At 67.7% G+C, this 111,048-nt stretch carries 110 protein-coding genes and 1 tRNA gene (2 of these 111 cut by a window edge); 52 read left to right on the forward strand and 59 right to left on the reverse strand.

Translation table 11 applies throughout. The features are described from left to right. Together ASC79_RS17520 and ASC79_RS17525 are read left to right on the forward strand one after the other, a co-directional pair. Positions 1-758, forward strand: partial view of an amidohydrolase gene (locus ASC79_RS17520; RefSeq protein ID WP_056021456.1) — the 3' portion only. 220 nt of this gene lie to the left of the window's left edge; the window shows 758 of its 978 coding nt (coding positions 221-978); its start codon lies beyond the left edge, outside the window; its stop codon occupies positions 756-758. A 4-nt stretch (positions 759-762) separates the two neighbouring features. Then, positions 763-1,242 carry a CinA family protein gene (locus tag ASC79_RS17525; RefSeq protein WP_056021450.1) on the forward strand — a complete coding sequence of 160 codons (480 nt, stop codon included), beginning with the start codon at positions 763-765 and terminating at the stop codon, positions 1,240-1,242. Here the strand turns inward: ASC79_RS17525 and ASC79_RS17530 are convergent. From ASC79_RS17530 to ASC79_RS17550, 5 genes are all read right to left on the reverse strand, one after another. Continuing rightward, positions 1,239-1,991 (reverse strand): DUF3313 family protein, encoded by a 753-nt coding sequence (locus ASC79_RS17530; RefSeq protein WP_056021447.1) that lies wholly within the window; start codon positions 1,989-1,991, stop codon positions 1,239-1,241. The two genes, ASC79_RS17525 and ASC79_RS17530, sit on opposite strands and share 4 nt — an antisense overlap. Before the next feature lie 46 nt (positions 1,992-2,037). After that, positions 2,038-2,463 (reverse strand): hypothetical protein, encoded by a 426-nt coding sequence (locus tag ASC79_RS17535; protein WP_056021444.1) that lies wholly within the window; start codon positions 2,461-2,463, stop codon positions 2,038-2,040. Continuing rightward, positions 2,463-4,664 carry a phosphoribosylformylglycinamidine synthase subunit PurL gene (gene purL / locus ASC79_RS17540; RefSeq protein WP_056021441.1) on the reverse strand — a complete coding sequence of 734 codons (2,202 nt, stop codon included), beginning with the start codon at positions 4,662-4,664 and terminating at the stop codon, positions 2,463-2,465. Before purL ends, ASC79_RS17535 begins: the two co-directional genes overlap by 1 nt. A 130-nt stretch (positions 4,665-4,794) precedes the next feature. Continuing rightward, positions 4,795-5,046, reverse strand: coding sequence for a hypothetical protein (locus tag ASC79_RS17545; protein WP_056021439.1), 252 nt, complete (start codon positions 5,044-5,046; stop codon positions 4,795-4,797). A gap of 299 nt (positions 5,047-5,345) precedes the next feature. After that, positions 5,346-5,555, reverse strand: a complete 210-nt coding sequence (locus tag ASC79_RS17550) for a cold-shock protein (RefSeq protein WP_056021435.1) — start codon at positions 5,553-5,555, stop codon at positions 5,346-5,348. A gap of 357 nt (positions 5,556-5,912) precedes the next feature. Here ASC79_RS17550 and ASC79_RS17555 point away from each other — a divergent pair, with 357 nt between their 5' ends. Continuing rightward, the gene (locus tag ASC79_RS17555) at positions 5,913-7,256 is read left to right on the forward strand and encodes a DUF1254 domain-containing protein (RefSeq protein ID WP_056021432.1); all 1,344 of its coding nucleotides are present in this window, start codon (positions 5,913-5,915) and stop codon (positions 7,254-7,256) included. Positions 7,257-7,268: 12 nt separating this feature from the next. Next, positions 7,269-8,678: a DUF1254 domain-containing protein gene (locus ASC79_RS17560; RefSeq protein WP_056021430.1), complete on the forward strand. Its 1,410-nt coding sequence runs from the start codon at positions 7,269-7,271 to the stop codon at positions 8,676-8,678. A gap of 41 nt (positions 8,679-8,719) precedes the next feature. Here ASC79_RS17560 and ASC79_RS17565 read toward each other — a convergent pair whose 3' ends face one another. After that, on the reverse strand, positions 8,720-10,891 hold the full coding sequence (locus ASC79_RS17565; RefSeq protein ID WP_056021425.1) for a TonB-dependent siderophore receptor: 2,172 nt from the start codon (positions 10,889-10,891) through the stop codon (positions 8,720-8,722). 97 nt (positions 10,892-10,988) lie between these two features. On the opposite strand from ASC79_RS17565, the gene ASC79_RS17570 reads away from it, so the two are divergent. Next, the gene (locus ASC79_RS17570; RefSeq protein WP_056021422.1) at positions 10,989-11,321 is read left to right on the forward strand and encodes a helix-turn-helix domain-containing protein; all 333 of its coding nucleotides are present in this window, start codon (positions 10,989-10,991) and stop codon (positions 11,319-11,321) included. A 63-nt stretch (positions 11,322-11,384) separates the two neighbouring features. Further along, positions 11,385-11,723: a hypothetical protein gene (locus ASC79_RS17575; protein ID WP_056021417.1), complete on the forward strand. Its 339-nt coding sequence runs from the start codon at positions 11,385-11,387 to the stop codon at positions 11,721-11,723. Here ASC79_RS17575 and ASC79_RS17580 read toward each other — a convergent pair. Further along, complete coding sequence (locus tag ASC79_RS17580) at positions 11,672-12,541, reverse strand: bile acid:sodium symporter family protein (RefSeq protein WP_156378367.1); 870 nt, start codon at positions 12,539-12,541, stop codon at positions 11,672-11,674. The two genes, ASC79_RS17575 and ASC79_RS17580, sit on opposite strands and share 52 nt — an antisense overlap. A 164-nt stretch (positions 12,542-12,705) precedes the next feature. On the opposite strand from ASC79_RS17580, the gene pip reads away from it, so the two are divergent. Next, on the forward strand, positions 12,706-13,785 hold the full coding sequence (gene pip / locus ASC79_RS17585; RefSeq protein ID WP_056021411.1) for a prolyl aminopeptidase: 1,080 nt from the start codon (positions 12,706-12,708) through the stop codon (positions 13,783-13,785). Here the strand turns inward: pip and ASC79_RS17590 are convergent. Beyond that, entirely contained in the window at positions 13,782-14,102 is a 321-nt protein-coding gene (locus ASC79_RS17590) for a multidrug efflux SMR transporter (RefSeq protein ID WP_056021407.1), read from the reverse strand. The two genes, pip and ASC79_RS17590, sit on opposite strands and share 4 nt — an antisense overlap. A gap of 150 nt (positions 14,103-14,252) precedes the next feature. Here ASC79_RS17590 and ASC79_RS17595 point away from each other — a divergent pair, with 150 nt between their 5' ends. Further along, complete coding sequence (locus tag ASC79_RS17595; protein ID WP_056021404.1) at positions 14,253-14,861, forward strand: TetR/AcrR family transcriptional regulator; 609 nt, start codon at positions 14,253-14,255, stop codon at positions 14,859-14,861. A gap of 69 nt (positions 14,862-14,930) precedes the next feature. Further along, positions 14,931-16,628: an arylsulfatase gene (locus tag ASC79_RS17600; protein WP_056021401.1), complete on the forward strand. Its 1,698-nt coding sequence runs from the start codon at positions 14,931-14,933 to the stop codon at positions 16,626-16,628. An 88-nt stretch (positions 16,629-16,716) separates the two neighbouring features. Here the strand turns inward: ASC79_RS17600 and ASC79_RS17605 are convergent, their stop codons facing one another. Further along, a complete protein-coding gene (locus ASC79_RS17605) occupies positions 16,717-19,029 on the reverse strand; it encodes a TonB-dependent receptor (protein ID WP_056106324.1) in 2,313 nt (770 codons plus the stop codon). A gap of 317 nt (positions 19,030-19,346) precedes the next feature. On the opposite strand from ASC79_RS17605, the gene ASC79_RS17610 reads away from it, so the two are divergent. Then, positions 19,347-20,162 (forward strand): hypothetical protein, encoded by an 816-nt coding sequence (locus ASC79_RS17610; protein WP_156378366.1) that lies wholly within the window; start codon positions 19,347-19,349, stop codon positions 20,160-20,162. Here ASC79_RS17610 and ASC79_RS17615 read toward each other — a convergent pair. Next, on the reverse strand, positions 20,159-21,343 hold the full coding sequence (locus tag ASC79_RS17615) for a hypothetical protein (RefSeq protein WP_200937223.1): 1,185 nt from the start codon (positions 21,341-21,343) through the stop codon (positions 20,159-20,161). The genes ASC79_RS17610 and ASC79_RS17615 overlap by 4 nt on opposite strands. 168 nt (positions 21,344-21,511) lie before the next feature. Continuing rightward, a complete protein-coding gene (locus ASC79_RS17620) occupies positions 21,512-22,345 on the reverse strand; it encodes a phosphatase PAP2 family protein (RefSeq protein ID WP_082532198.1) in 834 nt (277 codons plus the stop codon). Between the two features lie 74 nt (positions 22,346-22,419). On the opposite strand from ASC79_RS17620, the gene ASC79_RS17625 reads away from it, so the two are divergent. Next, on the forward strand, positions 22,420-22,743 hold the full coding sequence (locus ASC79_RS17625; RefSeq protein ID WP_235528873.1) for an acylphosphatase: 324 nt from the start codon (positions 22,420-22,422) through the stop codon (positions 22,741-22,743). A 60-nt stretch (positions 22,744-22,803) separates the two neighbouring features. Here the strand turns inward: ASC79_RS17625 and ASC79_RS17630 are convergent, their stop codons facing one another. Together ASC79_RS17630 and ASC79_RS17635 are read right to left on the reverse strand one after the other, a co-directional pair. Further along, positions 22,804-23,628 carry an enoyl-CoA hydratase/isomerase family protein gene (locus tag ASC79_RS17630; protein ID WP_056021384.1) on the reverse strand — a complete coding sequence of 275 codons (825 nt, stop codon included), beginning with the start codon at positions 23,626-23,628 and terminating at the stop codon, positions 22,804-22,806. Between the two features lie 69 nt (positions 23,629-23,697). After that, the gene (locus ASC79_RS17635; protein WP_156378365.1) at positions 23,698-23,889 is read right to left on the reverse strand and encodes a hypothetical protein; all 192 of its coding nucleotides are present in this window, start codon (positions 23,887-23,889) and stop codon (positions 23,698-23,700) included. Positions 23,890-24,147: 258 nt separating this feature from the next. On the opposite strand from ASC79_RS17635, the gene ASC79_RS17640 reads away from it, so the two are divergent. Next, complete coding sequence (locus tag ASC79_RS17640; RefSeq protein ID WP_056021377.1) at positions 24,148-25,134, forward strand: class 1 fructose-bisphosphatase; 987 nt, start codon at positions 24,148-24,150, stop codon at positions 25,132-25,134. 12 nt (positions 25,135-25,146) lie between these two features. Here ASC79_RS17640 and ASC79_RS17645 read toward each other — a convergent pair whose 3' ends face one another. Then, positions 25,147-26,292: an aminotransferase class I/II-fold pyridoxal phosphate-dependent enzyme gene (locus ASC79_RS17645; protein WP_056023572.1), complete on the reverse strand. Its 1,146-nt coding sequence runs from the start codon at positions 26,290-26,292 to the stop codon at positions 25,147-25,149. A 104-nt stretch (positions 26,293-26,396) separates the two neighbouring features. On the opposite strand from ASC79_RS17645, the gene ASC79_RS17650 reads away from it, so the two are divergent. The 3 genes from ASC79_RS17650 (at position 26,397) to ASC79_RS17660 (ending at position 30,229) form a co-directional block, all read left to right on the forward strand. Further along, complete coding sequence (locus ASC79_RS17650; protein WP_056021375.1) at positions 26,397-28,073, forward strand: amidohydrolase; 1,677 nt, start codon at positions 26,397-26,399, stop codon at positions 28,071-28,073. Next, positions 28,070-28,624, forward strand: a complete 555-nt coding sequence (locus ASC79_RS17655) for a sugar O-acetyltransferase (protein ID WP_369817303.1) — start codon at positions 28,070-28,072, stop codon at positions 28,622-28,624. The genes ASC79_RS17650 and ASC79_RS17655 overlap by 4 nt, the downstream gene beginning before the upstream one ends. 129 nt (positions 28,625-28,753) lie before the next feature. Beyond that, entirely contained in the window at positions 28,754-30,229 is a 1,476-nt protein-coding gene (locus ASC79_RS17660) for a hypothetical protein (protein WP_162244302.1), read from the forward strand. Between the two features lie 5 nt (positions 30,230-30,234). Here the strand turns inward: ASC79_RS17660 and ASC79_RS17665 are convergent, their stop codons facing one another. Further along, a complete protein-coding gene (locus tag ASC79_RS17665; protein WP_235528755.1) occupies positions 30,235-30,741 on the reverse strand; it encodes a response regulator in 507 nt (168 codons plus the stop codon). Between the two features lie 143 nt (positions 30,742-30,884). On the opposite strand from ASC79_RS17665, the gene ASC79_RS17670 reads away from it, so the two are divergent. After that, the gene (locus ASC79_RS17670) at positions 30,885-32,153 is read left to right on the forward strand and encodes an MFS transporter (RefSeq protein WP_056021362.1); all 1,269 of its coding nucleotides are present in this window, start codon (positions 30,885-30,887) and stop codon (positions 32,151-32,153) included. Positions 32,154-32,157: 4 nt separating this feature from the next. Here ASC79_RS17670 and ASC79_RS17675 read toward each other — a convergent pair whose 3' ends face one another. Next, positions 32,158-33,183, reverse strand: a complete 1,026-nt coding sequence (locus ASC79_RS17675; RefSeq protein WP_056021359.1) for a DUF2804 domain-containing protein — start codon at positions 33,181-33,183, stop codon at positions 32,158-32,160. A 139-nt stretch (positions 33,184-33,322) separates the two neighbouring features. Here ASC79_RS17675 and ASC79_RS17680 point away from each other — a divergent pair, with 139 nt between their 5' ends. Further along, on the forward strand, positions 33,323-33,793 hold the full coding sequence (locus ASC79_RS17680; RefSeq protein ID WP_156378363.1) for a hypothetical protein: 471 nt from the start codon (positions 33,323-33,325) through the stop codon (positions 33,791-33,793). A gap of 46 nt (positions 33,794-33,839) precedes the next feature. Beyond that, a complete protein-coding gene (locus tag ASC79_RS17685) occupies positions 33,840-34,250 on the forward strand; it encodes a hypothetical protein (RefSeq protein ID WP_056021353.1) in 411 nt (136 codons plus the stop codon). On the opposite strand, the gene purQ is transcribed toward ASC79_RS17685, so the two are convergent. Genes purQ through purC form a run of 5 tightly spaced genes read right to left on the reverse strand, consistent with a single transcriptional unit; the run spans position 34,247 to position 36,793 of the window. Further along, positions 34,247-34,909, reverse strand: coding sequence for a phosphoribosylformylglycinamidine synthase subunit PurQ (gene purQ, locus ASC79_RS17690; protein WP_056021350.1), 663 nt, complete (start codon positions 34,907-34,909; stop codon positions 34,247-34,249). The two genes, ASC79_RS17685 and purQ, sit on opposite strands and share 4 nt — an antisense overlap. Before the next feature lie 10 nt (positions 34,910-34,919). After that, the gene (locus tag ASC79_RS17695) at positions 34,920-35,405 is read right to left on the reverse strand and encodes a DUF3291 domain-containing protein (RefSeq protein WP_056021348.1); all 486 of its coding nucleotides are present in this window, start codon (positions 35,403-35,405) and stop codon (positions 34,920-34,922) included. A gap of 10 nt (positions 35,406-35,415) precedes the next feature. Then, entirely contained in the window at positions 35,416-35,796 is a 381-nt protein-coding gene (locus tag ASC79_RS17700) for a hypothetical protein (RefSeq protein WP_056021339.1), read from the reverse strand. Further along, entirely contained in the window at positions 35,793-36,035 is a 243-nt protein-coding gene (purS, locus tag ASC79_RS17705) for a phosphoribosylformylglycinamidine synthase subunit PurS (RefSeq protein ID WP_056021337.1), read from the reverse strand. Before purS ends, ASC79_RS17700 begins: the two co-directional genes overlap by 4 nt. Beyond that, complete coding sequence (purC, locus tag ASC79_RS17710; protein ID WP_056023569.1) at positions 36,035-36,793, reverse strand: phosphoribosylaminoimidazolesuccinocarboxamide synthase; 759 nt, start codon at positions 36,791-36,793, stop codon at positions 36,035-36,037. The genes purS and purC overlap by 1 nt, the downstream gene beginning before the upstream one ends. 246 nt (positions 36,794-37,039) lie before the next feature. Here purC and ASC79_RS17715 point away from each other — a divergent pair, with 246 nt between their 5' ends. Then, positions 37,040-37,363, forward strand: a complete 324-nt coding sequence (locus ASC79_RS17715; protein WP_056021334.1) for a DUF1476 domain-containing protein — start codon at positions 37,040-37,042, stop codon at positions 37,361-37,363. A 68-nt stretch (positions 37,364-37,431) separates the two neighbouring features. Here the strand turns inward: ASC79_RS17715 and ASC79_RS17720 are convergent, their stop codons facing one another. The 3 genes from ASC79_RS17720 to ASC79_RS17730 all read right to left on the reverse strand — a co-directional run bounded on the left by ASC79_RS17720 (position 37,432) and on the right by ASC79_RS17730 (position 39,785). Beyond that, positions 37,432-37,818 carry a hypothetical protein gene (locus tag ASC79_RS17720; RefSeq protein ID WP_056021331.1) on the reverse strand — a complete coding sequence of 129 codons (387 nt, stop codon included), beginning with the start codon at positions 37,816-37,818 and terminating at the stop codon, positions 37,432-37,434. A gap of 43 nt (positions 37,819-37,861) precedes the next feature. Further along, positions 37,862-38,092 carry a hypothetical protein gene (locus ASC79_RS17725; RefSeq protein WP_056021328.1) on the reverse strand — a complete coding sequence of 77 codons (231 nt, stop codon included), beginning with the start codon at positions 38,090-38,092 and terminating at the stop codon, positions 37,862-37,864. A 268-nt stretch (positions 38,093-38,360) separates the two neighbouring features. After that, entirely contained in the window at positions 38,361-39,785 is a 1,425-nt protein-coding gene (locus ASC79_RS17730; protein ID WP_056021326.1) for a coniferyl aldehyde dehydrogenase, read from the reverse strand. Positions 39,786-39,980: 195 nt separating this feature from the next. Between ASC79_RS17730 and ASC79_RS17735 the strand changes: the two genes are divergently transcribed. Together ASC79_RS17735 and ASC79_RS17740 are read left to right on the forward strand one after the other, a co-directional pair. Then, entirely contained in the window at positions 39,981-40,991 is a 1,011-nt protein-coding gene (locus ASC79_RS17735; protein WP_056021323.1) for a calcium-binding protein, read from the forward strand. Between the two features lie 100 nt (positions 40,992-41,091). After that, entirely contained in the window at positions 41,092-42,330 is a 1,239-nt protein-coding gene (locus ASC79_RS17740; protein ID WP_056021320.1) for an acetyl-CoA C-acetyltransferase, read from the forward strand. 41 nt (positions 42,331-42,371) lie between these two features. Here ASC79_RS17740 and ASC79_RS17745 read toward each other — a convergent pair whose 3' ends face one another. The 8 genes from ASC79_RS17745 to ASC79_RS17780 form a co-directional block, all read right to left on the reverse strand. Continuing rightward, positions 42,372-42,860 (reverse strand): pyridoxamine 5'-phosphate oxidase family protein, encoded by a 489-nt coding sequence (locus ASC79_RS17745; protein WP_056021317.1) that lies wholly within the window; start codon positions 42,858-42,860, stop codon positions 42,372-42,374. Between the two features lie 59 nt (positions 42,861-42,919). Next, entirely contained in the window at positions 42,920-44,848 is a 1,929-nt protein-coding gene (locus ASC79_RS17750) for a BCCT family transporter (protein ID WP_056021314.1), read from the reverse strand. A 57-nt stretch (positions 44,849-44,905) separates the two neighbouring features. Further along, positions 44,906-46,048: an MFS transporter gene (locus tag ASC79_RS17755; protein ID WP_056021311.1), complete on the reverse strand. Its 1,143-nt coding sequence runs from the start codon at positions 46,046-46,048 to the stop codon at positions 44,906-44,908. Further along, positions 46,045-47,307: an HdeD family acid-resistance protein gene (locus ASC79_RS17760; RefSeq protein ID WP_056021308.1), complete on the reverse strand. Its 1,263-nt coding sequence runs from the start codon at positions 47,305-47,307 to the stop codon at positions 46,045-46,047. The genes ASC79_RS17755 and ASC79_RS17760 overlap by 4 nt, the downstream gene beginning before the upstream one ends. Positions 47,308-47,376: 69 nt before the next feature. Next, entirely contained in the window at positions 47,377-48,603 is a 1,227-nt protein-coding gene (locus ASC79_RS17765; protein ID WP_056021305.1) for a PLP-dependent aminotransferase family protein, read from the reverse strand. Positions 48,604-48,819: 216 nt separating this feature from the next. Continuing rightward, positions 48,820-50,145: an adenylosuccinate lyase gene (purB, locus tag ASC79_RS17770; protein ID WP_056021303.1), complete on the reverse strand. Its 1,326-nt coding sequence runs from the start codon at positions 50,143-50,145 to the stop codon at positions 48,820-48,822. 62 nt (positions 50,146-50,207) lie between these two features. After that, positions 50,208-50,900, reverse strand: coding sequence for a MarC family protein (locus ASC79_RS17775; RefSeq protein WP_056021301.1), 693 nt, complete (start codon positions 50,898-50,900; stop codon positions 50,208-50,210). 74 nt (positions 50,901-50,974) lie between these two features. Beyond that, positions 50,975-52,462 carry an MFS transporter gene (locus ASC79_RS17780; RefSeq protein WP_056021298.1) on the reverse strand — a complete coding sequence of 496 codons (1,488 nt, stop codon included), beginning with the start codon at positions 52,460-52,462 and terminating at the stop codon, positions 50,975-50,977. Positions 52,463-52,730: 268 nt separating this feature from the next. Here ASC79_RS17780 and ASC79_RS17785 point away from each other — a divergent pair, with 268 nt between their 5' ends. Beyond that, complete coding sequence (locus ASC79_RS17785) at positions 52,731-54,218, forward strand: PAS domain-containing methyl-accepting chemotaxis protein (RefSeq protein WP_082532202.1); 1,488 nt, start codon at positions 52,731-52,733, stop codon at positions 54,216-54,218. On the opposite strand, the gene ASC79_RS17790 is transcribed toward ASC79_RS17785, so the two are convergent. The 6 genes from ASC79_RS17790 to ASC79_RS17815 all read right to left on the reverse strand — a co-directional run bounded on the left by ASC79_RS17790 (position 54,215) and on the right by ASC79_RS17815 (position 57,751). Further along, positions 54,215-54,595 carry a DUF1801 domain-containing protein gene (locus ASC79_RS17790; RefSeq protein WP_056021295.1) on the reverse strand — a complete coding sequence of 127 codons (381 nt, stop codon included), beginning with the start codon at positions 54,593-54,595 and terminating at the stop codon, positions 54,215-54,217. The two genes, ASC79_RS17785 and ASC79_RS17790, sit on opposite strands and share 4 nt — an antisense overlap. Before the next feature lie 13 nt (positions 54,596-54,608). Beyond that, a complete protein-coding gene (locus ASC79_RS17795) occupies positions 54,609-55,022 on the reverse strand; it encodes a DoxX family protein (RefSeq protein ID WP_056021291.1) in 414 nt (137 codons plus the stop codon). A gap of 24 nt (positions 55,023-55,046) precedes the next feature. After that, positions 55,047-55,577 (reverse strand): SRPBCC family protein, encoded by a 531-nt coding sequence (locus ASC79_RS17800; RefSeq protein ID WP_056021288.1) that lies wholly within the window; start codon positions 55,575-55,577, stop codon positions 55,047-55,049. A 17-nt stretch (positions 55,578-55,594) separates the two neighbouring features. Further along, positions 55,595-56,044 carry a glyoxalase/bleomycin resistance/extradiol dioxygenase family protein gene (locus tag ASC79_RS17805; protein WP_056021285.1) on the reverse strand — a complete coding sequence of 150 codons (450 nt, stop codon included), beginning with the start codon at positions 56,042-56,044 and terminating at the stop codon, positions 55,595-55,597. Between the two features lie 94 nt (positions 56,045-56,138). Further along, entirely contained in the window at positions 56,139-57,389 is a 1,251-nt protein-coding gene (locus ASC79_RS17810; protein ID WP_056021282.1) for an RNA polymerase sigma factor, read from the reverse strand. After that, complete coding sequence (locus tag ASC79_RS17815; protein ID WP_056021280.1) at positions 57,386-57,751, reverse strand: YciI family protein; 366 nt, start codon at positions 57,749-57,751, stop codon at positions 57,386-57,388. The genes ASC79_RS17810 and ASC79_RS17815 overlap by 4 nt, the downstream gene beginning before the upstream one ends. A 235-nt stretch (positions 57,752-57,986) precedes the next feature. Between ASC79_RS17815 and ASC79_RS17820 the strand changes: the two genes are divergently transcribed. After that, positions 57,987-58,640, forward strand: coding sequence for a PEPxxWA-CTERM sorting domain-containing protein (locus ASC79_RS17820; RefSeq protein ID WP_056021277.1), 654 nt, complete (start codon positions 57,987-57,989; stop codon positions 58,638-58,640). A gap of 94 nt (positions 58,641-58,734) precedes the next feature. Here the strand turns inward: ASC79_RS17820 and ASC79_RS17825 are convergent, their stop codons facing one another. Together ASC79_RS17825 and ASC79_RS17830 are read right to left on the reverse strand one after the other, a co-directional pair. Beyond that, a complete protein-coding gene (locus ASC79_RS17825; RefSeq protein WP_056021274.1) occupies positions 58,735-59,484 on the reverse strand; it encodes a LytTR family DNA-binding domain-containing protein in 750 nt (249 codons plus the stop codon). Beyond that, the gene (locus ASC79_RS17830) at positions 59,484-60,599 is read right to left on the reverse strand and encodes a sensor histidine kinase (protein ID WP_056021271.1); all 1,116 of its coding nucleotides are present in this window, start codon (positions 60,597-60,599) and stop codon (positions 59,484-59,486) included. Before ASC79_RS17830 ends, ASC79_RS17825 begins: the two co-directional genes overlap by 1 nt. A gap of 207 nt (positions 60,600-60,806) precedes the next feature. Between ASC79_RS17830 and ASC79_RS17835 the strand changes: the two genes are divergently transcribed. Then, complete coding sequence (locus ASC79_RS17835; RefSeq protein ID WP_056021268.1) at positions 60,807-62,564, forward strand: adenylate/guanylate cyclase domain-containing protein; 1,758 nt, start codon at positions 60,807-60,809, stop codon at positions 62,562-62,564. Positions 62,565-62,567: 3 nt separating this feature from the next. Here ASC79_RS17835 and ASC79_RS17840 read toward each other — a convergent pair whose 3' ends face one another. From ASC79_RS17840 to ASC79_RS17855, 4 genes are all read right to left on the reverse strand, one after another. Then, positions 62,568-62,954: a hypothetical protein gene (locus ASC79_RS17840; protein WP_156378361.1), complete on the reverse strand. Its 387-nt coding sequence runs from the start codon at positions 62,952-62,954 to the stop codon at positions 62,568-62,570. 91 nt (positions 62,955-63,045) lie between these two features. Beyond that, entirely contained in the window at positions 63,046-63,738 is a 693-nt protein-coding gene (locus ASC79_RS17845) for a Crp/Fnr family transcriptional regulator (protein WP_082532204.1), read from the reverse strand. Between the two features lie 63 nt (positions 63,739-63,801). Further along, the gene (locus ASC79_RS21295; protein WP_162244304.1) at positions 63,802-64,122 is read right to left on the reverse strand and encodes a UrcA family protein; all 321 of its coding nucleotides are present in this window, start codon (positions 64,120-64,122) and stop codon (positions 63,802-63,804) included. A gap of 110 nt (positions 64,123-64,232) precedes the next feature. Continuing rightward, on the reverse strand, positions 64,233-64,598 hold the full coding sequence (locus ASC79_RS17855; protein ID WP_056021254.1) for a DUF4180 domain-containing protein: 366 nt from the start codon (positions 64,596-64,598) through the stop codon (positions 64,233-64,235). A gap of 141 nt (positions 64,599-64,739) precedes the next feature. On the opposite strand from ASC79_RS17855, the gene ASC79_RS17860 reads away from it, so the two are divergent. The 3 genes from ASC79_RS17860 (at position 64,740) to ASC79_RS17870 (ending at position 66,485) form a co-directional block, all read left to right on the forward strand. Next, the gene (locus tag ASC79_RS17860; RefSeq protein ID WP_056021251.1) at positions 64,740-64,961 is read left to right on the forward strand and encodes a hypothetical protein; all 222 of its coding nucleotides are present in this window, start codon (positions 64,740-64,742) and stop codon (positions 64,959-64,961) included. Between the two features lie 62 nt (positions 64,962-65,023). Further along, positions 65,024-65,923 (forward strand): LysR substrate-binding domain-containing protein, encoded by a 900-nt coding sequence (locus ASC79_RS17865; RefSeq protein ID WP_056021249.1) that lies wholly within the window; start codon positions 65,024-65,026, stop codon positions 65,921-65,923. A gap of 46 nt (positions 65,924-65,969) precedes the next feature. After that, entirely contained in the window at positions 65,970-66,485 is a 516-nt protein-coding gene (locus ASC79_RS17870) for a DUF1993 family protein (RefSeq protein ID WP_056021246.1), read from the forward strand. Here ASC79_RS17870 and ASC79_RS17875 read toward each other — a convergent pair. Both ASC79_RS17875 and ASC79_RS17880 read right to left on the reverse strand, forming a co-directional pair. Continuing rightward, complete coding sequence (locus ASC79_RS17875) at positions 66,461-67,324, reverse strand: ribokinase (RefSeq protein ID WP_056021243.1); 864 nt, start codon at positions 67,322-67,324, stop codon at positions 66,461-66,463. The genes ASC79_RS17870 and ASC79_RS17875 overlap by 25 nt on opposite strands. Continuing rightward, positions 67,321-68,253, reverse strand: coding sequence for a nucleoside hydrolase (locus tag ASC79_RS17880; RefSeq protein ID WP_056023564.1), 933 nt, complete (start codon positions 68,251-68,253; stop codon positions 67,321-67,323). Before ASC79_RS17880 ends, ASC79_RS17875 begins: the two co-directional genes overlap by 4 nt. A 142-nt stretch (positions 68,254-68,395) precedes the next feature. Here ASC79_RS17880 and ASC79_RS17885 point away from each other — a divergent pair, with 142 nt between their 5' ends. Next, on the forward strand, positions 68,396-68,662 hold the full coding sequence (locus tag ASC79_RS17885; RefSeq protein WP_162244297.1) for a hypothetical protein: 267 nt from the start codon (positions 68,396-68,398) through the stop codon (positions 68,660-68,662). A gap of 55 nt (positions 68,663-68,717) precedes the next feature. Here ASC79_RS17885 and ASC79_RS17890 read toward each other — a convergent pair whose 3' ends face one another. Continuing rightward, a complete protein-coding gene (locus ASC79_RS17890) occupies positions 68,718-69,986 on the reverse strand; it encodes an MFS transporter (RefSeq protein WP_235528754.1) in 1,269 nt (422 codons plus the stop codon). Between the two features lie 211 nt (positions 69,987-70,197). Here ASC79_RS17890 and ASC79_RS17895 point away from each other — a divergent pair, with 211 nt between their 5' ends. Together ASC79_RS17895 and ASC79_RS17900 are read left to right on the forward strand one after the other, a co-directional pair. Continuing rightward, complete coding sequence (locus ASC79_RS17895; protein WP_056021235.1) at positions 70,198-70,833, forward strand: glutathione S-transferase family protein; 636 nt, start codon at positions 70,198-70,200, stop codon at positions 70,831-70,833. Then, on the forward strand, positions 70,830-71,597 hold the full coding sequence (locus ASC79_RS17900) for a M48 family metallopeptidase (protein ID WP_156378360.1): 768 nt from the start codon (positions 70,830-70,832) through the stop codon (positions 71,595-71,597). Before ASC79_RS17895 ends, ASC79_RS17900 begins: the two co-directional genes overlap by 4 nt. On the opposite strand, the gene ASC79_RS21175 is transcribed toward ASC79_RS17900, so the two are convergent. Next, on the reverse strand, positions 71,594-71,764 hold the full coding sequence (locus tag ASC79_RS21175; protein ID WP_156378359.1) for a hypothetical protein: 171 nt from the start codon (positions 71,762-71,764) through the stop codon (positions 71,594-71,596). The genes ASC79_RS17900 and ASC79_RS21175 overlap by 4 nt on opposite strands. A 124-nt stretch (positions 71,765-71,888) precedes the next feature. On the opposite strand from ASC79_RS21175, the gene ASC79_RS17905 reads away from it, so the two are divergent. After that, positions 71,889-71,973 (forward strand) — tRNA-Leu (locus ASC79_RS17905). A 3-nt stretch (positions 71,974-71,976) separates the two neighbouring features. On the opposite strand, the gene ASC79_RS17910 is transcribed toward ASC79_RS17905, so the two are convergent. From ASC79_RS17910 to sfsA, 4 genes are all read right to left on the reverse strand, one after another. Continuing rightward, positions 71,977-73,416, reverse strand: a complete 1,440-nt coding sequence (locus ASC79_RS17910; protein ID WP_056021229.1) for a tetratricopeptide repeat protein — start codon at positions 73,414-73,416, stop codon at positions 71,977-71,979. 45 nt (positions 73,417-73,461) lie between these two features. After that, positions 73,462-74,211: a DNA repair protein RadC gene (radC, locus tag ASC79_RS17915; protein ID WP_082532230.1), complete on the reverse strand. Its 750-nt coding sequence runs from the start codon at positions 74,209-74,211 to the stop codon at positions 73,462-73,464. A 79-nt stretch (positions 74,212-74,290) separates the two neighbouring features. After that, positions 74,291-75,109, reverse strand: a complete 819-nt coding sequence (gene map, locus ASC79_RS17920) for a type I methionyl aminopeptidase (protein WP_056021225.1) — start codon at positions 75,107-75,109, stop codon at positions 74,291-74,293. Next, on the reverse strand, positions 75,106-75,882 hold the full coding sequence (gene sfsA / locus ASC79_RS17925) for a DNA/RNA nuclease SfsA (protein ID WP_056021222.1): 777 nt from the start codon (positions 75,880-75,882) through the stop codon (positions 75,106-75,108). Before sfsA ends, map begins: the two co-directional genes overlap by 4 nt. A 104-nt stretch (positions 75,883-75,986) precedes the next feature. Between sfsA and ASC79_RS17930 the strand changes: the two genes are divergently transcribed. Beyond that, positions 75,987-76,757, forward strand: coding sequence for a competence/damage-inducible protein A (locus ASC79_RS17930; protein WP_056021219.1), 771 nt, complete (start codon positions 75,987-75,989; stop codon positions 76,755-76,757). Here the strand turns inward: ASC79_RS17930 and ASC79_RS17935 are convergent. After that, a complete protein-coding gene (locus ASC79_RS17935; protein ID WP_235528874.1) occupies positions 76,754-77,653 on the reverse strand; it encodes a WecB/TagA/CpsF family glycosyltransferase in 900 nt (299 codons plus the stop codon). The two genes, ASC79_RS17930 and ASC79_RS17935, sit on opposite strands and share 4 nt — an antisense overlap. Before the next feature lie 248 nt (positions 77,654-77,901). On the opposite strand from ASC79_RS17935, the gene ASC79_RS17940 reads away from it, so the two are divergent. From ASC79_RS17940 to rfbA, 6 genes are all read left to right on the forward strand, one after another. After that, positions 77,902-78,147 carry an XrtV sorting system accessory protein gene (locus ASC79_RS17940; RefSeq protein ID WP_056021216.1) on the forward strand — a complete coding sequence of 82 codons (246 nt, stop codon included), beginning with the start codon at positions 77,902-77,904 and terminating at the stop codon, positions 78,145-78,147. A 109-nt stretch (positions 78,148-78,256) separates the two neighbouring features. Then, a complete protein-coding gene (locus tag ASC79_RS17945; RefSeq protein WP_056021213.1) occupies positions 78,257-80,857 on the forward strand; it encodes an AMP-binding protein in 2,601 nt (866 codons plus the stop codon). 155 nt (positions 80,858-81,012) lie between these two features. After that, a complete protein-coding gene (locus tag ASC79_RS17950) occupies positions 81,013-82,509 on the forward strand; it encodes an ATP-binding protein (RefSeq protein ID WP_156378358.1) in 1,497 nt (498 codons plus the stop codon). A gap of 95 nt (positions 82,510-82,604) precedes the next feature. Further along, complete coding sequence (rfbB, locus tag ASC79_RS17955) at positions 82,605-83,669, forward strand: dTDP-glucose 4,6-dehydratase (protein ID WP_056021207.1); 1,065 nt, start codon at positions 82,605-82,607, stop codon at positions 83,667-83,669. After that, complete coding sequence (gene rfbD / locus ASC79_RS17960; RefSeq protein WP_056021204.1) at positions 83,666-84,580, forward strand: dTDP-4-dehydrorhamnose reductase; 915 nt, start codon at positions 83,666-83,668, stop codon at positions 84,578-84,580. The genes rfbB and rfbD overlap by 4 nt, the downstream gene beginning before the upstream one ends. After that, on the forward strand, positions 84,581-85,474 hold the full coding sequence (gene rfbA, locus ASC79_RS17965) for a glucose-1-phosphate thymidylyltransferase RfbA (protein ID WP_056021201.1): 894 nt from the start codon (positions 84,581-84,583) through the stop codon (positions 85,472-85,474). Here rfbA and ASC79_RS17970 read toward each other — a convergent pair. Both ASC79_RS17970 and ASC79_RS17975 read right to left on the reverse strand, forming a co-directional pair. Next, entirely contained in the window at positions 85,471-86,466 is a 996-nt protein-coding gene (locus ASC79_RS17970) for a right-handed parallel beta-helix repeat-containing protein (protein ID WP_056021198.1), read from the reverse strand. The two genes, rfbA and ASC79_RS17970, sit on opposite strands and share 4 nt — an antisense overlap. Positions 86,467-86,533: 67 nt before the next feature. Continuing rightward, on the reverse strand, positions 86,534-88,150 hold the full coding sequence (locus ASC79_RS17975) for a right-handed parallel beta-helix repeat-containing protein (protein ID WP_056021195.1): 1,617 nt from the start codon (positions 88,148-88,150) through the stop codon (positions 86,534-86,536). A gap of 318 nt (positions 88,151-88,468) precedes the next feature. On the opposite strand from ASC79_RS17975, the gene ASC79_RS17980 reads away from it, so the two are divergent. Beyond that, entirely contained in the window at positions 88,469-90,097 is a 1,629-nt protein-coding gene (locus tag ASC79_RS17980; protein ID WP_082532210.1) for an O-antigen ligase, read from the forward strand. Here the strand turns inward: ASC79_RS17980 and ASC79_RS17985 are convergent. Both ASC79_RS17985 and ASC79_RS17990 read right to left on the reverse strand, forming a co-directional pair. Further along, positions 90,090-91,013 (reverse strand): glycosyltransferase family 2 protein, encoded by a 924-nt coding sequence (locus tag ASC79_RS17985; protein ID WP_056021189.1) that lies wholly within the window; start codon positions 91,011-91,013, stop codon positions 90,090-90,092. The two genes, ASC79_RS17980 and ASC79_RS17985, sit on opposite strands and share 8 nt — an antisense overlap. A 6-nt stretch (positions 91,014-91,019) precedes the next feature. After that, positions 91,020-91,925, reverse strand: a complete 906-nt coding sequence (locus ASC79_RS17990) for a glycosyltransferase family 2 protein (RefSeq protein ID WP_200937224.1) — start codon at positions 91,923-91,925, stop codon at positions 91,020-91,022. A 183-nt stretch (positions 91,926-92,108) separates the two neighbouring features. Here ASC79_RS17990 and ASC79_RS17995 point away from each other — a divergent pair, with 183 nt between their 5' ends. From ASC79_RS17995 to ASC79_RS21720, 3 genes are all read left to right on the forward strand, one after another. Further along, complete coding sequence (locus ASC79_RS17995) at positions 92,109-93,209, forward strand: acyltransferase (protein WP_082532211.1); 1,101 nt, start codon at positions 92,109-92,111, stop codon at positions 93,207-93,209. 248 nt (positions 93,210-93,457) lie between these two features. Continuing rightward, the gene (locus ASC79_RS18000) at positions 93,458-95,518 is read left to right on the forward strand and encodes a right-handed parallel beta-helix repeat-containing protein (RefSeq protein WP_056021177.1); all 2,061 of its coding nucleotides are present in this window, start codon (positions 93,458-93,460) and stop codon (positions 95,516-95,518) included. Between the two features lie 443 nt (positions 95,519-95,961). Then, positions 95,962-97,875 (forward strand): right-handed parallel beta-helix repeat-containing protein, encoded by a 1,914-nt coding sequence (locus ASC79_RS21720; RefSeq protein WP_056021174.1) that lies wholly within the window; start codon positions 95,962-95,964, stop codon positions 97,873-97,875. A gap of 90 nt (positions 97,876-97,965) precedes the next feature. On the opposite strand, the gene welK is transcribed toward ASC79_RS21720, so the two are convergent. Next, on the reverse strand, positions 97,966-99,072 hold the full coding sequence (welK, locus tag ASC79_RS18010; RefSeq protein ID WP_200937225.1) for a beta-1,4-glucuronosyltransferase WelK: 1,107 nt from the start codon (positions 99,070-99,072) through the stop codon (positions 97,966-97,968). Between the two features lie 247 nt (positions 99,073-99,319). Between welK and ASC79_RS18015 the strand changes: the two genes are divergently transcribed. From ASC79_RS18015 to ASC79_RS18055, 9 genes are all read left to right on the forward strand, one after another. Continuing rightward, the gene (locus ASC79_RS18015; protein WP_162244305.1) at positions 99,320-100,441 is read left to right on the forward strand and encodes a Coenzyme F420 hydrogenase/dehydrogenase, beta subunit C-terminal domain; all 1,122 of its coding nucleotides are present in this window, start codon (positions 99,320-99,322) and stop codon (positions 100,439-100,441) included. Positions 100,442-100,567: 126 nt separating this feature from the next. Continuing rightward, positions 100,568-101,761 (forward strand): outer membrane beta-barrel protein, encoded by a 1,194-nt coding sequence (locus ASC79_RS18020; RefSeq protein ID WP_056021169.1) that lies wholly within the window; start codon positions 100,568-100,570, stop codon positions 101,759-101,761. An 18-nt stretch (positions 101,762-101,779) separates the two neighbouring features. Further along, positions 101,780-102,616: a polysaccharide biosynthesis/export family protein gene (locus ASC79_RS18025; protein ID WP_082532215.1), complete on the forward strand. Its 837-nt coding sequence runs from the start codon at positions 101,780-101,782 to the stop codon at positions 102,614-102,616. Positions 102,617-102,641: 25 nt separating this feature from the next. Then, positions 102,642-103,982 carry a Wzz/FepE/Etk N-terminal domain-containing protein gene (locus tag ASC79_RS21725; protein ID WP_056021164.1) on the forward strand — a complete coding sequence of 447 codons (1,341 nt, stop codon included), beginning with the start codon at positions 102,642-102,644 and terminating at the stop codon, positions 103,980-103,982. 14 nt (positions 103,983-103,996) lie between these two features. Next, complete coding sequence (locus tag ASC79_RS18035; RefSeq protein WP_162244306.1) at positions 103,997-104,710, forward strand: CpsD/CapB family tyrosine-protein kinase; 714 nt, start codon at positions 103,997-103,999, stop codon at positions 104,708-104,710. 3 nt (positions 104,711-104,713) lie between these two features. After that, positions 104,714-105,589, forward strand: a complete 876-nt coding sequence (gene xrtV / locus ASC79_RS18040; RefSeq protein WP_200937226.1) for an exosortase V — start codon at positions 104,714-104,716, stop codon at positions 105,587-105,589. Beyond that, entirely contained in the window at positions 105,586-106,281 is a 696-nt protein-coding gene (gene epsI / locus ASC79_RS18045) for an exosortase-associated protein EpsI, V-type (protein WP_056021158.1), read from the forward strand. Before xrtV ends, epsI begins: the two co-directional genes overlap by 4 nt. Before the next feature lie 147 nt (positions 106,282-106,428). After that, positions 106,429-107,604 carry a polysaccharide pyruvyl transferase family protein gene (locus ASC79_RS18050; protein WP_056021155.1) on the forward strand — a complete coding sequence of 392 codons (1,176 nt, stop codon included), beginning with the start codon at positions 106,429-106,431 and terminating at the stop codon, positions 107,602-107,604. Positions 107,605-107,703: 99 nt separating this feature from the next. Further along, entirely contained in the window at positions 107,704-109,122 is a 1,419-nt protein-coding gene (locus tag ASC79_RS18055) for an oligosaccharide flippase family protein (protein ID WP_235528779.1), read from the forward strand. Here the strand turns inward: ASC79_RS18055 and ASC79_RS18060 are convergent. Further along, entirely contained in the window at positions 109,119-109,697 is a 579-nt protein-coding gene (locus ASC79_RS18060) for a CatB-related O-acetyltransferase (protein WP_200937227.1), read from the reverse strand. The genes ASC79_RS18055 and ASC79_RS18060 overlap by 4 nt on opposite strands. A gap of 331 nt (positions 109,698-110,028) precedes the next feature. Here ASC79_RS18060 and ASC79_RS18065 point away from each other — a divergent pair, with 331 nt between their 5' ends. Beyond that, positions 110,029-111,048, forward strand: the 5' portion of a protein-coding gene (locus ASC79_RS18065) for an AGE family epimerase/isomerase (protein ID WP_304437886.1). It continues 108 nt past the right edge of the window; 1,020 of the gene's 1,128 nt are visible here — the first part of the coding sequence; its start codon is at positions 110,029-110,031; the stop codon falls past the right edge of the window.

The following is a 111,048-nucleotide window of genomic DNA, read 5'->3' on the forward strand; positions in this document are numbered from 1 at the left end:
TGGCGGCGATGTCGGCCAGCGGGCGATACGGCGCCGTCCGCGCCTGCGCCGGGATCGTGGGCTTCGCCGACCTGACGCACGTCGACGTGGGTGCGGCGCTGGAGGGCCACATCCGTGCTGGCGGCGGCCGGTTCCGCGGCATCCGGCATGCCGGAGCCTGGGACCCCAGCGACGACGTTCGCAACGCCCACACCAATCCTCCGCAGGGGCTGTACGCTCGAGAGGACTTCCGGCGAGGCTTCGCGCAGCTGGCGCCCAACGGCCTGTCCTTCGAGGCCTGGCAGTTCCATCCGCAGCTGCCCGAGGTCGCCGATCTGGCCGGCGCCTTTCCAGACACGCGCATCGTGCTGGACCATGTCGGCGGGGTCCTGGGCATCGGTCCCTATGCCGGTCGCCGCGACGAGGAGTTCGCCCGCTGGAAGCGGGACATGGCGCAGGTGGCCCAGCACGACAACGTCGTCGTCAAGCTGGGCGGTCTGGGCATGGCGATCTGCGGTTTCGAGTTCCACAAGCGGCCCAGCCTGCCGTCGTCGGCGGAGCTAGCCGACGCCTGGCGGCCCTACATTCAGACCTGCATCGAGCTGTTCGGGCCTGGGCGGGCCATGTTCGAGAGCAACTTCCCGGTCGACCGGGTCAGTTGCGACTACGCGACGCTCTGGAACGCGCTGAAGCGCCTGGCGTCCGGCGCCAGCGCTGACGAGAAGGCGCTGCTGTTCCGAGACGTGGCGCGGGCCACTTACCGACTGGACGAGGAGTGATGGGATGCAGGGGTTGATGGGACAGGCCGCGCAGATCGCGGAGCAGCTGAAGGCGGGAAAGCAGACCGTGGCGGTGGCGGAGAGTTCGTCCGGCGGACTGATCAGCGCCGCGCTGCTCAGCGTGCCGGGGGCGTCGGCCTACTATCTCGGCGGCGGCGTGGTCTACACGCCCAAGGCGCGGGTCATGCTGATGGAGATCCCTAAGGAGGCGCTGGCGGGCATGCGCTCGGCCAGCGAGCCCTACGCCATGCTGCTGGCGCGCACGGTCCGCGAGCGCTTCGGCGCGACCTGGGGGCTGTCCGAGACCGGCGCGGCCGGGCCGACCGGCAATGGCTATGGCGACGCCGCCGGGCACACCTGCATCGCCGTCTCGGGGCCGATCGAGTTCGTCACGACGATCGAGACCGGCTCCGGCGACCGCGTCGCGAACATGGAAGCGTTCGCGGCCGCGGCGTTGGAGCTGCTCGCCAAGGCGAGCGCCTAGCGGTCCTTCTTGTCGGCCTTGGCGCCGCTCATCTCTGGCACGTAGAGGCCGGTGGCGAACTTCGCGGCCCAACCTTCTGGCCGGAAGCGCGCGCCGAACTCGGCGCAAGGGTCCGGCCGCGGGATCGGCCGCGACTTCAGGCCCTCGGGCGTCATCGCCGCGGCGACCGCGTCGGCGAACGGCTCGGCGAACTGCAGCGCGTCGCCCACGCGGCTGAGGGAGGGGTCGTCGGTGCCGATGGCGGTGGCCCCGCGGCTCCAGCTGATGGCGACGATCTGGCGGTCCTCGCGCAGCATCTCGGCCTCGGCCGACAAGGCGCCGAGGGTTCCGGGCGCGCGCAGGCCCAATGGGCCGGGAATGAAGAAGCCGGCTGCCGCCGAGGCGACCGAGGCCGCGCGGCCGGTCGGGTCCACCCGGGTGATCGCCACACGAACCTTGTTGGGCGCGGCGGGATCGATGTCGAAGCGCTCGGAGAGCTCGAAGCAGAGCTGGGCGTCCAGCTCGCGGAGCAGCAGCACCCGCTCGCCCGGCGTCAGCCAGCCGCCGGGGTTCAAGATGACCGTCGGCTCGATGGCCACCTGGCGCACCTGGGCCAGGCTCGCCTCGTCGCGGCGCTGCTCGACCTTGGCCCGCACCGTGTCGGTGCGCGGGGTCAGGCCGTCATAGGTGGAGAGGAAGCCTGAGCGCGTCGGGGCGCTGGCGCAGGCGGCGAGCAACAGGAGCGGGGCGAGGGCGAGGAGGCGGATCATGACCTACCTACGCACGAGTCCCGCCGCCGGATGCATCCGGCGGCAACTAGCGTCGGTCGCGTCGGAACTTGGCGGCGTCGGCGGCGAGCGAGGAGTAGACCGCGTCGTCCGGGTCGGGCTCGGCGTGGAACGGCAGCTCGCCGGCGACGCCGCGCAGCGCGAGCCAGAGCTGCGGCGCGAAGTGGTCGAGCATCCGCAACGGGCGGCGCTTGTCGTCGGTGACGTCCCAGCCTTCGGCCTCGAAGGCGATCACCTGATCGCGCACAGGCTTGCGCTCGATGCGGTCCCAGCCCTCGGGGCGGGGCGCGTCGTCGGCCTCGTCCTGGGTGATGCCGAACAGGGCGCGCGACACCTCGTCGAGCTCAGGATAGGTCGAGCGCGCGTCGGCGTCGGCGTAGCGCGGCTGCATCAGCGCCTTGTCTTCCAGGTCGCGGATGCCGGGCAGGTCGATGAGGCGGCGGAGCTTGGACATCAGCCGCCCATATAGGCCGGCATCCAGCCCTCGTGCTCGCTGCGCAGCTTGGCGAGCGGCAGGCTGAACAGGCCTTCGACCGCGAGGTCCGCGCCGCCGGCCTTGCCGACCACGGCCGCCTCGACGCCGGCCGCCTGGGCCGCGGCGAGGATGGGCGCGGCGTCCTTGACGGCGACCAGGTAGCGGGCCTGGTCCTCGCCGAACAGGAAGGCGTGCGGGGCCGTCGAATTAGCGGAGCGAAGGGAGCAACCGGTGTTCGAGGCCAGAGCCATTTCGGTCGCGGCGGCGATCAGTCCGCCGTCGGAAAGATCATGGCAAACAGTGACTTGGTCCGAAAGAATCAGGTTCCGCACGAAGTCGCCGACCTTGCGTTCCACGGCCAGATCGACGCTCGGCGGTGCGCCAATTTCCTGGCCCAGAACCTCGCGCAGATACATCGAGGCGCCGAGTTCGCCGACCGTCGAGCCGAGCAGCACCAGCGTGTCGCCGTCCTTCATGCCGGCGAAGTCGGCGCGATGCGCGTAGTCGGCGATCAGGCCGACGGCGCCCACGGTCGGGGTTGGCGGAATCGCCGCGCCGTTGGTCTCGTTGTAGAGCGAGACGTTGCCGCTCACGACCGGGAAGTCGAGGTCGCGGCAGGCCTGCGCCATGCCCTCGATGGCCCGGACGATCTGACCCATGATCTCGGGGCGCTCGGGATTGCCGAAGTTCAGGTTGTCGGTGATCGCGATCGGGTCGGCGCCGACGGCGGTCAGGTTCCGCCAGGCCTCGGCCACGACCTGCTTGCCGCCCTCGAAGGGGTCGGCCAGGACGTAGCGCGGGGTGCAGTCGGAGGTGACGGCCAGCGCCTTCCTGGTTCCGTGCACGCGCACGATGCCGGCGTCCGCGCCGGTGGCCGAGTCCTCGAGGGTGTCGGCCATGACGTGACGGTCGTACTGCTCCCAGAGCCAGCGCTTGGAAGCCATGTCCGGGCTGCTCATCAGCTTCAGCACGGCGTCCGCGTAGTCGGCCGGGGCGGCGACGTCGGCGGGCGTCAGGCGCGGCAGCTGCGGCGAGGCGACCCACGGGCGGTCATAGAGCGGAGCGTCGTCGAAAAGCGGCGCCAGCGGCACGTCGCAGACCACGTCGCCCTTGTGCTTGAGCACCAGGTGGCCGGTGTCGGTGGTCACGCCGATGATGGCGGCGTCCAGGCCCCACTTTTCGAAGATGGCGTGACCGTCGCGCTCGCGGCCGGGCTTCAGGATCGCCAGCATGCGCTCCTGGCTTTCCGACAGCATCATCTCATAGGCGGTCATGCCCACTTCGCGCTGGGGCACGTTGTCGAGGATCAACTCGATGCCGACGCCGCCCTTGCCGGCCATCTCGACCGATGAGGAGGTCAGGCCGGCCGCGCCCATGTCCTGGATCGCGGCGACCGCGCCGGAGGCCATCAGTTCGAGGGTGGCTTCGATCAGCAACTTTTCGGCGAAGGGGTCGCCGACCTGCACGGTCGGGCGCTTCTCGTCCGAGGCGTCATCGAACTCGGCCGAGGCCATGGTCGCGCCATGGATGCCGTCGCGGCCGGTCTTCGAACCGAAGTAGACGACGCTGAGGCCGGCGGCCGGGGCGGCCGAGTAGAAGATCTTGTCCGCGTCGGCGAGGCCCACGCACATGGCGTTGACCAGAATGTTGCCGTCATAGCCGCGGTGGAAGTTGGTCTCGCCGGCGACCGTGGGCACGCCCACGCAGTTGCCATAGCCGCCGATGCCGCTGACCACGCCCGACACCAGGCGCTTGGTCTTGGGGTGGCTGGGGTCGCCGAAGCGCAGGGCGTTGAGCAGCGCCACCGGGCGCGCGCCCATGGTGAAGACGTCGCGCATGATGCCGCCGACGCCGGTCGCCGCGCCCTGGTAGGGCTCGATGTAGGAGGGGTGGTTGTGGCTCTCCATCTTGAAGATGCAGGCCTGGCCGTCGCCGATGTCGATGACCCCGGCGTTCTCGCCCGGGCCGCAGATTACGCGGGGGCCCGTGGTCGGGAACTTGCCCAGGTGCTTCTTGCTGGACTTGTAGGAGCAGTGCTCGCTCCACATCACCGAGAACACGCCCAACTCGACCTCGTTGGGCTCGCGGTTGAGGCGTTGGAGGATGACGTCGAATTCTTCCGACTTCAGGCCGTACTGGGCGGCGGTTTCGCGGAGGGTCTTGCCAGTCTGAGCGCTCATGGGCGCGCATATAGCGGGACTCTGCGTTGAGGGGGAGGGGGGAGCGGGAAACTGCGGCGTTGGCGCAATGGCTCCGAGGCGCGCCCATCGCTGGACTTGCGGCCGCAAACGCCGCCTGGAGAGCTGGCGGCTAGCGCCCGGCTCTCACGAGGAAGTCGTCGAGATATTCGCGCAGGCTCATGGCCGCGGCGCGGGTGTCCTCGAGGGGGAGGCTCTGGTCGGTGATTCTCGTCAGGTCGTCGGTGAGGACGGAAAGATACTTCCGGGTGTCGCCGGAGGCGTCGGCCTCGCGCCGGACCAACTGCATGAGGATGTGGTGGTGGACGATCGATCGCGCCTGGAGGTCAGCGATGAGCCGCGTGAGATCGAGTTCGCGTTGCATGATACGTCGCCCTGGTGTGTCGGAAGCCCGATGGCGCGCTTGCCGCCCGCGCGTGCGAGCACCGCAGGATCGTCCTGCCGGGTTCGGTGACTTGTGACGGAGTGGCAGTCGGGGCAGGGGGCGCTGAAATGTACAGCGGCGGTCCTGCAGACGCTTCCCTAGAGCGTGGGAAGCGAACGCGCGCCCCGAAGGGCGGCGCGCTCAACAGTCGGGATCGTCCTGGACGATCTCGAGGAGTCGATCGGCGAGCCAGGCTCGCCGATCTCTTCCAAGTCAGCGGCTCGAAACGAGCCGTCGGCTTACGCGGGCGTAAGCTGACCGGCGGACATCTTGCCGCTGCGCTGATCGCGTTCCAGCTCGTAGCCGACCTTTTGGCCCTCTTGGAGGCTGCCCAGGGTCGAACGCTCGACGGCCGAAATGTGGACGAAGACGTCTTGGCCGCCGTCGTCAGGTTGAATGAAGCCAAAGCCCTTGGTCGGGTTGAACCACTTCACGGTGCCGGTAGTCATGTGAGTATCTCTTTTGTGTAGAGTTTCGCGCACATCAAGCGATGCGTACGATCAAATTGTCGGAGAGGATCTTGGTAGGCCCGGAGCTCAATCCGAGGATCAAGCGTGGAGAGCAACCGATGCCAAAGCGCAAGTCGATGGCCTATAGTCTCACGTGCGGTGAGACAATTCTACAGAAAACTTTGGAAAGGCGCATTTCACCGGACGAGGCGCTTTTTCTGTTGGGCGCATTTGGGGGCCTTCGACCCGCGGCGAAGACTGCACATCGGGCGCCTCCCTGCCGTTAATGGGGCGAAACCCTGATCGGAGCGAGCGTGCTCGCTGGCTACCGTTTGCTCTTGAAAAGGAGCGACGAGAATGGCGCTGCACGATGCCGGCGGGCTCAAGGCCGCAACGCTCCATCGCAGGGCGGTAGAGGCGGTCATCTGGGGTATCCCCCTGGTGAACTACGACCTGATGTACCAAGCGTTCCGCCGACTGGGCGGGGCGGCGAACCAGATTGTCTACTGGTCGCAACTGCTCGACTGGAAGAACCAGACGACCACACCCAATCCCAACTCGATCTACTTCATGCCCTTCTACGACACTGCGGATGCTGGGCCGATTTTGGTCGAGATCCCGCCAGCAGAGGGAGGATCGATCACCGGCACACTGATGGACTGCTGGCAGACTGCGTTCGAAGACGTGGGTCCGGCCGGCGTCGATAAAGGCAAGGGCGGCAAGTACCTGATCCTGCCGCCGGGCTACGACGGCGATGTGCCCGATGGCTATGCCGTCTTCCGATCGGACGTCCACCAGGGCTATGGCCTGCTCCGCTCCATTCTGAAGAGCGGCGCAGAGGCTGACCTCAAGGCTGCGGTAGAGTACGGAAAGCGGATCAAGCTCTATCCCCTCAGCCTGGCTGGGGCTCCTCCGGACACGGTGCTGATCGACTCCGATGGCAAGCTGTTCGACGCCACGATTCCCTATGACGTGCGCTTCTTCGAGACGCTTGCCCGCATGGTGGAGAGCCAGCCCTGGATCGAACGCGATCGGATGGCGATCAACATGCTCAGGTCGATCGGCATCGAAAAGGGCAAGCCCTTCGCGCCCGACGCGGCGACCCGTGAGATACTGATCGCAGCGGCCCAGGAGGCGAAACTCTTCTTCGACCAGGGGTACGAGGCCTTCGCGCCCTACTACGACGGCAGGCGCTGGTTCCTGCCCTCGGACGCCGAGTTGCACGAGGTGCTGACGGAGAACTACGCGCGTCGGGAAATCTATCCGATCGACGCTCGCGGCTTCCTCTACTATGCCGCCTTCACCAGCGTGAAGCACCTGGGCGCGGGTCAGTTCTACCTGTTCGGCACGCGCGACGCGGCTGGGGATCCGCTTGACGGCGGCGCGAGCTACCGGCTCACCGTCCCGCCTAACGCACCAGTTCACCAATACTGGTCGGTGACGCTCTACGACTTCAACACCCACGCCCTGATCCGTGACGTCTCGCGCGCCAGCCGCGCGTCCGACTCCCCAGGTCTGCAGACCAACGCGGACGGCTCTGCGGACGTCTTCTTCGGGCCCGAACCGCCATCAGGAATGGACGCTAATTGGGTTCCTACCAAGCCAGGCGGCCGCTTCGAGATGCTGTTCCGCTTCTACGGTCCCGACAAGCCGCTGTTCGACAAGACCTGGGTCTTGCCGGACGTCGAGCGGATGAGCTGAGGGAGATCGCGCATGTATCCTCAAGACCCCGCCGTCATGACCGGCCCGCTCGACACGCGCATCGGCAAGATTGAACTGGAGGTCGGCTACCCAAGCGCGGCGTCGGTCACCAGGCTCTACGATGAGCTGGACTTCCAGCGAGCCTGCCAGGCCTACATCTGGGCAATGCCCGCCGTCGCAATGGCCGCCCTGCGCCAGGCGAACAAGCGCGACTGGGACGTGGACATCAACACGGTCTCGATCATCGACAACTACACCACCCCGGCCGTGAAGGTGCTGACCGGCAACGACACCACGATCTATGCGGGCATCCTCATCGACATGGGGCGGGACGGGCCGGTGGTGATCGACTCTCCTGTCGGGGTCTACGGCGTGATCGATGACGACTGGCAGCGGCCTATTGTCGAGGTCGGCCCGTTCGGTCCCGACAAGGGCCGGGGGGCCAAGTTCCTGCTGCTGCCGCCCGGACGTGACGAGCGTCCGGAGGGATACCTCGCCGTGCCGTCCAAGACGAACCGCGCGATGTATGTGGGGCGCGCCTTCGTCAAGGACGGCGACGTGGACGCCGCCGTGGCGACCTTGGCCGGCATAAAGGTCTATCCGCTGGCGGATGCGAAAGCGCCGCCGCCGACGCGGGTCGAGCGGGCGGGCGCCAAGCCTATGGATTCCATCGCACCGCGGGGGTTCGGTTATTGGGACCTGCTCGCCACCGTCTTCGAAAGCGAGACCATCGAACCGCGAGACCGCTTCTTCCACGCCATGCTGAAGCCTCTGGGCCTGGAGAAGGGAAAGCCCTTCGCCCCGGACGCGCGACAGAAGAAGATCCTCACCGATGCGGCGGAAGTCGGCTTCCTGATGGCTCAGACGCTCAGCATGGCTCCACGACTGAGTAACGCGCGCTCCTATCCCGGGACCCAATGGGAATGGGTGCTGACCCTCAATCCAGATCAGGAAGCCGAGACTTACAGCCAGATCGACGAGCGGACGGACTACACCTTCGAAGCCTTCTCGGTGGCGGCAGGGATGATCAAACCCATCGTCGGCGCGGGCTCGCAGTACATGAGCGTCGGCAAGGATGGGGACGGGAACTGGCTCGACGGCGGCAAGAGCTACCGGCTGCGAGTGCCCCCCAAGGCGCCGGTCAAAGAGTTCTGGTCGCTGATCGTGTATGACAACCTGACCCGGTCGATGATCGAGACGGACACCCTGCGCGCCGGGGTCTCCAGCCAGCGCGGCGTGCGGGAGAATGCCGACGGATCCGTCGATATCCACTTCGGCCCCTCAGCGCCCTCCGGCGGCTCGGCCAACTGGATCAAGACCTTGCCGGGCCGTGGCTGGTTCGCCTATTTCCGCTGGTACGGCCCGACCGAGGCCTTCTTCGACAAGAGCTGGGCCCTCGGCGACATCGAGCGGGTGGGCTAGCCCTCGCGCCGGGCAGCCACTGCGCGTGAGGGCGCGCGATCCTAGAACTTGCCGGAGACCAGGAAGCCGATGGTTCGCGAGCCTTCGGGGCCGCCCAGGGAGATCCGGTTCTCGACCCGCTGGATCGTGCCGCTGCTGCGGTCGCCGACATAGAAGGTGCGGGTGCGCTCTTCGGAAGAGACCAGCAGGTTGTTGACGAAGAAGCGGACGGTCACCGGCTTTAGGGCGGTGGTCTCGAAGTAGAGGTCGAGGCGCGGCTTTTCGCGGACATACTCGAAGATCTCGGCGCGGCGGTATTCCTCGCGCCCGGCCCACTGGAAGACCGTGGCGCCCCAGGACGAGGCGATGTTCGGCAGGTTCTGGCGGTAGTTGACCAGATAGGCCCAATCCTTGTTGCCCGAATTGAGCGTCGCCGAGCCGGAGGGCGTGCCCTGGCGCTCCAGGGGCACCGAGAACGAGCGGCGCTCGCCGGTGATCGGATCGGTGACTTCAGTCTGCTGGTAGAGGCCGCTGATCCGCAGCTCGGATTCGGGCAGGCCGAGCGGCTTGAGCGGTATCGTCGCTCGGGCTTCCACGCCCCGCCGGGTTCCGTCGCCGATGTTCCCGTAGGCGTCGAAGCCGCCGATATCGACCAGATCGTGCACGTCCTGCACCCGATCGGCGAAGAGCGCCAAGGTGAGGACGGCGCGCTGATCGAAGCGACGTTCCACCTCCAGGCGCGACTTCCAGGCCTTCTCGGGCTCGAGATTCGGATTGCCCTGGATGGTCGAGGTGTTGAGGAAGTCGACCGCGCTGCTGAACTCGGCGAAGTCCAGCTGGGCGACGTCGCGCTGGAGAATGAAGCGGAAGGTGGTGCGCGGGCCGGCCACGTAGGACGCGGTCAGGCGCGGCTTGGGATAGTTGAAGCGCCGCTCCTTGGTCTGGTCGCCGGTCTGGGAGATCTGCGAGACCTCCCAGTTGAGGCCGGCCTCGACGGAGAGCTTGGGACTGACGGTCCAGATGTCGGTGGCGAAGACCTCGCCGCGGATCTCCTCGACCCTGGCGTCGGCGACGGCCAGGGGCACGGGAACCGGCGGGCCGCCCTGCAGCTGGTTGGCGATGTCCAGGGTCGTGTCGCGGAAGTTGAATGCGCCTTCGCCGCCGACTTCCAGCGTATGCGCGTCGTTGAGGTTCCACTTGAGCTGCAGGCGCGCGATGCGCTCGCCGCTGCGGGTCGTGCGGTCCTGGGTGCGGGTCACGCGGGTGGCCGGCGCGGTGAGGATGTCGAACGTGTCGCTCTGATCCACGCTGGTGTTGGAGACCAGGGCGATCAGCTTGACCGTCAGGGCGTCGCTGAGTTCGCGTTCCCAGTCGCCGCCGAGCTCGACGGAGTAGTTGTTGTCGTACTCGGTGATGCCGTCGAGGGCGCTGCGCAGGGCGCCGTTGGGGGCGGCCTCGAACTGGACGGACTCCGATGAGTTCCAGATCGGAATGTACTGGAAATTCACGTTGACCGCGTCGTCCGCCGTCGGCCGCCAGCGCAGGTTCGCCGAGGCCTGGAGGCTCATATTGTCGGACTGGCCAACCTGGTAGCGCGAGCCTGTCGGGACGCCGCTCCCGCCGATCAGGACGTCGCGGATGACGCCGCGGCCGAGGGTGTTCGGGGCCTGAACGTCCAGGGCGAGGTCGGCGCTCGACGACAGCGGGATCGTGCGCGAGGCCTGCACGGCCCAGCCGATGCGGTTGGAGTATTGGATGTGCCGCAGGCCGGCGACGAAGGTGGTCGAGGAGTCCTCAGCCGTCGCCTGGGTGACCACGACGTTGATGATCTGGGCCTGGCCGCGCACGTCGACCGCCGCGTTGCTGCCCGACAGCAGTTCGATGCGCTGCACCTTGGCGGCGGGGATGCGCTTGAGCAGTTCGGAGGCGGCGGTCTTGGAGCTGGGCCGCTCGCCATTGATGAGGAGGTTGCCCGCGGTGGCGCCGAAGCCGCGGCGGTCGTCGCCGTCGCGCAGTTCGAAGCCGGGCACGCGGGCGACCATGTCGGCGGCGGTGATGGGGTTGTAGGCGGCGAAGAACGCGGCGGGAAATACGCCCGCTTCGCGCATGGCGGCGGCGTCGGCCGGAATTGGGGCGGGGGCCGGGACGTCCTGCGCGAAAGCCTCGCCGCCCGTCAGCCCGAGCAGCGACGCGGTCGAAAGCCATCCAAGCCTGGCCGATTTGAACAAGCCCATTCACACCCCCCGAATATGAGTCTACTTTTTGGACTCACGATGAGGGGCGTTTCCGACGGGGTCAACACAGCGTGGCCTTTTGCAACGGAGGAGTGTCATGCGTTGGGGTGACCTGGCCGCTGACGATTGCCCGATCGCCCGGGTTCAATCCGTCATCGGCGACCGCTGGACGGCGCTGATCCTTCGCGACGCCCTGCGCGGGGTGACCCGGTTTGACGGCTTTCACGCGCGGCTCGCCTGCAGCCGGATGATGGTGTCCAAGCGCCTGGCGCACCTGGTCGAGTGCGGGGTGCTGGAGCAGCGGCCCTACCAGTTCAATCCGGTGCGCTATGACTATCTGCCGACCGAGCGGGGACGGGCGCTGGGCCCGATCCTGAAGATGATGGCGCAGTGGGGCGAGGCCTGGATGCCCAAGGCGTCGCAGGCCTGAGCGCCGCCGGGCGACAGGCGCCGGCGTTCGTGCGATGTCAGAGCCGCAGGGAGGAGCCGCGACATGCCAGCCACGCCTGAGAAGATCGAAGTCGAGAACCCCAACAGCCCGGGCCGCGTCACCCGGGTGGACGGGGCCAAGTACGCGGCCATGCGCGAGGCGATGCTGGCGGTGCTGCCGGCCGAGGCGCCGGGCTGCACCGTGGCCGAGGCCAAGGCCCGGCTGCTGCCGCTGCTGCCAGGCGACCTGTTTCCCGGCGGCGACAAGGCCGGCTGGTGGCTGAAGTGCGTGCAGCTCGACCTCGAGGCCAAGCAGGTGATCAGCCGCGCCAAGGGCGCGCCGGTGCGGCTCTATCGCGGGCCATCGGCGATCGGCGCGCCGGGGCCCACCGTGCGGACGTAGGGCAGGACCAGCAGGCCGCGGGCCACGAAGTAGACCAGGATGACCCCGGCCACGGTCGGCACCGAGTTGGGCGCCACGCTGGCCCCGACCGCCAGCGCGAAGCCCACGTGGCGGCTGGCCGCGGTCATCGCCAAGGCGATGCGGTCCTGACGCCGCGGGCCGCCCAGCGCATGGCCGACCGCCAGGCCGACGCCGACCAGCAGCACGATCGCCAGCAGCGTCCAGCCGCCGAGCTGCGCCATCAGCAGCTCGCGGCGGCCCCAGAGAATGCCCAGGACCGATACGATCAGCACGGCGGTGGCGACGGTGGTGATGGTCTTGGCGAGCCGGAGCGAATAGGCCGGAACGACGAGCGCGACGGCCCCGCCGATCGCCAGAGGCAGGAGCACGCCCAGCGCCAGCGAGGTCAGCAGCGGCAGGGTGGCGATGTTGATCTCGACGCCGGCGATGTGCGCGACGACCCAGAAGACCACCGGGACGGCGGCCAGGGCCATGACCACGCCGACGACTTCAAGGCTGACGCAATAGGCGTGGTCGGCCCCCATCTTGGCCAGGTCGTTGGGCAGCATGGGCAGCATGGGCGAGACCGCGATGGCGATCAGCGCCACCTCCACGGCCGGCGGGATGGGCAGGATCAGCGCCACCAGGATCACCGCGGCCGGTACGATGAGGAAGAGCGCGGCGAACGCCCGGGCCCCCTTGGCCCAGTGCCGCATGAGGTGCAGGGCGTCAGCCGGGCGGGTTCGCAGACCGATGCCGACCATCAAGGCGAAAACGGCGCCGACGAACGCCTGATGAGCCAAGGCGAGGAGCGTCATGGCGATGTCCTTCAACTCGCCCGCCCATGCTGAGAAGGCTTATGCCACCTCGCATGTCACGCCAATATCGGGTTGATCCCCGAAAGTTGGCCTTGGGAGCGTCTTGACCTTGGGGCATGCGAGGGTCCAAGCCGCGATCATTCGCAGCGACTTGGGAGCGGCCCGTGGACTTCTCGAAACTGCAGGCGACCAGCAAGATCACCGACCAATGGGCCTATCCGCTGGCCGCGGCCAACCGTTCCGGGCTGCTGGAGGTTTCGGCCGACCACAAGCTCTACTGGGAAGAGTACGGCGCGCCTGACGGCGAGCCGGTGATGTTCCTGCACGGCGGGCCAGGCGGGGCCTGCGCGCCGGTGATGTCGCGGTTCTTCGACCCCTCGCGCTACCGGGTCATCCTGTTCGACCAGCGCGGCTGCGGAAAGAGCGAGCCGACCGTGGCCTCGGCCGGGCCGCAGGTCGCGCTCGCCAACAACACCACCGATCACCTGGTCAGCGACATCAACGCCCTGCGCGAGGCGCTGGGGATCACCGGCAAGATGCATGTGTTCGGCGGCAGCTGGGGCAGCACGCTGGCGCTGGTCTACGCGATCCGCCATCCGCAGAACGTCGCCTCGCTGATCCTGCGCGGGATCTTCCTGGGGACGCGCGAGGACCTGCTCTACATGTACCAGGGCAATGCGGCGGTGTTCGAAGAGACGCCGTTCGAGCTGTCGGAGCCGGGTTCCTATGTGACCTATCCCGACGAGTGGAAGGCGTTCGTAGAGGTCATCGCGCCGGCGCAGCGCGGCGACATGATGGGCGCCTACAAGGCGATCTTCGACATGGTCCCGAAGACGCAGGCAGAGCGCGCGCGCCAGCTCGCCGCGGCCATGGCCTGGTCGGTATGGGAGGGCACGATCTCGAACATGATCCCCGACAACGCCGACGCCGGGAAGTTCGGGGAGGCGGACTTTGCGTTGTGCTTTGCGCAGATCGAGGCCCACTTCTTCGCCAACCAGCTGTTCCTGGAGCCCGACTACATCGTCCGCAACGCCGCCAAGCTGGTGGGGCTTCCGATCCACATCGTGCATGGCCGCTTCGATCAGGTGTGCCCGCTGCCGCAGGCCTCGCGCCTGGCCGCGACGCTGGCCGAGCTGGGCGCGCCGCCGGCGACCTTCGTGATCACCAACGCCGGGCACAGCGCCATGGAGCGCGAGACCGCCATGGCGCTGACCGCGATCATGGACGGGCTGCCGCGGGGCTAGCTGCCGGCGGCGAGCTTGGTCCCGACGACGCCGACCACGATCAGACCCATGAAGGCGATCTGCACGCCCGACAGCTTCTCGCCGAACAGCAGCGCGCCGCAGATGCCGACCCCGACGGCGCCAAGGCCGGTCCAGACGGCGTAGGCCGTGCCGGCCGGCAGGCCGCGCATCGCCCAGGCCAGCAGGCCCATGTTCACGAAGCTGAGCGCGATCGGCACGCTGGCGGCCTGCCAGGTGGCCTGCACCCCGGCCCACTTCAGGCTGAGCGCCCAGATGATTTCAGTAACGACGGCAACGCCGAGGACGAGCCACGCCATCGGATCTCTCCTGCATGCGGGCTCGGCTGAAAGCGGCGGCCGGAAACCCGTAAGAGGCCGCTGCGCAATCCAGGCTTCCTACAGGAACGGGGCGCGACGGCCAAGGGGCGGGGACTTGACGGCCCGGCGCGGCGCGGGCCTCTAGAGGCGATGAATCCGACGCAAGCCAAGACGGCCGAGCCTGAGCGCAGGGGACGCGGGCGCCCGCGCGACAGCGGCCTGCAGGAGCGCATCAAGTCGGCGGCTCTGATGGTGCTGGCTCGGCACGGCTATTCGGGCATGACGCTGGAGCGGGTCTGCGCCGAGGCCGGCGTCACCAAGGCGACGTTCTATCGCCGCTGGGACACGCCGACGGCCTGCGTGCTGGAGGCGTTCCTCGAGGTCTGGAGCGAGGCCGACTTCAAGGACACCGGCGCCCCGGCGGCCGACCTGGAAGTCTTCGCCCACAAGCTCATCGAACTGTACGGTCATTCGCACCTTGGCGCCTGTTCGGTGGCGCTGCAGACCGAAGCCCGCGTGAACCAAGACATCGCCGTGCCGCTGTTCGCTGGCACCAAGGGCCGCCGCAGCCGGAACACCGGCGCGCTGGGGCAGGCGCTGGAGAGGATGAGCCCACCGCCAGCGCTGCCGGCCGCGGTGATCCTCAACGCGCTGAACGGCGTGGCGCGCAACACCCACACCCTCAACTGGCCGGTCAGCGACGACGAGCTGCGCGTGCTGATCCAGAGCCTGCTGACGCCCGCGCAAGCGCATCGCTGAATTACGATACTACGAAGTTGACATAATATCGGGGCGGGTCGAAACCTGAGCGGAACCTCGGAGTCCGCCATGATCCACCGCCGCGTCCTGCTCACGACCTTGCTGGCCTCGACCGCCTTTGCGCGCGTGGCCGCCGCCGCGCCGCGGCGGCCGGCGCGGCCGCCGAACATCGTCACCATCGTGCTCGACGATGTGGGCTTTTCGGACCTGGGCTGTTTCGGAGCCGAGATCCGCACGCCGAACATGGACAGGCTGGCCAGCCGCGGCCTGCGCTACAACCGGTTCGACACCAAGGCGGTATGCTCGACCACCCGCGCGGCGATGTTCACCGGGCGTAACGGCCACACGGTGAACATGGCGGACGTTCCGGACGTCGGCATGGTGGCGCCGCCCGGCTCGTTCCCGAAGACCGCGTTCCACATTCCCGAGAACGCCCAGAACATGGCCCAGGCCCTGAAGGGCGCCGGCTACGCCAACTGGATCGTCGGCAAGTGGCACCTGATCCCGAAGGAGCAACTGGGCGAGGGGACGGCGCGCGGCGACTGGCCGCTGCAGCGAGGATTCGATTATTTCTACGGCTTCGCGCGTGGCTGGACCGACCAGTACAAGCCCGACCTGGTGGAGAACAACGGCTACATCCATCCCAAGCTGCCGGCCGACTACCACCTGTCGAGCGACCTGGTGGACAAGTCGATCGCCCTGATCGGCGAACATCGCGGCAAGGCGCCCGACCAGCCGTTCTTCCTGCACCTGGGGCTGGGGGTTGCGCATGCGCCGCTGCAGGTCCCGGCCCGTTATTCGGACGGTTACAAGGGCGTCTACGACAAGGGCTGGGACGAGATCCGCCGCGCGCGCTTCGAGCGCCTGAAGCAACTGGGCGTGATCCCGCCCGACACGGCGCTGCCCCCCGCCAATGATGGCGACCGGCCGTGGTCCGAGCTGAGCGCGGACGAGAAGGTGATCTTCGCCCGCTACATGGAAGTCTATGCCGGCTTCATGGAGCACGCCGACGAGCAGATCGGCCGGCTGCTGGCGACGCTGGACGACAACACCATCGTCGTCCTGTTCTCCGACAACGGCGCGGCGTCGGAAGCCGGCCAGGCCGGCGAGTTCAACGGGCTCTATCGGCCCAACACCCTGGCCCCGGCCGAGCAGCTGGCGCGGCTGGCGCAGCTGGGCACGGCGGAGACCCAGGCGGCGTATCCGCGGCCTTGGGCGATGGCTGGGGTGACGCCGTTCCGGCGCTACAAGCTGTGGCCCTACCAGGGCGGAGTGCGCACGCCGCTGATCATTTCCTGGCCGGCGAAGATCAAAGACGGCGGGGCGGTGCGCCGCCAGTTCGTGGATGTGATCGACATCGCCCCGACCCTGCTGGAGGCGGCGGGGACGAAGTTCGCCGAGGTGGTCGACGGCCAGCCGCAGCTGCCGGTGGCGGGACGCTCGTTCGGCGCGACCTTCACCAACCCGAAGGCGCCGGCCGCGCGGACGACGCAGTTCTTCGAACTGCGCGGCAACCGGGCGATCACCGACGGCGGCTGGCGGGCCGTGGCGATGCACAAGTGCGGCAGCCCCTTCGATGAGGATCGCTGGGAGCTGTTCAACATCGACGTCGACTATTCCGAGAGCGTCGACCTGGCCCAGCGTCATCCCGAGGTGCTGGCCCGTATGCAGCGGCTGTGGGCGCAGGAGTGGGAGCGCTACGGCTCGGGACCGATGCTGGAGCCTTCGGACCTGCTCTGCCGCTTCGCCCGCCAGTTCAACGAGTAGGCGACAAAAAATGGGCGCTGCAGGTGCAGCGCCCATTTGGATAGCGACGTGGCGGGCCGGCTCACCGCAAGGGTGAGCCGGATCCAGATCAGAAGTGGACCTTGGCCTCGACGCCCACCCGGCGGAACGCGTCCTGGGTCAGGCTCTGAGTGTAGCCCGCGCCGGTGGCGTTGGTGTCCAGGAACCCGGTGCCGATGCCGGAGTAGAACTGCTCGTCCAGCAGGTTGCGCGCGAATACGGTGACGCCGTAGCGGCCGTCCTGGCTCTGCAGGCCGACGTTCATGTTCAGCAGGCCGTAGCCCGGCTGGATGGTGTTCGGGTCGCGGAAGGTGAAGAACACCGACGAGCGGTAGCTGTACGAGAGGTCCGCCGTAAGGTCGAACGGGATGGATTCCAGCGGGCGATTGTAGTTGGCCGTCAGGGTGTAGGACCACATCGGAGCGTTGGTGAGGGCGCTGCCGGTGACCTCCTGGCGGCCGCCGACGCAGCCCAGGGCCGCCGTCTGGCCCGGATAGCAGGCCGGGGCGAAGTCTTCGACCCGGGTGTCGGCATAGGCGACGTTGCCCGAGAACTGGAACGCCTGGTTCGGACGGTACTGGGTTTCCAGTTCGACGCCGCGCGAGCGCAGCAGGCCGGCGTTGGCCAGCGCGAAGGTGGTGGTGTTGGCGTCGAACGTCTGGGCCTGGAAGTTCTCGATCTCGGTCTGGAAGAGCGTGATGTTGAAGATCATCCGCCGGTCGAACGGCGTGGTGCGCAGGCCGACCTCGTAGTTGTTCACGATTTCCGGGGCCAGGACGTACTTGCCCGAATTGACCGTCGCGGCGCTGAGATTGTTCAGCAGGTTGATCGCCTTGCCCTTGTAGCCGCGCGAGTAGGTCGCATAGGCCATGACGTCGTCATTGACCTTGTACTGCAGGCCGAGCTTGCCCGAGACGTCATCGTCGCTGGCGTTCAGGTGCGGGGCGTCGAGCGCCGGGCCGCCGAGGCTGGGAACCGCGGCGCGGGCGCCGGCCGGAATGGTGCGCAGGAAGCGCGCCTTCAGCTCCTCGTTGGTGTAGCGCAGGCCGCCGATCAGCCGCAGCTGGTCGGTGACGTTGAACGTCGCCTGGCCGAACGCGGCGTAGTTGCGGGTGCTGATCGCCCGGTCGATGAAGTTCTCGAAGTACTGACCGGCCGGCAGGACCTGGCCGAAGTTGCCGAGGATCTCGGTGGTCGTGGAGACGTCCTGGTCGAAATAGAACAGGCCGGCCACGTACTCCAGCCGCTGCCCGGCCGGCGAGGTGATGCGCAGCTCCTGGCTGAACTGGTCCTGCTTCTGGTGGGCGCTGTTGATGTTCAGCATCGCCAGCGGCCCGCCGTCGGCGTCGTTGTTGTCCTCGACCTCGAACGCCCGATAGGCGGTGATGGAGGTGAGGGTGAAGGCCTCGAACTCCTTGTTCATCTCGACCGAGGCCCCCCACGTGCTCTGGTCGTTGAACGCCTTGCCGTCGAAGTTGGCCTCGCGGCTGTAGGGGCCGACTTCGACGCCGGCGAACAGCGAGGCGCGGGTCGGGCCGGTCGGGCCGAAATAGCGGGTGGTCGGCAGGATCGAGCGCACGGTGCTGACGCAGCAGTCCTGGTCGGCGCGGGTGTAGTCGAGTGTGGCGAAGAGGTCGAAGCTGTCGTCGGGGCTCCAGACCAGCTTGCCGCGCAGGCCGTAGGAGTTGAGGCCGTTGTACTTCTTGCCGTCGAACTTGTTGGTGATGATCCCCTCGGATTCATTGTAGAATCCGGAGATCCGGGCGGCGAGCTCGCCGCTCTTGATCGGCACCGACACCGAGCCCTTGGCGCGGACTTCGTCGAAGGTGGCGTAGCTGAGCGAGGCGTCGGCCTCGAACTCGGTCAGGTTCGGACGGGCGGTGACGATGTTGATCACGCCGGCGGCTGCATTCTTGCCGAACAGCATGCCCTGAGGGCCGCGCAGCACTTCGATCCGCTCGACGTCGTTGAAGTCGAAGAACGAGCCGGCGCTGCGGCCGATGACGACGCCGTCGAGGACCACAGACACGGTCGGCTCGACGCCGTCGGAGAAGTTGAGGGTGCCGAGACCGCGCACCGACAGGCCCTGGCCGCGGGTGTTGGCCGAGGGCGTGAAGGTCAGGGACGGCGAGAGCTGCTGCAGCTGCTGCAGGCCCGAGACGTGGCTGTCGGCCAGAGCCTGCGCCGAGACGACGTTCACCGAGACCGGCACGTCCTGCAGGCGCTCAGTGCGCTTCTGGGCGGTGACGACCAGTTCGCCGAGCGTGGTCTCTTCCTGCGCGCTGGCCGCGGAGGCCCCGCCGAGTGCGACGGCAGCCGCGGCGCTGGCCAGCAGCGCGCGTTTCATGGCCGCGGACGACCGCGTGATGGTGGTGTGGAACATGCATCCCCCCTTGTTCTGCGCCTCGGCGGGCAACGGCCCGCGAGGCGTCGGCCGTTGCAGCAACGGCGTTACGCGGCGGAGATTTCTCCGGCCTGCTTAATTATGTCAACTTGAAAGTATCGTAATTGGGCGGGTGTGCGACGTCTGCAACAGGCGGAACTGTCAGGCGAGGAACCCGTGCGTCGGCTTCGATGGCGCGCAACTGGCGGGGCGTGAATTGCCCGGCGCGGCGCGCTAACAGAACCGGAGAGCGTGCGACTCGCCGCATTCTCGACAATCTTCGCCGCTTCCTTCCCCGGCTCATGTGGATTTCGCCGATGCGTAAGCTGTTCGCCGCGGTGGTCGCGGTCGCGGTGCTGGCCGTCGGCGCGACCGCGCAGGCCCAGAACTCACCCGCCGCCCAGCGCGTGCTCGACAAGGCTCGGGCGGCCTCAGGCGGCGCGGCCGGCTGGAATACGCTGCGCGGCGTGCACGAGGTCGGCGAGGAGGGCGGCAAGCCCATCGAGCGCTGGGCCGACCCGCTGCGCTTCGGCCTGCGGCAGGAGACCCAGACCGAAGGCGGGAGCAAGCTGATCCAGGGCTACAACGGCGCGGCCGAGTGGCGGATCCTGTCCAGCGGGGCGGCGACCGGATCGGACCGCGGCCCGTATGTGGCCAAGGTTCGGAGCGAAGCCTTCTTCAGCGCCTATGGCTATTTCTATCCGAGCCGCTTCGATCTGCGCAGCTCGCACGAGGGCGTGCGCCAGCATCAGGGGCGCAGCTACGAGGTGCTGCGCGTGCAGCCGGCCGGCGGCGCGCCGCGCGACATGTGGTTCGATGCGCGCACCGGCATGCTGGCGCGCATGATCGAGCACGACGGGCAGGGCGCGCCCGAGACGATCGAGGTTTCGGACTATCGCAGGGTGGGATCGGTGATGGTGCCGTTCCGTATCGTCACCTCGGGCGGGGACATGGCGGCGCCGCGCGAGCGGGTGCTGAAGCGGGTCGACTTCCTGCCTGCCGACCGGACGATGTTCAGCTTGCCCCCGCCTGCGCCGCCGAAGGCCGCGCCGCTCGCCCCGCCCGTCGCGACGCCCGCGCCGCCGCCGGCGGAGAAGCCCAAGCGGGGATGGCGGCGCTGGCTGGGATCCTAGAACAATAGCGCCTTCAACTCGTCGATGACGACCTGGGCCGGCATCGAAAGGAACATCGCCGGCACGAAGGGGGCGAGGGTCGCGCCGACCAGCATCAGCAGGCTGCGCGGATCGACCGGAATGAACCGCATCCCGTAGACGTTCGAAACCACCTGATAGAGGTCGGTGGTGGCGGAGAAGTCCGGCTCCGACAGCATCGGGCGGTCGTGCGGGCCGCGGAACCAGCTGTGCTCGAACTGGACGCCCATGTCCGTGGCCAGGACCCCGTAGAGCAGAGCGCCCCGCCGCCACGCCTGCATCAGCGGGCGCACGAAGAACAGCAGCGGGCCGACGGCGAGCAGCAGCACCAGGACCGTGACGCTGGCCATCAACATCGGATCGGTGAACGGCATGGCGAGGTCGTGTCGGTGCACATAGGCGAACCGGCCGGCGACAATGGTCCCGAGCCCCATGCCGACGATGCTGAAGGCCCGGACCGACTGGGCGAGGAAGCCAAGCCCGCCCGACTGGTCGGGGTGCGCCGCGACGAGGTGGAGATCCAGGCGCGCGATGCTGCGCAGGAACCACGCCCAGTTGGCGATGCGCCAGAGCCAGCCGAGCAGCAGGGCGAGCAGCAGCGGGATGCTGACCATGGTGTGCCACCATCCGGCCGGCGACAGGCGCGCGCCGTCCACGGTGACCTGCCACCGCGCCTGGCCCAGAACGGCGGGCTCGGTCAGGAGCATGGCGGCGACCTGGGCGTAGACGACGAGCAGGACGGCGGCCTCGGCCCAGAGGGAGTGCACCCGGCGCCGGGCGGCCTCGAGCGCCTCGGCGGCGCGGACCTCATCCTCTTCGCTGAGCAGGCCCGAGCCCTGGAAGTGGCGGGCGATCAGGCCGAGCCGCCGGGCGCAGACGACGTGGGCCAGCACCAGAAGCGGTACGGCGACGGCGTAGCGGGCGTGGACGCCGATGTCCTCGATGAAGGTGTAGAGAATGCCGGTGCGGCCCAGCACGATGTCGATGGCGACCAGCACCGCCAGCGGAATCCAGGCCAGCCCGAAAGCGAGCATCGCCCGGATGCCGGCATTGGGCGCGACGGGCGAAGGCAGCCGCGCCAGGGCCGTCAGCCGCCGGGGAGGGCCGCCTTCGAAGATCGATTCGACGCCGCTTACCGGCAAGATCGATGACTGCTGGGCCACGCCGCGTTCCCATGCTGGTTCGCGTCAAGCTTGGGCGCGGGCCGGAGGCGGCGGCAATCGGGTCTTCACCCGAGTTCGCAGCCAGCGTTGAGGCGGGATGCCGACGCGGGCGGCCATGCTGACGATGAACAAGATCATCGTCGCCCGCCTGGAGGCTGCGTACGCGGGCTAGCCGTTGGCGAGGGCCGCGGTTTCGGCGGCGCAGTCGCGGGTCGGCGCATGGCCGGCGGCGCGGGCGGCGACGATCTCGGCCTTGGCCGCCTCGAGGTCGGCGCGGAAGTCGGCGTTGTCGTGCAGCTTGGCGACCGTGGCGGCGCCCATCATGCGGCCCTCCTCAGTGTCGCTCAGCCAGTGGACGTTGCAGACCACGCGGCTCTGGGTGAAGGCGCGGCCGCGATGCAGCACCTCTGTGGCGCGGTCGGGCGCGGCCTCGGCCAGGATCAGCGCCCAGCCCCAGCCGATAGCGCTGTGGCCGGAGGGATAGGAGCCGTCCTTGCGCAGTTCGGCTTCGTCCTGCGGCGTGCACATCGGGGTGTTGTTGACCATGAACGGCCGCGCGCGCTGGAACTTGGTCTTGGTCGGGTAGGTGGAGAGCCCGTTGTCGACCAGGGTGCGGCGCAGAAGCGTGTAGAGCCGCGGCGTGGTCTCGGGGCTGACCTTGACGCCCAGGGCGCAGGAGAAGGTCTCGGCCGCGGCGGGGAACTTCAGTTCGGCGTCCTGAACGGCCACGGACCAACGCGGGCCGCCGTTCAGCGCCACCGCCGCCTTGGCAGAGGCGTCGTCGCGCGCCTGGGCCGCCGATCCGGCCGCGGGCGGCGGCGGCAGGATCGCCAGGCTGTTGGGGGCGCTGCCCATCTGCATGTAGCCGGCGAGGTAGCCGGGGCGGATTTCGGGGATCGGCTTGGGCTCGGCCTTCGCCTGGACCTGGGGCGCCTGAGCGCCGGGGGCCGCGCAACTCGCCGCCAGCACCGCCGTAGCGACAATCCATGCCTGCCTGATCATCGTCGTCTCCCACTCAGCCGATTCCGCGCAGCCTAGGCGGGTGACCATGCGTCAGGAAATCGGTTTGGCGCCCTATGCACGCGACATTGAACAACCACCCCCGGCGGCGCATCCTGGTGGTCATGGAGCGGCGAGCGGTCAGGCTGCGTATCACCGGACACGTGCAGGGCGTCGGCTACCGCTGGTGGGCGGAGCGTCAGGCGCGCGGATTGGCGCTCGACGGCTGGGTTCGAAACTGCCCCGACGGGTCGGTGGAGCTGCTGGCGATCGGCGACGAGGCCGCGCTGGAGCGGCTGGTCGCCGCATGCCGCGGCGGACCGCCGGCGGCCTCGGTCGCGGCGGTTCAGAGCCTGGCGGCGGACGACGACGGCAGCGTCGGGTTCGCCGCGAGAAGCTAGGGCGACCCGCCGCCGGCGCCGGCCCGGCTGGGGCCGGGCCGACTGCTGCTACGGGTGAATTTAGCGCCCCTGGAAGTCCGCCGGGCGCTTTTCGAGGAAGGAGGTCATGCCTTCCTTGAAGTCCTGGGTGCGGATCAGCTGCAGGAACTGCAGATAGACGTGGTGGACGTGGTCGTTGAACGTCTCCGACAGGCCCATCCGCATCAGCCGCTTGGCCGACTGCACGGCCAACGGCGCGTTGGCGGCCATTTCCAGGGCGATCTCGCGGGTCTTGGCGGCCAGCTCGGCGTCGGGGACGACGTGGTTGACCAGGCCCAGCTCCAGGCTCTCGCGCGCCGACAGGGTGCGGCCGGTGAAGATCAGCTCGGCGGCCTTGGCCCAGCCCAGCAGGCGCGGCAGGATCCAGGTGCCGCCGCTCTCGGGCACCACGCCGCGCTTGACGAAGGCGGCGGCCATCTTGGCGCTCTCGCCGGCGATGCGGATGTCGCAGCCCATGGCGGTGTCCATGCCGTAGCCGGCGGCCGAGCCGTTGAGGGCGCAGATCGTCGGCTTGTCCATGGCGAAGAGGACCGTCGGCGGCGTGTTGCGCAGGTCGAGGTTCACCGAGATGGTCGAGACCTGCTTGTCCGAGCCGATCCCCGAACCTTGCGTCGCGTCGACCAGGTCTAGGCCGGCGCAGAAGGCGCGGCCGGTTCCGGTCAGGACGATGACCCGGACTGCCGGATCCTCGTTGGCCTTGATCAGCAGCTGGGTCAGGCGGGCCAGCATCGGCCCGGAAATGGTGTTCAGCCGCTCGGGCCGGTTCAGGGTGAGGGTGGCGATGCCGTCGGCCACCTCATAGAGAACCTCTTCCGATTTGGGGGTCGTTTCCACCGCCGCGCTCATCGTCGCTTCCCTTTATGGCGTAAATTAATGGGGCCAGCCTATGCGCGGGGATGGGAGGCGGCAAGGCCCTTAGGCGTCGCGCCGCCGGGCGGTCCAGAGCAGCCATAGGCCAAGGATGATCGCGAACTGGGAGAGCGCCGCCAGCGCCGCGCCGAGCGCCAGGCCGATGGTCATCATCGCGCGGTCGCAGGCCTGGGAGCCGCAGTTGAACACGAAGATCTGGCCGGCCAGCGTGGCCAAGCCGATGACAGTCAGCAACACGCCCGCCGCCGCTCGCCCTGGCGAAAGACGGAACGGCGGGGACGCGGCGCCGGGCGGCCGATCGGGGGATGGCCGCCGGGGACCAAGCAGACGCTGCGGCGTCTTCAGAGGGTGGGACAGAAGCGCCATAGCGACCTCCTGGTCACTGCAACGTCCAACTAGGCCGAAGGGATGCGCCGCGCCTTGATCGACGTCAAAGCGGGTCGTCCTCGGCCGCACAAACGGCTATCGAGGGGCAGGATTGAAGGAACACGACGCATGACGACGACGCTCACCGACTGGCTCGCCAAGCAGGATGCGCCCACCGAGGGGCTGCGGGCCGGATTGGAGCGGGTCGCCGAGGCCTGTCGGGTGATCGCTGGCCTGGTTGAGCGCGCGCCGCTGGAAGGCCGCCTGGGCGCGCTGGCGACGACCAACGTGCAGGACGAGGTGCAGAAGGCGCTCGATGTCGCCTCCAACGACGTCTTCCTGGACATCTGCGGTCAGGAGCCCGCTTTCGCCGGCTTCGCATCCGAAGAGCTGGAAGAAGTGATGCCGGGACAGCCGGGCGGCAGCCTGCTGCTGGCGTTCGACCCGCTGGACGGCTCCAGCAACATCGAGGTCTCGATGTGCGTCGGTTCGATCTTCTCCGTAATGCCTGCGCCGGCCAACGCCGCCGAGGTGCAGGAAGCCGACTTCTTCCAGCCCGGCCGCAACCAGCTGGCCGCCGGCTATGCGCTTTACGGTCCGCAAGCCATGCTCGTGCTGAGCGTCGGCGGTGACGTGTCCGGCTTCACGCTCGACCGCGAGCGCGCCGCGTGGGTGCTTACCCATCCGCAGCTGAAGGTGCCCGAGCAGAGCAACGAGTACGCCATCAACTCGTCCAACGAGCGTCACTGGAAGCCCGGTCTGCGCAAGTTCATCGACGCGGTCCTGGCTGGACGCGACGGCCCGCTGAAGCAGGACTTCAACACGCGCTGGACCGCCGCGATGGTCGCGGACGTCCATCGCATCCTGGTTCGCGGCGGCGTCTTCTTCTACCCGGCCGACTCGCGGCCGAAGGTGGCGAACGGCAAGCTGCGGGTGCTCTACGAGTGCGCGCCGATGGGATGGCTGATCGAACGGGCCGGAGGCCGAGCGTTCGCCGCCGCCGGGCCGATGCTCGACCTTCGCCCGACATCGCTGCACCAGCGCTCGCCGATCGCGCTGGGTTCGCGCCAGGTGCTGGAGCAGGCCTGGACGGAATATCTGGCTCAGGACGCCTGAGGCCGGCCGCAGCTACTTCGCGGTCGCGGCGGCCTGGGCCGCAAACCACGGCTCCAGCCGCGAGATCGCATCTTCGATCTCCGGCGTGGAGACCGCGAACGACATGCGGATGAAGTGGTGGCCTTCGACCGGATCGAAGTCGACGCCGGGCGCCGTGGCGACGCCGGTGTCCTGCAAAAGGCGCTGGCAGAAGGCGAGGCTGTCGTTCGTCAGGTGGCCGACGTCGGCGTAGATGTAGAAGGCGCCGTCCGGCGGCGCGATGGCCGACAGCCCCAGGCGCGGCAGGGCGTCCAGCAGCAGGGCGCGATTGGCGCGGTAGACCTCGACGTGACCTTCCAGCTCGTCGCGGCAGTCCATGGCCGCCAGCGCCGCGTGCTGGGCGAGCGAGGGCGGGGTCAGGAACAGCGCGCCCATGTAGGCGATGGCCGCCTTCACGTGGTCGGGCGGCGAAAGCAGCCAGCCGAGCCGCCAGCCGGCCATGCTGAAGTACTTGGAGAACGAGTTCACCACGAAGGCGTTCGGCTCGAACTCCAGGATCGAGCGCGCCGGCTCGACATAGCTGAGGCCGTGATAGATTTCGTCGGAGACCAGCTTGATCCCGCGCTCGCGGCAGACCTTGGCGATCGCTTCCAGCTCAGCGGCCGGGATGATGGTGCCGGTCGGGTTGGCGGGACTGGCGATGATCACGCCGGCCGGGGCCGGGTCGAGGGCCGCGATCCGCTCGGCTGAGAGTTGGAACCGCTCGTTGTCGCCGCAGGCCAGCTCGATCGGCTCGATGTGCAGGGCTTTCAACGTGTTGCGATAGGCGACGTAGCCCGGCCGGGCCAGGGCGACGCGATCGCCCGGCGAGAAGGCCGAGGCCAGGGCCAGCACCAGGGCCGGCGAGGCGCCGCAGGTCAGGGTGATCTGGCTGGGTGCGACGGTGACGCCGTAGTTGTCGAGATAATGCCGCGCGATCCGCGCCTTCAGCGCCGGGCTTTCCCAGTAGCCCATCGGATCGGTGTCGAGCACGTGGTGCGCCGCTTCGATCGCCGCCTTGGGCGCGCCGGTCGACGGCTGGCCGAACTCCATGTGGATCACCGACCGGCCCTCGGCCTTGAGGCGATGGGCCAGTCCGCTGACGGAAATGGCGTGGAATGGGTCGATGCGCAGGGACATGCCGACCATCTGGCGTAAGGTCCCAGGCAAATCAAGGAAACCCGGCGGCCAGGCCGACCGGCATTCACGGAGGAAACATGTCGCGCGCGTCGAGACGAGGATTCATGGCTGGAGCGGGGGCCGTCGGCCTGGCGGGCGGACGTGCGTGGGCGGCCCAGAGCGACGCGGTCTATTTCGGCGGTCCGATCCTGACCATGGACGACGCGCGGCCACGGGCCGAAGCGGTGGCGGTGCGCGGCGGACGCATCCTGGCGGTCGGCGCCAAGGACGAGGTGCTGGCGCGGGCCGGACGTGGGGCGCGGCTGGTGGACCTGGGCGGGCGGACGCTGCTGCCGGGCTTTGTCGATCCGCATGGCCACGTCTCGTTCGTGGGCCTGCAGGCGGTCTCGGCCAACCTGTTGCCGGCGCCCGACGGGGAAGGCAATTCGATCGCGCAGCTGCAGGCGATCACGCGGGCCTGGCTAGATGCGAACCGTCCGTTCGTCGAGCGCTACAAGCTGATCATCGGCTTCGGCTACGACGACTCTCAGCTGCGCGAGCAGCGGCATCCGACGCGCCGCGAGCTGGACGAGATCTCGAGCGAGCTGCCGGTGATGTTCATCCACCAGTCGGGCCACCTGGGCGTCGCCAACTCCAAGGCGCTGGAAGCGGCGGGGATCAGCGCGGCCACGCCCGACCCGCAGGGCGGCGTCTTCCGCCGCGAGGGCGGGGAGCCGAACGGGGTGATGGAGGAGCACGCCTTCATGGGGGTGATGGGCAAGCTGCTCAGCCGGCTCGACCTCGACGCCAACCTGAAGATGATCGCCGAGGGCGTGAAGCTCTACACCCAGTTCGGCTACACCACCTGCCAGGACGGCAAGTCGTCGAGCGGCGGGGTGAAGGCGCTGCAGCTGGCGGCGAGCCGTGGGCTGCTGAGCGCAGACGTGGTGGCCTATCCCGACGCGCTGACCGCGACCGACGTGATGAAGGCGCCGCTCTGGGGCCGAACCTACAAGGACCGTTTCCGGGTCGGCGGGGTGAAGCTCTCCATCGACGGGTCGCCGCAGGGCAAGACCGCCTGGCTTTCCCAGCCCTATTTCGTCCCGCCCGAGGGGCAGAGCGCGGCCTATGCCGGCTATCCCGCCGTGCCCGTGGACCAGTGCCTGGCGGCCATCGACACCGCGTTCGCCAACGGCTGGCAGATCCTGGTGCACGCCAATGGCGACGCGGCCATCGACGTGCTGATCGCCGGGGTGCGCGAGGCGACGAAGAAGCACGGGCCGGGCGACCGGCGCCCGGTGATGATCCACGGCCAGACCGCGCGAGAGGACCAGGTCGACGCCTGCAAGGCGCTGGGGATCATCCCCTCGTTCTTCCCGATGCACACCTTCTATTGGGGCGACTGGCACCGGGACTCGGTGCTGGGGCCGGTGCGGGCGGAGAACATCTCGCCGACCGGATGGGCGACGCGCCGCGGGATGATGTTCACCACCCACCATGACGCGCCGGTGGCCAAGCCGGACTCCATGCGGGTGCTGTCGTCTACGGTCAGCCGGCGGACGCGCACGGGCGACATATTGGGGCCGCACCAACGGGTTTCCGTGGAGACAGCGCTGAAGGCGATGACCCTGTGGCCGGCCTATCAGCACTTCGAAGAGACGACCAAGGGCTCGATCACGCACGGCAAGCTGGCCGACTTCGCGCTGCTGTCGGGCGACCCCACCGCGACGGAGACGGACAAGTTGGCGTCGCTGAAGGTGGTCGAGACGATCAAGGAGGGCGTCAGCATCTGGCGCGGGTGAGCATGGCGCGGACGGAAAAGCAGAAGATGCTGGCGGGCGAGCTCTACGACGCCGGCGACGCCGAGATCCAGGCCGACCAGGCGGCGGCCGCCGCGTGGATGGCCCGCTTCAACGCACTCGACCTGCCGCCCGCGCGGCGCCACGCGCTGCTGGCCGAGCGGTTTGGGGCGGTGGGCGAGGGGGCGACGATCCGGCCGCCGTTCCACTGCGACTACGGGTTCAATATCAGCCTCGGCGCCGGGGTGTTCCTGAACTTCAACTGCGTGATCCTGGACGTGGTCGCGGTGACCATCGGCGCCAAGACCCAGATCGGGCCGGGCGTGCAGATCCTGACGGCGGACCATCCGCGCGATCCGGCCGAGCGGGCGCGGGGCGTCGAGTTCGGCCGGCCCATCAGCATCGGCGCCAATGTGTGGATCGGCGGCGGGGCGATCATCCTGCCCGGCGTCAACGTCGGCGACGACGCACTGGTCGGCGCGGGCGCGGTGGTGACCCGCGACGTGCCGCCCGGCGCGACGGTGGTCGGCAATCCGGCGAAGCTGCGCGCATAGCTATCCTCGAGGAGCGGCGGCGGTCCTCGGACTTTGCATAGAAAAGCCCGGCGCGGCGCATAGCATATGTGCCAAGCAGGGGGACGTGCGATGGGCCGGAATTCTCAACGGTGGTTGCTGGCCGGCGCAGTGAGCGCCATCGCCTTGGGCGCGCAGGCCGCGCCGCGTCTCGAGACCGTTCTGAAGCCGGTGCGCGATGGCGCGGCCGAGGTCGCCGCCATCGAGGTGAAGGCGCAGCTGACGGGCGTGGAGGGCGAGGCGCTCGTGCTCTCGGCGCCGGTGACCTATGCCGGGGTGCGCGGCGTCGCCGACCGGGTGCAGGGGCTGAGCGTGCGCGACGTCAAGGGCGTGGTTCCGCTGTCCGCCGTCGACGATCCGGCCGCGCCGGGCGGCTTTCCCTATTTCCGTCATTGGACGGCCCAGCGGCCGGTCTCCTATCCCGTGACGATCACCTATCGCTCGGTGGTGCAGCCGGCCGGCGCGCCGCAGGGCCCGCCGTTCGGCATCCGGCCCTCTGGCGGCGGGGTCAGCGGCGCCGGGGCGGGGTTCCTGGTGCTGCCCGAGCAGGTCGGCGAGGCCGAGCTGGAGGTGCGTTGGGACCTCAGCGGCCTGGCCAAGGGGTCGAGCGCGGTCGCCTCGTTCGGGGACGGAGACGTCACGCTGGCCGGTTCGCCGGAGAAGCTGCGCCAGGCCTGGTACATGGCCGGGCCGATGGGGCGCTATCCGACGCGCGGCGACATCGACGGCTTCAGCGGGACGTGGCTGGGCCAGGCGCCGTTCGATCCGGCGGCCGAGCTGGAGTGGTCGGGCAAGCTCTACCAGCAGCTCGACAAGGACTTCGGATACCTGAAGCCGGCGCCGCGCTATCGCGTGTTCATGCGCTTCCTGGACACTCCGCCGGTCGGCGGCGGCACGGCCCTGCCCAATTCGTTCATGCTCTCGCGCGCCTCGGCGCCGAGGGACCTCGCCGCGAAGGGGCCGCGGACGACCTTCGCGCACGAGATGATCCACCAGTGGGTCGGCGGCGTGGAGTCGCCCGGCGCGGTGGGGATCAGCAGCTGGTTCAGCGAGGGCCTGACCACCTACTATACGGCGCTGGCGCCGATGCGGGCTGGGTTCAGCTCGGTCGAGGCGTACGGCGAAGAGATCAATGCGGCGGCCCGCGGCTACTGGGGCAGCGAGGCGCGCGACTGGTCGGCCGAAAAGATCGCCAAGGCGGGCTTCGGTTCGGAGAGCATCCGCCATGTGCCCTACAATCGCAGCGCGCTCTACTTCGCCGATCTCGACGCCAAGATCCGGGCGAAGTCGGGCGGCAAGCGCAAGCTGGACGACCTGTTGGCGCCGATGTTCGTCAGCCGCGAGCAGGGCGTGAAGTTCGACCACGACGCCTGGAAGGCGATGGTCGGCGCCGAGCTCGGACCCGAGGCGGTCGCGACCTTCGAGGCGGTGGTGCTGAACGGCGAGATGTTCACGCCCGAGGCCGGCGCCTTCGGGCCGTGCTTCACGCGCGAGGCGACCACCTACAAGGTCGGGGAGGCGAGCGTCGAGGGCTATCGGTGGACGCGGGCGGCCTCGGTTCCCGACGCGACGTGCCGGGCCTGGTAGGCCGCCTAGAGTTCGAGCACGCCGGCCTGGTCGATGGCCCGGCGCAAGGGACCGGCATAGCCCGCCTGCGGCCGCCGCCTGCGATCGGGACCGAAGAAGTCCGATGCGGCGATGTAGGGCCGCGGCCGCATGATCACCGACTCGAGCCGTAGCAGGATGTTGCGGGCGGTCACCGGCTTGGCCAGGAACTCGTTGACCCCGCGGTCGCGCGCGGCGTTGAGGCGCGGCAGGTCCGAATGGCCGGTCAGCATGATGATCGGCAGGTAGCGGTTGTCCCCCGGCAGCGCCCGAACCCGGGAAATGAAGTCGAGACCGTTCATCACCGGCATCTCGTAATCGACATAGGCGACGTCGATCTGCTGGTGCGGGAGCAAATCGAGGGCATGGCGACCATCGGTTGCATAGAACAAGCGGTTCACCCCTGCGGCGGCGAGAACCGTGCCGATGATGGTGCGCATCTGCTCGTTGTCGTCGACGACGAGTATTCGCAGAGCCCCAAGTCCTTGAGTCACTTTCTCGTCTCCGGCGAATCTCTAGCCAGATAGACGCCAATTGGGCGAACTGTCGCAAGCCCCAGAAGCGGTTTTCGGGGCCGCTGAGCCTTGACCTCGCCTCCGTCAGGCGCGAAGCGGGATGCCAATCATTGGGGGTGGGGATGTCGAAGACTACTGAGGCGCCGTCGGCGCGGCGGGTCCTGGGCGCGAGCCTGGTCGGGACCGCAGTCGAATTCTACGACTTCTACATCTACGCGACCGCCGCCTCGCTGGTGTTCGGGCCGCTGTTCTTCCCTGACGCCTCGCCTTCGATGCAGCTGCTGTCGTCCTACGCGAGCATGGCGGTGGCGTTCTTCGCCCGGCCGGTGGGGGCGATCGTCTTCGGCCACTACGGCGACCGTATCGGCCGCAAGTCGACGCTGGTGGCCTCGCTGCTGCTGATGGGCGCCTCGACGGTGCTGATCGCCTTCCTGCCGACCTACCAGCAGGCCGGATGGCTGGCGCCGGTCATGCTCTGCATTCTGCGCTTCGGCCAGGGCTTCGGCCTCGGCGGGGAGTGGGGCGGGGCGGCGCTGCTGGCGGTCGAGAACGCGCCGCCGGGCTGGCGCGCGCGCTACGGCATGTTCCCTCAGCTCGGCGCGCCGGTCGGCTTCATCGCCGCCAACGGCCTGTTCCTGATCCTGGGCATGCTGCTGACGCAGGAGCAGTTCCAGGCCTGGGGCTGGCGCATCCCGTTCCTGGGCAGCGCCCTGCTGGTCGGGGTCGGCCTGTGGGTGCGGCTGAAGCTCACCGAGACCCCGGCCTTCTCCAAGGCGCTGGCGGAGGAGAAGCCGTCGGATGTGCCGCTGGCCGAGCTGTTCAAGCGTCACCTAGGCCCGACGCTGGCGGGCACCTTTGCGGTGGTCGCGTGCTTTGCGACCTTCTACCTGGCGACCGCCTTCGCCCTTGGCTACGGCACCCAGACCCTGGGCTACAGCCGCGAGACGTTCCTGTCGGTGCAGCTGGGCGCGATCGGCTTCATGGCGCTGGGCATCGTGCTGGCCGGCTATTGGTCGGACGCCACCAACCCGCGCCGGGTGCTGATGGCCGGCTGCTTGATGGCCATCGCGGTCGGCGCGCTGATGGCGCCGATGATGGGCGGCGGCTCGCTGCTGGGGGCCTGGGCGTTCCTGTCGCTGGCGCTGCTGACCATGGGCTTCGTCTACGGCCCGCTGGGCGCGTTCCTGCCGGGGCTGTTCCCGGCGCGGGTGCGCTATACCGGCGCCTCGATGGCCTTCAATGTCGGCGGCATCATCGGCGGCGGCCTGACCCCGATGATCGCCCAGGCGCTGTCGACGCAGGGCGGCCTGGTTCCGGTGGGGATCTATCTGGGCGTGGCGGCGCTGATCAGCCTGGTGGCGCTGCTGCCGCTGAAGCACCAGCAGGCCTAGAGGCTCACCAGTGGTTCTCGACCTCTTCGGCGAAGCCGATGAGGTCGTCGATCTGCAGCCGCGTGCCGTCGTCGAGCACCGCGACGCCTGAGAACTTGCCGAACACTTGGTGCTGGCGGCTGCTGACCGGCCCCATCTGGAAGTCGGCGTGGCGGTCGACGATCGGCTCGAACGTCATCTCGAAGCGGCCGTCGCTGGAGGTGAAGCGCCAGGGACCGCTGTCGTGGGCGCCCGGCGGCAGATGGAACTCCAGCTCGGTCAGCTTGTGGGCCTTGCCGTCGAAGAAGAGGATGTTCTCCGAGGCCGCCGAGGTGTCGCCGAAGCCATAGCCGATGTTGAAGCCGAACGGCTTGCCGTCGACCAGGCCCGAGGCCGAGCCCCAGTACCAGGTGTTGTCGTAGGTCCAGACGCCGCGGCCCCAGTCGAGCACGCCAAAGGCGCTGGTGGGTTCGAAGTCGTAGCGCTTGCCGGCATAGACCACGTGGCCGCTGGCCGGCATGCAGTTGATCTTCTGGTTGTAGTAGAAGGCTGTGGCCTGCTCGGCGAACGGCGTGGCGATGACCATGCGGTCCATCGGCGGCTGGGCCAGGAAGATCTCGCCGGAGATGCCGGCGCCCTTGTCGAAGCCCGGGGCGTCGAACACCAGGCTGCGGCCGCCGGGCGCAAAGCGGAAGGCGATCTCCATCTTCGGATGCACGTGGACGATGTCGCCGGCGTCGGCGCTGGGCGGCAGCGCCATGGCGCCGTGCGGGGCGGGCAGCCCGACCCCGCCGTTGACGAAGCTGCGGGCCTGGAAGTCCATCCAGGAGACTCCGAGGAAGCCCATGTGGCCGTTGTCCGCGACCGTCAGCGCCAGGCCGAAGTCGGGCGACAGGATCGCGTAGTAGTCCCACTCCTTGATCGCCGTGTCGTCATGCGGCACGCCGATGGCGGCGCGGTCATAGCGGCGGACTTCCTGCGCGGCCCAGCCGCGCGCGGCCAGATGGCCGTTTGCGTCGAGCAGTTCGCCCGATCCCAGCTTGGTTTGCATGTCGCCTCCGCGTGTCGTTGGGGCGTGCTTAGGGCATGACGCCGCGGAAGCGCAAAGCGCCGCGTCGCGAGCGCGATTGACCGCGTGAGTGTCGAGGCGTATCGCTATTGCGAGTCATTCGCATATTAGGAGCCGCCCCATGGCTATCGCCCCCCAAGCCGCTGCGTCCCTCCGAGTCGGACCGGTGGGTCTGGCCGTGTCGGAACAGCTGGTGCTGGCGTCGTTGCGTGCGTGGGCGCGGGCCAGGATGTGCGACGAGGATCCGCGCGAACTGGTGCGGCCCGGGCTGACCCATGTGAGCTCCAAGCCCGTGGCGAGCGTGTTCGTCGCCCTGATGGAGCATGTCGAGCGCAACGCCCTGCGGTCGATGGAGGTGCATTGCGTCGCCTGCGGCGGCTATTCGCAGGACGAGCAGCGGGTGGTGCTGGCCTGCGGCGTAGCGCGGTGCGCGCCGGACGTGGCGCTGCAACTGTTGAGGCCGCTGGTCGCGCAGCCGGAGGCGCCGGTGCTGCTGGCGCGGACGCTGAACGTGGCGCTCTGCAACGCCGGCTTCCCGATGCCGGTGCGGATGTGGGACGACGATGCGAGCGTGCCGGCCACCGTGCACTGAACTCGGCGCGCTGGAATCGCGCCGCCATCGGGTCTAGGCAGGCCCGATGAATAGTAATGATGACGAGCTCGGGTTCGACGGCGGCGGCTATGACGCCGAGGACTGGTCGCGGCTGAAGCCCTTCACCGGCGCGTTGGCGACGCTGGAGGACGTGCAGAACCGCGTTGCGATCTTCGCCCTGGGCGACACCAGCGGCGGGCGGCCGATAGACATGGAGCTGCCGCAGCCGGTGATCTGGTGGGAGGACGACGGCGAAGTCGCCGCCGTCGCCGTCCAGGCTGAAGCGCACGATTCCGAAGAGGGCGAGACCATGGAGGTGCTCGGCCTCGTGCTGCCCGACGGCGGCGGCGCGGTGGCGCTGCTGGAGGACGTCGATCTGGTCGACGACAGCGATCCGGTCTGGCGCCGGCTGGTCACCGAAGCGATCGGCGACGAAACCGGCGACGACGAGGACTAGGCGCTGGCGAGCGCGCTCTGGAACAGGATCGCGCCGTCGGCCGAGCCCAGCTCGGGTTCGAAGGCGCGGTCGGGGTGCGGCATCAGGCCGATGACGTTGCCCTGCTTGTTGACAATGCCGGCGATGTTGCGCGACGAGCCGTTGGGGTTGTCGAGGTAGCGGAAGACCACCTGGCCCTCGCCCTCCAGCCGGTCGAGGGTCTCTTCGTCAGCGAAGTAGTTGCCCTCGCCGTTGCCCACCGTCATCTCAACCTCGCGGCGGCCGTTGTAGCCGGCGGTGAAGCGGGTCTGGGCGTTGGTGACCTCGAGCGCCACCGGCTTGCAAACGTACTTCAGCCGCTCGTTCCGCAGCAGCGCGCCAGGCAGCATCTTCGACTCGGTCAGCACCTGGAAGCCGTTGCAGATGCCGACGACGGCGACGCCGCGCTCGGCCGCAGCGCGCACCTCGGTCATCACCGGCGAGAGCGAGGCCATGGCCGCGCAGCGAAGGTAGTCGCCGTAGGAGAAGCCGCCGGGCAGGACGATCAGGTCCAGGCCTTGGGGCAGGGCGGTGTCGCCATGCCAGACCATGTCCACCTTGGCGCCGGTGGAGCGTTCGACGGCGACCTTGCAGTCGCGATCGCAGTTGGAACCCGGGAAGACGATGACGGCGGCTTTCATGGGCGGCCCTTTACGCGCATTTGTCGAGAATTGGGAGGGGGGAGGTGGTCGCATCCGGCGCCGGATGCGGCGCACGGAAGGTGAAGGCGTCCGGCGTCGGCCCGTGGCGTTCCAGCAGGGCCAGCCTGGCGACGCCCTCGGCGACCGTCGGCTCGTGCCCGACCGGGACCCACCAGAGGGCCATGAAGACCTCCATCTCGTGAAACCACTCGGCCCGGCGGCGCATGATCTGGCTGTGGCCGGAGCGATAGACGAAGGCGCCCAGGGCGGCGGGGCTTTCCCAGACCGACATGTTGGTGATGATCATCGGATCGTCGAAGGCGGCAAGGTCGGTGGCGTCGTTCCCGTCGCCGGTCAGCCGCCAGACGAAGCCCTTTGAGGCTTCGGCCAGGGCGTTGATGCGGTCGAGATTGTCGGTGAAGTCGGCGGTTTCCGGCGCGTCGAGCGGCGCCTTCAGGCGGGCGACATTGATCTGGGCGAGATGATAGCTCGTCATGGCCTTGTCCCTACCTGGCGCTGAGGCTCTCCAGATAAGCCATCACCTGGGCGAATCCAGCCTTGTCGCCATAGGCGCAGCCGGTGTTCTTCATGACCTTGCGGCCGGCTTCCTGGACGGCTTCCTGCTTGAAGATCGCCGGATGGCCGGGCGCGCCCTCCTGTGTCAGGACGAAGGCCTCGCCGCCGCCCCGCATGTTGTAGAAGCGGTAGGGCTCGCCGCGCTCCTGCGGCGCGGGAAGCAGGCCCGGCTGGGCCAGGACCTTGGCCGAGAGTGCCTCGTAGGAGAGCGAGCAGTCGAGCGCCAGGCGCGGCCGGGGCGGCTCAGGCTCCGGCGCGCAGGCGGTCAGGATCAGCGGGAGAATGGGGGAGAGGGCGAGGAGCCCTCTCACGCCACCTCGATCCGGTAGCTTTCGATGACGGTGTTGGCGAGCAGCTTCTCGCACATGTCCTTCACCTGGGCCTCGGCGGCGGCCTTGTCGGTCGCGTCCTTGAGGTCGAATTCGATGGTCTTGCCGACGCGCACGCCATCGACCTGCGGCCAGCCCAGGCCGTGCAGAGCGTTTTCGACGGCCTTGCCCTGAACGTCCAGCACGCCGGGCTTCAGGAACACATGAACTTTCGCGCGCACTAGTGCAGGCCTCCTTGGATGACGGTGGGCATCTCTTTCATGATGCCGAGACGACGGGCCACTTCGGTGTACCCCTCGATGACGTCGCCCATGTCGCGGCCGAAGCGGTCCTTGTCCAGCTTCTCGTTCGTCTGGCTGTCCCAGAGACGGCACGAATCGGGGCTGATCTCGTCGGCCAGGATCACCCGCGAGAAGTCGTTCTCGTAGATGCGGCCGTACTCGACCTTGAAGTCGACCAGGGTGATGCCGACCCCGGCGAACAGGCCGGTGAGGAAGTCGTTCACGCGCAGGGTCAGGGCCATCATGTCGTCGATCTCCTGGGTCGAGGCCCAGTTGAACGCGGTGATGTGCTCCTCGGCGACCATCGGGTCGGAGAGCTTGTCGTCCTTCAGGTAGAATTCGATGATCGAGCGCGGCAGGGCCTGGCCCTCGGGCAGGCCGAAGCGCTGCGACAGGCTGCCGGCCGCGACGTTGCGGCAGACGACCTCCAGCGGAATGATCTCAACCTCGCGGATCAGCTGCTCGCGCAGGTTCAGGCGGCGGATGAAGTGGTTCTGAACCCCGATCGAGTTCAGCTTGGTCATCACATATTCGCTGATGCGATTGTTGATGACGCCCTTGCCCTCGAGGATCGCCTTCTTCTGCGAATTGAACGCGGTGGCGTCGTCCTTGAAGTACTGGATCAGGGTGCCGGGCTCGGGGCCCTCATAGAGGATCTTGGCCTTGCCTTCGTAGATCTTCTTGCGGCGGGTGGTCATGTGCGCCTTCTCCCAGAGCGAGGGCTTGGCCGCCAGCGGAAAAACGAAAAACGCGCGCAGTTCCATGCAAACGCGCGCGGCTCCGACCGTATGGCCCTCTCACTCATATGAGGCCCGGAAAAACTAACGGAATGGGCGGCGGCGCGCAAACGGCGCAAGAGCCGCAGAGGCCTCTTCGTGCGTTTACGTTGCTACGGCGCGGTTCACGGGATATGCAACGCCGACCGACCGCCTACTGGGGAACACATGACGACCTTCGACGATCGCGAGCGTGGCTTTGAAAAGAAGTTCGAGCTCGACCAGGAGCAAGAGTTCAAGGCCGGTGCGCGTCGCAACCGCATGCTGGGCGAGTGGGCTGCTGGTCTGATGGGCCTGTCGGCCGACAGCGTCACCGAATACGCCAAGGCCGTGGTGAAGTCCGACTTCGAGCTGCCGGGCGACGAGGACGTTCTGCGCAAGGTGTTCGAGGACCTGAAGGGCTCGGGCGTCGCCGTCAGCGAGGGCGAAGTGCGCATGAAGATGGACGAACTGCTGGCCCAGGCCCGCGAGCAACTGCGCTCGGGCGAGTAAGCCTCAGATCTCCCAAAAAAGAACGCCGCCCCACCGGGCGGCGTTTTTTTTGGCCTGATGGTCGGCGATCAGCCGATCCGGCGCAGAGCGCTTTCGTCTAGCGCCGATGTCACGTCGAAGCTTGCGGCGTCGCCTTCCAGGCCGATGAGGTCCACGTCGACCTCCCAGCCATCGGCGGTGCGCAGGCGCGTGGCGCAGGCGACATCGAGCTGGAAGAGCGCGGCGAGCTTGTCGAGATCGCCCTGCAGCGCGCCGCTCGCGACGCAGGCCGAGCCGAGCTGGAAGACGTCGAGTTCATAGGTCACGGGGACCCAGCCATCGGACCAGATCAGGACGCCTGGGCCCCGCAGGGCCTTGAGCAGACGCATCCGGCCTTCGCGCCGGCGGTTGCCGCCGGAATTGTGGGTCTGGGCGGGCCGCGTGCCGGTCCAGGCGATGGGGGAGGTTGCGGTCATCTGGCCCCTTCCGGGCTTAGGCGCCTTGGGGCTCGGCGGCTGGTCATCGGCGCGTGAGGCGCCAGCCCCGCATCTCGTTGTGGGCCATCTCCACCGACACCCGCGCGCCGAGCATGGGGCGCGAGGCTGAGGCCGGCCCCTTGGCGTCGTAGGCTTCGACATGGTGGCCGTTGTCGAGCCGCACGTCATGAGCGCCGTTGGCGCCGGTTCCGGCGATCCGGCCGGCGAAGGCGATGGGACTGTTGGGGCGCGCGCCGTTGTTCATTTCGATCATGGGCGATCTCCCGCACGCCGTCCCGAAGCCGGGCGACGGGCTTACTATCGTGAATTTCAGAATTGATTGCCTAAACCTACCACGTATGGGGCAGATGTTCGCCTAGTATTTATCAGAAAACGCTCAGGCGAGATCCGTCGACGCCTGCTCGATTGGGGGCGGAAGATTGGAATTGGTTCCATAGACGGCGCGGTATTTCGCGAACCGAGGATCGTTCTACTGAAAAAGCGCGCGCAGTTTTGGGGCGGCGTTCGCCGCCCCAGCCCTGTCAGCGCTTCAGTTGTCCGTCGAGGTACTTGCGGATGGCCGGGCCGAAGGGCGGGCGCATCTGTTGCAGCGGCTTGTCCGCCTTGATCTGGGTGTAGATCGACTTGGCGTGGCTGAATTCGCGGAAGCCGTCGACGCCATGGTAGCTGCCCATGCCGGACGGCCCGACGCCGCCGAAGGGCAGGTTCTCCTGGGCGACGTGGAAGATCACGTCGTTGACCGTCACCCCGCCGGAGGTGGTGTTCGAGAGCACCTTCTCGCGTTCGCTCTCGTCGGAGCCGAAGTAGTAGAGGCCGAGCGGGCGCTCGCCCTTGTTCACATAGGCGATCGCCTCGTCGATCCCGGAATAGGTCTTCACGGGCAGCACCGGGCCGAAGATCTCCTCCTGCATGACCTTCAGGTCGTCGCTGGGGTCGATGATCAGGGTGGGGGGGATCTTGCGGTGCTCCTGCTGGGAGAGGTCCTCGCCGTCGGGCTTCAGCTCGATGACCCGCGCGCCCTTGGCCTTGGCCTCGTCGATATAGCCCTTGATCCGGTCGTAGTGCCGCTGGGCGATGATCGCGGTGTAGTCGGGGTTGTCCTTCAGGGTCGGGAACATCTTCGACACCGAGGCCTGGGCGCCGGCGATGAAGGGCTCGAGGGTCTCCTTGGGCGTCAGGACGTAGTCGGGCGCCAGGCAGATCTGGCCGGCGTTGAGGGTCTTGCCGTTCATGATCCGGGCCGAGGCGACATCGATGTCCGCCGACTTGCCGAGGATCACCGGGCTCTTGCCGCCGAGCTCCAGGGTCAGCGGCACCAGGTTCTCGGCCGCCGCCCGCATGACGTGGCGGGCGATCGAGGTCGCGCCGGTGAAGATCAGGTGATCGAAGGCGAGCGAGGAGAAGCTCTGCCCGACCTCGGGGCCGCCGGTGACGACCGCGATCTCCTCGTCGGAGAAGGCGCCGGCGAACATGCTGGCCATCAACTCGGAGGTGGCCGGCGTGAATTCGGACGGCTTGATCATCGCCCGGTTGCCGGCCGCCAGCACCCCGGCCAGCGGCGCGAAGGTGAGGTTCACCGGGAAGTTCCAGGGGCTGATGATCCCGATCACGCCCTTGGGCTGGAAGCGGATCTCGGCCTTGGCGCCGAATAGGCCAAGGATCGCGGGCGAAGGCTTGCGCTTTTCAGGACGCATCCACTTGGCCAGGTTTTCCTTGGCGTTCTTCAGCGGGCCGATGGAGCCGGAGACGTCGGTGAAGGCGGTCGCTTCGCGCGACCGGGAGCCGAAGTCCTCGTTGATCGCGTCCTCGATCGCTTTGCGGTTGTCGATCAGCAGGGCGATGGCCCGGTCGATGCGGTTGATGCGGACCTGGGCGGAGGGCTCTCCGTCCCGCAGGTGAGCGGCCTTCTGCTTGGCCAGCAGGGCGTTCATCGCATTGGCGTCCATGACTTATCGTCTCCTCCCGAGTATCCGGCGGATGTTCGGATAGTGACGTTACGGAATGGAAGTGATGCAGGCGCGGGCCGGTCTGGCGCGGGCCGATTTCCTAATTCGTCTTAATACGGCGCCACCTATCCGCGTTGAGCATTGACGCACGTCTGGGGCGAGCCCGTCATGCCGGGAAACCCATGGGAGCAGGTGATGGCGTTTCTGAAGGCCGGCGCCAGGTTTGGCGTGAACATGGACACCATTGATCTCAATATACTTTTCAGCGGCGCGATCACGCTGGCCAACACCGGGCGGATCTACGCGGACGGGGCGCTCGGCGATCGGGTGGCGCTGTTCGGGCGGTTCAGCTTCGACGGGGCGGGCCGGCTGGCCGGCGGCGAGCTGAACCACATTCAGGAGAACCTTTCCGGCTTCCTGCACTTCGACGTCTCGGGATTTTCGGCCTCGGCGACGCGGATCGTCGGGCTGGCGGCGGACGGCGACATGCAGACGGCGTTCCAGCTCATCCTGAACGGCGACGACAGTCTGCTGGGGGTGTCGTTCGACGACGTGTTGCGCGGCTATGACGGCGACGACACCATCGACGGCGGCGGCGGCTACGACACCATCACCGGCGGCGAGGGCGGCGACGTCATCGTCAGCGGAACTAACCACGGCGCCGGCGACAGCTACCTGCGCGGGGATGCGGGCGACGACTCGATCGTCGGGGGCATTCGGTTCGACGACATCAACGGCAACATCGGCCGCGACACCATCCGCGGGCGCGAGGGCGACGACTGGGTGGTCGGCGGCCAGGACGGCGACCTGCTCTATGGCGACGCCGGGGCCGACCAGGTCTATGGCAACATGGGCGACGACGCCGGCTTCGGCGGCGCGGGGAACGACACCCTGCGCGGGGGGCAGGGCTCGGACGTGCTGCAGGGCGAGGCCGGGGACGACTTCATCAGCGGCGACCGCGGGACCGACACGGTGGCTGGCGGCGGCGGGGCCGACATCTTCAACACCTTCGCCGGCGCCGGGATGGACAGGGTGCTGGATTTCAACGGCGGCGAGGGCGACCGGGTCCGGGTCGAGGGCGGCGTCGCCTATACGGTCAACCAGGTCGGGACCGACGTGCTGGTGAACCTGGGCGGACCGGACGTGCTGATCCTGGTCGGGGTGCAACTGTCCTCGCTGCCGGCGGGATGGATCTTCTCAGCCTGATCCCTGCGACGCATTTGCGCTGGACTGACGTGGCGGCGGGTGGGCGACTGTCGGCCAAACGATCCGGCGCGCGCCGGACGCACCAGGAAGGAACACGACTATGCCCGAGGCCCTGATCATCGACGCCTGCCGCACGCCCCGCGGCATCGGCAAGGTCGGCAAAGGCGCGCTGGCCGATTTTCACCCGCAGCACCTGGCCGCCACGGTCCTGAAGGCGCTGGCCGAGCGCAACAATCTGAAGACCGGCGAAGTCGACGACATCATCTGGGGCACCTCCAGCCAGCGCGGCAAGCAGGGCGGGGACCTGGGCCGCATGGCGGCGCTGGACGCCGGCTATGACGTCAAGGCCAGCGGCATGACGCTGGACCGGTTCTGCGGCTCGGGCATCACCACGGTGAACCTGGCGGCGGCGCAGATCATGTCGGGCATGGAAGACCTGGTGATCGCCGGCGGCACCGAGATGATGTCCTACACCAGCTCCACGGGCGACCCGTCCACGCCGCCCATGATGGACGGCGGCAACCTGCGCCTGCGCGCGCGCCATCCGCAAAGCCAGCAGGGCGTCTGCGCCGACGCCATCGCCACCCTGGAAGGCATCGACCGCCGCGCCCTGGACGAGCTGGCGCTGCTCAGCCAGCAGCGCGCCGACGTGGCGGTGAAGGGCGGTCACTTCGACAAGTCGCTGGTGCCGGTCTATCGCGAAGACGGCTCGCTGGCCCTCGACCGCGAGGAATTCCCGCGGCCGCAGACCACGCTGGAAGGGCTGTCGGCGCTGAAGGCGTCGTTCGAGATGATCGCCAACGTGCCGGTCGACGACAAGGGCACCACCTATGGCGACCTGATCCGGCAGGTCTATCCGGACCTGAAGATCACCCACATGCACCATGCCGGGAATTCCTCGGGCGTGGTCGACGGCGCGGCGGCGGTGCTGCTGGCCTCGCCGGCCTATGCGGCCAAGAACGGCCTGAAGGCCCGCGGCCGGGTGGTCGCCATGGCCAATATGGGCGACAGCCCGACGCTGATGCTGAACGCCCCGGTGCCGGCGGCGCAGAAGGTGCTGGCCAAGGCCGGCCTGACGATCGACGACATCGACCTGTTCGAGATCAACGAGGCCTTCGCGGTGGTGGCCGAGAAGTTCATCCGCGACCTGAAGCTGGACCGCGACAAGGTCAATGTGAACGGCGGGGCCATGGCCCTGGGCCATCCGATCGGCGCCACCGGCTCGATCCTGATCGGCACCATCCTGGACGAACTGGAACGCCGCGACCTGAAGCGCGGCCTGGTGACCATGTGCGCCGCCGGCGGCATGGCTCCGGCCATCATCGTCGAGCGCGTCTAGACGGAAGTCGAAGGCTCCCCGAACGGGGGAGCCTTCACGCCTTAGCTGAGGCGGACGTCGGCGACCTTGTCCTTGTATTCCTGCTTCGGATCGGCCCCGAGCAGGAGCTTCACGCCGGCGAAGAGGCTGTTCTCGTTCAGCCAGATCTGGGCGCGGTCGGGATCGAAGCGGATCAGCTGAAGCTTCGGATCGGTCTTGCCGCCCTCGAACCAGGCCGCGACGAAGCGATTCCAGAGCCGGTCGATGACCGCGGGATCGTTGTCCAGCACCAGGTCGCCCTGAAGCGTGGCGAAGAGATCGTGGCCCTTGGACGCGAAGTGGGCGACCGCTTCGTGGCGCGCGCCGATGGCCTCGACGAGGTCGGTGTCCTTGGCGGTGAAGAACCAGATCGAACGGCGGTTGTCGCCGTCGAGCTGGGCGGTCATGGGCTGGGCGTGGCCCTCATCGACCCCGGACAGACCCAGCATGAGGGTCATGTCCGACTTCAGGGCCTTCCAGAACTTCTCTTCGATTTCGTGGTTGGTCGCCATCGGGTCCTCCTTTGGGTGAGGGAGGGGAACGGCAGGCGCAAGGGTCTGTTCCAGCGTGACTATTGGCCGATTTCGGCGACGTGCCGATCATCGCGCCGCCAGAGTTCAAGCTGCACCAGGATGTCGGAGACAATCTGTTCGCGCGTGAAACCGGTGACGTCACGGCGGCGGGACGAGCCGGCCTGGGCGGTCAGTCGCCACTCCTGGGCGCGGCGGCCTTCGGGCGCATCCAGCGCCGAAAACGCCGGCAGCGGCCGCGACGTGGCGGCGAGCCGGTAGTCGAAATCGCGGCCGGCGGCGTGGCGCACCTTCAACGCCGCGCCGAAGGTCTCGCCGATCACCTCGGCGGTGTCGACGCCCTCCGCCGACAGGGCGTTGCACACCTCCTCAAGGGCAGGGAGGCCGTGGCGGGTGAGATGGGCGTCGATGTCGCGCCGACGCGCAGGCGCCAGGATGCGCTTGACCCGCTCGGCCAGCGGCGGCGCTTCGGTCATGACGCTGACTCCCGCCAGGTCCGCATTCATCTGGCGAACGAGGCCGACGGCCAGCAGGATCATGATCAGCGCGAAGGGCAGGGCGGCGACCAGGGTCGCGGCCTGCAAGGCTCCGAGGCCGCCGGCCAGCAGAAGCAAGGCCGCGGCGAGGCCTTCCAGCGAGCACCAGTAGACCCGCTGCCAGCGCGGCGTATCCTCCGCGCCGCCGGCGGCGATAGTGTCGATCACCAGAGAGCCGGAGTCGGCCGAGGTGACGAAGAACACCGCCACCAGGGCGACGGCCAGAGCAGAGGTGAAGCCAGGCGCCGGCAGATGCTCCAGGAAGTGGAAGATGGCGGTCGAGAGATCGGCGGCCACCGCCTGGGAAATCGCCCCGGCCGCCTCGCCCATGTCGAGACTGATCGCGGTGTTCCCGAAGACGGTCATCCAGAGGAAGGTGAAGGCCGTTGGGACCAACAGGACCCCGACGAGGAATTCCTTGACGGTGCGGCCGCGGGAGATCCTGGCGATGAACATGCCCACGAACGGCGACCAGGCGATCCACCAAGCCCAGTAGAACAGCGTCCAGTTCGCCATCCAGGCCCGAGGCTCGTAGGCGTAGAGGGTGAAGGTGCGGACGAAGAAGTGGTCGAGGTAGAGGCCGAAGTTCTGGACCAGGGCCTTGGCGAGGAAGCCGGTCGGCCCGGCGATCAGCACGAAGACCATCAGGCCCACGGCCAAGATCAGGTTCAACTCGGAGAGCCGGCGGACGCCTTTGTCGACGCCGGTCAGTACCGAAACGCTCGCGGCGGCCATCACCAGAACGATCAGCCCGACCTGAACGCTGGGCCCCGTCGGCATGCCGGTGAGATAGTTTAGGCCGCTGTTGATCTGGGCCACGCCGAGGCCGAGGGAGGTGGCGATGCCGAACAGCGTGCCGCAGATGGCGAAGATGTCGACCGCATCGCCGATCGGCCCGTCGATGCGCTTGCCCAGCAGCGGGTAGAGGCCCGAACGCAGCGTGAGCGGCAGGCCCTTGCGATGCGAGAAGTAGGCCAGGCTGAGGCCGACCACGGCGTAGATCGCCCACGCGTGGACGCCCCAGTGGGTGAAGGTGATGACCATCGCCTCGCGCGCGGCGTCCATGGTCATGGGCGTGGCCTCTGGCGGCGCAGCATAGTGCTGGATGGGCTCGGCGACGGCGAAGTACATCAGGCCGATACCCATGCCGGCGGCGAACAGCATGGCCAGCCAGGACAGGTAGGGGAACTCTGGCTCGGCGTCCTCGGGCCCCAGCTTCAGCTTGCCGGTCGGGCCGAAGGCGAGCACCAGGACCAGAAACAGGAAGCCGGCGACGGCGGCGACGTAGAACCAGCCGAAGGTCTCGATGACCCAGGTCTGGGCCGCCTGGAAGACGTAGTCCGAGGTTCCGGGGGCAAGGGTTGCGAGCGCCAGCAGGACGCCGATGATCGCGCTGGAGCCCCAGAACACGCGGGAATTCATCTTGGTTTTCATGCGCGAACCTAGCGCTGAGGTCCCGCTTGGCCAAATAACGGCCTCGCGACGAGCGCGCTACGCGCCCTTGCGCAGCCGCCAGGCGAGGACGGCGAAGCCCAGGCAGGCAGCGGCGGCGAACAGCGGCAGGCCTTGCGGCGTGGCCTCCATCGCCAGGCCGGCGGTGGCCGGGCCGAGCAGGGCGCCGACGCCCCAGGCTAGCGACATCACCGCGTAGATCCCGACCAGGTCGCCGCCGCTGAAGCGGCCGCCGACGTGGGCGAGGGCGATGGTGTAGATCCCGACAAAGATCCCGCCCCACAGGAAGATGGCCGGATAGGCGAGGTAGGGGGTGTCCAGGATCAGCGGCCAGACCAGCGCGCCGCCCGCCGAGAGCACGGCCAGGCCGATCAGCAACCGTCGCCGGTCCATACGGTCGGCCAGCCAGCCGATCGGCAGTTGCAGCAGCACCGCGCCGATCAGCAGGGTCGAGAGCAGGCGCGCGGCGCCCGGCTCGCTCCAGCCCGAGTGCATGGCGTAGATGGCGAAGAAGCTGAGGCCCGCGGTCTCGATGGCGGCGTTCAGCGCGGTGCTGGCGATGCCCACGGGCGCCAGCTTGAGGTAGGCCATGGGCCGGACAGTTGGCGGCTCGTCGAAGCTGGGCGCGCGGACCTTCGAGAGCGCCATCACCGCCAGGGCCGCCAGGGTGATGCCGGCGCCGATCAGATAGGCGCTCGCGCCGTCGGTCCCGACCACGGACAGGATCATGGGGCCGACCGCGTAGCCCAGCGACAGCGTCGCGGTGTAGGCGGCCATGGTGCGCCCGCGGCTTTCCTCGGTGGCCATGCCGTTCAGCCAGGCTTCTGAGCTGACGAACAGCAGTTCGGAGGCCACGCCCAGGCAGAAGCGGAGCGGGAACCAGAGCCAGATCCAGGGCGAGGCGGGAAAGAGCGCCAGCACGACCGCCGCCGCCGCCAGCGCCGTGAGGCTGAGGCTGCGCAGACCAAAGCGCGCCGCCAGCCGCGGCAGGAAGACCGCCACCAGCAGCACGCCCAGGGCGTACATCGCCGCATTGAGCCCGATGGCGCCTTCGCCCAGCCCCCGCTTGATGAGGTTCAGCGAGATCAGCGGCGAGACCAGGCCATAGGTCAGGCCGAAGATCGCCGCCGTCGCGATGACCACGCCGATGGCCAGCGGCCGGGGCGGCTCGCGGGCGCTCATGCGGCCTTCGACGCGCGCTGCGTCACGGCCTGCAGCCTTGCGGCGTAGTCGAGCACCAGGCCGGGCGTCCAGGTCATGCTTTCGGCCCGACCGCGCAGCAGGGCCAGCAGGTACATGTTCGGATCGAGGAACAGCCGCAGCAGCCGCGGTCCCGGGCGCTCATGGGAGAACACGCCCTCGATGGCCGCGTCGAGCGCCATGACCACGGTCGAGGAGCAGTTGCGGCGGGTGAGATTGTAGGTGTCGTCGCGGCTGTAGTCCGACCAGAACTGGCGCAGGGCGTTGCGGTTGTAGCGATGGAACGCGATGTGGCGATCGGGCGGGCACCAGTCGGCGACCTCGGCCTCGTGCGAGGGCAGGAAGCGGCCGCGGATGTCGTTGTCCGAGGTGGCCCACAGCATGTGAGTGAAGTCGGTCGGCGAGTGGTCGATCTCCACGCCCGGATAGTGGCTGACATAGAGTTCGGGCGGGCAGTCGAGCGCCGAGTGGCCGGTGGAGATCACGCCCTTGCGGTCCACGGCGGCGACGTAGCGGTCGACCAGCGGCCGCCGCAGCGGGTCGAGCGCCGAGCCGGTCGGGGTCCAGACATAGACCGTCAGCGGGTCGGCGTGGCTCCAGGGCGCGGCGCTGTCAGGGTTGGGAAGCGGCGTGCGGGCGTGCCAGTTGAGATGCGAGAACAGCGGCAGCGCCGTGACCGAGGCGCCGGGCGGCAGGTGGCGCAACTGCCGGCCGATGCGGAAGAAGGCCAGGCCGGTCATCGCCACGGCCAGCCCCAGGCAAAACGGCGCGGTCAGATGGTGATGCAGCGGCCAGTCGGCGAAAATCAGCACGGCCAGGATGAGCTCGCCGATCGCCCCGGCCAGCGCCCAGCGCCAGGTGTGGAAACGGACAGTGACCGCGGTCAGGATGCGCAGAGCGCCGTCGAGCGCGAAGGCGGTCCCGAGAATCACGGTCGCCCCGAGGTTGCGGTCGGCCGGGAAGTTGTAGGCGAGGAACCCGCAGACCATGAATACCAGGCCGCGGACGATGGCCGCGCTGCTGCGGCGCGCGCCGATGAACAAGGCCGCGCCAAGATCGATCAGGCCGTAGAAGAACAGCACCGCGCCGACCACGTCGATGGTGAAGATGTCGACGCCGTTCCAGACGTCGGCGACCAGGACGGCGCCGAACGCCATGCAGAACACGCCCAGCGCCACAAGGGTGCGCCAGTGAGGCTGGAGCGCCTTTGCGCCGATCAGAAGCAGGGCGAGGTGGACCATCTAGGGAGGTATTGAAGCACCTTCTTCCGCGTTGCGGGAGTGGGCGAGCGACGTTCGCCCACCGCCTTTCTAGATCTGGCGGGCGATCAGCTGCGCCAGGCGCGCCACGCCGTCGTCGATCTCGGCCGCAGTCGGCAGCGAATAGCTCAGCCGGATGGCGTTCGTTGAGGGGACTTCGGCGAAGAACGGCTCGCCGGGCACGAAGGCCACGCGCTCCTCGGCGATGGCGCGCTCCAGCAGGTGCTTGCCGTCCATGCCGTCCGGCAGCCGCAGCCAGACGAACATGCCGCCTTCCGGCTTCGACCAGGTCACGCCCTGAGGCATGTGACGGTCGAGGGCGTCCAGCGTCGCCTGGGCCTTGGCGCCGTAGGCGTTGCGCAGGCGCGAGAGGTGTTGCTCGTAGTCCTCGGTGACGGTGCGCCAGCCGACCATCTGGTTGATGGTCGAGACGTGCAGGTCGCTGCCCTGCTTGAGCAGGACCAGCTTCTCGATCACCGCCCGTGGACCACAGACCCAGCCCAGGCGAAGCGCAGGCGAGATGGTCTTGGAGAAGGTGCCGCAGAAGAGGGTGCGGGCCTGCTCGATCGAGCCGGAGCGCGCCACGTCCAGGGCCAGCAGGCTGGGATGGATCTCGCCGGCGAAGCGCAGCTCGCGATAGGCGGCGTCCTCGATCAGGGTCATGTCGAGCCGGTCGGCCAGGTCCAGCAGCGCCTCGCGCTGAGCCAGCGGCAGGCTCTCGCCCGTCGGGTTGGCGTAGTCGGGCACGAAGTAGCCGAGCGGCCGCGGCGCGCGGCCGGCCATCAGCGCCTGGGCGTCGCAGTCGCCGCTCAGCGCATCCTCCGGCAGGTCGAGATAGCTCGGCTCATAGGCGGTGAAAGCCTGCAGCGCGCCGAGATAGGTCGGTCGGGCGACCATCACCGTGTCGCCGGGGCTGATGAACAGCTTGCCCAGCAGGTCGAGCGCCTGCTGCGAGCCGGCGGTGAGCATGATGTTGTCCGGTCCGCAGGGGACGCCGTGCGCGGCCATGCGCTCGGCGATCCATTCGCGCAGCGGCAGGTAGCCCTCGCTGACCGAGTACTGCAGGGCCTGCCGCGAGAGGTCGGGGTCGGCCAGGATCGCGTCGTAGCCGGCCTGGATGCGCTCGGCGGGGAAGAGGCCCGGATCGGGGATGCCGCCGGCGAAGGAGAGGATGTCGGGCTGGTCGAGGAGCTTGAGAAGCTCGCGGATCTCGTTGGCGCGAACGCGGGACATGCGGTCGCTGAAGCGCTGGGCCCAGTCGGTGCTTTGGGTCGTCATGTGCTTGGTCTCGTGATGTCGCGACGGCGCTGGCCGTCCAATGGGCCGCGCGTGCGCGCGGCGTCGCCTGATCGGGTCAGGGCGTCATACGATGCAGGTCGGGCCGTAGGTGCGGCGGAGCCAGAAGCACCGCCGACCGCGCATGGTCGTGAACATGCCTGTTCTCTAGCCTGACTTGGCCGGAGAAGGAACGGACCTTCTCCGGCCGAAAGCGGCTTACTCCGCGGCGGCCTTGGCCATCGCCTCTTGGCCGAAGACGCGGGCGAAGACGGCGTCGACGTTCTTGAAGTGGTAGCCGTTGTCGAACAGCTCCGAGAGCTCCTCGTCCGACAGGATCACTTCGGGATCGGCCTTGAGGAAGTCGAGGAAGTTCCCCTCGCCGCGCCACACCTTCATGGCGTTGCGCTGGACGGCGGCGTAGGCGCCCTCGCGGCTGATGTCCTTCTGGGTCAGGGCCAGCAGCACCCGCTGGGAGTGGACCAGGCCGCCGAGGCGGTCGAGGTTCTTCAGCATGTTCTGCGGGTAGATCAGCAGGCGGTCGACGACATTGGCCAGGCGGCGCAGGGCGAAGTCGAGGTGGATGGTGGTGTCCGGGGCGATGCCGCGCTCGACCGAGGAGTGGCTGATGTCGCGCTCGTGCCAGAGGGCGACGTTCTCCATGGCCGGGACCACCGCCGAGCGGACCAGGCGGGCCAGGCCCGTCAGGTTTTCGGTGAGGATCGGGTTGCGCTTGTGCGGCATGGCCGACGAGCCCTTTTGGCCGACGTCGAAGAACTCTTCGGCTTCAAGCACTTCGGTGCGCTGCAGGTGGCGGATCTCGACGGCGAGGCGCTCGACCGACGAGGCGACGACGCCGAGGGCCGCGAAGTAGGCGGCGTGGCGGTCGCGCGGAATGACCTGGGTGGAGACCGGCTCGACTGCCAGGCCCATCTTCTCGGCCACGTGGGCTTCGACCTCGGGCGAGACGTTGGCGAAGGTGCCGACGGCGCCGGAGATCGCGCAGGTGGCGATCTCGAACTTGGCCATCGCCAGGCGTTCCTTGGCGCGCACGAACTCGGCGTAGTGGCCGGCGAGCTTGAGGCCGAAGGTGGTCGGCTCGGCGTGGATGCCGTGGCTGCGGCCGACGGTCGGGGTCAGCTTGTGCTCGAAGGCGCGCTTCTGCAGCGCGGCCAGGACCAGGTCGACGTCATCGATCAGCAGGTCGGTGGCGCGGCTGAGCTGGACGGCCAGGGCGGTGTCATTGACGTCCGACGAAGTCATGCCCTGGTGCAGGAAGCGCGCTTCCGGGCCGACGATCTCGGTGACGTGGGTCAGGAAGGCGATGACGTCGTGCTTCACTTCGCGCTCGATGGCGTCGATGCGCTCGACGTCGAAGATCGCGTCGCGGCCCTTTTCCCAGATCGTCTCGGCGGCCTGCTTCGGGATGACCCCCAACTCGGCCATCTTGTCGGCGGCGTGGGCCTCGATCTCGAACATGATCTTGAAGCGCGTCTGCGGGTCCCAGATCTGGGCGGCTTCCGGGCGGGCGTAACGGGGGATCATGGCGAGGGCTCCTTCGGGGCGGGTGTTAGCCTCCCGGAGCCGTAATCGCAATGTCGGGCGCCTTAGTTGAGGCCCTTCAGATAGGTCGGGACCAGGCTTTCCAGGCCGCTGGAGATGATCTGGACGCCGACGCACAAGAGCAGGAAGGCGACGAGGCGCGACAGCACCCGCGCGCCCGACCGGCCCAGCAGCGACAGCACGACGCTCGACCAACGGTAGGAGACGCCGACCATCAGCGCCACCAGCACCGCTGCGATGCTCACCCCGGCGAAGAACGACAGTACACCCTGATTGTCCGATGGGCGCTGCGAGGCCAGTGCGATGGCGACCGAGATCGCGCCGGGGCCGGTGGTGAACGGCATGGTCAGGGGGAAGAACGCGACATCCTCGTGCGAACTCGCGCCGGTCGGCGCCGCCGCGTTGGCCTTGCGGTCCTCTTGAACCTCCGGGTCCATCAGCAGGCTCCAGGCGCGGATCGCCACGACAAGGCCGCCGGCGACCCGCAACGCGCCCAAGCTGACGCCGAAGAAGCCGAGGATGTAGCTGCCGAGCAGCAGCGACCCCAGCAGGATCAGCAAGGCGTTGAAGGCGATGCGCCAGGCCAGCTCGTGCCGGTCGCTGCGCCCCTCGGTGACCTGATGGAAGGTCAGCGCCGCGCCGATTGGATTGACGATCGAGAACAGCGCCGGGAAGGCGAGCAGGAACGCACCGACGACGGTGGTGAGCGGAAGCGGGTTGAGGTCGCTGAGGGTCATGCCGTTGAGAGGTTACGCGCAAGCGGGCGCCCCAGGCTAGGTTGCTTCACCCCCTGGGGCGCCGGCCCGACGCACTAGGCGCCGGCGGCGGCCTCGGCTTCGGTCTTGGCCAGGGCGTCGGCCATGTCCTTGGGCAGGGTGATGGCGGCGAGCAGGTAGTGCAGGCCGGCCCAGGCGTAGATCAGCAGGTTCCAGACGATGCCTTCGCGCGTGCCCTGGGCGACGGCTGCCTTGCAGGCCGCGTCGATGGCCGCGCCGGCGCCTTCCTTGCCGACGCCGCCCGGGCAGAGTTCGAAGAAGGGACCCAGGTCCTTGGCGGCGAACTGGGCCTGGCTGAGCGTGTCGATGACCCAGCCGCAGAAGGGCGGGCCAAAGCCCAGGGCGATCAGGTTCAGCACGAAGAACAGCAGGGCGGTCGCCGTGGCGCGCATGCGCAGGGAGACAGCGTTCTGGATCACGCCGAAGGTCGGGCCGAGATAGGTGTAGTGGAAGATGCCCGGGATCAGCAGCAGCGCGGCGGCGATCTTCCAGTCGTCGCGGGTGTAGACGAGAATGTAGAGCGGGCAGGCGATCAGCAGGCCGATGGCCGGGACCAGGGCGTACCAGCGGCCCGACCGCCGCGCCGCGTAGTCGGTGAGGAAGCCGCCCAGCAGCGTGCCGATGCCTGAGGCGACGCCGCCGATGACCCCGAAGATCAGTCCGACCGTAGCGAGGTCGAGGCCGAACATGCGGATGAAGTACGGCGCCGAGTACTGGCCGGTGCCATAGCCGGCGAAGGAGGCGAGCGTGATGCCCGCCACCATGTGGAAGAAGCCCCACTTGCCGAAGATCCGCTTGGCCACCGCCATGATCGAGGGCGGCTTGGCGTGGACGGCGGGGGCGGTCTCGTCGCCTTCCAGCACCGGGGCGTCGGCCGCCTGTTGGGCGACGAGGCGGTCGGAGTAGCCGCGCGGCGGCTCCTTGACGAAGATCTTCAGCAGGATCGCGACGATGATGCCGGGCAGCCCGACCAGGAAGAAGGCCATGCGCCAGTCGAGGTTCTGGGCGATCCAGCCGCCGGCGACCGCCCCGAACATGGTGCCGAGCGGAATGCCGAACGAATAGATCGACAGCGCCGAGGCGCGTTTCTTGGGCTCGAAATAGTCGGAGATCAGCGAGTGGGCGGGCGGGGAGAGGCCTGCCTCGCCGACGCCGACGCCGACGCGGAACAGCAGCAGCTGGAAGAAGCTGGTGGCCATGCCGCAGAGCGCGGTGAAGCCCGACCACACCACGATGGCGATGGTGATGATGTTGACCCGGCTATGACGTTCGGCGAGCCGCGCGATCGGGATGCCGAGGGTCGTGTAGAGCAGGGCGAAGGCCAGGCCCCCCAGCAGGCCCAGCTGGGTGTCGGTCAGCTTCAGGTCGACTTTGATCGCCTGGCCGATGGTGGAGATGATCGTCCGGTCGATGAAGTTGAAGGTGTAGGCCAGGACCAGAAGCCAGAGGACCGTCTGCTTGTAGCCCTCGGAGAAAAGCGGCGTGCGCGCAGGCGCCGGGGCGCCCGCATCTGTGGCGGCCATGACTCTGGTTCCCTTCCCCGATTTGTTCGTTGAGGCGAGCATGGCCGCAGCCGCGGTGAAGGGGAAGAGCTCATGCGTCGCAGGGGAGGCGCAGGCGCCCCGGCCTTTGCGAAACCCTGGTCGCGGATCAACATATGTTGGGCGGTTAAGTTACGGAAAATACGTATTATTCTCCCGGAGCGCTTTACGATTTCGTTTACCCTACAGGCGCAACCTTCCAGTTGTGGGGCGGGTGGTTGCTCGCCGCTGATCTGCGGGGGGCAGAGGGATGATGTTCAAGCGAAAGTCGCGCGCCGACGAGGCGGCGGAGAGTGCGGTGGCCGAGCTCGAGGCGATCATGGGCGCGGTCCATAAGTCTCAAGCGGTCATCGAGTTCGAGCTGGACGGCACGATCATCAAGGCCAACGAGAATTTCTACGCCGCCATGGGCTACTCGCCCTCGGAGGTCGTCGGGCGCAAGCACAGCCTGTTCGTGACCCCGGACTACGGCGCCAGCGACGAGTACCGCGACTTCTGGAAGAAACTGAACCGCGGCGAGTTCATGTCCGACAAGTTCCACCGCCTGGCCAAGGGCGGTCGGACGATCTGGCTGCAGGCGACCTACAACCCGATGTTCGACAAGTCGGGCAAGCTCTACAAGGTCATCAAGTTCGCCACCGACATCACCGCCACCGAACTCCAGCATCAGAAGCGGGACGCTGAAAGCGCCGAGGCGCGCGAGCAGCAGGTGTTCGCGGTCGAGGCCACGGCCAAGGCGTTGGCGCGGCTGGCCAAGGGCGACCTGACCTACCGCATCGTCGAGCATTTTCCGGACGAGTACGAGCGGTTGCAGGCCGACTTCAACGCCGCGATCGAACGGCTGCATGACGTGATGACCAGCGTCGCCGTCGCGTCGGGCGCGATCCAGTCGGGGACCGGCGAGATCACCTCGGCAGCCGACGACCTGTCGCGGCGGACCGAGCGGCAGGCGGCCAACCTCGAGGAGACCGCCGCGGCGCTGGACGAAATCACCGCCACGGTGCGCAAGACCGCCGAGGGCGCCAAGGAAGCCCAGGGCGTCGTCAGCGCCGCCCGCGGCGACGCCGAGGCGTCGGGCGCGGTGGTGTCCGATGCGATCGCGGCGATGGGCAAGATCGAGGCGTCGGCCACCCAGATCAGCCAGATCGTCGGGGTGATCGACGAGATCGCCTTCCAGACCAACCTGCTGGCCCTGAACGCAGGCGTCGAAGCCGCCCGCGCCGGGGAGGCCGGCCGTGGCTTCGCGGTCGTCGCCTCCGAAGTGCGGGCCCTGGCTCAGCGCTCGGCCGAAGCGGCCAAGGAGATCAAGGCGCTGATCACTGCGTCGACAGCGCAGGTCAGCTCGGGCGTCGATCTGGTCGGCAAGACCGGCGAGGCGCTGCGGCGGATCGTGGGCGAGGTCGCCAAGATCACCGACCTGGTCACCGAGATCGCGGCGTCGGCCCAGGAGCAGGCTGTCGGCCTGGCCCAGGTCAACACGGCCATCAACGACATGGACCAGATGACCCAGCAGAACGCGGCCATGGTCGAGGAATCGACGGCGGCGAGCCATGCCCTGGCGCAGCAGGCCACGGAGCTGGACGGCGCGATGGCCCAGTTCGCGCTGGGACAGCAGCGGGCGGTCCCCGAGCCGCAACGCCGTCCCACAGCGGTTCCCATGCGGATCGCGGCCTCCGGCGCCGCGACGGCCCGCAAGCTGGAGCCGGCGCCCGACGCCGACCGCTGGGAGGAGTTCTAGGACGTCGCGGCTTTAGCCTTCATTGGGTCGCCGTGCTCGGCGTTGAGCGCGGCGCCTTTGTCGATCAGGCCGCGGATCTCGCCGGCGCCGACCTGACCTGGGCCAGTGAGCTTGATGGTCGCCATCTGGAAGCCGCCGCTGGGCTCGAGCCGCGGGTCGGCGGCGGTCATCTGGGCGCCGCGCCAGAAGGCGAGGTTCATGTGCGTCTTGAAGCCCTTCATCAGGCAGACCGCGCCGTGCGGTGAAGACCACATCGGATGGCCCCACTTGAACTCCTCGGCGAGGCCGGCGGCGAGGGCTTCGGCGCGGACCAGCTTCAGGGCGTCCTGTTGCCAGTCGGGCAGGGTGGCGAGGTAGGCGTCGACCTTGTCGGACATTGATGGCTCCTGATCAGAGACGAACGGGGAAGAGGGCGCGCAGGCGGGCGTCGCGCAGCCAGAGGCCGCCCCACAGCGCCGCGCCGAGATAGACGCCGAACAGGACGTGGCTGAACAGCGGATCGCCGACCCGCATGTGGGTGGCGATCGCGCCGCCCATCACGCCGGTGAACAGCACCGCGCCGAGCACCGAGGTGCGGGGGTTGAGGTAGAGCGCCAGGCAGATCAGCTCGATCACGCCGATGGTGCGGCCGAGCTCCGGCGGGTAGCCGAGCTGGACCAGGGTGTCGCGGACGACCTGGAGGTCGATCAGCTTGATGGCGATGTCGAAGGTCATGAAGAGGGTGGCTAGGCCGGTGAGGATCCAGCCGGCCCAGGCCATGGCTTTAGGCGTGCGAACGGGCGCCGCCGCGTCGAGGGAGGTCATCGGAGTGTTCCTTTGGGAGGCGGCTTAGCCTTGTCGCTCGGCGACCGCCTTGAGGTTGGCGAGGCCCTGCTCGAACTGCGGGCCGACCATCTTTTCCATGGGGTAGAAGATGCTGATCAATTTGGGGACGAAGCCGCTGTGGCCCGACATCGCCCAGGTGACCTTGGCGCCGTCGCCTTCAGGCTCGATCGTGAACTCGGCCCTGTTGTGGGCCTGGAACGGCTTGAGGAAGTCCAGGTTGATCAGCACCCGCGAGGGTTTCTCGGCTTCGGTGATCGCCATGCGCCCGACGCCCGACTTCTTGCCCTCCCAGCCGTAGAGCGCCCCGACCCCGCGTTCGGCGCCGCCGTATTCGCGCTTCAGATCGGCGTCGATGTTTTCGAACGGCGACCAGGCGGTCCAACGGTGGAAGTCCTCGATGAGGTCGTAGAGCGTTTCCGGCTTGGCGCGGACGGTTGTCGAGCGCTCGATCCGGAAATCGCTGGGGTGGTTGGCGGCGTAGGCGACCAGGCCCAGCACCGCGATGATCAGCAGTCCGACGAGCGTCGTGAGCATGGCGTATCCTTTGTGCCTCAGGCGGTCTTGGTTTGGCCGAGCGCCCAGTGGACGCCGTAAGGGTCGAGCAGACGCGCGTAGCGGTCGCCCCAGAACATGTCCTCGATCGGCTGGAGGACCTGGACGCCGGCCTCGACCGCCCGGTTGAACCACGCGTCGATGTCGTCGACCTGCAGGTGCATGGTGAACGAGGCCGACGGCTGATGCTCGAAGCCGTGCCCCATCTCCGGGAAGCAGTCGCAGATCATCAGGTTGCCGCCGTTGATCACCAGCGCGCAGTGCATCAGCCGTTTGCCGTCGTCGGCGGGCAAGCGGAACGTCTCCCGCGCGCCGAAGGCCTTTTGATAGAACGTCGAGGCCTCGCTGGCGCCGACGACGTTCAGGTGCGGGGTGACCCCGATCATCGGCGGGGCGTCGATTTTGGCAAGTTCGCCGGCGGTGGTTTCCACGGTCGCGGAGACGGACATGACGTCTATCCTTCCTGGTTGGCCCGTTGAGGGGCGTCTGATCCAAGGACGAACGACGTTAGCTCGTTCCGACAGCGAGGCTGCAAAAAAGTGTTCAGCCGGTCTCGCCTGCCAGGCTGTCGAGGTGCTGGCGGATGTGGGCCGCCTCGGGTGCGCTGTTGGCCAGGGCGATGGCGCGGTCGAAGGCGACGCGCGCCTCCGCCTGGCGGCCGAGCTGCTTGAGGAAGCTGCCGCGCGCGCCGTGGAAGTAGAAGTAGCTGGCCAGCTGGTCGGCGAGCGGCTCGATCATCGCCAGCGCCGCCTCGGGCCCCTGCGTCTTCGAGATCGCCACCGAGCGGTTGAGGGTGATCACCGGCGAGGGGTTCATATGTTCGAGCGCGGCGTAGAGAAGGTCGATCTGGCGCCAGTCGGTGTCGGCGGCCTGCGCGGCGCGGGCGTGCAGCGCGGCGATGGCGGCCTGGATCTGGTAGGGGCCGGGGGCGGCGTGGCGCAGGGCCTTGTCGACCAGGGCGAGCCCTTCGGCGATCATCGGCCGGTTCCAGAGGCCGCGGTCCTGGTCGTCGAGCAGCACGATCTGGCCGGCTGAGTCGAAGCGCGCGGCGGCGCGCGAGTGCTGCAGAAGCATCAGGGCGGTGAGGCCCATGATCTCCGGCTCGGTCTGGAACAGCCGCAGCAGCAGGCGGGCGAGGCGGATGGCCTCCTCGGCGAACGGCGCGCGGGCGTCGGCCTCGGCGACGGTGGAGGAATAGCCCTCGTTGAAGATCAGGTAGATGACCGCGGCGACCGCGGCCAGGCGATCGGCGCGCTCGGCGGGACCGGGTGCTTCGAAGGCGACATTGGCCTGGCCGATCTTGGCCTTGGCGCGGGTGATGCGCTGCTCCATCGCCGCGTCGCTGACCAGGAAGGCGCGGGCGATCTGCTTGACAGAGAGGCCGCTGACGATGCGCAGGGCGACGGCCACCTGCTGCACCGCCGGCAGATCCGGGTGGCAGCAGATGAACAGCAGCCGAAGGATGTCGTCGCGATAGTCCGAGCCGTCGAGACGCTCGGCGAGCGGCGCCTCGACGTCGTCGAGATCGGAGAGAACGTCCTCGGAGGGCAGGGCCTGGAGGCGCGAGCGCTTGCGCGTGGCGTCGATGCCGCTGTTGCGCCCGACCAGGATCAGCCAGGCGGCCGGATCACGCGGCGGGCCCTTCTCCGGCCAGGACTTCAGGGCGCGCAGGCAGGCGTCCTGAAACGCCTCCTCGGCCAGGTCGAGGTCGCGGAAGTAGCGCAGCAACGCGCTGACCGCCTGCGGACGGGCGGAGGTCAGGGCGGCGTCGATCCAGGCGGGGTCGGTGGTCACGTCATCTCAATTCCGGGCAGGAAGAGGGCGATCGGGCGCAGTTCATAGGCGCCGCCCGGATTGGCCACGGCCAGGTCCCGGGCGATCTGCAGGCCGTCCTCTAGGGTTTCGACGTCGACGATGTAGAAGCCGAGCAACTGTTCCTTGGTCTCGGCGAACGGGCCGTCGACCACCAGGTTCTGCGATTTGCGCAGGGTGGTGGCCGAAGTGGTCGGCAGCAGCCGGATGGCCGGGCCGAGCTTGCCCTCCTGGCGGAGGCGCTCCTGCACGACTTCGAGCCGTTCCATGACCGCGTCGTCCTCTTCCTTGGTCCAGGCGGAGGTCACGGCTTCGTCGTTGTAGCAAAGGATCGCGTAGCGCATCGGTCTGTTCCGTTCTCCCTAAGGACGGGCGAGGTCGCCCGGTCCCGACATGCGGATATATAAAACCACTGGTGAACGCCGCGACGGGTTAGTCGACCGTGCGTCGTATTTCGTCGCGGGCAGCGCGGCCTGGTCGGTTTTCGGCGCAGCTGCGCTGACGGCGCGTGGCCGGTTCACCAAGAGAAGCTCCCGAAAGGCGCCGCGCCTCCCCGCGGCAAGTCACGGAGGGCTACCCATGAAGAAAAGCGTACTGCTGGCGGCGCTGGCCGCGAGCGCCATGATGGCGGGAAGCGCTCAGGCGGCGACGATCTATTCCCAGAACTTCGCGGGCGGCCTGGGCGCCAACGAGAGCGTCGGCGGCAAGTTCAGCGTCGGCGGCGGGACGGTCGGCCACCAGGCCAGCGCCTACACCAACAACGAGTACTCGTTCTATCAGCTGCGGCTGGATCTGACCCAGGCGACGGACGCTCTGCTCGCCTTCGACTACGACATCGTCAGCGAGTACGGCTACGACGCGTTCAACCTGGCGTTCTCGACCACCGGCGTGTTCGGGCCGGGCGCGATGCTGACCCCGGTGTCGACAGACCAGTTCTACACGCTTTCGGGCCGCGCGGCGACGCAGCTGGGCGGCAAGGGCTTTTCCGGCGACCAGTCCGGCCGGGCGGTGTTCGACCTGAGCGCGCTGGCCGGCCAGGTGGTCGACATCCGCTTCCAGTTCGCCAGCGACTACGCCGCGATCGGCAGGGGCGTGACGTTCGACAACCTGCTGGTCACCGGGACCTTGCCGAGCGCGGTGCCCGAGCCGGCGACCTGGGCGATGATGATCATGGGGTTCGGCCTGGCCGGGACCGCGATCCGCAACCGCCGCCGGACTTTGGCCCTGGCCTAGCCGCAAGGCGGATCAGGGAGCCGCCCCCCAATCGGCTCCCGACGATCGCCGTCCTTCCAGCCACGGAAGGGCGGCGTTTTCGTTTGCGGGTCGGTCAGTCCTGATAGAGGGCGAGACGTTCGGTGACGGCGTTCACGTAGGACGGTCCGACGGCGACGTTCACGCCGTCCTCCAGCACCAGCGAGATCAGCCCCTTGCCCAGGCGCTTGACCTCCTTGACCTTGGCCGGCCGCACGAACGCCGAGCGATGCACCCGCACCAGTTCGGACGGCGGCAGCTTGCGCTCCAGCGCCGTCATGGTGGCGCGGTGGATGTGGCTGCGCGTGGCGGTGTGCAGCAGGACGTAGTCCTTGGCCGCCTCGATCCAGTCGATCTCGCCAAGCGGCACGCGCACGTAGCCTGTCCGGACCTGGACCCAGAAGCCGTCGGGGTCCTCGTCGGCCGGAGAGGCCGCGGCCTCGTCGGCGCGGGCGGCGGCGGCGCGCAGGGCCCGGCGGCGGCGGGCGCGCTCGATGGCCTGGCGCAGGCGGTCGAAGCGGACCGGCTTGAGCAGATAGTCCGCGGCTTCCACCTCGAAAGCGTCGGCGGCGTAGAGCTCGAAGGCGGTGACGAAGACGATCTCCGGACGCTCCTCCGACGGCAGGCCGGCGGCGACGTCGAGGCCGCTGCGCTCGGGCATCTGGATGTCGAGCAGCACCAGGTCGGGCTTGAGCGCATCGACGGCTTCGGCGGCCTCGCGGCCGTTGCGCGCAGTGCCGACGACCTCGACATCGGTGATCTGGGTCAGCAGCGCCGTCAGGCGTTCGAGCGCGGCGGGTTCATCGTCAACAAGGAGCAGTCGCATCAGGCGGCGGCCTTCGGTCGGAGCGGGGTGACGGTGGGCGCGCGCTGCAGCGGCATGCGCACCATGGCGAGGAATCCGTGGGCCAGGGGCGTGGCCTGCAGCACGCCGCGTGAGCCGTAGAGCGCCTCCAGCCGTTGGCGGATGTTGTTGAGGCCGACGCCGGCGCCGGGACGAACCTCGCCGCCGTGGCCGCCGTCGCCGTCGTCCTGGACCAGCACGACCAGATCCCCGTCGTCGCGGTTGGCTTCCAGGCGGATGGTCACGGTGTCGCTGGTCGGCGAGACGGCGTGCTTGATGGCGTTCTCGATGAGCGGCTGCAGCAGGAAGGACGGCACCAGGGCGGTGCGCAGTTCGTCGGGGCAGACGAACTCCACGGCCAGGCGCTCGCGAAAGCGCACGCTCTCGATTTCGAGATAGGCCTGCAGCGTGGCCATCTCGTCTTCGAGCGTGATCATGGCTTCGGGGTCGGCGACGAGGGTGACGCGCAGGAAGTCGGCCAGCCTGGACAGCATGCTCTCGGCCTCGTCGGAACGGCCGGTGATGACCGCCGCCGAGACGGCGTTGAGCGTATTGAACAGGAAGTGCGGGTTGAGCTGGTAGCGCAGGGCGGCCAGACGCGCGGCGCTGGCGGCGGCGTTGGCTTCGCTGGCCGCGGTGCGGGCGTCGGCAAGTTGGCGTTCGCGCTCGCGGACGGTCGAGTTGGCCTGAAGCGTGACGTAGAAGGCGCCGAGCATCGCCAAGATCCAGAGGAAAGCCACGAAGTTGGCCACGGCGCGCATCCAGGCGGTCAGTTGCGGCTGCGGATCTCCGCGCGCGCGGATAAACTCCATGATCAGTACGTCAGCATAGGCCAGCAGCGCGGCGGCCACGACCACCGCCAAGCCGATGAGCCCGAACCGAGCGATGGCCGGTCGATAGCGCGTGTGGATTGCAGCGATGTAGAGCAGCAGCGACACCGCCACGCCCAGGCCGTTGATCAGCAACACGGTCACCAGGAGCGTCGAGCTCATCGGTCGCCCGACGGTGATGCTGGTGGCGGTGAAGAGCACCCCGGACATCAGCCATACGCCGAGCGTCAGCCATAGCGCCTGGCGGGATTCAGCAGACTTGAACATCGCAGCCCTCGCGTTCAATCGCGGGACGTTAGCGCAAAGCCGCGCGTGCGGCGTCCCTTCTCGTCGACGACAGGGCCGAGTTGGTCGCAGCGTGGGCGTAAGTTGATGAATTCGTGCGACCAATGGCGTTCCGGGCGTTGGGTCGCTAGCTGTTCTGCTATAGTCCGCGAACTGCGGGGGCGGGCCGATGGAGGCTTGGCCTGACCTATGGAGCGCCGGCTCACCGCGATCATGGTCGCCGACGTGGTCGGCTACAGCCGACTCATCGAGGCCGACGAAGAGGCGACGCTGGCGCGCTTCGCCGACCATCTGCACGAGTTGGTCGAGCCGTCGATCGCCGGCTGTCGCGGACGGATCATCAAGACGGCGGGGGATGGACTGCTGGCGGCCTTCGCGAGCGTCGTCGACGCGCTGAACTGCGCCGTCCAGATCCAGCGCGGCATGGCGGCGCGCAATGACGGCCTGGCCGAGGACGATCAGATCCGGTTCCGGGTCGGGCTGAACGCCGCCGACGTGGTGATCGACGGCGACGACATCCTGGGGGACGGGGTCAACGTCGCCGCGCGTCTGGAGAGCCTGGCCGAGCCGGGCGGCATCTGGATCTCGGCGCGGGTGCAGGAGGACGCGAGCGGCCGCGTCGACGTCTCGTTCGACGACATCGGTGAGCAGAACCTGAAGAACCTGGCGCGGCCGGTACGGGCCTACCGGGTGCTGCTGGACCCCGGCGCGGCCGACCTGGGACGACGGGCGGCGCTGGCCCTGCCGGACAAGCCGTCGATCGTAGTGCTGCCGTTCCAGAGCTTCGGGCCGGAGGCGGACAGCGACTATTTCGCAGATGCGGTGACCGACGACGTGGTGACGGCGCTGTCGCGCTGGCGCTGGTTCTTCGTGATCGATCGCAACACCAGCTTCACCTACAAGGGCCGCAGCGTGGACGCCCGTCAGGTCGGGCGCGACCTTGGGGTCCGCTACGTGCTGGAAGGCAGCGTTCGCCGGGCGGGCGAGCGGGTGCGGGTCAATGTGCGGCTGATCGAGGCGGTCAGCGCCCAGCAGATCTGGGCCGACGGGCTGGATCGCAACATGGCCGACCTGTTCGCCCTGCAGGACGAGATCACCGAGCACGTGGTGGCGGCCATTGAGCCGGCGATGCTGGACACCGAGGCCGCTCGCATCGCCCGCAAGAGCCTGGCCGATCTCAGCGCGCTGGACTGCTTCCAGCGGGGCATGTGGCACTTCAACCGGATGAGCGCGGGCGACTACCACCAGGCGCTGGCGCTGTTCAGGCAGGCGATCGCGCGCGATCCGGACCTGTCGCTCGGCCATATGGGCCTGGCGCGGATGCTGTACGGCGGAGCGATCTATGGCTGGTCGCGCGAGCCGGTCGCCGATCTGGAGGAAGCGCGCGCGGCGGCCCGCCGGGCGGTGGCGCTCGATCCGCGCGACGCCTACGGCTACTTCGCCGGGGCGGGGGCCTCGCTCTATCTAGGGCGGCACGAGGAGGCGCTGGAGCAGGCGCAGCGGGCCCTGGCGCTGAACCCGAATTTCGCTTTCGGTCACTTCCGGCTGGGGCAGGTGCTGATCTACTTCGGCAAGCCGGCCGAGGCGGTCGCCCCGATCGAACGCAGCCTGAGGCTCAGCCCTTACGACCCGCAGATCGCGCCGATGCTGCAGTTGCTGGCGCTGGCCCACTACCAGGCCCGCAACTATGACGAGGCGGTCGGCCACGCCCAGAGCGCGGTGCGGCTGAACGACTCGCGCGCCGCCGCCATCCTTGCGGCCAGCCTGGCGCGGCTTGGCCGCTTCAAGGACGCCCGCGCCGCCTATCCGAACGCCTTGCGCGAGCGCGCACACGCCGAGGCGCCCCGGCTGGTCACCTACGCCAATCCCGAAGACGAGCGGCATCTGCGCGACGGCGTGCGCATGGCCTTCCTGAGCGAGGACGGGGAGGGCGAGCCGCTTTACTGAGGGCTACTTGTGCAATGGATGCTTGTCGGCGGGATAGCGGCTCTTGATCAGCACCGTGACGCCGCCGCGGGTCTCGGCCGCGTCGGGGGCCTGCCAGATGTTGAGTTCGAAGTCGTAGCCGGGCGCCCAGGCGAAGGTGACCGGGATCGGCGGCTGGGCGCTCAGGGCATAGTGAAGGATGCCGCGCAGGGTCTCGTGGAATGCGCCGGGCAGGGTGTCCAGGTAGGCGTCGAGCGCGCGGTGCAGCACCGTGCCGGGCGGCGTCAGCAGGTCGGCGTCGATCTTGCCGCCCGATGCGAACGCCGCGGCGTTCGAGGCGGCGAACTTCTCGATCTCGCCGGGGCAGAACGAGGCGTTGAGCTTGGACATCGCAGTTTGGAGCGCAGGCATCTGTCGTCCCTCTGTTGCTGGGATCTGCGCCGCGCGAGCGCCGCCGGCGCCAAGTCGCGCATACCATACCGGCTCTTCGACCCCGGCGGGATCAGGTTCCCAACTGATGGCCGATCAGAGCCTCCAGCCGGTCGGGAACTATGAGGCGGACCCCGGCGGGCGCCAGTTCGATCCAGCCTTCGTGGACCCACTCGTGCAACTTGCGGTTCACCTTCTCGCGCGAGAAGCCGAGCCGGCGGCCGATCTCGGTCTGGGTGAGCGGCACGAGGCCCGCCGCGCCGTGTTCGGCCAGCAGCAGGCGGGCGAGGCGGCCGCCGAGGTCCAGCGTCGAGCGGTCGCTGATGGCGATGTCGGCGGCGCGCAGGCGGGCGACCAGTTCGACGACGAGGGCGACCGCGGCCTGGGGTTCGGCCTCCAGCGCGCCGAGCATGGCCGAGCGGGAGATGCGCCAGAGCCGAGAGCGGCGGAGGGCGGCCACGTCGGCCGAGCGGGCCCCGCCGTCGAGGGCCGCCATCTCGCCGACCAGGGCGCCGGGACCAAGCGCGATCAGGCGAATGTCGCGGCCGTCACGGGTGGAGGTGCGCACCTCGACCTCGCCGTCGACAATGACATAGACGGCGTCACCAGGATCGCCGGCCTGGAACAGCACCTCGCCGGGCGCGAGAGCGATCCAGCCGCCCGAACTCGCCAGACGCTCGACCCCCGCCTGGGACAGGCACGCCAGCACAGGGCTCCTGGCGAGACTCGCCAGGACGGATCCTGCGCTGTCGGACCGATCGGACACGGCGATAGCCTCCGCTCACGAGAGCGGAGGCTATCATAGCGGGCCGAACCGTGGGCTGTCGGTTCAGCGCCGCGCCAGCTGCGTCGCGCTCTGCGGCGCGTAGAGCGCAGTGACCAGGGGCGCATCGAGCTTGGTGACGGCCTTCTCGATCATCTCCTTGCGGCACTTGCGGACGTCGTGGGCGTAGTCGAAGGAGTAGCCTTGGAGCGGGCCGCAGAAGTCGCGGGCCGCCAGGTTGATGCGCTTGAAAGCGGTGCGGGCGCCGGCGTCCGAACGGACGTTGAGATCACCGACTTTGACCCGCATGACGCCTTCTTCGGCTTGAGCGCCAGTCGCCATGGAAAGGGCGAGAACGGCGAGGGTCGGGAGAACCAAGCGATGCATGACTGCCTCCAGGGGAGTGAAGGACCGCGGGATGCGGCCGTCTTGTGAGGCAGATTCGTAGGCCCGGATCGGGCGGACGGCTGTGACCTGGGTCACGCCGCCGAACATCGTTATGCGGTTTGGGCGGCCTTGGCCTCCAGCGCGGCGCGGTCGGGCATGAACCAAACCTCGCGACCTCGATTGCATTCGCCGATGAAGTCGCGCAGCGGCCCGCTGGCCGCCGCCGCCTGCGAGACATCGCCAAGGATGACCACGCGCAGGCGGTAGTTGACGAACTTCTGCAGCACCTCGCCGGCAAGCCCCGAAGACAGGCGCAGGAACTCGGGCGAGAGGCGCTGGACCGGGATCACCACCAACTGCGCGTCGATCGAGAACGCCTCGCCGATGATGTCGCTGGCGTCGCGGCTGGTGGCGAGCGGCGCGCCGTCCTGGGGCCAGAGCAAGGTGCGCAGGCCGGCGATTTCGGTGGTGTCCATACCCGCTAAAGTGGCGACGGCTCAGCGGGTGTCAATCGCGTGGCGCACTTGTGAGCTGAAGTCACGAACGGTCGGCCAACTAGTCGTTTGCGGCGCGGCCCGCAGCTTCGCATGCTGGCGACGCAGATCGAGGGCTGACCGATGCTGGCCGAACGAATGTCGATGGCGGCGGATGTGGAACGCGGGGTCGCCCGCTGGTTCCTGGACCGGGCGATCTACGAACTGCACAGGCTTTGGGCCTGTTACTGGTGGCTGCTCAGGGCGCATGTGGCGGCCAGGCATTTCATTCCGCGGGCAAGCCTGGAAGCGCCGCCGGCAGAGTGGATGAAGGTGATGCAGGCACCCTGCGAGACGGATCAGTAAAGCCTGCTGTCGCGGGCTCGGGCGTAGCGTATAACCACGATATGTCTGTGATCTGAGGTCACATGCCTAAGCGAAACCTGCCGCCGCTCACCGCCCTGCGCGCCTTCGAGGCGTTTGCGAGATTGGGGCGGATGAACCTGGCCGCCGACGAGCTCTGCGTCACCCACGGCGCCATCAGCCGGCAGGTCCGTAGTCTGGAGCGGCTGTGCGGGGTGCGGCTGACGCAGGGGCCGCGCAACAGCCTGAGGCTGACCGAGTCGGGGCTGGACCTGGCCGAGAGCCTGGCCTCGGCGTTCGAGGGGATTGAGCGCACCTTCACGAGCCTGAAGTCGGCGGCGGACCGGGAGTTGCATGTCTCCTGCGTCGGCACCCTGGCCATGCGATGGCTGATCCCGCGGCTTCCGGCCTTTCACGCGCGCCATCCGGGACTGAACATCCGAGTCACCGAGGCCTATGGCCCGGTCGATTTCGGCCGCGATCCGTTCGACGCGGCGATCCGGCTTGCGGAGAGTGTCGTCGGCGAGGGGCTGGAGGCGACGCCGTTCCTCGACAATTTTCATGGTCCGGTGATGTCGCCGCGGCTGGCGGAGCTGGGCCTGGCGGCCGCGCCGCGGCTGCACACCCGGCCACACCGACAGGCATGGCGCGAGTGGGCCGAGCATTCCGGCGTGACGATCGACGCCGGCGTCGAGCACCGCGAATACGAGCATCTGTTCTACATGCTGGAGGCGGCCGTCGCGGGCTTGGGCGCCGGGGTGTCTCCCTGGATCTATGTGGCGGGCGATGTTGCGTCGGGCCGGCTAGCGGCGCCCTATGGTTTTGTGCCGACCCCGGCGCGGTTCCACTTCGTGACGCCGAAGTCGGCCGCGAGGCCGGTCACCGCGGCGTTCCGCGACTGGCTGCTGGAGGAGGCCGCGTCCGCGCCGCTACCGTTGGTCGGGGCCGTTGCAGCTGAGCTGTAGGCCGACCATATTCGGCCCTGGTTTTCTGCTGTCGCTGGAGCGCGCCATGTCCCTGTCCATGTATCAAGCCTCGATCCCGGTCTTCGTGCGGGGGCTGAATGCGCTTCGCGGCCTGCTGGAGAAGGGCGCGGCGCACGCGGCCGCCAACGGGACTGATCCGAACGCTCTGGTCAGCGCGCAGCTGGCGCCCGACATGCTGCCCCTGGCCGGTCAGGTCCAGCGGGCCAGCGACACCTCGAAGCTGTCCGGCCAGCGGCTGAGCGGCGTCCAGGCGCCGTCGATGCCCGACACCGAGACGACCTTGGACCAGCTGATCGGCCGAGTGAACGACACCATCGCCTATCTGGAGACCATCGACGCCAAGTCGCTGGACGGCGCCGAGAGCCGGACGATCGAGCTGAACTTCGGCCCTGGAAACAAGCATGTGTTCCGCGGCGACGACTACCTGCTCGGCTTCGCCCTGCCGAACTTCTACTTCCACGTGGCGATCGCGCACGGGATCCTGCGCAGCCAAGGCGTGGGCGTCGGCAAGCTGGACTACATCGGCGCGCCGCCGCGCTGAAGCCTGGCCTCGACCTCGGCGCGGCTCGGCAGCGAGGGTTGGGCGCCGGGGCGGGTCGCGGCCAGCGCGCCCGCGGCGCAGGCGAAGACTAGGGCGGCCTCATGTGACTGGCCTTCCAGCAAGGCCAGGGTGAGGGCCGCGACAAATGCGTCTCCGGCGCCGGTGGCGTCCACGGCCTCGACCAGCGGAGGGACGGCGGTTGCGAGCTGGCGTCCGCCTTGGAACAGTCCGGCCCCCTTGGCGCCCCAGGTGACGGCGACCAGGCCGGGGATGCTGTGCAGCGCCTGGCCGTAGAAGGCCGCCTCGGTCTCGTTGACCACGACAAGGTCGGCGCGGGCCAAGGTCTGCGGCGGCAGCGGGGCCGCGGGCGCCAGGTTGAGGCAGACGAAGCCGCGCGCCTGGGCGACCGCGGCGGCGACGGTCCGTACGGGCAGCTCAAGCTGGCAGATCAGGGCCTCGCTGGTCGGGGCGCCCAGCTGGTCAGGGGTGAAGGCGGCGTTGGCCCCGGGCGCGACGATGATCTGGTTTTCGCCGTCGGCGGCCACGGCGATCAGGGCGACGCCGGTGGCGGCGAGCGCGTCCGCCGCGCACCGATCGAGATCGACGCCCTCGGCCGCCAGCAGGGCCAGGGCCTCTTCCGCCATGCTGTCGGCGCCGACCCGGCCGACCAGGGTCACGTCTGCGCCGAGCCGCCGGGCGGCCAGGGCCTGGTTCGCGCCCTTGCCGCCGGGATGGCGGGCCAGAGTCGCGCCGGTCACCGTCTCGCCAGGCGCGGGCAGGTTCGCGGCGGTGGCCACGAAGTCCAGGTTGACCGAGCCTATGACGGTGATCGAGGTCATCGGGCGAGCAGTTCGTTCAGCAGAGCGAAGACGCCGTCGGCGTCCGCATGCGTGGCCCAGAAGATCCGCGCCGCAGCCGGATCCTGCAAGCCGAACTCGACGGCGGTGTGTCCCACTGTCAGCCGTGACGAGGTCTCTACCTTCAGCTGGCAGGGACGCAGGGTGAAGAGTTCAGGCGCGAGGATGTAGGCGATCACACAGGGGTCGTGGATCGGTGCGCCGGCCCCGCCGACGATGTCGCGCTCCAGGGCGCTGGAGAAGGCCAACAGGTTGGCGCTGGCCTGGGCGGCGGGCGTGTCGATGGCGGCGATGGCGGCGATGCGGGCCGGGTCGGAGCGGACCTGGTGAGTGACATCCAGGCCCATGACCACGCACCGCGCGCCCGAAGAGAACACCACCTCGGCGGCGTGGGGATCGGCCCAGATGTTGTATTCGGCCGAGGCGGTGACGTTGCCGCCCTCGCGCCGGGCGCCGCCCATGACCACGATTAGGCCCAGGCGCTCGATGATGTCCGGCTCCAGCCGCATGGCCAGGGCCAGGTTGGTGCAGGGGCCGGTCACGGCGAGGGTCACTTCGCCGGGCCCATGGCGCATGACGAGGTCGACTATGACGTTGGCCGCGTGCCCCTCCTCGACGCCCTTGGTCGGCGCGAACAGCGGCAAGGCGCCCAGCCCGCTCTCGCCATGGAAGTCGCCGGCGTCGAGCGGCGGGCGGATCAGCGGGACCTTGGCCCCGGCATGGATCGGCACGTCCTCGCGTCCCGCGATCTGGCGGATGATGGCGGCGTTGCGGGCTGTCAGATCGGCGGCGACGTTGCCGCCGACGGTGGTGATGGCGAGGATCTCCAGGTCTTGCGGCGCGGCGAAGGCCATGAAGAGGGCGACGGCGTCGTCGACGCCCGGGTCGCAGTCGAAAATCAGCTTGGTCACCACGGCATTCTCCTGAGGAACGCGCAGCTCGGCAAGCGCGCATGAAACCGCTGGCCCGCCGCTTCTGTCATGCTCGCGGCGCCGTTGGCGTCGAAGGTCGGCCGTGGCAAAGGCCAGCGCAGGCAGGCAAGCGAGGACAGCGATGACTGAAGACGGTGGAAAGACGGGAAGGCGGCTGGCGCCCGAGTTGATCGGGCGGGCGGTTGCGCTGGCCATGGTGGCCGGGGCGATCTTCCTGGCGCCGCCGGCGAAGTTCTGGCTGGCCGGCGCGGGCTGCGCGCTGGCGGCGGCGGTGTTCCTGATCCAGGCGGCGACGGGGCGGCCGGTGCGGCGAGCCCGGTGGCTGAACCTGGTTTTCGGGGTGATCTTCGCGGTGACCTCGTTCTGGCTGGTGTTCCTGCCGCACTGAGGCGGCATACCAGCGGAGCGAGGGTGCGGGGACGCCGAAGCGTCCCCGCTTAGTCCTAGCTGACCATTTCTTCGCGGATGGTCTTGCGGGCCATCCAGAAGAGGCCGAAGGCGACGAAGCCGAAGCAGGTCGACAGCATCAGCGCCCAGCGCACGCCCTGGGCCGAACCCAGACCGAAGCCGTTGCTCATCACGTCGGACAGGATGCCGACCGCCAGCGGGCCGAGGCCCAGGCCGATCAGGTTGATCGTGAACAGCAGGATCGCCGAGGTGGTGGCGCGCATGTGCGGCGGCACGATCGACTGGCCGATGGCGTAGACCGGGCCGTACCACAGCGAACCGAGCAGGCCGTTGATCACCAGGATCCACAGCGCGACCGAAGCCGACGGGACGCTGACGGCGATGATGTAGATCGGCACCGCCAGCAGCGAGGCGATGGCCGGGACCGACACGTAGCCGCGCAGGTCCTTCTTGGCGTAGCGGTCGGCGATCTGGCCGCCGAGATAGGCGGAGATGGCGCCGGCGGTGCCGCCCATCAGACCCAGGGCCAGGCCCAGGAAGCCGATGGACTGGAGGTTGAAGCCGGCCGCCAGGTTCGAGACTTCCTCGCCGTGGACGCGCAGGAAGAACGAAGCGGTGAACGGGGCGTGGCCGTAGCCGATGAACGCCTTGATCGCCGCGCCGAGCGCGATGAGCCAGAAGGTCTTCTTGGTGCCGAGGTACTTGAGGGTCTCGCCGAAGGTCGCCTGGTTGGCCTGAATGGCGGCCGAGTGCTGGGCGATCAGCTTGCGGGGCTCCTTCAGCGTGAACCAGCAGAGCAGGGCGAACAGGATGCCCGGGGCGCCGGCGACGAAGAAGGCGACGCGCCAGCCGTAGGCGTCGGCGATCAGGCCGCCCATGACCAGGCCGAGGAGGCCGCCGAGCGGCGTACCCATCGAATAGAAGGCCAGGGCCGAGGCGCGCTTTTCCTTCGGCACGTAGTCGGCGATCAGCGAGTGCGCCGGAGGGGTGCAGCCGGCTTCGCCGACGCCCACGCCGATTCGGAACAACACCAGCTGGGCGAAGTTCTGAGCCATGCCCGAAAGGGCGGTGAAGCCGGACCACACCGCCACGGCGGTGCCGATGATCATCGGGCGGTTCTTGCGTTCGGCCAGGCGGGCGATCGGGATGCCCAGGACGGTGTAGAAGATCGCGAAGGCGAGGCCGCTCATGAGGCCGAGCTGCCAGTCGGCGAGGCCAAGGTCGTTCTTGATCGGCTCGGCCAGAATGTTGACCACGGCGCGATCGAGGAAGTTGACGATGTAGATCCCCAAAAGGAGGAACATCGCATACCGGGTATAAGAGGCTGAATATGGTGCTGCGCTGACCGCCGAGGCGACAGGCGGAGCTGTTGGTTCAACCGACGGCGCGGCGGTCTCGGTCATGAATGGCGTTTCCTGCAGAAAATTGGGGAACTGAATTTCTTATTATCCGCGCACTCTAGACGAGGCGCCCGGGGCTTGGGCAATAGGCTGACGCAAGGAAAAGGAGCGGCCTATGGAACTCGTGATCGGAACGAAGCGGTGGTCCACCTGGTCGCTGCGACCCTGGCTGGTGCTGAAACACACCGGGGCGGCCTTCACCGAGACCCTCGTCGGGCTGCGCCAGGACGATGGAAAGACCGAGGCCGCGATCCTGCCGCACTCGCCGTCCGGGCTGGTGCCGGCGCTGAAGGACGGCGGTCTTACCGTGTGGGATTCGTTGGCCATTTGCGAATACCTGGCCGAAAAATTTCCCGAGGCAAAGCTCTGGCCGGCGGATGCCGAACTGCGCGCCCTGACCCGTGCGGCGGCCGCGGAAATGCACTCCGGTTTCCAGTCGCTGCGCGGCGAGTGCCCGATGGCGCTGGAGGCCGAACCGAAGGTCGCCACCCTCTCGGAAGCCACCCAAAGGAACGTGCGCCGGATCGTCGCTATGTGGTCGGACCTGTTGCGCCGGTCGGGCGGACCCTATCTGGGCGGGGAATGGTCGATTGCAGACGCCTTCTACACGCCCGTCGCCTCGCGGTTCCGGACCTACGGGGTGCACCTGTCGGACTATGGGGACGACGGAGCCTGCGGCGCCTATGCGACGCGGCTGCTGGCGACGCCGGAGTTCCGCGAGTGGGAGGCGGCGGCGCGCGCCGAGGCGTGAGCGTGATCCGCAACCTGCTGGGCGTGCTGGCCGCCGGCGCGCTGCTGGTCGCCTGTTCCGAAAACACCGAGACCGGGCGCGCGCAGTTTGCGGTGGTGCCCGACGAGGCCCTGACACAGATGGCCGACCAGGCCTGGGCCGACATGCGCGCGCAGACCCCGGCGGCGGACGATCCGGAACTGCAGGCGCGCTTGGCGCGGGTCGGCGGCAAGATCGTGCAGGCCAGCGGCCGCCCCGACCTGGACTGGGAGTTCGTGGTCTTCGATCGGCCGGAGATCAACGCCTTCGTGCTGCCGAACGGCAAGATCGGCGCCTTCAGGGGGCTGATGGACTTCGTGCAGGACGACGACGAACTGGCCGGCGTGCTGGGGCACGAGGTCGGGCATGTCCTGGCGCGGCATCCCTCCGAGCGGGTCAGCCAGCAGATGGCGGTCGAGCTGGGAGTGAACGTGCTGCAGGCGGTGCTGTCCAACGGCGAGTACGGCGAACATGCCGGCGAGATCGCCGGGGCGCTGGGCATGGGGGCGATGTACGGCGTGATCCTGCCCTACTCGCGCAATCACGAGTTGGAGGCGGACCGGGTCGGGGTGGAATTGGCGCAGCGGGCGGGCATGGACCCGGCCGGGGCCGTGCGGTTCTTCGAGCGGATGGCGGCCGAAGGCGAAAAGCAGCCGCAGCCGCCCGAGGTGCTGTCGACCCATCCGGCCGACGGGCCGCGGCTGGCGGCGTTGCGCGAGGCGGTCGCCGCCCTGCCGAAGGGTTAGATGGCGGAGGCGGCGCTGACGCCGTCGTGGAACAGCGCCACGGCGGCGGATTCGGCCTCGGCCTGGCTGGGCGCCACGCCGCCGGCGACCAGTTCGCCCTCGTAGTCGAACACCCGCCAGCGCCAGCCGTCGTCAGCCGGATCGATCGCGTAAGCCAGTTCGCCCATGTGCCTCTCCTGGCGTCCCGGATCGGGACCGCAGGATATGGTCAAGCAAGCCGGGAGCCAGAGGCCGCGCCGCGGCGTCCGCGGCTTGCGGTGCGCGCGCGATCACGTGTACCGAACGTTCGGCGCCCCCTTGGCGGAATTGGTAGACGCAGAGGACTTAAAATCCTTTGCCGTATGGCGTCCCGGTTCGAGTCCGGGAGGGGGCACCAGATTCAGAGCAGCAGGCCATAGCTGGCGTATTGCGCCTCGACCTTGGCGTCCAGCTTTCGGGCTGCCGCGAGATCGGCCTCGCCCTCCGCCTTCTGACCGAGGCGAAGCCTGATCGCGCCCCGCAGATAGAGCGTTTCGGCGGAGGCGGGATGGAGGCGCAGCGCGGCGTCGGCGTCGGCAAGCGCCTTCTGGAGGTCGCCGCGCCGCAGATGGGCGAAGGCCCGGCTGTCGAGCGGCGCGAAGTCGTCGGGGGCGAGCTTCACCGCCTTGGTGCAGATCGTGACGGCGCGGTTGAGGTCCCGCTGGGCCTCCCCGCGAATCCAGCAGGCGTTGTTCAGCGCGGCGACGCTTTCTGGCTCCAGCTTCACGGCCCGGTCGGCCTCGGCGATGGCGCGCGTCCAGTCCTGCTGTTCGGAGAACAGTTGGGCGCGTGCGACCGTTGTGTCGGCCGACTGCGGGGCGCGCGCAAGGTCGGACAAGGCAAGATCGTACTGCTTCAGGCGCAAGAACAGCTGGGCGCGGTCGAGCAGGGCGTTCTCAGCATCGAGCTCCACAGCCCGGTCCATATCGCTCCTGGCGCCCACCATGTCGTCCATTGCGTAGCGAAGCCAGCCGCGCTCAAGATAGACGTCGGCGTCGTCTGTCTTCAGGCTGAGCGCACGATCCAATTCCAGCTTGGCGGCGGTGAGATCGCCTTGCTGCTGAAGCAGTTTAGCGCGGCCGGTGATCGCCCAGACATAGTCGGGCCGTTTGGCCAGAGCCTGATCATAGCCGGCCTTGGCTTCATCGTACCGGCCCGCATAGAGCAGGAAATCAGCGCGTAGGACCAATTGGGACGGCTCGCCGTTGGACATCTTCACTGCCGTGTCGAGATCGGCGAGCGCGCCGGCGCGATCCTTCAACTTGTCCCGCAGATGCGCGCGCGACACGAAGTAGAACGAATTAGTTGGGCTGAGCTCGATGGCTCGGTCGTAGTCCGCCAGAGCTCCTGCCGTGTCGCCGGCTTCGTCCCGCAGATCCGCACGAAGCCTAAGATAGAGGCCATTAGGCTCCAGCTTCACCGCCCGCTCCGCATCGGCGAGGGCGAGCTTGTTGTCGCCGTTTCCGCTGAGAACGATCGCGCGAACGAAGTAGCCGTACGCCTCGTTCGGATTGAGGCGGACGGCCTTGTCGGCGTCGGCCAGCGCGCGCTCGGAAAGGCCCATGTCCTCCTGGATGGCGGCGCGCATACTTAGCCCCCAGGCCTGCGCGGCCGCCCCCTCGAAGGTCTCGACGATTTCGGAGCAGGCGGCCAGACGAGCCTCGGTCGCTTCGCCGCCCTGGCCGATGCAGACGGCCGCGACCGGGTCGATCTCGGATGCGGCGTCAAGCGTCTGCGCGCCAGCGGCGCCGGTCAGGACCAGCGTCATGGCGCCGGCTAGCAGAAGAGCGTTTCGGATCATTGCGGCGGCCCCCAGGCGTCGATTGTTCTTAGTTTCAGCGGATTGTCAGAAGAGCCCGAGCGCGCGGAAGCTGGCGACGCCGTCGCGGCCGACGACCAGATGGTCGTGGACGGCGATGCGCAGGGCGCGGGCCGCCTCGACGACCTCCCGGGTCATGGTGATGTCGGCCTGGGAGGGCGTCGGGTCGCCGGACGGGTGGTTGTGGACCAGGATCACGGCGCTGGCCGAGAGCTCCAGCGCCCGTCGCACGACCTCGCGCGGATAGACCGGCGCGTGGTCGACGGTGCCGTGGTTCATCACCTCGTCGGCGATGAGCTGGTTCTTCTTGTCGAGAAAGAGAACGCGGAACTGCTCACGCGGGGCGTGGGCGAGGCCAAGCTTCACATAGTCGAGCAACTGGCTCCAGGAGCTGATGACCGGGCGCTTGCCGACCGCCGCGCGGCCGACCCGCAGGCCGATCTCGCTGAGCAGCTTGAGGTCGAAGGCCACGCTCTCGCCGACGCCAGGCACGCTGCGCAGCTCGGCCGCCGAGGCGCCGAGCACGCCGGCCAGCGAGCCGAACCGCGCCAGCAGCGCCTTGGCCAGCGGTTTGACGTCGCCGCGCGGGATCGAGCGGAAGAGCTGAAGCTCGAGAAGCTCGTAGTCGGGGAGGGCGGCGAGGTCGCGGCCCGCGCGTTCGCGCAGGCGGTCGCGGTGACCATGGAAGTGCGGCCGCGGCGCCTTGGCCGCGCGCGTCGGTTCCGCCGACCAGAGGTCGGGCTGGGGCGCCTCGGCCAGATGTCTCGATCCGTCCATGACGAACAATGTTCGTCATTTGTTCGAGCTTGGCAAGGGGCGTGCAGCGGCAGGGTCTCGCAACCCTGCCGCGCGGGCGTCAGGCGCTCTGGACGGGGGGCTGGAAGATGCCGGCCGGCGAGCCCGTGAAGATCTCGTAGCCGGTCTCGGTCACGCCGATCGAGTGCTCGCACTGGGCCGACAGCGACTTGTCGCGGGTCACCGCCGTCCAGCCGTCGGCCAGCAGCTTCACCTGGTACTTGCCCAGGTTCACCATCGGCTCGATCGTGAAGAACATGCCCGGCTGCAGCACCTCGCCCGTGCCCTTCTGGCCGAAGTGCAGGATGTTCGGGGCGTCGTGGAACACCTTGCCCAGGCCATGGCCGCAGAAGTCGCGGACGACCGAGCAGCGCATGGACTCCACGTACTGCTGGATGGCGTGGCCGATGTCGCCGGTGCGATTGCCGGGCTTCACCTGGTCGAGGCCGCGCTGAAGCGCCTCGTAGGTGACGTCGATCAGGCGCTTGGAACGCGGGGCGATCTCGCCCACGCCGTACATGCGGCTGGTGTCGCCATGCCAGCCGTCGACGATGACGGTGACGTCGATGTTGACGATGTCGCTCTCGCGCAGGACGCGGTCGCCCGGGATGCCGTGGCAGACGATGTGGTTGGGCGAGATGCAGGTGGTCTTGCCGTAGCCGCGGTAGAACAGGCAGGCCGGGATGGCGCCGTGATCGAGGATGAACTCGCGGGCCAGGTCGTCCAGCTTCTCGGTCACCGCGCCGGGCACGACGTGCGGGGTCAGCATGTCGAGGCACTCGGCGGCCAGCTTGCCGGCGACGCGCATGCCTTCGAAGCCTTCGGCTCCGTGAATGCGGATCTGGCCCGTGCGGTGCTCAGCTTCGAGGACGTCGGTCATGGCAGTACTCTTTCGGCTTCCGTGAGCGCCGCGTCTCGCCAGGGAACCGGGCGGGCGATGCGGATGGCGCTGGGACTTATATCGCAATCATAGCACAGGACTTCCACCCCGGCCCGCGCGGCGTCGATCAGGCCGGCCGCATACTTAGGGTCGAGGTCGGCGCAGGCGGCGAAGGCGTCGCAATCGGTGCGCTGAATCACGAACAGCATCACGGCGCGATGGCCCTCGGCGACCATGGCCTTCAGCTCGGCCAGATGCTTCAGCGAGCGGGCCGCGACGCAGTCGGGGAACTCGGCCAGGGCGCCGCCGCGGCGAAGGTGGACGTTCTTGACCTCAAGCCAGCAGGGCGTGCGCTCCGGGTGCTCCAGCAGGAAGTCGACGCGCGAGGCGGCGCCATACTTCACTTCGCGCCGATGGGTGGCGTAGCCCGTCACCTCGGGGATGGCGTCGGCGGCCAGGGCCTCGGCGACGAGGCGGTTAGGATGCATGGTGTTGACCCCGACCATGCCGCCGTCGGCCTCGACCAACTCCAGAGTGTGGGCGAGCTTGCGTTTGGGGTCGTCCGACTTTGAGAGCCAGACCGGCAGGCCTGGGACGTTGAGGCCCAGCATCGCGCCCGGATTGGGACAGTGGGCGGTGAGCGGCGTGCCATCCTGGAGCACGACATCGGCGAAGAAGCGCTTGTAGCGGCTGACGAGATGGCCGCGAACGAGAGGCTGGGCGAATTCCAACGGGCAGGTCCCTCGGGTGATGGTCGGCCCTGTGGCTAGCATCGCAAGCGCCGCTCGCGCAAAGCGCCGGTCTCATGACAGGTTGTGCGCGTCCCCGGACGCCACTAGTCAGGTGCGACAGAATGACGGGCGTTGCGGAGGTGCGTATGGCGGGTTCGACGGACGGCCGGGTGACCGCCGCGGTGCTGATCATCGGCGATGAGATCCTCTCGGGGCGGACGCAGGACACCAACCTGCGCGACATCGCCAAGTATCTCGGCGTGCTGGGCGTGGACCTGGCCGAGGCGCGGACGGTGCCCGATGTGCTGGAAGAGATCGTCGCGGCGCTGAACGCCCTTCGCGAGCGCTACGACTACGTCTTGACCACCGGCGGCATCGGCCCGACGCACGACGACATCACCGCCGACGCGGTGGCGGCGGCGTTCGGGGTCGAACTGATCGAGCATCCCGAGATCATCGCCATGATGACCGCCCGCTGGGGCGGCGTGGAACTGAACGCCGCCCGTCGCCGGATGGCGCGGGTGCCGGTCGGCGGCGAGTTGGTCAAGAACCCGGTGCAGGGGCCCCCCGGCTTCACCATCGGCAACGTCTTCGTGCTGGCCGGGGTGCCGACGATCATGCGCGGCATGCTGGAGGATGTGGGCTGGCGGCTGCGCAGCGGAACGGTGACGGTGGCGCGGACGGTGCGGGTCGAAGGCTCGGGCGAGGGCGTTATCGCAGCGCCCCTGGAAGCTGTGGCCAAGGCCCATCCGGACATGTCGCTGGGCAGCTATCCGTTCTTTGGCGACGGGGTGTACGGCTCGAACCTGGTGCTGCGCAGCCGCGATCAGGACGAGTTGGCGCAGGCGCTGGAAGAGCTGGTGGCGGCGCTCAAGGACGCCGGCATCGACAATATCCGCGAAGTCGAGAACGCTTAGGCGGCTTTCCGGGCGTCTTCGGCCGGTTGTGCGGCCGGATTGCGCTTGGGGCTGCGGAAGAGGCGGCCCTCGCGAGCGGCGAGTGCGACGTCGCCCAGGGCTGGCAGGATCAGCCACCAGGGCTCGATACAATAGCGGGCGAACAAGCGGCGTGGATCGCCGACCAGGCGGAACAGCCACTCGATCCCGAGGCCGCCCATCCAGCGGGGCGCTGGGGTCTGCACGCCGGCCTCGTAGTCGAAGGCCGCGCCCACCGACAGCGTGACCGTAGCGGGCAACATATCCTGATTGCGGTCGATCCAGATCTCCTGCCGCGGCATTCCCATGCCGACGAACAGGATGTGCGGCGCGACCTCGCCGATCTGCCTGAGCACCGCGGCGTTCTCGGCCGATCCCGGCGTCATGTCGAAGAAGCCGTCCCGAACCGAGATCTTAACCCCGGGATAGCGCGTGGCGAGCCGGCGGGCGGCTTCCTCGGCCACGCCCGGTGCGCCCCCTAGGTAGAAGACGCGCCAGTGCTTGCGGGCCGCGACGCTCCAGAAGTGATCACGCCAATCTAGATAGGTGCAGCGGTGGAAGCGCCGACTGTGCAGCCCAAGGATGCGGGTGAAGAAGATCAGCGGCGTGGAGTCGACCTCGATCAGGTCGGCGCGCTCGAAGAAGGCCGCGAACTGCGGGTTCTTCTTGGTCAGGTAGATGCTGTGGGCGTTGTGGTTGGCGATGCGGCTGGGGCTGCGGGTCTGCACCGCCTGGACGATGTAGTGCATGACCTCTTCCGGCCGCACCAGGTCGACGTCCACGCCCAGCGCTCGTGCGCGTTCGCCCGCACGCCGCGCCAGGCGAAACGGAGTGCGGCTCCTGCGCCGCCGCTCAATGTCCGGGGTGGATCGGGTCACCGCCAAATTCGCCAGTTCAGTGTGTACGAGACAGCAACCTCTACCGTGCGAGTTAAGATTCATTTCCCGGGCTACAACAAATTCCAGATTTCGAGCTCAGGCTTAACTTACGTTCATCATAGATCTGCAATTTTCACGTAGCGTCGTTCCGGATTCGGCTATCCTACGGATTGCGGTTAGCGAGTGGCCTGATTTATGCAGGCCGCCGGCTGCTCGGGTTTGGGCAGCATTGCTTAGGGGCTGGTGTCGTGCAGACGATCTACGATTGGGTGACGGTCGCGATTTTCGGGGCTTTGATCGTGCTGTTCCTGCAAAGATCGACGGCGGCTGAAGAGCCCAAAGACAACATCCTCCAGTACCTCCCGGCCTGCGTCGGGTGCGCGCTGGCGAACTACGTCGGCAACGAGGGCCATGGGGCTGCGGCGTTCGCGATCATTGTCGCGGTGCTCGCCTATGTCGCCTACGTCCTGAAGCCGTTCAATTTGAAGTTCTGACCAGAGCCTGGGGGGCGCAGCGCCTTCCTTTTTGATGGCGGCGACGCATGAGGCGCTCGACGCAAGCGGAACTGGTCGAGGCGGGAGTTGGCCGTTGAGTCTTTCCGATATGACTGCTCCGCTTACGGCCACGTTCGCCGGCCGGCTCGAGGAGCATGGCCGTGCGCTGGCGGTGGTCACCGACGCCGGCGAGCGTCTCAGCTACGCCGAGCTTGCGGCGCGGGCCGACGAGTTCGCGCGGACGCTGCCGCCGGGCCGGCATCTGCTGCTGATCGAGGCCGCCAACGAACTGGCGCCGCTGATCGCCTATGTGGCTGCGCTGCGGCATGGCCATCCGGTGATCATGGCCGGAGGCGAAGGCGGCGGGCAGCTTCAGCGCACCATCGAGACTTATCGGCCGAGCCTTCGCTATTTCAAATCCGCGGGGCGCTGGGTCGTCGAAGCCGGGCCGCCAGGCCCGCGCGCGCTGCATGAGGATCTGGCCGTGCTGCTGTCGACCTCGGGGTCGACGGGCGCGGCGAAGCTGGTCCGGCTGGCGCGAGAGTCGGTCGAGGCCAACGCGCTGGCGATTGGCGAATATCTGCAGGTGACGCCGCAGGACCGCGCCGCCACGACGCTGCCGATCCACTACAGCTACGGTCTGTCCGTGGTGAACTCGCACCTTGCGGCGGGGGCGGCGATTCTGCTGACCGGCCGCTCGGTGGTCGACGAGACGTTCTGGGAGTTCGCCAAGGCCGAGGGCGTCACGTCGCTGGCGGGCGTTCCCTACACCTACGAACTGTTCGATCGGGTCGGGCTGAAGCAGCGGGAACTGCCGACCCTGCGCTCCATGACCCAGGCGGGCGGGCGACTGCCGCCGGAGACCGCGAAGGCCTACGCCGAGTGGGCGCAGGCTGCGGGCGTGCGCTTCTACGTCATGTACGGCCAGACCGAGGCGACGGCGCGGATGGCCTACGTGCCGCCGCAGCAGCTGCTGGATAACCCGGGATGCATCGGCATGCCGATCCCTGGCGGCGAGTTTCACCTGATCGACGAGGACGGCCGCGTCATCGAAGCGGCCGACCGCCAGGGCGAGCTGGTCTATCGCGGTCCGAACGTCATGCTCGGCTACGCGCTCGAGGAGGCCGACCTCGCCAAGGGGCGGGAGGTGTCTGAGCTGCGCACTGGCGACCTGGCCGTCCGCGGCCGGAACGGGCTCTATAGCATCGTCGGGCGCAAGAGCCGGTTCGCGAAGCTGTTTGGCCTGCGCATCAGTTTCGACGAGGTCGAGGGGCGCTTGCAGCGCAAGGGCGTACGGGCGATCGCGACCGGCAGCGACGAGATGCTGGCCGTCGGCGTTCTCGCCAGTGACGGGCGGATGATCGCCGAAGACCTGGCGCAGGAACTCGATCTGCCGTCCTCGGTGATCGAGGTCGTCGCCTATGACGATTTGCCGACGCTCAGCTCGGGCAAGATGGACTATCAGGCCGTGTTGGCGGCGGCGAAGGCCCAGGCTGGACGGCGTTCAGCCGTGCGGGCCGGCCCGGGCAAGGCTATCGAGACCGCCTTCCGGCATGCGTTCCCGCGCGCGACGGTGACCCCGGCCGACAGCTTCGTAAGCCTGGGCGGGGACTCGCTAGGCTATGTCGCCCTGTCGCTGGACGTCGAGCGCCGCCTCGGGTTCCTGCCCGACCGCTGGGAAGAGACCAGCATCGCCGAACTGCAACTCCTGGCCAATCGCGCCAAGACCCGTCGCCTTGGCCCCTTCAGTCTGCGCGGTATCGAATCCGAGATCGTCATCCGCGCGGTGGCGATCATCAGCGTGGTGATCGCCCACGCCTCCGCCTGGCCCGTCGGGGGCAGCGCCCATGTGCTGCTGCTGCTCTCAGGCTTCAATTTCTCGCGTTACCAGGGCTCGCGCCTCAACGAGGGCGGCGGGTGGGCGATGCTGGTGTCCTTCTTCCAGCGGATCATCGCGCCCTATTACCTGGTCCTGTGCCTGTATCTGGCGGCTGAGAAGTCGTTCGACGTGCCGTCATTGCTGCTGGTCAGCAATCTGTTCGGGCGGTTCGGCAGTTTCCTGGAGCCATATTGGTTCCTGGAAGTGCTGTTCCAATGCATGGTCATCTTCGCGCTGCTGTTCGCGATAGGGCCGGTGCGCAGGTTCGCGACCAGCAAGCCCTGGGAGTTCGGCCTCGCGCTGCTGGGCGGCGCGCTGGCGTTCCGGGTCGTGGCGACGCTGGTTTTGCCGCACGAGTTCCTGTTGGAACGCACGCCCGACAGCATCTTCTATCTGCTGGCCTTCGGCTGGTGCCTGCACCGGGCCACGACCCCCGGCCGCAAGTTGTTGCTGACGCTGGTCTGCCTGGCCATCGCCGGGCTCCAGGTGGCCGGGCCCATGGACATCTGGGGGCGGTTCCAGTTCCCCGCTAACGTCACCCACGCCATCTGGTTTGCGGCGGCGGCGGGACTGATCCTCTGGGCGCCGCGGCTGAGCCTGCCGAATGCGCTGCACGGAACTATCGGTCTGATTGCAGCGGCGAGCTTCTACATCTATCTAACGCACGGAGTGCCGGTGCACGTGTTCCTGCACATGCTGCACATCCAGAATGTTCCCTTGGTGCTGCTTGTTTCCGTGGTCCTGGGCGTGGCTGCCTACAAGGTGTCCGAAGTGCTTTCGGAGCTGCTCGCCCGAAGGCATGACGGCCGGGAGCGCGAAGTTGTTCAGTAAAGCTTGGCGAGAAAAGACGGCGATTAACGTTGACTCAACTCGCCCCGGTTTAAGATTTCGCCACAATCAACGTGTTTACGGGTGGCGGGGTCGGACCTGCAGTCGTAGACCGTCGATACCGCAGATGCACCGCAGCATGCGTGCTTGGAGGCGCCGTGAGTTGGATCAATAGCCTGATGGCGCGCTCGATGGGGCGCAAGCCGAAAGCTGCCCAGAAACCCCAGCCGAATCTTGTCTTCGCCGCGCCGCCGACGGCGCGTGAAGGCGTGTCCGCCAAGAAGCCGGTCGACGCCGCGTTTCCGCGCTTCCAGTCGATGGCCGGCGACCAGCTGAGCCCGCGGCTGAACGACCGCTTCGCCAGCGCGCGTATCAAGCTGCGCAGTGCGTTCACGCCCTCGCAGCCGATCACCGATCGCAAGATGTTCGCCGGCCGCACCGACGTGCTGACCACGCTCATCCGTTCGATCGAGGACCAGCGTGTCCACGTGATCATGTACGGCGAGCGCGGGATCGGTAAGACCTCGCTGGTTCACGTTCTGACCCAGGCGGCCGAAGAAGCCCGCTACATCGTGGTCTATTGCTCGTGCGGCGCCGGCTCGACCTTCGACGAAATCTTCCGCGCCGTGGCCGGGGACATTCCCCTGCTGTTCCACAGCGGCTTTGCGCCGACGACCGACGCGGCGGAACGCGGCGGCACGCTGGCCGACCTGCTGCCGACGACGACGCTGACCCCGCGCCTAGTCGCCGACTTGTTCGCCAAGCTGACTGGCACGCGCGTTCTGGTGGTGCTGGACGAGTTCGACGTCTGCGACTCTCCGGAATTCCGCCGCAACATCGCCGAACTCATCAAGAACCTCTCCGACCGTTCGATTCGCACCCAGCTGGTGATTGCGGGCGTGGCCGCCGACCTGACCGAGCTGGTCGAGCACATTCCGTCGATCCGCCGGAACATCTTCGCCCTGCAGGTGCCGAAGATGAGCGCGTCCGAGGTCAACCACCTGGTCGAGAACGGCGAAGAGCTGAGCGGCCTGACCTACGACAAGGCGGCGACTGACTTCATCGTGTTCGTCGCCAACGGTTCGCCCTATCTCGCCAGCCTGCTGAGCCACCACTCGGGCCTGGCGGCCATCGACAAGGGCCGCACCCATGTCGCCGTCGAGGACGTCTCGCAGGCGGTGGATCAGGCGCTGACCGAGTTCCGTGGCCGGATCTCCAAGCACACGCTGCTGCAGATCGACCAGGCCGGCAAAACCGGCGTGCGTCACGTGCTGGGCGTCATGGCCGGTGCGGCGCTGTTCAACAACGGCCGCTTCGACGACCGCGACGTGGATGCGGTGTATCCGAGCGCCGCCAACGCCGCGAGCTTCAAGGCCACGATCGAAGAGCTCGCCGCCAAGCACATGCTGCTGGAGACGCACGAGGACGAGTATGGCCGCGGCTATCGGTTCGCCGAAGAGGCCGTGCTGCCCTATCTCTGGATCCTCGCCGCCCAGAAGCGGTTCCTGGAAGGCCGCAAGCCGGCGGTCGCCGACAAGCCGGCCGTTCCGACGACCGAAAAGGCCGCCATCGTGGCGGAGAAGCCGCCTGAAAAGCCGGCCGACAAGCCGGCCCAGGCGGCGATCGCGACGCCCCGGGCTGCGGGACGTTCCTAATCGGGAACGGATCGGACGCTCTGGCACTTTCGCCCATGGGGTCGCAGGCGGTATGGAGTAACCTTCGACGCCAGCGATCTCTGGGGGAGTAGGTTTTGCGCATTCTTGTCACCGGCGGCGCCGGCTTCATCGGCTCGGCGCTGATCAGGCACCTGATCGCGGAAACCGAGCATGAGGTTCTGAACCTCGACAAGCTGACCTACGCCGGAGATCTGCGCTCCCTGGACGGGGTGGCTGGGAACAACCGCTACATGTTCCGGCAGGCGGACATCGCCGACGGCGGGGCGGTGCGCGCTGCGCTGCGCGACTTCCGCCCGGACGTGGTGACCCATCTGGCGGCCGAGTCCCACGTGGATCGGTCGATCGACGGACCGGCCGACTTCATCCAGACCAACATCATCGGCACCTTCGTGATGCTGTCCGAGGTGCTGGCCTATTGGCGCGGCCTGGAGGGCGCAGCCAAGGACGCGTTCCGTTTCCACCACATCTCGACCGACGAGGTCTTCGGGTCGCTCGGCGACACCGGATTCTTCACCGAGACCACGGCCTACGATCCGCGCTCGCCCTATTCGGCGTCGAAGGCTTCGTCCGACCATCTGGTTCGCGCCTGGCACCACACCTATGGCCTGCCGGTGCTGGTCACCAATTGCTCGAACAACTACGGGCCGTATCACTTCCCCGAGAAGCTGATCCCGCTGATGATCGTCAAGTGTCTGGCCGGTGAGCCGCTGCCGGTCTACGGCGCGGGCGCCAATGTGCGCGACTGGCTCTATGTCGACGATCACGCACGCGCGCTGACCCGGGTGTTCGAGGCCGGGACGCCGGGCGAGAGCTACATCATCGGCGGCCGCGCGGAACGCACCAACCTGCAGGTCGTGAACGTGATCTGCGAGACTTTGGACCGGCTGCGGCCGCGCACGGACGGGAAGTCCTACAAGGACCAGATCAGTTTCGTCGCCGATCGTCCCGGACATGACCATCGCTACGCGATCGACCCCAGCAAGCTGGATGCGGAGCTGGGCTGGACGGCCCGTGAGAGCTTCGAGACCGGCATCGACAAGACGGTGCAGTGGTATCTGGCCAACGACGCCTGGTGGGCGCCGATCCTGGCGCGGGGCGACGCCGGGCAACGCCTGGGCCTGAAGACCGTCAACGCATGACGTCAGCCGCCACGACGGATGTGCTGCTGACCGGCGGAAGCGGCCAGGTCGGGTACGAGGTCATGCGGCAGGCGCCGGATGGCGTGAACGTCGTTGCGCCGGGCCGAGCGGAACTCGATCTGAGCGATCCCGACGCCATCTTTGCGATGGTCGCCTCGCGTCCCTGGGCGGCGGTGATCAACTGTGCGGCCTACACCGCCGTCGACCGGGCCGAGAGCGAGGCCGTCGAGGCCTGGCGCGCCAACGCGCTTGGGCCCGCGACGTTGGCGCAGGTGACGGCCGCGGCCCGAATTCCGCTGATCCATGTGTCGACGGACTACGTTTTCGACGGCTCGAAGAACGGTTTCTACAAGGAGAGCGACTCCGTCGCGCCCCTTGGCATCTACGGCGCCTCCAAGGAGGCCGGCGAACAGGCGGTCAGGACCGGCAATCCGCGCCACGTGATCTTGCGCACCGCGTGGGTGGTGAGCCCGCACGGCACGAACTTCATAAAGACCATGCTGCGGTTGGCCGAGACACGGCCCGAGATCCGGGTCGTCAACGATCAGCGCGGCTGTCCGACCAGCGCGGCCGACATCGCCGCGGTGCTGTTGCGCATCACCGCGCGGCTGGTCGCTTCGCCGCAAACGGCGCCCACCGGCACCTATCATTTCGTCAACAGCGGCGAAGCCACTTGGTTCGAACTGGCCCAGGCGGTCTTCGAGATGGCCGCCGCGCGCGGCTATCCGGTACCGAAGGTCGAGGCCATCACCACGGCCGAATATCCCACGCCGGCCCGCCGGCCAGCCAACTCGCGCCTCGATACGGCCAAGTTGCGCAGCGACTACGCGATCAATCCGCGCCCATGGCGGGCGGCGGTGGAAGACATTGTTGAGGCGCTGCTTCCCGCCAAGCAGGAACAAGGACTTTAGATGAAGGGCATCATCCTGGCCGGCGGCTCGGGCACGCGTTTGCACCCGGCGACGCTGGCGGTGAACAAGCAACTGCTGCCGATCTACGACAAGCCGATGATCTATTACCCGCTGTCGGTGCTGATGCTGGCGGGGATCCGCGACATCCTGATCATCTCGTCGCCGGAGTATATCGAGAACTACCGGCGTTTGTTCGAGGACGGGTCCAACTTCGGGCTCCGCATCGAGTACGCCATCCAGCCGCGCCCCGAGGGGCTGGCCCAGGCGTTCCTGATCGGCGAGTCGTTCGTCGGCGACGAACGCGCGGCGCTGGTGCTGGGCGACAACATCTTCTTCGGCGCCGGCATGAGCCAGCTGCTGCGCAACGCCGCGACCCGCGACAGCGGCGCGACGATCTTCTCGTATGAGGTCGACCAGCCCCAGGCCTATGGCGTCGTCGAGCTGGACGACACGGGCCGGGCCGTCAGCCTGGAAGAAAAGCCGGTCGAGCCGAAGTCGCGGCAGGCGGTCACCGGGCTCTATTTCTACGACAACCGGGTCGTCGAGTACGCCAAGCGGGTTCGCCCTTCGGCGCGCGGCGAACTGGAGATCACCGACCTCAACCGCATGTACATGGAAGCCGGCGACCTGTTCGTGGAACAGCTGTCGCGCGGCTATGCCTGGCTCGACACCGGCACCCACGAGAGCCTGGTCGAGGCCTCGGAATTCGTGCGCGCCGTCCAGAAGCGCCAGGGCGTGCACATCGCCTGCCTGGAAGAGATCGCCTACATCAACGGCTTCATCGACCGCGATCAGCTGCGCGTGCGCGGCAAGCTGTTCGAGAAGACCGCCTATGGCCGCTATCTGCTCGACATCGCCGATCAGGACCAGCCGCTCAGCCGGCGGCTGCTTTAGCGCGGCGGCCGCTGGGGGCTGAGGCTGGGCTTGTCGCGGACGACCACGTCCTCGTTGTCGGCCAGCAGCAGCTTCCAGTAGCGGTTGTTGAAGATCTTGCCCCTGGTCACGCTGTTGACGTTGATCCGCGAATTCATGCCCTCGTAGGGCTGGACGGAGTTGCCTGACACCTCGACGTCCTCGGCGTGCGAGACGGCGATGCCGTTATACATGGCCCCCTCGATCACGTTGTCGCGGACCACGATCCGGCGATAGGGCAGCGTGCCGGTCTGGTCGGTGATGAAGATGCCCTGCGGGATCCCGCCCGAGCCGCGCCGGATGCGGTTGCCGATGATCGAGATATCTTCCGCCGACGCCGTCGTGCCCTTGGTGAAGACCTGAATCGCGTCGGGGTGAGCGCCCGGCGTCGGGGCGAAGTCGGCGAAGTCGTTGTCCTTGATCAGCAGCCGAGATGTGCCGGCGCCGGTGACGCCGTCAGCGCCGAGCCGCCGGAAGGTGTTGCCTTCGATGGCGATGTCGTAACAGCCCGCATGGACGACGCCGTTCCGGAAGCCTTCGAAGCTCGACTTGTCGACGCGGATGTTGCGGGTGCGTGTGATGAACAGACCCTGGCCGCGGGGCAGGCCGCGGGCGGAGAGCTCGCTGATGCGGATGTTCTGGCTGTCGGTGATCGCGAGGCGACCGGCGTCGGGTTCGTCCAACGCGACGGACATGCCGACAATCCGAAGTCCGGTGACTTTGTTGAGCACCAGGCCCTTGGTCTCGACGCCCTTGGCGACGAGCGTGACCGGCGTGTCGAACGAGAGGTCGCTGAGCGAGACCTGGCCATAGGAGCCGGGCGCGAGAACGATGGTCGCGCCCGGGCTGGCGGTCCGTAGCGCCACGTTGAGGGTGAGCAGGTTGCGGACCGTCACCGGTCCGCGTTGCGCCACCTGCTGGGCCAGGGATTCCGAGCTGGGGGCCGTATCAAGGTGCGGCGCCGGTTCGAACATGCTGGACTCCTTCGCGGCCGCGGGGCGCGGCGGACGGAGTCACCGGACCTGACGCCTCCGCAAATTACTAGGCGGAGACAATCCATCCATCGGACAGCGAGGACAAGGCCACGTTGGACAGAACCATGCGCGCGCCGCCGACCAGGTCGATGACCACGTCGCCGCCCACCTGGCTGACGGTGTAGCTCGCGCCGTCGCCGATGAAGACGCGGTCGCCCTCGGCGCGGTTGAAGTCGGTCACCACGTCGATCCCCGCCTGGGCGAAGGTGTGGAAGGTGTCAGCGCCGGCGCCGCCGCTCATGGTGTCGGCGCCAAGGTCCCCCGACAGCCAGTCATTGCCGTCGCCGCCGAAGATCACGTCGTCGTTCTGGCCGCCACGGACGGTGTCGTCGCCGATCTCGCCATGGAGCGTGTCGTTGCCCATGTTGCCGAGCACGAGGTCGGCGCCCGCGCCGCCCAGCAGCAGGTCGTTGTCCTTGCCGCCAGACACCCAGTCGTCCCCGGCGCCGCCGTGGAGGGTGTCATTGCCCATGTTGCCGTTGATGTCGTCGTTGCCGCCGCCGCCCTGGATGTTGTCGGCGCCGTCGCCGCCGCGCAGGTAGTCGGCATAGTCGCGGCCGGTGATGATGTCGTTGCCGGCTCCGCCCTCGATGCGGCTGCCGCCATCGATGCGGGCGCTGAGCTGGTCGTCGCCGCCGGTGCCCCAGACCCAGTGGGCGAGGGGGCTGGTCGAGTTTTCCTGGATCGCGGCGATGATGGCGTTGCCGGACTGGGTGAGGTTGGTGGTGCCGGCCAGGTTGAAGATCATCGCCTGATTGTTGGCGACCTGGGCGTTGGTGGAGTCGTTGATGCGAATCCACGAGTTCATGTCGGCGTAGGCGATCACGGAGTTGCCGGTCACCACCAGTCCGTTGGCGCTCGTCACCATGATGCCGTTGTACATGCCGCCGACGACGACGTTGTCGGTGACGGTCACGCGCTCGTAGCCCAGGCCGATCTGATCGGTGATGAAGATGCCCTGGATGATCCCGCCGGCGCCGCGGGTGATGAGGTTGCCGCTGACCACGATGTCGCGCGCATTGGCGGTCGCGCCGCGGGTCAGGAACTGGATCGCGTCGGGGTGGTCGCCGGCCGCCGGATAGAAGTCGGTGAACGAGTTGCCGATGACCTGCACGCTGGACGAGCCGACCGCGATGACGCCGTCAGCGCGGATATCGTGGATGCGGTTGTTCTCGATTCGCACGCCGGTGCTGCCCGACAGGCTGATGGCATGGTCGAGCTGCTGGAAGGCCGAACCGGTGATCGAGACGCTGGAACTGTCCCTGACCAGGATGCCCGACTGATCGTCAGCCGGATTGTTGTTCATCGAGCCGTGGATGTTGAGGCCGTTGAACTCGATGTTTCTCGAGCTCACGATCTGGGCGTTCCACACGGTCCAGGGCGAGCTGAAGTCCAGATGAAGGTTGTTGAAGGACAGGCCCTGGCTATTGCTGACGGTCAGGCCGGTCAGCGTCGCCGGATTGCCGGGGTCGCGGGACGAGATGGTCACCGTGCCGTCGAACACGAGGCCCTTCAGTTGAACATTGGAATAATTGCCGGCTTCAAGAAGAACGCGATCGCCGGCCTTGGCCGAGCCAAGTGCGGTCGTGAGTTGGGCGGCGCTGGAAACCAGATAATCAGCCATGGGGTTCGCGTCTTCTCTATATCGTTCGCAGCCCCCGCTGACCGGCGGGACCATAGCCCGTCATGACCTGCGCAAGCCGAGGTAAATTGACGCAGGAGGCCTGGCGCCTCCCAATCAGACCTGATGGGGACTGAGCACGACTAACAATTACTTAAAAGGTGGAGCGAACGGCTCCTGAGCACCAAGTGGCGCACTCTACAGATTTCACCAAACAAGGCTATGCCAGCTTAGTGGTCGCTGCCCGGAATGTTAATGCATGGGCGCCACGTTGTGGACGCTTGCCGCTAGGATGTTCAGCGGCGAGTGATTTTGAAGCGCATGCGCGCCGCTGTTTGGCGCGCCGGAAAGCCGGGAGAGGCCCTGATGTGGGCGGGGAGCGACAATAGCGGCCAGGCCTCTCGGCCGGTTATCCTGAGGCCCTACGCAAAGCCGGGTCCCGGACGGCTGGTGCAGGCGGTGCTGCTGCTGGCGTTCGCGGGATTCTGCCTGTTCTTCGGCTTCCTGTACGGCCTGACGACGCCGTTCCTGATCAAGCAGTTGGTGATTCCGATCATCCTGCTGGCGTTTGTCACCATCTGGGCGCTTCCCGACACCAAGTCGGCGCCGGTCGGAACGCTGTACGGGCTGAGCTTCGCCTTCATCATCGTGCTGTTCCTGTGGCCGAACTATCTGGCGATCGCCTTGCCGGGTCTGCCGTGGATCACGCTGATGCGCCTGGTCGGCGCGCCGTTGGCCCTGGTGCTGGCGATCAGCTACTCGATGTCGCCGGACTTCCGGGCCCAGATGAAGGCGTCCCTGAACGCGACGCCGCTGGTCTACAAGCTGCTGGCCGGCTTCATCGTCCTGCAGATCGTCACGATCGCCTTCTCCGCCGAGAAGGACCAGTCGATCCAGCGCGTGATCAATGCACAGCTCACCTGGACGACCATCTATTTCGCCAGCTGCTACGTCTTCCTCAAACCTGGCCGGGTGCACCGCTGGGCGGTGATCCTGTGGGCGGTCACGCTGGTCGTCTGCCTGATGGGGATTTTCGAGTACAAGATCAGCCGTCCCTCGTGGGGCGCCTATGTGCCGAACTTCCTGAAGGTGGAGGACGAGAGCGTCATACGGGCGCTGACCGGCAGCGTGCGTTCGGCCACCGGCCTCTACCGTGTGCAGAGCACGTTCACGACCTCGCTGGGTCTGGCTGAGTTCCTGGCGCTGACGGCGCCGTTCATCCTGCACTTCGTGATGTTCGGGAAGAAGCTGTTCACCCGCGTCGCGGCCGCCGCGACCATGCCGCTGATGCTCTATGTGGTGATCATCACCGACTCGCGCCTGGGCATGGTCGGCTTCCTGCTGGCGTTCATGCTGTACCTGCTGCTGTGGAGCGGCCTGCGCTGGCGGGCCAACAAGAGCAGCCTGCTGGCTCCCGCGATCGTGCTGGCCTATCCGGCGATCTTCGCCCTGTTCATCACCGCGACGATGTTCGTCGGCCGGCTGCGCAACATGGTCTGGGGCGGCGGCGACACCGCGGCCAGCACGGCCTCGCGCGGCGCGCAGTACGACATGGGCATTCCCATGATCCTGAAGGCCCCCTGGGGCCACGGGGCGGGGACGTCGGGGTCGACCCTGGGCTTCGTCAGCCCAGCGGGCATCCAGACGATCGACACCTACTATCTGGCCATCGGCCTGGAGTACGGGCTGATCGGCTTCGTCGTCTATTATGGGATGCTGATCGCCTCGACCTACTACGCCGCCAAGTACGCGGTGCGCGCGCCGACGGGCGAGCTGAGCTTCTTCATGCCCGCGGCGATCGCGCTGGTGAACTTCATCGTCATCAAGTCGGTGTTCAGCCAGCAGGACAACCACCCGCTGATCTTCATGCTCATGGGCATCGTCACGGCGATGGTCTATCGCGCCATGAACGGCGAGCTCGAGCAGAGCCGCCCGGCCAGCGTTAGCTGACGTCGAGCCAGCGCGGCGGGCCCCGCTCGCCGCGCAGCCCAGCCGACCAGCCCTGCAGGGCGTAGCCGAGCTGGCGCCACGCGCGGGCGCGTCCGAAACGAAGGCACATCAGCGCGAGCGCGGCCGCAGCGGCCACTGGCAGCCGTAGCGGATAGGTGTCGCGCGTGGTCAGCATCTTGTTGCGCTCGCCGAGATAGATCGGCGTACGTGGGCGGCTGCGGATGTGATCGTAGGAGCCGGTTGTGGTGCCGGCCTCGTGCAGGACGTCCGCGCCCGGCGCATAGCCCAGGCGCATGCCCCGCCTCAGTCCGCGCAGGCACCATTCCACTTCCTCGCAGTAGAGGAAGTAGTCCTCGCGCATCGGTCCCACGATTTCGAGATAGCGCCGGCCCATCATCATCGAGGCGCCGTTGAGGTAGCTCTGATCGCGCTCGACCTGCGCCTGGTCGACCGCGCCGCCGTGCGGCGAGCCGTGACCCAGCGAGACGGCCCGCGCCAGCCAGGAGCGCCAGCGGCCGCCGTGGGACTGCACCCGGCCGTCGGGCAGGTAGACGGTGTTGCCGACGGCGTCGCAATCGCCTTCCGCCAGCCGGGCGGCCAGACGGGCCAGCGAGTCCGGGCCGGGAAGGGTGTCGGGGTTCAGGACCCACCAGGCGTCGGCGCCCGGCGCCTGGGCCAGGCATACGTTCACGCCGCCGGCATAGCCCAGGTTGCGCGGCGCGCGGACGGCGCGGACGACTTGGCCGTCGGGCAGGGCGGCGGGCAGGCAGGCCAGCAGCGCCTGGAACGCGGCCTCGCCGCCGTTCTCACAGATCACCACTTCGAAGTCGCGATGGTTGGAGGCGCCCAGCGCTGCAAGACAGCCGACGATGTCGTCGGTGTTGCGAAAGGCGACGATGCAGACCGCGACATGCATGGGCCGTCAGGCTCCGGTCCTGGCGAGCAGGCTCAGGGCGTCCGCCGCGCGCCAGATGCGCAGGCGATAGAGCGTGACGAGGGCGGCCGTCTTCTGCCGCGCCGAGCGCAGCCGAGGGCTGGTCAGCACCCGCGGTGTATGGGCGAGTGCGGAGAGCGGCAGCAGCAGGCTGCGGACCAGCCACGTGAGCCGGCCCCGCGGGCGAGCGGCGACGATGCCGAACGTTTCGTGGTTCAGGCGGCGCCACTTGCCGGTCAGTTCGGCCCAGGTCCGGCGCGCTGGGTGGGCGACGAGGGCGCGCGGCGCATAGCCGATCGCAAAGCCGGCGTCGCGGGCCCGGTGGGACCATTCGAGATCCTCCGAGACACCGACCCGGAAGCCGCCGACCTGCCGGAACAGGGCGGCCGGGCAGAAGAGGTTGGCGGTGACGGTGAAGCCCTTGCGCTCGACATAGGCCTGATTATCGAAGGCGAAGACGAGCTCGAAGGCTTCGGCGCCGGTCACGTTCGCCGCGTCGCCGACCAGGACTTCCATCCCACCCCCGACGAAGTCGCTGCGGCCCAAGGCGGCGAGGCCCTCGCTCAGCCATTGCGGCGAGGGGATGCAGTCGGAGTCGGTGAAGGCCAGGATCTCGCCGCCGGCGAGGGCGACGCCGCCATTGCGGGCCGGACCGGCCCCGCGCTCGGTGACGACGACCAGACGGGCGCGGCCGCCGATGGCCTCCGCGACCGCGGCCTCGCCGACCGGCGAGGCGTTGTCGGCCACGATGATCTCGAACTCGCCGGCGGGGAGGGTCTGCGCCTGCAGCGCGCTCAGGCAACGGTCGAGCCCGACGAGGTCATTGTAGTGCGGGACGACCACGCTGACGCGAGGCCGCGAGCCATGATCGAGGGCGGCTGGCGTCTGGCTCATCTCAGTCGCAGGCTCGTCCCGTCAGACCGGGCCGCCCCGACGACGGTCCCTGCGGCAGATATGCGCACTCGACGTTGACGATTCATCAATATTGGCGCGACCTGAACGCGGTTGGTTGTCGTAAACTTAAGGTTCAAGCGCGAGTTTCAAGGCTGGGCGACGCGACGGGCGAGGCGGGGTGACATGGGGCTCGGAATGCGGATCAGTGAACAGAGCCTGAGCGCCGAGGGCAACAACTTCACCGCCATGCGGCTGCTGCTGGCCAGCTCGGTGATCTACACCCACTGCTACTTCATGGCCTATGGCATCGAAGGCGCCGATGATTTGAGCGCCTTCCTGGGGGCCCCGATCTCCGCCTACGCCGTCGACGGCTTCTTCTTCCTCAGCGGCTTCCTAGTCTATCCGAGCCTTCTGCGCCTGGGCAGCTCCACGCGGTTTCTGACGGCGCGGTTCGTGCGGCTTTGGCCGGGGCTCGCGCTCTGCATCCTGCTGACCGTGCTGGCCGGAGCGTTCGTGACCTCGGCGCCGATGAGCGCCTATTTCGGCGGCGACACCGCGCGCTTCATCGCGACCAACCTGTCCTTCACCGTCGCTTCGTACCGCCTGACGGGAGTCGAGTGCGGCGGCGAGGCCTGCGTGCTCAACGGCTCTCTCTGGACCCTGCCCTGGGAGGTCCGCTGCTACATCCTGCTGGCGATCCTGGGGGCGCTGGGCCTCGCGCGGCCGGCGATCATGAAGTGGCTGGTTCTTCCTGCGACGCTGGTTGGGGTCCTGTTGTGGGATGTCCCGCTGGTGCAGGACGCGATCCGCGGCCTGGTGGGCGAGGGCCTCGCCTACAACATCAATATGTTCGACCGCCTCTGGGGCGCGTTCGCCCTGGGCGTCGCCGCCTACATCTATCGCGACAAGATCCCGCTCTCCTGGTGGATCCTGCTGGTCATCTTTGTGCTCACCCTGGCCGCTCACCAGGTCGGGGCTGGCGTGCACATGCGGGCGCTGCTGATCGGCTATGCCGTGCTGTGTGGAGGCTTCCTGACCGCGAAGGCGCGGGCGGCGTCGGCGAACTGGCCGGACTACAGCTACGGCATGTACATCTACGGCTATCCGGTGATGGTCGGCATCTATGCGTTCTGGCCCACCCAGGCGCATCTGCTGCTGACGCTCGTGGTCATGGCCGCGACCCTGCCGCTGGCGGCGCTGTCCTGGCATCTCGTCGAGCGGCCGGCCCTGGACGCCTATCGCCGCCGGCGCCGCACGCGCACGCTCGCTGCTCAGCAGACCTGAAACGGCGCTTTCCTAATAACCGACCGCTTTCGAGCTGATCGCCAGCATGGGTGGGCGTGGCGCTAATCCCGTGCGTGGCTTGGGAAGTGTCCAGATCGGTATGGTTTCCAATTGTTTAGGTTATACCGCAATTAACCTATTCGATTAAACGCAACGCAAGCGGGTGGTTGCTACTCGTAAGTCCACAACGGGGCATTCGGATCTCGGCTTCATCCAAGTCGGACCGGTACTGGTGGCGGAGAAACATCGTGGCAATACTCACGGCGAACAGCGCTCAATCTCTGACGACGGCGCTTAAGGCTGCCAAGGCTGGCGACACCATCCTTCTGGACGCCGGCAATTACTCGAATGTCCAAATCAAGGGACTGGTGTTCGACGGCAACGTGACCATCGCCTCGAAGGATCCGGGCAACCCGGCGACCCTGACGGGCCTGGTGGTCAGCGGCAGCGAAGGCCTGACCTTCCAGAACCTGCACCTCGACTTCAGCTCGCCGTGGACGGTCTGGAACTCCCAGATCACCGACTCGAGCAACATCGAGTTCCGCAACATGGAGTTCCACGGCTCCCTGAACAACAACCCGGCCGACGACGAGTCCGCGCTGCTGATCCGCAACAGCTCGGATGTGCGGATCACGGGTTCGGAGTTCCACGAGCTGGCCCACGGCGTCAGCATGATGAACAGCAACGGCGTGCGCATCGAGGGCAACAGCTTCCACGACATGCGCGCCGACGGCGTCATCAGCGCCGGCACGTCGAACGTGCAGGTGGTCGGCAACGTCTTCACGAACTTCTACCCGGCTGAAGGCGACCACCCCGACGCCATCCAGTTCCTGACCCGCGGCACGACCGAAGCGGCGCATGACATCGTGGTCGACGGCAACCTGATCACCCGCGGCGAAGGCGGCATCATCCAGGGCGTCTTCATCACCGACCAGATCGGCATCGGCTACCTGCGGGTCACCGTCACCGACAACGTCGTCGTCGGCGGCATGTACAACGGCATCATGGTCGCCAACGTCGACGGCCTGGTGGTCGACGGAAACACGGTCGCGGCCTACGCCGACATGAACTCGTGGATCCGCATCAACAACTCGACCAACGCCCAGGTCACCAACAACGAGTCGATGGTCTACAATCTGACCGGCACGACGGGCACGAACTCCGGCAACGCGATCATCCCCAAGCTGACCGCCGAGCAAGTGGCCAACGTCAAGGCGTGGCTGATCGCGAACGGCGGCGAAACGGCCAATCTGATCGGACTGCTGGAAGGCGGCGCGCCGACCACGCCGACCACCCCCACGACTCCGACCACGCCGACGACCCCGACGACTCCGACCGTTCCGACGACTCCGACCGAGCCGACGAAGCCGACTGAGCCGAGCACGCCGACGACGTCGCCGAAGCCGACGGATCCGGTGGTCAGCATCCCCGACGCCGCGCCTCTGGTGGTCGTCGGCACCGCCGGCGCCGATCGCCTCACGGCCAGCGGCAAGGCCAACATGCGGCTCGAAGGCGGCGCTGGTAACGACGTCCTGACCGGTGGCGCGGGCGCCAACACCCTGGTGGGCGGCGCTGGCGACGACGTCTACCAGATCACCGATGGCGACGACCTGGTGGTCGAGGGCGTCAACGGCGGCATCGACACGGTCCAGGCCTTCGTCGACTATACGCTGACCGACAATGTCGAGAACCTGAAGATGCTGGACGGCGCGTCCGTCGGGGTCGGCAATGCGCTGGCTAACGACATCTCGGGCACGACCGGCTCGGACAGCGTGTCGGGCCTGGGCGGCGACGACGTCCTGCGCGGCCGGGAAGGCAACGACACCCTGTCGGGCGGCGACGGCGCCGACCGCCTGCTGGGCGACGCCGGCAACGACCGGCTCGAGGGCGGCGCCGGGGCCGACAGCCTCTACGGATCGGACGGCAATGACGTTCTTGTCGGCGGCGACGGCGATGACCGGCTGGAAGGCGGCCCGGGCGCCGACACCCTGATCGGCGGCGCCGGTGCGGACAGCTTCGTCTTCCGCCCCACCGACCTGGCCGGCGTGGATCGGATCGAAGGCTTCTCGTCCGCGCAGGGAGACAAAATCCTGCTCGCCGAGCTCGACGCCAACGTCAATACGGCCGCGAACGACAAGTTCACGTTCATCGGGAGCAGCGCTTTCAGCGGGAAAGCCGGTGAATTGCGGTTCCAGGTCATTAACGGCGACGCACACGTGTACGGCGACATGAATGGCGACCGTGTCGCCGACTTCGAGATAAACGTGGTTGGTGTCTCCAAGCTCACGTCGGCCGACTTCATGCTCTGAGCCGGCGCGAAAGCCGATTAGGACCCCCGACCCGCCGCTGCATGGCCTGCAGCGGCGGGTTTTCTTTTGGTGCTAGACAAGGAGAACTGAAGAATAGCCGAGAATCGCCTGGATTCTGCCCCAATCAGGACATGACCTTGCCCCGAATCAACAGTGAAGTTCGAGGTCCAGGGCAGTCTAAATTGGGCTTGTTTCAGGTTTGTTGCGACGTTCCGTCACCTGTATGCGGCGGGATCGAGTATGTAGATAGTCGCTCACATTCGTTGGCCTTGGTGCTTTTAGCCGCGCCGGACTTTGGCCACCAATAGTGAGGGTCTCCCTACGTGACTAATATTACTGTTAATAGTGCAGAAACTCTTCGTGCCGCTCTGACGACTGCAAAGTCGGGCGATACGATCCTTCTTTCGGCCGGTAACTACGGCAATGTCTCGCTGAAGGGTGTCGTGTTTGACGGCACCGTGACGATCACCTCGAAGGACGTCGGTAATCCCGCGACCTTGACCGGGCTGACCGTGGCGAACAGCCAAGGTCTCTCGTTCGAGAACCTGCACATGGATTACAGCAAGCCGTCCACGGTGTGGAACACCCAAGTCAACAGCTCGAAGAACATCTCTTTCGAGAACATCAACTTCCACGGGTCGTTGAACAACAACCCGGGCGACGACCAGAATGCGATGCTCATTCGCCAGAGCACCAACGTGACTGTGACCGGTTCTGAGTTCCATGAACTCGCTCACGGCATCAGCATGATGGACAGCAGCAATGTCCGCATTGAAGACAACAACATGCATGACATGCGTGCGGATGGCGTGATCTCCGCCGGCACGTCGAATGTGCAGGTGCTGAACAACTCGTTCCACGACTTCAAGCCGGCTACTGGCGACCACCCGGACGCCATTCAGTTCCTGACCCGCGGCGCGGCCGCGAAGGCGCATGACATCGTGGTGAGCGGCAACGTCATCGCCCGCGGCGAAGGCGGCATCATCCAGGGCATCTTCATCACCGACCAGGCGGGCATCGGCTACGACCGCGTGACCGTGACCGACAACGTGGTCGCTGGCGGGATGTACAACGGCATCATGGTCGCCAACACCAACGGCCTGACCGTCGATGGCAACACAGTGGCTCCCTACGGCGATATGACGTCGTGGATCCGGATCAGCAACTCGACCAACGCCAAGATCACGAACAACGACGCGGCCAGCTTCAACCTGGCGGGTACGACGACCACCGCCAACAGCGGCAACGTCACCATCAAGGCTCTGACCGCCGCCGAGATCGCCAAGATCGACGCGTGGATCAAGGCTAACGAGGGTGAGGCCGGAAGCATCTCGAGCTTCCCGCTGCCGGGCGGCGCGCCGACCCCGACCCCGACCCCGAAGCCCGATCCGACCCCGACGCCGGAACCGAAGCCTGATCCGATCCCGGATCCGACTCCGGACCCCACGCCCAATCCGACTCCGGATCCGACGCCCAACCCCGGCGGCTCCACCATCCTGAAGGGCACTTCCGGCAATGACCGCCTGACGGTCACCGGCAAGACCAACATGCAGCTCGAGGGCGGCGCTGGTCATGACACCCTGACGGGCGGCGAGGGCGCTAACACCCTCATCGGCGGCGCCGGCAACGACGTCTACATCATCAAGGACGCCGACGATAAGGTGGTCGAAGGCGCCAATGGCGGCGACGATCTGGTCTACGCTTCGGTCAACTACACCATGACCGACAACGTCGAGACCCTGAAGCTGCAGGAAGGCGCCACCGTCGGCACGGGTAACGCCCTGGCCAACGACATCTCGGGCACCACCAAGGCCGACAATCTGTCGGGCATGGGCGGCGACGACATCCTGCGCGGCCGTGAAGGCAACGACACCCTCTCGGGTGGCGATGGCAACGACCGCCTGCTGGGCGACGCCGGTGCTGACCGTCTCGACGGCGGCAATGGCAACGACTCGCTGATCGGCGGCGATGGCAACGACGTCCTGCTGGGCGGTGCTGGCAACGACCGACTGGAAGGCGGCCCGGGCGCCGACACGATGACCGGCGGCGCTGGTGCGGACAACTTCGTGTTCCGTCCGGCTGACCTGGGTTCGGTCGATCGGATCGAGGACTTCTCGCATGCTCAGGGCGATCGCATCGTGCTCAGCGAGCTTGACGCGAACACCAAGACGGCCGCGAACGACAAGTACGACTTCATCGGTACGAAGGCGTTCAGCGGTCAGGCGGGCCAACTGCGCTACGAAGTCGTCAAGGGCGAGACCACCGTCTACGGCGACATGAACGGCGACAAGGTCGCGGACCTGACCATCAAGCTGGCCGGTTCGCACGCCCTGGAAGGCTCGGACTTCGTCCTCTAGGGCGCCAGTGTTCCCGAAGGGTTTGGGCCGTCAGGCCTGAACCCCAAGGGCGCCAAGACTAAGCGGAGAGCGTGATGGCCAAGCCGGCCGTCACGCTCTTTGCGTTTGGGGGCGGCGCCGGGCGCGCTCTTGGTCGAGCACGTCTTCCAGGTAGCGCATGAGTTCGCTGGCGTCGGTGGTGGCCAGCACGGGCGGTCGCGAGCGCACCTGTTCCAGCGCCGCTTCGAGCTCGTCGGCCGAGTTGGCGACGGCGATCAGGCCACGGGCCGCGAACGCGCCGGTGATCTCGGCCTGGTGGTTGTCGTAGTGCTCGCCCTTTTCCATCAGGCGGGGGAAGGCCACCACCCGGCAGCCCTTGCGCAGGGCGGTGATGAGCGAGCCGGTGCCGCCGTGGCAGACGACGATGTCGGCCTCGGTCAGCAGTTCCTGGATGCGGTCGAAGGACATGGTCTCGACGGACTCCACGCCCTCGGGTTTCTGCGCCCCGACCCCGGTCTGGATGATCACATCTTCCGGCAGGCCGCCGCGGGCCTTTAGTTCGGCTACCGATGAGACAAGGCGCTCGAACGGCAGCGTCGCGCCCACGGTCGCAAACAGCAGCGGCTTCTTGGCGGGCGGGGCCTCGTCCAGCAGCCGGAAGGGATCGAACACCTTGGCCTTCGGGAAGTGGGAGGCCAGCGCCGGCGACTGCACCACCATGTCGTGGGCGATCGGCGCGGCGATCCGAGCGAAGAGGGACGGGCGGTCGAACCGGGCGAAGGAGTCGATCACCACGGTGCGGGCGCCGCGCAGGCGCGCCCAGGCCACGGCGAAGAAGACTGCGCCGGCGCCGGTCGAGATGACCACGTCCGGGCGCTCGCGGGCGATGATCGCCGCCGATCTGAAGAAGTTGCGCACGCCGGCGCCGATCATGCGCAGCGGCGAGCCAAGCCGAGCCTGGCCAATGGCGACGTGCGGCACGAAGTAGGTGCGGTGCTTCTCGGCGAGGTTCGCGCCTAGCGCCGTGTCCTCGGTGACGAAGAAATAGTCGTGCTTGGACCAGATGTTCTCAAGGTCGAGCAGCTGGCGCACGTGTCCGCCGCCCGAGGCCGCCAGGCAGAGCCTGAGGCGTCGCGAGCCGTCCTTGGCGCCGATCGGGGGCGCCGCTTCCGCAACAACGACGTCTGAAACCGCCACCGTCTCGCCATTAATGTCCACGCGTGAGAGTCTCTCGTTACAGTCAGACATCTAAAGACGGGTTACTACGTGGCTTGATATTCGTGAGCCAGTCGCCGCTAAACCGCCGCGAAACCTTTTTTTGTTGTAGCGGGTCTGCGCGTAATCGGCGCGGCGTAGGGAACTTAGTATGGCCTTGCCGGCATCACCAACCGTCGAACGCGTGCTCCGCGGTCAGCTTTGCACAGGATGCGGGCTTTGCGCGGCCGTGTCGGATGGTGCGATCGGCATGAGCATGACGCCGCCGGGCTACAGCCGCCCTGTCCAGACCGCTCCGATCACCGAGGCTGCCGAGGCCGCCATAGCCCAGTCCTGTCCGGGCGCGGTCGCCGCCGCCTGGGACCGGACGGCGCAGTTGCATCCCTACTGGGGCCCGTGGCGCAGCATCTGGACAGGCTTCGCCACCGACGAGGAGGTGCGCTTCGAGGGCTCTTCGGGCGGCGCGCTGTCGGCGATCCTCATTCATGCCCTGAGCACTGGCTTCATCGACCGCGTCTTTCACATCAAGGCCGATCCCGACAATCCGACCGCCAACATCACGGTCTGTTCGAGGACGCCCGCGGAAATCCTGGCGGGGGCGGGATCGCGCTACACCGCCTCTTCGCCGCTGAGCCAGATCGACGAGGCGCTGGCGCTTGGCGGGCGCATGGCGTTCGTCGGCAAGCCTTGCGACGTCTCGGCTCTGCGCCGGCTGGCGCTGCGCGACGAACGGGTCGACCGGCACGTGCCGCTGATGCTGTCGTTCTTCTGCGGCGGCATGCCGAGCCACGATGGCGTCCGCAGAATACTCAAGGCGATGGACGTCCCGTTCGAGGACGTGGCCGCGTTCCGGTTCCGCGGCCAGGGCTGGCCCGGGACGGCGGCGGCGACCACCCGCGACGGCGCCGTGGCCAAGATGTCCTACGCCGAGAGCTGGGGCGGCCACCTGTCGAAGGAGGTCCAGTTCCGCTGCAAGATTTGTTCGGACGCCGTGGGCGGAGCGGCTGACATCGCCTGCGCCGACGCGTGGTACGGCGGCGAGAGCGGTTATCCGAGTTTCGACGAGCAGGACGGGCGAAGCCTGATCGTCGCCCGATCCGAGGCCGGCGTGCAAATCCTGGAGGCCGCCGCCGCGGCCGGGGCGCTCAGCATCGAGCCGCTGGACGTGGGGGAGATCGACCTGATGCAGCCGTCGCAGGCGCGGCGCAAGCGGCTGGTCAAGGCCCGGCTCGGGGCGCTCACCGCCACCCTGCAGCCGAAGCCTGACTTGCGCGGCACGGAAGTTGCGAGCGCTGCGCGGCGTGCAGCGTCAGCAGAGGCTGCGCGCAACCTTATTGGCACAATACGGCGCGTACTTCTCGGGAAGCGCTAGTTAACCGCTCTGTTCATGAGCAGATTGTTCACAAACTAAAGCCTACTTTGTTAGTGCACGCGCAAATCGCGGGCGCTATCTCTCTGAAGGCTTTCGCCGATCAGAAAGCGTTACGAAATGGGGGGCATGCGCATGCAATACGGGAAGTTCGTCTTTAGTACGCTGCTGGGCGTCACGGCGCTTTCGACGCCGGCGCTGGCGCAGGATACGCGTAGCGTGAATTTCGGAGTGCAGGCGACCGTGCTGCATGACTCCAATGTCGCGCGTTCGGACGAGGCCACCGCTGCGTTGCGCGGCGTCACCCGCGAAGACACGATTTTCAGCCCGGCGGTGACCGCGGACGTTCTGCTGCCGGTGAGCCGTCAGTCGATCTTCCTGCGTGGCAGCGTCGGCTACGATTTTCACGATAACAACACCAATCTCGACAGCGAGAACCTGGATCTGTCCGGCGGGATGAACCTGCGGTTCGGCCCCTGCGAGGGGCAGGTCGCCATCCAGGCCTATCATGGCCAGGCCAACCTCCAGACGGTGACGCTGACCGACTCCGAGAACGCGATGGAAAGCACGCGTGTCGGGGCTGACTTCGGATGTTCGCGCGGCACTGGGCTCGGTCTGGCGGTCGGGGCTCACAAGAGCTGGAACAAGAACAGCAACGCCGTTGTGTTCCAGAATGATTCGGAAACCTGGGACGGGACGCTGGGCGTCACCTACGCCCGTCCCGCTTTGGGAACGCTGACGATCTTCGGCGGCTATACCGACACGCAGTATCCGAACCGGATCCTGCCGACCTCGGCGAGCGGCTATGAGACCAAGTCGCTCGGCGTGTCATTCGAGCGTCGGATCAGCTCGCGGCTGCAGGGGATCATCACCTACGGCTATACGGTGGTGGAAACCGACACCAACATCGCCAACAGCGATTTCGAAGGCTCGACCTACCGCCTCGACCTGATCTATCGGCCGACCACCCGCCTGCGGACCGAATTCTCCGCCGGCCGCGAAGTGCAGCCGGCCAGCAGCCTTGGCGGCCTCTACAGCCTCAACACGACCGTCCGCCTGACCGGCGGATATGACTTTGGCTCGCGAATTGCATTGTCGGCTGGCGCTGAGTTTGCGCAAACCGAAACCGACGGCGCGTTCGCCGCCATCGCGCCGGTTCTGTCGGACTCAGACAGCTACGCCGTATTTGGGGCTCTTTCGTTCCTGCAAAGTGATCGGATCACTTGGACCCTGAGCACGCGCTACGAAGATCGGGACGCCAACGCCCCGCAATATACTTACACTCGGACAGTCGTCGCGCTGGCGGCGTCTGTGGGATTCTGATCGGACTGAGGCCTGACCATGCGTAATAGCCCGCTCAAAATGCTTGTGACGATCAGCGTCGGCCTCGCCGTGCCGCTGAGCGTCCACGCGCAGCCGGTTGCGCCGGCTGTCGCTCCGCCGGCTGTCGCCGCCCCGGATGCGCAGCCTGCGCCGTCGCCGGACTACATCCTCGGCGCCGATGACGTCGTCGATGTCGAGGTCCTTGGTCGGGCCGACTTCAAGACGCGGGCCCGGATCGGCGCCGACGGCACCATCCAACTGCCGCTGATCGGCCGCGTCGCTGCGGGCGACCGCACGGCGCGGGCGCTGGGCGAGCAGGTGCGCGCGGCGCTCCAGGCGGGCGGCTTCTTCGCCAGCCCGATCGTGAACGTCGAAGTGGTCTCCTATTCGAGCCGCTACGTGACCGTGCTGGGCGCGGTCACGTCGCCGGGCCTCGTGACCGTCAACCGGTCGTATCGGCTCTCGGAAATCCTGGCGCGGGTCGGCGGGGTCAACGCCGCCGGCGCCGACTACGTGGTTCTGCGTCCGGCCGACGGCGGCCCTGAGCGGCGCCTGCTGATCAAGGATCTGGCCATGGGCGACGCGTCCCAGGACCCGGTCGTGGCGCCGGGCGACAAGATCTTCGCGCCGCAAGCCGAGCTCTTCTACATCAGCGGCCAGGTCAACTCGCCGGGATCCTATCCGGTCGCCACCGGCCTGACCTATCGCCTGGCGATCGCCAAGGCCGGCGGTCTTGGCGCGGCCGGCTCGGAGCGCCGCCTGCAGGTCACTCGCGGCGGCACGAAATTGAAGGTCAATCTCGACGACAAGGTCGAGCCCGGCGACGTCATCGTCATCGGCGAGCGCTTGTTCTAAGCGGCGTGGGGGCCGGAGGCAGACAATGAGCATTATCCAGTTCCTCAGGATCCTGTGGGCTCGGCGGTGGGTGACCGTCGCTGCGACCATCAGTTGCGTCCTGGGCGCCTTCATCGTCACGATGATCGTGCCGCCGCGCTACTCGGCCTACTCCCGCGTCATGATGGACCTGGTGAAGCCCGACCCGCTGACCGGTCAGGTCACCGGCGCCGGTTTCGCCCGCGCCTACACCAAGACCCAGATCGAGCTGATCAAGGACTACCGGGTCGCCGGCCAAGTGGTCGAGGACCTCGGCTGGCTCAACGATCCGAACATGATCACCCAGTACGACATGCGCAGCCCGGGCGATGACCGCGACCTCCGCCGCTGGGCCGCCCAGCGCGTGATCGACGGCACCGGCGTGTCGATGATCGAGGGCAGCAACATCCTCGAGATCAGCTACACCTCGAACTCGCCGGAGGCCGCGCGCACCGTCGCCGACGCGCTCCGCAAGTCCTACATCGACACCAGCCTGGCCTTCCGCCGCGAGTCCGCTCGCCGGACCGCCGAGTGGTATTCGGCTCAGACCGAAAAGGCCAAGGCGGTGCTGGTCACCGCCGAGGCCGCCAAGACCGCCTACGAAAAGCAGACCGGCATCGTCCTTCAGGACGGCGAAATCGACGTCGAGAGCGCCAAGCTGAGCGCGCTGGCCCAGGCCTCCGCTGCTGCGGCCGCGCCGGTCATCGCCGGCCCCTCGGCCTCGTCGCTGCAACTCGCCCAGATCGACGCCTCGATCGCGCAGGCTTCCCGCACCCTGGGTCCGAACCACCCCGACCTGCTGGCCATGCGTCAGCAGCGCGCGGTGATGGCCGGCCAGGTCGCGCAGGAACGCAGCGCGATGGGCGCGATGGCAGGAGCCACCTCGGTGAGCTCGGGCGCCCTTGAGCGGCAGAAGAACAAGGTGATCGGCCAGCGCGATCAGGTCGAGCGCCTGCGCCAACTCCAGGCCGAGGTGAACCTGCGTCGCGTCCAGTTCGAGAAGGCCGCCGCGCGCACCGCCGAACTGCGTCAGGAAGCCGAAATCGGCGAGACCAACCTGGTTCCGCTCGGCAGCGCCGTGACCCCGCAGAACCCCAGCTTCCCCAATATGCCGCTGATCATGTTCGGCGCGCTTGGCTTCGGCCTGGGCTTTGGCATTCTGGCCTCGCTGCTGATCGAGCTCTTCGGGCGCCGCGTCCGCGGCGCCGAGGATGTCACCTCCGTCATCGACGCGCCGCTGCTGGCGGTCATCGCCGGGCCGCGCAAGCCGCCTAGCTTCCTGGGCATCCAGCTTCCCTCGCGCCGCGCGGTTCAGGGACCTGGCCGTCGTAAATTCGCGAACGCATGAGCAAGGAAACGCAAGTGCCTCGGACCAATGAAGCCGACCCCAACGGGGGCGCCTCGATCGCTGAGGCCGGTATCCGCAGGGGCGGAGAGTTGAGTTTCTCCTACTCCCCGTCGATCGTGACCCTCGCGGCGCCGCATGCCGAGCAGGCCGAAGCCATCCGCACGTTGCGCACGCACATCATGGCGCAGCACGTGGACGACGGTCGCCGCGGGCTCGCCATCTGCGGACCGAGCGCCGGCGTCGGCTGCTCGTTCACCGCCGTGAACCTGGCGGTCGCGCTCTCGCAGATCGGCGTCAATACGCTGCTGATCGACGGCGACCTGCGCAAGCCGAGCGTCCAGGACCTGATCCGGCCCTCGCAGCCCGTGATCGGCCTGCGCCAGGCGCTGGGCGCCGAAGAGGCCGAGGATGGGATCATCCAGACCTCGGTGCTGCCGAACCTCTCGGTGATGTTCTCGGGCGGCGTCGCCCCTGACGCCCAGGAGTTGCTGGCCAGCGACCGCTTCAAGGATCTGGTCGACGAGCAACTGCGCGACTTCGACATGACGATCATCGACACCCCGGCCGCCAACAGCTGCGCCGATGCGCGCCGTATCAGCACCGTGGTCGGCTACAGCCTCATCGTCGTGCGGCGCAACCGCAGCTTTATCGGCGACATGCAGGCGCTCGCGGCGCAACTGAACGAAGATCGCGCGCGCATTGTCGGGACCGTGATGAACGAAGGCTGATCGGTGGCGTCGACAGTCTCAGAAAATCTGCCGCGTTCCCGACCGGTGGTCACCAACGCATGGGTGATCGCCTTGGGCATGGCGCTGTTGTCGATTCCGACAATCGCCACCCTGGGAGAGCAGGTCTGGTCGAAGGAGGCTGGCGCCCACGGTCCGATTGTTCTGGCGACAGGCCTCTGGCTGCTCTGGCGTCAGCGCGACGAGATGGCCGCCGCCGCGTCGCCCGGCAGCGACTGGCTGACGATCCCGGCCATGATCGCATCCCTGGCGCTGTACGTCTTCGGTAGAGCCTATGACTTCATCAGCCTGGAGGTGATGGGCCTCTACGGTGTCGGGGTGGCGTTGATGTACGCCTGCTTCGGCCTGAAGGTCGTGATCACCCACTGGTTTCCGCTGCTCTATCTGGGCTTCCTGGTGCCGCCGCCGGGCTGGTTCATGGACGGAATCACCGCGCCGCTGAAGCTGTTCGTCTCGTTCGCCGCGACCGAGGGCCTGCAGGCTGTCGGGATCCCGGTCTTCCGTGAGGGCGTGACGCTGCTGATCGGCCACTACCAGCTGCTCGTCGAGGACGCCTGTTCGGGCATGAACTCGATCACTGGGTTGGTCGCCATCAGCCTGTTCTACATCTACCTGCTGAGGAACGCCTCCTGGCGCTACTCGCTGTTCCTGGTCGCGCTGGTTATCCCGATCGCCATCGTGGCCAACATCATCCGCATCGTGACGCTGGTGCTGCTCACCTACTTCTTCGGGGACGCGGTGGCGCAGGGCTTCCTGCACATGGCCGCGGGCATTTTCCTGTTCGTGACCGCGCTGCTGCTGGTGTTCGCCGTCGACAACCTCATGTCGCGGCTGCTGAAGCCGAAGGGCGCAGCGGCATGATCGGGCGTCGGCAGTTGCTGTTCCTGGGCGCCTGCGCCGGCGCGGCGGGGATGTCTTACGGCCTCAAACCGCGACGCCGGCTCAGCCTGGTGTCGTCGGGCGACAAGATCGAGACGATCGTCCCGGTGCGCTTTGGCCAATGGTCCTCGGAAGAGAGCGACGGCCTGGTCCAGCCGAAGACCGAGGGCCTGGCGGCGACGCTCTACAGCGAGATGGTCGGCCGTATCTATCGCAACGCCGAAACCGGCGAGCAGGTGATGATGCTCATCGCCTACGGCGACACTCAGAGCGACCTGCTCCAACTGCATCGGCCGGAGTCCTGCTATCCAGCGCTCGGCTTCGAACTGCAGTCGGTAAGCGCCGGCGAGATGCCGTTGCCCGGGGGCGCCGAACTGCCGGTCCGCAGGATCGTCGCCAAGGGCGCCGACCGGATCGAGTACGTCACCTATTGGACGCGGATGGGCGAGTACCTGCCCAAGAGCGCCGGCGACCAACGGTCGATCCGGCTCAAGACGGCGATGGAAGGCTATGTGCCTGATGGGGTGCTGGTGCGCTTCTCGGCGCTTGGCGCGGATCCGACCGCCGCGTTCGCGTTGATCGACAGTTTCGTGCCGGCCCTGCTGGCGGCCACCCCGGCCGCGCAACGCAACGCCCTTGTCGGCACGCAACTGGCGAAGGCGATCAGAACCTGAGGCCTGCGCCGGCCGCTCGCGCCGGATGCAGGACACTTGGGCGTAGGCGGGTGCGACCTAGGGATCGCGTCTGACAAGCTGAGTTTCCGCGCGGCTTTCGCCGCGCCGCGCCAAGCCTGGCGCTTCCGGAGTGTGTGGGAAGAATGAATGGCGGCTAAGGCGATCAAAATCGGGCTCCTCTGGCACTCGCCAAACTCCGGCAATCTCGGGGTCGGCGCGCTCACGGTCGCCAACATGGCGATCGTGCGATCGGTGGCCGCGGAACTGGAGCTCGCTCCCCGCTTTACGATTATCGGCATGCGCGACGATGGCGCGGTCTATGTCTCGCCGGAGGACGCCGACGTGTTCGTGATGAACTCCCGGACACTCGTGGATCCGCGTGGAGCGTTCCGGGTGATCGGCGAACAGGACTGCATTCTGGACATCGGGGCCGGCGACAGCTTCGCCGACATCTACGGCTTCCGGCGCTTCCTCTTCCTCTGGCTGACCAAGATGCAGGCCATTGCGCGCCGCGTTCCGCTGGTGCTCTCGCCGCAGACCATCGGTCCGTTCACGCGCTCGCCGTACCGCCAACTGGCGTCGATGGCCCTGAAGCGCGCCGACAGCATCCTGGCCCGCGACAAGACCTCTCTCGAGGCTCTTCGCGACCTGGCGCCCGGCGCGAATGGCAAGCTGTCGGTCGATGTCGCGTTCGCGCTGCCCTATGTCGACCGTAGCGCCGAACGCGGCGGCGAGCGCTTGCGGGTCGGGGTCAATGTCTCGGGCCTGCTCTACAACGAAGCCGAGAGCGGCCGGAATCGGTTTGGGCTGAGCGTCGACTACGCCCAACTCATGCGTCGCTTCATCGCCCAACTGGACGCGCGGCCCGACGTCGAGGTGCATCTGCTGCCCCACGCCACAGCCGAGGCGTACGCCTGGGACGACGATGGCCGGGTGAGCGACAAACTCGCGGCGGAGTTTCCACGCTCGGTCAGGGTGCCGAACTTCACAAATCCATCAGACGCCAAGTCGTATATCTCCAGCCTGGATTTCCTGGTGGCCGGCAGAATGCACGCGTGCATCGGTGCGTTCTCATCGGGCACGCCTGTAGTTCCGGTGGCCTATAGCCGAAAATTCAGCGGACTATTCGGGTTGCTGGCGTACAAATGGATGATTCCGACCTCAGGTTTCGATGTCGATATGGCGCTCAAGTATCTCGACGATTGTCTCGAGCGGCGGCAAGAATTGTCAGCCGATATCGCCAAGGGCATGCACGAAGTCGATGATTTGCTTGGCGTCTATAGGGCGGAGTTGCGCCGAACATTCGCATTGGTTGCAACCTGAGCGACCACTTCCACTAAACCGCCATGAAGTGCGGCGGATATTGAGTAAGTGATTCTAGCCGCCCGGCGGCTGTAGTGATCGCAGATTGAGGGCGCTGCCATTCGCCAGGGTACGAGATCATATGTCGTTGCGTCGGTAGTCGCGCAGGTCTGTTCGCTTGCGCGCTATACGATCATGGCGCGTTTTCTCGGCCCAGAGCAGCTTGGCCTGGCCGCTCTCCTGATCCTCACCGCACAGTTCTTCGAGTCGGTCAGCGACAATGGAAGCGATCGCTTCCTGATCCAGGACCGCGACGGCGACGTCCCGGCTGTCCAGAAGCTGGTTCAGTTGGTGTTCGTCGGCCGCGGCTTCTTCATCGGGCTTGGCCTGCTGATCGCGGCCTATCCGATGGCTTACCTCTACAAGGAACCGGCCCTCGCATCGGCGCTGATGATCCTGGCCATCTCGCCGCTGATCGGCGGCTGGGTGCATCTAGACTTTCGGCGCGCCCAGCGGCGCCACGATTTCAGGGCCGAGGCGGTCGGACTGGGGTTGGCGGAAATCACCAGCACGGTCGCGATCATCATCGCCGCCTACTACACGCAGAGCTTCACCGCGGTGCTGTATGGCCTGATCGCGCGGTCGATCGTCCAGGTCATCGTTTCCCACACCATGGCACAGCGGCCCTACGCGATCGGGTATTCGCCGGAATATGCCAAGCGTCTGGCGCTTTTCGCCGGGCCGCTATTGATCAACGGCCTTTTGCTGTTTGTCGGCTCGCAGGGCGACCGGGTGCTGATCGGTCACCAGTTGGGCGTGAAGGACCTCGGCTACTACACGGCGGTCCTGCTGCTCATCAGTTCTCCGGCGTCGATGATCACCCGCGTCCTGGGCGCGACCAACCTGCCGTTGATATCGGCGACGCGCGGCGATCTCGGGCGCTTGAAGGTCGCCGCCGGCCGGCTCGCCGGGCGAACCCTGTTGCTGTCCCTGGCGATGGCCGCTGGCTTCGCCCTGGTGGCTCCCTTCTTCGTGGTGCTGCTCTATGGACCCCAATTCCACCAGCCGATGACCTTGGTGGCGTTGATCGGCATTCTGCAGGCGGCCCGCTTCATCCGGCTGTGGCCCACCAATGTCGCGCTGGGCATGGGGCTCAGCCACATCGTGATGCTCAACAACATCGCGCGGCTCGTTGCGCTGCCCGTCGCCATTGTCGGCTTCCTCGCCATCGGCGGCCTTTCGGGCATCGTGGTCGGATTCATCGTCGGCGAGTTCACCGCCCTGATCGTGGCTCTGGTGCTGCTTAACCGGCAGGTCGGGTTCAACGCCTGGGACGGGTTCGACCGGGTCGCCGCCTTCGCCGCCGCGCTGGCGGCCATCTTCGGCGCGGCATGGGCGGTCGAGACCGACCGCTATGCGTGCGTGGCGCTCTTCTGGTCGCTGCTGGTGATCGTGGCGGCGTGGGTGGCCCTTCGCGAGCGGGCGACGATCACCGAGGTGCTGGGCCTGCTGCGGACGCTCAAGCCCGCCCGCCGCTAGGCGTCGGCCGAGCGACGCCAGGCCTCAAGCGCGGCGACGGTCGGTTTTGCGACCATGTCGCCATGGCTCTGCACCACGCGTCGCAGGGCAGGGGTGTCGAGTTCCCACCAGCGGCTGGCCTCGATGGCCTCGACGAGCTCGGGCTCGAAGCGATCGCGGATCTTGCGCGCGGGATTGCCGACCATGACGGCATAGCGCTCCACGTCCTTGGTCAAGATTGCGCCGGCGCCGATGACTGCGCCGCGGCCGATGAACTTGCAACTCGGCAGGATGACCACGTTGTGCGCCACCCAGACGTCGTCCTCGACGATCAGCGGCTGATCCCAGGTGATGTCTTCATCGACGACGCCGAACTTGCGTTCATAGAGCGCCGGATGGGTCGTCAGGGCTTCCAGCGGGTGGTTGATCGGCGCCGACCGCACCGTGCTGGCGAACGAACAATAGCGGCCGATGCGGATCGGCCCCGGCATCCGCCACTGGTCGAAGCATCCATAGGAGTACATGCCGATGTCGATGTCGTAGCGTTCTCGGAACAGCTTGCGCAGGGCCAGATTGTCGAACTGACGCCGTCTCATCAGGTAGAGCCTGAGTTTGAGAATGACGGAATTGACCAGTCCGAGCATGTCCAAGCCTTCGTGCGATTGCCGAGGCCAGGACGCGAGCACCCTGGCTAGGACTTATCTAACACCTTGGCCCTGAACAAAGGTTTCCGAACAGCGCCTTGCGAGCCGGTGGAAGGCCGGTCGGGTGTCGTGCGCCAGCCACGCAATTTCGCCGCAAGCTGCCCATAACTGGGCCGGGCGCATTCGCGATATGACGCATCGGCCGCGACGCGCTATCGAGGGCTCTACGAGGACAAGGTTGGAAGTGTTGAAAGTCGATTCGCCGGCGCGACGGGAAGACAGGTTGGACGCTCAAGGCCCAGCACCGTTCGAAAGCCTGGCTGCAGCCGCGGCCTGGTATGACGCCTGGGTGCGTGAGGCGGCGTTGCCGCTGTGGTGGGAGCGCGGCGCCGACCGCGAGCGTGGCGGCTATTACGAAGCCCTGAGCCCCGCCGGCGAACCCCGTCCGGGTCCGCGCCGCGCGCGCGTGCAGGGCCGCCAGACCTACGTCTTCGCGACGGCCGGAGCGATGGGCTGGGACGGCCCCTGGCGCGAGGCGGCCTGGTACGGAATGGACTTTTTCCTTGAGCGCTACCTGCGCTCGGACGGGCTGTTCCGCACGCTGGTCGGGCTGGACGGGGCGCCGCTGGACGACACCCCTATGCTGTATGATCAGGCCTTCGCCCTGCTCGGCACGGCGACCCTGCATAGGGTCGATCCGGATCGTCACGCCCTGCGCCAGGTGGCGCTGGGCGTGCTGAACGGCCTGGATTCCATGCGCAACCCGGCCGGCGGCTTTGTCGAGAACATCGCCTATCCGTACCAGGCCAATGCGCACATGCATCTGCTGGAAGGCGCCCTGGCCTGGGCCGAGAACGAGGGCGGCGTCTGGGACGCCTTGGCCGACGAGATCGTCGAGATGGCGCTGCGCGTCTTCATTGATCCCAAGGGCGGGTTCCTGCGCGAATTCTTCGACGCCGATTGGCGGCTCGTGGACGGCGACGACGGCCGCCTGGTCGAACCGGGCCACCAGTTCGAGTGGGCCTGGCTGCTGGAAAAGTGGGGACGCCTGCGCGGCCGCGAAGACGCCCTGGCCGCCGCGCGCGGCCTCTACGACGCTGGTCGCCGCGGGATCGACCCGGCGCGCCAGGTCGTCATGAACGAGCTGTGGGATGACTTCTCCGTCCGGGAGGCCACCGCGCGGCTGTGGCCGCAGACCGAGCACCTGAAGGCCGTTCTGCTGTTTGGCGACGAGGCCGGCAAAATCGAGGCGGCCGAGGTGCTGCGGCGCTATCTGATGACCCCCGCGCCAGGGGCCTGGCGC

This window comes from Phenylobacterium sp. Root1290 (assembly GCF_001425305.1).
Classification (GTDB): domain Bacteria; phylum Pseudomonadota; class Alphaproteobacteria; order Caulobacterales; family Caulobacteraceae; genus Phenylobacterium.

Bases quoted from the DNA above. Each gene is read 5' to 3' on its own strand.
- purQ (WP_056021350.1), bottom strand. From the start codon at position 34,909: ATGAAAGCCGCCGTCATCGTCTTCCCGGGTTCCAACTGCGATCGCGAC.
- ASC79_RS17775 (WP_056021301.1), bottom strand. From the start codon at position 50,900: ATGACCCTCAGCGACCTCAACCCGCTTCCGCTCACCACCGTCGTCGGT.
- ASC79_RS17870 (WP_056021246.1), top strand. From the start codon at position 65,970: ATGTCCCTGTCCATGTATCAAGCCTCGATCCCGGTCTTCGTGCGGGGG.
- ASC79_RS17730 (WP_056021326.1), bottom strand. From the start codon at position 39,785: ATGGACGCCAATGCGATGAACGCCCTGCTGGCCAAGCAGAAGGCCGCT.
- ASC79_RS18015 (WP_162244305.1), top strand. From the start codon at position 99,320: ATGAGCATGACGCCGCCGGGCTACAGCCGCCCTGTCCAGACCGCTCCG.
- ASC79_RS17630 (WP_056021384.1), bottom strand. From the start codon at position 23,628: ATGAGCGCGGCGGTGGAAACGACCCCCAAATCGGAAGAGGTTCTCTAT.
- ASC79_RS17675 (WP_056021359.1), bottom strand. From the start codon at position 33,183: ATGCAAACCAAGCTGGGATCGGGCGAACTGCTCGACGCAAACGGCCAT.
- ASC79_RS17590 (WP_056021407.1), bottom strand. From the start codon at position 14,102: ATGGCGTGGCTCGTCCTCGGCGTTGCCGTCGTTACTGAAATCATCTGG.
- ASC79_RS17605 (WP_056106324.1), bottom strand. From the start codon at position 19,029: ATGTTCCACACCACCATCACGCGGTCGTCCGCGGCCATGAAACGCGCG.
- ASC79_RS17785 (WP_082532202.1), top strand. From the start codon at position 52,731: ATGATGTTCAAGCGAAAGTCGCGCGCCGACGAGGCGGCGGAGAGTGCG.
- ASC79_RS17890 (WP_235528754.1), bottom strand. From the start codon at position 69,986: ATGTTCCTCCTTTTGGGGATCTACATCGTCAACTTCCTCGATCGCGCC.
- ASC79_RS17670 (WP_056021362.1), top strand. From the start codon at position 30,885: ATGTCGAAGACTACTGAGGCGCCGTCGGCGCGGCGGGTCCTGGGCGCG.
- ASC79_RS17530 (WP_056021447.1), bottom strand. From the start codon at position 1,991: ATGATCCGCCTCCTCGCCCTCGCCCCGCTCCTGTTGCTCGCCGCCTGC.
- ASC79_RS17680 (WP_156378363.1), top strand. From the start codon at position 33,323: ATGGCTATCGCCCCCCAAGCCGCTGCGTCCCTCCGAGTCGGACCGGTG.
- ASC79_RS17830 (WP_056021271.1), bottom strand. From the start codon at position 60,599: ATGTTCAAGTCTGCTGAATCCCGCCAGGCGCTATGGCTGACGCTCGGC.
- ASC79_RS17780 (WP_056021298.1), bottom strand. From the start codon at position 52,462: ATGGCCGCCACAGATGCGGGCGCCCCGGCGCCTGCGCGCACGCCGCTT.
- ASC79_RS17745 (WP_056021317.1), bottom strand. From the start codon at position 42,860: ATGGCGACCAACCACGAAATCGAAGAGAAGTTCTGGAAGGCCCTGAAG.
- ASC79_RS17970 (WP_056021198.1), bottom strand. From the start codon at position 86,466: ATGTTCGAACCGGCGCCGCACCTTGATACGGCCCCCAGCTCGGAATCC.
- ASC79_RS17825 (WP_056021274.1), bottom strand. From the start codon at position 59,484: ATGCGACTGCTCCTTGTTGACGATGAACCCGCCGCGCTCGAACGCCTG.
- radC (WP_082532230.1), bottom strand. From the start codon at position 74,211: ATGGACGGATCGAGACATCTGGCCGAGGCGCCCCAGCCCGACCTCTGG.
- map (WP_056021225.1), bottom strand. From the start codon at position 75,109: ATGACCGACGTCCTCGAAGCTGAGCACCGCACGGGCCAGATCCGCATT.
- ASC79_RS17875 (WP_056021243.1), bottom strand. From the start codon at position 67,324: ATGACCTCGATCACCGTCATAGGCTCGGTCAACCTGGACTTCGTGGCC.
- ASC79_RS21725 (WP_056021164.1), top strand. From the start codon at position 102,642: ATGAGCATTATCCAGTTCCTCAGGATCCTGTGGGCTCGGCGGTGGGTG.
- ASC79_RS17545 (WP_056021439.1), bottom strand. From the start codon at position 5,046: ATGCAACGCGAACTCGATCTCACGCGGCTCATCGCTGACCTCCAGGCG.
- ASC79_RS17685 (WP_056021353.1), top strand. From the start codon at position 33,840: ATGAATAGTAATGATGACGAGCTCGGGTTCGACGGCGGCGGCTATGAC.
- ASC79_RS17560 (WP_056021430.1), top strand. From the start codon at position 7,269: ATGTATCCTCAAGACCCCGCCGTCATGACCGGCCCGCTCGACACGCGC.
- ASC79_RS17885 (WP_162244297.1), top strand. From the start codon at position 68,396: ATGACTGAAGACGGTGGAAAGACGGGAAGGCGGCTGGCGCCCGAGTTG.
- ASC79_RS17800 (WP_056021288.1), bottom strand. From the start codon at position 55,577: ATGCTCACGACGCTCGTCGGACTGCTGATCATCGCGGTGCTGGGCCTG.
- ASC79_RS17740 (WP_056021320.1), top strand. From the start codon at position 41,092: ATGCCCGAGGCCCTGATCATCGACGCCTGCCGCACGCCCCGCGGCATC.
- purL (WP_056021441.1), bottom strand. From the start codon at position 4,664: ATGAGCGCTCAGACTGGCAAGACCCTCCGCGAAACCGCCGCCCAGTAC.
- purB (WP_056021303.1), bottom strand. From the start codon at position 50,145: ATGATCCCCCGTTACGCCCGCCCGGAAGCCGCCCAGATCTGGGACCCG.
- ASC79_RS17795 (WP_056021291.1), bottom strand. From the start codon at position 55,022: ATGACCTCCCTCGACGCGGCGGCGCCCGTTCGCACGCCTAAAGCCATG.
- ASC79_RS17835 (WP_056021268.1), top strand. From the start codon at position 60,807: ATGGAGCGCCGGCTCACCGCGATCATGGTCGCCGACGTGGTCGGCTAC.
- ASC79_RS17815 (WP_056021280.1), bottom strand. From the start codon at position 57,751: ATGCGCTACGCGATCCTTTGCTACAACGACGAAGCCGTGACCTCCGCC.
- ASC79_RS17975 (WP_056021195.1), bottom strand. From the start codon at position 88,150: ATGGCTGATTATCTGGTTTCCAGCGCCGCCCAACTCACGACCGCACTT.
- ASC79_RS17565 (WP_056021425.1), bottom strand. From the start codon at position 10,891: ATGGGCTTGTTCAAATCGGCCAGGCTTGGATGGCTTTCGACCGCGTCG.
- ASC79_RS17715 (WP_056021334.1), top strand. From the start codon at position 37,040: ATGACGACCTTCGACGATCGCGAGCGTGGCTTTGAAAAGAAGTTCGAG.
- ASC79_RS17645 (WP_056023572.1), bottom strand. From the start codon at position 26,292: ATGTCCCTGCGCATCGACCCATTCCACGCCATTTCCGTCAGCGGACTG.
- ASC79_RS17995 (WP_082532211.1), top strand. From the start codon at position 92,109: ATGGGGCTCGGAATGCGGATCAGTGAACAGAGCCTGAGCGCCGAGGGC.
- ASC79_RS18060 (WP_200937227.1), bottom strand. From the start codon at position 109,697: ATGAGACGGCGTCAGTTCGACAATCTGGCCCTGCGCAAGCTGTTCCGA.
- ASC79_RS17895 (WP_056021235.1), top strand. From the start codon at position 70,198: ATGGAACTCGTGATCGGAACGAAGCGGTGGTCCACCTGGTCGCTGCGA.
- ASC79_RS17525 (WP_056021450.1), top strand. From the start codon at position 763: ATGCAGGGGTTGATGGGACAGGCCGCGCAGATCGCGGAGCAGCTGAAG.
- ASC79_RS17535 (WP_056021444.1), bottom strand. From the start codon at position 2,463: ATGTCCAAGCTCCGCCGCCTCATCGACCTGCCCGGCATCCGCGACCTG.
- ASC79_RS18025 (WP_082532215.1), top strand. From the start codon at position 101,780: ATGCGTAATAGCCCGCTCAAAATGCTTGTGACGATCAGCGTCGGCCTC.
- ASC79_RS17765 (WP_056021305.1), bottom strand. From the start codon at position 48,603: ATGACGACCCAAAGCACCGACTGGGCCCAGCGCTTCAGCGACCGCATG.
- ASC79_RS17600 (WP_056021401.1), top strand. From the start codon at position 14,931: ATGATCCACCGCCGCGTCCTGCTCACGACCTTGCTGGCCTCGACCGCC.
- ASC79_RS17930 (WP_056021219.1), top strand. From the start codon at position 75,987: ATGGCGGGTTCGACGGACGGCCGGGTGACCGCCGCGGTGCTGATCATC.
- ASC79_RS21295 (WP_162244304.1), bottom strand. From the start codon at position 64,122: ATGCATCGCTTGGTTCTCCCGACCCTCGCCGTTCTCGCCCTTTCCATG.
- ASC79_RS17865 (WP_056021249.1), top strand. From the start codon at position 65,024: ATGCCTAAGCGAAACCTGCCGCCGCTCACCGCCCTGCGCGCCTTCGAG.
- ASC79_RS17760 (WP_056021308.1), bottom strand. From the start codon at position 47,307: ATGGTCCACCTCGCCCTGCTTCTGATCGGCGCAAAGGCGCTCCAGCCT.
- sfsA (WP_056021222.1), bottom strand. From the start codon at position 75,882: ATGCTAGCCACAGGGCCGACCATCACCCGAGGGACCTGCCCGTTGGAA.
- ASC79_RS17985 (WP_056021189.1), bottom strand. From the start codon at position 91,013: ATGCATGTCGCGGTCTGCATCGTCGCCTTTCGCAACACCGACGACATC.
- purC (WP_056023569.1), bottom strand. From the start codon at position 36,793: ATGACCACCCGCCGCAAGAAGATCTACGAAGGCAAGGCCAAGATCCTC.
- ASC79_RS17980 (WP_082532210.1), top strand. From the start codon at position 88,469: ATGCGCGCCGCTGTTTGGCGCGCCGGAAAGCCGGGAGAGGCCCTGATG.
- ASC79_RS17720 (WP_056021331.1), bottom strand. From the start codon at position 37,818: ATGACCGCAACCTCCCCCATCGCCTGGACCGGCACGCGGCCCGCCCAG.
- ASC79_RS17550 (WP_056021435.1), bottom strand. From the start codon at position 5,555: ATGACTACCGGCACCGTGAAGTGGTTCAACCCGACCAAGGGCTTTGGC.
- ASC79_RS17620 (WP_082532198.1), bottom strand. From the start codon at position 22,345: ATGATCAGGCAGGCATGGATTGTCGCTACGGCGGTGCTGGCGGCGAGT.
- ASC79_RS17650 (WP_056021375.1), top strand. From the start codon at position 26,397: ATGGCTGGAGCGGGGGCCGTCGGCCTGGCGGGCGGACGTGCGTGGGCG.
- ASC79_RS17735 (WP_056021323.1), top strand. From the start codon at position 39,981: ATGGCGTTTCTGAAGGCCGGCGCCAGGTTTGGCGTGAACATGGACACC.
- ASC79_RS17855 (WP_056021254.1), bottom strand. From the start codon at position 64,598: ATGGACACCACCGAAATCGCCGGCCTGCGCACCTTGCTCTGGCCCCAG.
- ASC79_RS18020 (WP_056021169.1), top strand. From the start codon at position 100,568: ATGCGCATGCAATACGGGAAGTTCGTCTTTAGTACGCTGCTGGGCGTC.
- ASC79_RS17640 (WP_056021377.1), top strand. From the start codon at position 24,148: ATGACGACGACGCTCACCGACTGGCTCGCCAAGCAGGATGCGCCCACC.
- ASC79_RS17695 (WP_056021348.1), bottom strand. From the start codon at position 35,405: ATGACGAGCTATCATCTCGCCCAGATCAATGTCGCCCGCCTGAAGGCG.
- ASC79_RS17610 (WP_156378366.1), top strand. From the start codon at position 19,347: ATGCGTAAGCTGTTCGCCGCGGTGGTCGCGGTCGCGGTGCTGGCCGTC.
- ASC79_RS17750 (WP_056021314.1), bottom strand. From the start codon at position 44,848: ATGAAAACCAAGATGAATTCCCGCGTGTTCTGGGGCTCCAGCGCGATC.
- ASC79_RS17840 (WP_156378361.1), bottom strand. From the start codon at position 62,954: ATGCCTGCGCTCCAAACTGCGATGTCCAAGCTCAACGCCTCGTTCTGC.
- ASC79_RS17575 (WP_056021417.1), top strand. From the start codon at position 11,385: ATGCCAGCCACGCCTGAGAAGATCGAAGTCGAGAACCCCAACAGCCCG.
- ASC79_RS17725 (WP_056021328.1), bottom strand. From the start codon at position 38,092: ATGATCGAAATGAACAACGGCGCGCGCCCCAACAGTCCCATCGCCTTC.
- ASC79_RS21175 (WP_156378359.1), bottom strand. From the start codon at position 71,764: ATGGGCGAACTGGCTTACGCGATCGATCCGGCTGACGACGGCTGGCGC.
- ASC79_RS17625 (WP_235528873.1), top strand. From the start codon at position 22,420: ATGCACGCGACATTGAACAACCACCCCCGGCGGCGCATCCTGGTGGTC.
- epsI (WP_056021158.1), top strand. From the start codon at position 105,586: ATGATCGGGCGTCGGCAGTTGCTGTTCCTGGGCGCCTGCGCCGGCGCG.
- ASC79_RS17580 (WP_156378367.1), bottom strand. From the start codon at position 12,541: ATGACGCTCCTCGCCTTGGCTCATCAGGCGTTCGTCGGCGCCGTTTTC.
- ASC79_RS17555 (WP_056021432.1), top strand. From the start codon at position 5,913: ATGGCGCTGCACGATGCCGGCGGGCTCAAGGCCGCAACGCTCCATCGC.
- ASC79_RS18050 (WP_056021155.1), top strand. From the start codon at position 106,429: ATGGCGGCTAAGGCGATCAAAATCGGGCTCCTCTGGCACTCGCCAAAC.
- ASC79_RS17805 (WP_056021285.1), bottom strand. From the start codon at position 56,044: ATGTCCGTCTCCGCGACCGTGGAAACCACCGCCGGCGAACTTGCCAAA.
- ASC79_RS17860 (WP_056021251.1), top strand. From the start codon at position 64,740: ATGCTGGCCGAACGAATGTCGATGGCGGCGGATGTGGAACGCGGGGTC.
- ASC79_RS17595 (WP_056021404.1), top strand. From the start codon at position 14,253: ATGAATCCGACGCAAGCCAAGACGGCCGAGCCTGAGCGCAGGGGACGC.
- rfbA (WP_056021201.1), top strand. From the start codon at position 84,581: ATGAAGGGCATCATCCTGGCCGGCGGCTCGGGCACGCGTTTGCACCCG.
- ASC79_RS17790 (WP_056021295.1), bottom strand. From the start codon at position 54,595: ATGTCCGACAAGGTCGACGCCTACCTCGCCACCCTGCCCGACTGGCAA.
- ASC79_RS17990 (WP_200937224.1), bottom strand. From the start codon at position 91,925: ATGAGCCAGACGCCAGCCGCCCTCGATCATGGCTCGCGGCCTCGCGTC.
- ASC79_RS17755 (WP_056021311.1), bottom strand. From the start codon at position 46,048: ATGAGCGCCCGCGAGCCGCCCCGGCCGCTGGCCATCGGCGTGGTCATC.
- ASC79_RS17945 (WP_056021213.1), top strand. From the start codon at position 78,257: ATGACTGCTCCGCTTACGGCCACGTTCGCCGGCCGGCTCGAGGAGCAT.
- ASC79_RS17910 (WP_056021229.1), bottom strand. From the start codon at position 73,416: ATGATCCGAAACGCTCTTCTGCTAGCCGGCGCCATGACGCTGGTCCTG.
- ASC79_RS17820 (WP_056021277.1), top strand. From the start codon at position 57,987: ATGAAGAAAAGCGTACTGCTGGCGGCGCTGGCCGCGAGCGCCATGATG.
- rfbD (WP_056021204.1), top strand. From the start codon at position 83,666: ATGACGTCAGCCGCCACGACGGATGTGCTGCTGACCGGCGGAAGCGGC.
- ASC79_RS17570 (WP_056021422.1), top strand. From the start codon at position 10,989: ATGCGTTGGGGTGACCTGGCCGCTGACGATTGCCCGATCGCCCGGGTT.